We start from the raw sequence: 115,343 nt of genomic DNA, 5'->3' as shown, positions 1-115,343 counted from the left end.
CGGAGCTGGAAAGATGGTCGATCACATAATAAGGGGGTTACTAATTTATCCGGAGATGAAAGATTCCATTATTGTGGTCGGTCGCAATCAGGAAAAACTTGAACTGTTCAATAAAGGGAAAGGAATTGAGATAGATACTGATTACAGTAGACTGCATGCATGCGACGTCATTATAAACGGCGTAAGCTCAAGCCAAGTGCTGGATTCGTTTAAGGAAATCCAGGACTATACCAGAGCAGATGCATTGTACGTATCAATTGCTGCTGGTATTTCTTTAGAGGACCTCGAAGCCATACTACCAGGCTATAAAGTCGTCAGGAACATGCCCAATATTGCTGTATCGTCTCAAGAAGGGGTCATGATTATGACAGCCAATAAGCATGTTACGGAGGAAGAACGCAATATTCTTACTGAATTGTTCTCAATGATAGCTCTGGTGGAATGGGTAGATGAGTCACTAATCAAGTACGCGCCTTCCTTGACAGGTTCCTCCCCGGCTTATGTCTTTCTGATGATAGAAGCGATGGCCGATAAGGCAGTGAGCGTCGGTTTTCCGAGAAACCAAGCCTACAGGCTTGCAGCACAAGCTATCAGAGGTGCAGGGAAGATGGTGATAGATACTGAACTGCACCCGGGTGTGCTGAAAGATCAGATTACAACGTCTGGTGGTTCAACGATACAAGGTGTCATGAAATTGGAAAACCTTGGTTTCAGGGATAGCATCATTCAGTCAATGGAAGAAATAAATAAAGCCAACAATAAATAGAATACAATGGATGAGAAAATTTTGAAGGATGTAAGCATACCAAAAATCCCCTACGGCTGATTTTTGAAAATCAACCATAGGGGTCTTTTTATTGTTAATGATAGTTATATCTATATTGTTTCAAGGGCAGCTTGAAGGTCAGTTATCAGGTCATCCGAATTTTCAATGCCTACAGATAATCTGAACAAGCCATCGGTGATTTCTTTTTCTCTCTGCTCTGATTCCGATAAATCTTTATGGCTGGAAGTTTTAGGATGTGACAATATAGTTTCTACTCCACCAAGACTTACCGAAATCAATGGAATTTTGAGATGATCGGCGAATTTTTGTGCCTGGTCTTCATTCTTCAATTTGAAGCTGATTACTGCTCCTGCGTGATTGGCCTGACTCATATGCACTGAATTGTCTAATGGATAATACACTTTTTCAATTTTTTGATGAGCAGTGAGGAACCGGTGAATCTTTTCAGTGTTACTAGTGGATTGTTTCCATCGTATGCCCAACGTTTTCAAGTGTTGGTTCAATGTCCAACAATCGTATGTGCCAAGTGCAAGCCCCATAACGACCTGAAGTTCTTTAAGAAGCGTACTTATATCATCATCGTTTACAATGATTGCCCCGGCTATCAATTCACTATGTCCACTTAAAAACTTGGTTGCGCTATGAATGACTATATCAGCACCCAAATTCAGAGGGTTTTGTCCCAAAGGTGTCATAAAAGTGTTATCGACGAGTGTTTTAATATTGTTGGCAGAAGCAAATTGGGTAATCGCTTTTATATTTGTCACTTTAAGCGTCGGATTTGACGGGGTTTCAATATAAATTGCTTTAGTGTTTGCGTTGACCGCATCAGTTACATTATTTATATTGGTCTGATCGACTTCGGTGAAATTCAACCCAAAACGTTTTAAGATAGTTTTTACCAATTGGTATGTACCACCATACATATCAGCAGGCATTATAATATGATCGCCTGGTGAAAATGTCATCAAAGCGGCACTTATTGCTGACATCCCAGAATTGAATGCATAGGCGTATCTTCCATTTTCCAGTTTGGCAAGTTTTTCTTCAAGTTTATCCCTATTCGGATTGCCATGCCTTACATAAAGGTAGCCATCCTCTGCGTTGAGGTCAGGTCTGAGAAAGACAGTTGAATAATACAAAGGTTGGTTTGCGGTGCTATAATCCAATCCCCGTTTATTATCTACGATCATTTCAGTTTCTTTTTTGTAGCCCATATAGTACTCCTTTGCAGATAAATTTAAATTCTGATACGTTCTCGTGACATTAAAATCAAAATATATATCCAGTATAATGCCAATCAACACAGTATCAAAATAGAAAACCTTAAATTAATGAAATTTAAAAACAATTAAGAACAATTTTCCAGAAGTATCATCAACGTTATTAAAAATCATCAATAAAATTAATTATAATGCTATTATAACGCCTTTAAAAACCTGCATTTAGGGTTTTCAAATAATAAATAACGTATGTAGCACTATCGTTATTGAAACGGTACGGCAGAATATGGTATTGTTATTGTCATAAGGTGTCAAAATCATTTTGATTTTCAGCCATAATGACATTATATTAGGGAGAAGATATCATGAAAGAATTAAATCAGGCGATATTCTATACGACTGCACAAGTTAAGGACAAAGTGGAGCTCTCGGATCAAAACGTCCGGAAATATGTCAGGCTGCTAGAAGATAGGAACTATGAAGTTGCCAAAGATGAGCATAATAGAAGGCTGTTTTCGCAAAACGATATTGCAGTCCTGCAAGAGTTCATCAAGACAGCTAAAAAACCAGGCTACACTCTCGAAACAGCAGCTGATGAAATAATTTCCCAAGTATCGGATATCGTTATTGAAAAGGAAAACAACACGCCTGCCAATGTCACTAACAATGACATCAACCATATGTTGGGAATCGTCATGGAAAAACTTGAAGCAATGCAACAGGAAAATAGAGAGCTTAAAAACAATGTACATAGATTGGTAGAGAGGCTGGATGAATATGGGAGACAACCCGAGACTCTATCATTGAACTATAATAGTGAAAATAATGCATATGATCCCCAAGAAACTACTGCAGAAATTAAAGAAGATCAAGATTATGAGGATGTCGAGGTGGATGAGGGACGTGAGATGAGGACAGAAGAAACTACTGCTGATCCTATAGCAGTTGGTCATGATGCACAAATCCCAGCTTCGGATGCCTCTCCGAACATAGATATGAACCAGTACAGCAACCGTAAAGTACATGGACAATCAGCGGAAAACCACCCTGAAAATGAACAGAGAGAAGAAAAAGGTGGATATTTGAATAAATTATTTAATATATTCAAAGGTAAATAACGTTTAACAGGGTTAGGAGACAGGCTGTGAAGAAGATAATTTGGATTACAGGCGCTTCGAGTGGTTTTGGAATGGCAACTGCCTTGAAGCTATTAAAGGAGACTGAACATATAGTCTGTGTAAGCGCCCGCCGTATTCGTCTACTGGACATTCTTGTTAAGGAAGGCGCATTTGCCTTTCCTATGGACGTCGCCAATCCAGAGGAAATTAAAGAGACCCATCAGATGATAGAAAAGAAGGTCGGCATCGTGGATGCAGTTCTAGTAAATGCTGGATACGGCGTCTATGGGCCTATAGAGGCTGTGCCTGGGAGTGAAATGAGGAGACAGTTTGAAGTGAATGTGTTCGGTGCTGTAGAAACCATCCGGGCAGTCTTGCCTTCGATGCGTCAGCGCAGAAAAGGCAGAATCGTTATAACCAGTTCTTCTGCAGCGCATATTTCGAGTGCTGGCATGGGCTACTATGCCGCAACGAAGCACAGTATCAAAGCAATAGGCACTGCGCTCAGACAGGAAGTGAAAAATTTGGGTGTTGAGGTTGTGATGGTAGAACCTGGAGTCGTGAAAACATCGTTTGGAGAAACTGCCTTCAGCCAGAATTATATGGAAAGTGGAGGGGCCGACTATAGTGAACAGATGGGGAACATGAAAGCATTTATGATGAGAGCTTTCAACCGTGCGCCGGAGATGACGAAAACGCGGGATATAATGTATGATGCATTATTAAACAGTCGTGTTAAATCTGTATATAGGACAACACGGGGATCGCTCGCACTTAACTTAGCCGGTAAACTGCTCTCTGCAAATATTTACGACAATATGGTGGGATTTGGGGTCAGGAAATTGCAATGAAGCAATATACTTTATTCACCGGTTATTTCATGGGATGATTGAAATCGTCTTGATAAATCATAAAGAATTGGGTTGATGGTATGATCGAATCATTTAATATTGGCACAATATCAATACCGGGGATATATATTGTACTTCTATTGAGCCTGCTGGTCAGCTACCTGATGTTGTGGGAAGCTGAGTATAAGAAGGAACTGTTCAATGAATGGGTAAATGCACTTATAATTGTCTTTCTAGTCCATAAAGGAACCTATATATTGTTCAGCTGGAGTGAGTTCCTCGATAATCCATTGGGCGTCTTCTATTTTGATGGTGGGCCCTTTGGTCTTCTTATAGCTATGGTGGCTGCTTTCATATACATGTTCTATACGATGAAGACATTATTTCATGCAGAAGCATATGCTATATTCATCGTTGCTTTCTATACCTTCTATGGTCTTCTTGAACTTAGGGCTTTTGGCCAATGGCATTACATTTTCCTGACCGTGATGTCACTTGCTGCGCTTATTTTCATATATTTCAAATGGAAGCATATAAGGGTCATATTAATTTCAACCATAACGTTACTCGTACTGCAGTTGATCATGCGTTTCTTTATCTATAACGGTGCTGAAATATTCAGTCTCAGCCTGTTGCAATGGCTCATCGTCCTAAGTATCCTTTATCTTTCTCTTACTGTGAATAGAGGAGGAGAAGATGAAGAGATATAGACATTATATTATCGTTGCGATAATTTTAAGTGCGCTCTTTTTACCGTCTATCAAGCTGTTACAGAAGATGCACGTGTCAGCAAATCTTTGGAGTCGGATCCGGAAACAGGGCTTGATATAGGATCTAAAGCCCCTGATTTTACATTGCAGGGTTATGATGGTGAAGCGATCTCGCTTAGTGCCATAGATAAGCCTGTAATGCTTAATTTTTGGGCTTCCTGGTGCCCACCTTGTAAAGCGGAAATGCCTCATATGAAGAATTTTTATGAGAAGAACAAGGATGAGGTTGAAATCGTAGCTGTGAACATGATGCATCAGGAAAGTAGTAATCAAGATATGGAGAAGTTTTATAAAGAATATGGATTAAACTTTCCTGTACCAATTGATGAAGATGGGATGATGAGCACCACCTATCAGGTTGTGTCGATTCCGACGTCGTATTTCATAGACTCGGAAGGAATTATAGTATCTAAATATACGGGGCCTATGACGGAGACATCAATTTCAGAAACATTTAAACGAATTAAATAATGAAGCATGGTGATTTTTATCTGCACGAATATAAATTACCTCACCAGTATTGAAATTGCATAAATTGATGAAAAGCCTGATCCGGATTCAACTAAAAACGGCCTGGAAATCTTAACTCAAGATTTCCAGGCCGTTTATCTTATCTTTAAAGATCATTATAATTAAATTAAAGCAGTTGCTCTAATTTGATGCCAAAATATTCATCGAGGATAGAGGCTTGGTCACCCTCATCAACATCAGTTTTTTGTACTTTCCCTTCATAGGTGGTAATTAGAGTATTTCCTGAAAGTGTGACACGCCCATTCGAAGTAGCTAATGATACAATTTTCTTTTGCGTAAAATGAGATTCTGGTGAGGTTTGGTTAAAATGGCATGCTTCTTTAAAATCAGTCAATTCTCGCGGTGTGATGTCAGCACGGAATAACGTTCTCCATCCATGCTCATTTTCTTTTCTCTGCAAGTCAAAGATCTGCTCCTTCACTTTGGCTACACGATAAACACCGCTTACATCTTCCCTGACTTCACCCGTTAAAGGCAACGGCATTCTGGCAGAATCACCAAAACCAACATCAACCAGATAGGGTTGATCAAGCTCAACAATCAAAGAAGCATGAAGTCCTGGTTTTGCCCACGTTCCATCGGGACGATTAACAGTAGCCGATATGAAGTAAGTATTAAAACCAAGATCTTTCAACAAAGAGTTAAATAGCCCATTCAACTCATAACAAAAACCGCCACGCTGTTCCAATACAATCTTTTTATAATAATTCTCCACATCCAGGGGGATCGGGATATTATGCATGACATTTAAATTCTCAAAAGGAACATGCAGCATGTGCTGTGATTGCAGTTGCAGGAGGGCATCATAATTTGCAGCCTCTATCTCCTTTAAGCTGATGCGTTGCAAATACCGGGTGATATCCAATCTAAGGTCCTCCTTTATATTCGTCCTGACCGTAATCTAGGGTGATTCATATAACTGACATTTCGTTATTGCATTTATCTGTACACAATATAACGCCAAATATATTATTCAACAAGCAGCTTGCTTGTCAGACCAATTATATTGCATCCTGAATGATCCAAGCACCAATAGAGCATATAACTGCTTAAACACTGATATAACGACAATATAACACTACCAACAATACTACAATAAATCAGAAAAGATAAAAGGCCTGCCTTATTAGGCAGACCTTTTTACATGACCACTTCTGTCCAAATTTTGATTGCTGTACCTAGAATAATCAGGGCCAGAATCCATTGCAGGACTTTAGTATTCATATTCTGTCCGGCTTTTGCTCCTAGCGGTGCTGCAAGAAGACTAGCAACAATCATGATGGCCGCAGGGCCGTAAAGCACCTGGTCGGTAACGACTTTACCTATGGTAGCACCAATCGAAGAAATGAATGTCACTGCTAGACTGGTGGCTATGGTGACCCGTGTTGGTATTTTAAGGACAACCAACATTATAGGTACCAGTATAAACGCTCCAGCTGCACCTACGATGCCAGCTGCCGCACCGGTGATCAAGGCTAGGCCAGCGGCCAGAGGCCCATTAAACTGAAGGTCATCTCCTGGACTGAAGGAGACCTCCTTCTTTGGAAGGAACATCATGACGACGGCTATAGTCGCTAAGATAGCATAGACGATGTCAATCTGGGTTTCTGTAAGGAACTCAGAACCATATCCACCTATCAGACTACCAATCAGGATGGCGCCCCCCATATATGCGATTAATCTCATGTTGAGGTAGCCACTGCTTTTATAAGCCCACACTCCTGCTATTGTTGCAAAAAATACCTGAACGGCACTTATACCTGCAACTTCGTGGGAAGTGAAGGTTGCCACCCCCAACAAAGGGGGATATACAGTAGCATAGGATATTTGATGATGGATCCCCCGATTCCAACCATACCTGATATGAAGGAACCGACGAAACCAATCAGAAATATCGCGATAATGAAAGGTATATCCATCACTTCATCGCTTCTTTGATGCCGCCATAGCCTTTTTCAATATTGACGACGTTCTCAAAACCACGTGCTTTCAACGCGCTCATGGCGATTGCCGAACGTACACCTGATTGGCAATGCACATAGATTGTCTCGTCAGTGTCGAACGGCACTTCTTTTTCATCGAGGTGGCCGAAGTGGACATGGTGTGCGTTCTCCAGATGGCCCCCTTCAAATTCTGAAGTCGAACGGACATCGAGGATGTTTTTATCCTTGTAGCTTTCGACAAGCTCTTCAGGGGATATATTATCATAGGAGTCATCGAAGTATTTATCGGCTTTATCTTCAGGCACAATCAGTTTCAAGTCATCAAAACCGATGGATGCAAGATCTTCTTGCAGTCTTTCGCTGTCTTCAGGATTTGCGATAACGGTCATTGGCTGGTCAAAATCGATATACCATCCGGCGAACTGTAGGAATTTATCATTGTAGGGAATATTTATAGTACCTTTTTTAAAGGCTTTTTTAAATGCTTCCTTACTTCTGAGATCAAATACTTGACCAGGCAGTTCATCAGGGGTGCCAATTTCTACATCTTTCACTTCAAACTCTGGAAGACCTTCTTTATTGACTTTCTTCATCTGTCCAAAGTAGCTAGGTGGTTCAGGCTGGTCGCTCGTCAATTCTTTGATGAAATCGTCTTTATCCTCATAGTCAAACACCCAGTTATTACTACGCTCATACCCGAGGGTGGACAAAGGAACTGCGCCCAATGATTTACCGCACGCACTGCCCGCGCCATGTCCAGGCCATACTTGCATGAAATCTGGGAAGTCATTCAATTTCTTAAGGGAATCGAACATCGCGTTAGCTCCCTCTTCAGTAGTGCCTTCCATGTCTGCTGCTTCTTCCAATAGGTCAGGACGGCCAATATCTCCTACGAATAGGAAATCGCCAGTAAATATGCCCATTGGTTCTTCACTGCCGGCGCCACAGTCCGTCAGTACAAACGAAATACTTTCCGGTGTATGCCCAGGGGTATGCATTACTTTCAGTTCCACATTACCTACATTGATGATATCCCCATCCTTTACATATACAGTATCGGCAGGCATATCCTCGTATTTCCAGTCTTCACCGCCTTCGTCAGATACATATGCGGTGGCGTTGAATCTTTTCGCAGCGTCACGTAGACCAGAAGCAAAGTCAGCATGAATGTGGGTTTCCGCTACATGTGTAATGTTGAATCCCTCTGCGTTTGCAACTTCTTCATATTCATCAACGACACGTTTTGGATCGATGATCATAGCTTCTTTGTTCTCTGGCAAGCTACCATATAGGAAGTCTGTGCGAGTTTCTTGTCGAAGAATTGTTTAAAGAACATTAATATACACTCCTTGAATTGATTGATTTTAAATGCATCGTATACTCCTAATTAGATGAACAGGTTCAAGTTTCCATTCTCGGCATCGCCAAGATAGGTACCAACTCCACCGAAATTAACATTAGGAAGCAGTTCGTCTTCCTCTATTGCCATTATATCCATACTCATTGTACATGCTATCATTTTAACGCCAAGTTTATCTGCTTTGTCTATCATTTCCGTGAGTGCATCCACACGTTTCTTTTTCATGACGTGCTGAATCATCTTGGAACCGAGTCCGAATAGATTCATGTTGGATATCGGAAGCTTAGAGGCTGATTTCGGCATCATCATGCTGAAAGCTTTATCGAGCCCTGTCTTTTTCTTTCTTGGGGCATTCGGGTCCTTAATGACGTTTAGTCCCCAGAACGTGAAGAACATCGTGACATCTTTGCCCATACTTTTAGCGCCTGTGGCGATGATGAAGGAAGCTAATGCTTTATCGAGATCTCCACTGAATACGACCATAGTGGCCCCATCTTTAGTTTCAACCATCTGATGTCCCTCAGATGCAGTTTTTTCTTCGGAGTCATTCTTTTGAAGTACCACTACTACCTTCTCGCCGACCTTTTCATTTTTCAGGATAAAGTGTCCTTTTTTACGGGCCCAGGCTTCGACGTCAGTACAGAAACCAAAATCGGTCACGGTCATTTCCATCTGTTGACCATTCTTTAATCCATCCATGACTTCATTTACCTTAAGAAGCGGACCTGGACATTGTAGACCACTTGCTTCTATTTTGACCCTATCAGGATCGATGGTGAGATTCTTCTCTAAAGGTTGATTTCCAGCAGTCGTTTCATCAGCGCTGTCATACTTTCCGTTGTACTGGCTATAACCTTCTTCAAGGTTGATCGCATCAAAACCGTTGCGTTTCAAGATATCTGTCGCATCAGCACCGCGCTTGCCTCTTTGGCAATATACATGGATCCTCCGGTTTTTAGGAAGTTCGCCTAGGCGCGATTCCAATTCATTTACTGAGATATTATCGGCGTTGGCGATATGTCCATCTCATACTCGAAAGGTTCCCTTACATCGAGTAGATATTCGTTTTTCTCAACTAGTTGATCCGCATCATTAATATGATACTTTGTAGTTGTGTCGTTCATAATTACTAATCATCCTTTCGCTTTTAAATACCTATAGGGGTATAATAACAGCTGAATCATACCTTGTCAAATACCCACCAGGGTATATTTTCAGGAAATAAAAACAGATGAAATCATCTGCTCTTATTCAGGAGCTCTACTGCTTCCTTCACAAGAACATCTGTATTTTCATCTGGATCATTCATTGTCTCTTTTACACATTGGACAAGGTTATCACTTACAATGACGTTCATAGTACGGTTTAAAGCACTTTTTGCAGCACTCAATTGCGTAACTACATCTTTACAGTCCTTGCCTTCTTCCATCATTTTTAAAGCACCATTAATCTGTCCTTGCAAGCGATGAATACGATTCATGACAGCTTTATCATAAACTGTCTTTTCCTGGATTGAAGTCAAAGCATCACCTTCTTAATTAGTTATATATACATTATAAAAGCTATAAATAGATCTGTCAAATACCCCTGTAGGTATATGGGGCTGGCTTCCCCAAGTCAGGTGTGCTCATCAAGTAGGAAAACTGGACAAAATAAAGAAGCGGTGAACAACCGCTTCTTCAGTATACGTCGCCGCATGTCGCTGCAAGTAGTGCTTTAATCGTGTGCATGCGGTTCTCTGCCTGTTGAAATACTTTTGAATAGGGGCTCCTGAAAACTTCATCAGTGACTTCAAAACCATCCATTCCGAATTTGTCGAAAACGATGCGCCCCATTTCCGTTTTTGTATCGTGTATGGCAGGGAGACAATGAAGAAATATGGTGTGCGCTTTACCCGTCATATCGATCAATGACTGATTTACCTGATAAGGACGAAGTAGAGTGTGTCGTTCCTCAAGAGCATCTTCTTCTCCCATGGAACACCAGACATCTGTATAGATGACATCACTGTCATATACACCCTCTTCAATATTTTCAGTGACTAATATGCTGCTTCCGGAGTCTTCCTTGAGTTCACTGGCTAGTTTCTGAACACTGGTGCTCGGCTGCAACGCTTTTGGCGCTACTATATTGATATTCACCCCGAGTATCGCGCCTGTAATAAGAAGGGAATGTGAGATGTTGTTTCGACCGTCCCCAACAAAAGTTACAGTTTTTCCATGAAAGTCTCCTAAATGCTCTTTGATGGTCAGAAAATCGGCAAGCATCTGCGTAGGGTGCCACTCATCGGTGAGGGCATTCCATACAGGTACCCCCGCATGTTCTCCAAGTGATTCGACAGTTGCTTGATCAAACCCTCGAAACACTATGCCGTCAAACATCGAACCTAGTACTTTCGCAGTGTCCTCTACAGACTCTTTGGCCCCAAGCTGAATATCATCTTTATTTAAATACTCCACTTGAGCGCCAAGTTTACCGGCAGCTACTGTGAAGGCCGAGCGTGTACGCGTCGACTGCTTTTCGAAAATCATTGCGAGATGTTTGCCGCTCATGAAGCGTTGTGGAATACCGTGCTTTTCTTTAAGCTTCAAATGTTCAGCAAAGTCGATGAGTAATTCCAGTTGTTCCCTTGAGAAGTCGTGTTCCTTTAAAAAATTTCTATTGTGGAACTGTATGAGTTCTAATTGTTTTGCCGTCCCAAATAATCATCCCCTATTTAAAGTTATTAAGGCAATTATACATAAAAATGCTAATTAATCAAATAAATATTTAATATATTGCATAATAATTAATTTTTGGACTGGGGGGACGACGAAATATATCTGTGTTGTTCGATGTGTCTGCTTGAAGTGACTGATGAAAAAACCATGCATTCAATGCATGGCACTTACTCTTTTATTCAGTGATGTGATTTAATTGTGAAGATCATGATACCTGCCCCGTGCTTCAATCATCATTTCTTTCATTGCATTGAAATCCTCATTTTCAATGGCGTCTGATAAGTGGTTCAACTGATCTTTAAAACGCTCTATATGCTCCATCAGGTAATCTTTATTCATCACAAAAAGTTCAGGCCAAAGCGCTTCATTAATGTTCGTGATGCGTGTCAAGTCCCGGTAGCTGTCCCTGTATATCGTTTAGTTTCTCTTTCCGGGTCGTCGCTGTTGATGAGTGAGAGTGCTATGACATGTGCAAGTTGGCTCGTGAAGCCGATGACTTCGTCATGGAATTCAGGCGTAATCAAGGAAACTTCCTTGAATCCCATCTGTCGAATTAATTCTTTGATGATGTTGATGTTTCTGCTGTGATTCCGTTCTGTAGGGGTTAGAAGGTAGTTTGCACCTTCAAAAACCTCAGCACTTGAAAAATGCAGGCCCCGATTCTCACGCCCAGCCATGGGATGCCCGAAGATGAAGTCGACTGTGGTCGGCAGAAGTGGCTCGATTTCATTGATCAATGTCCGCTTAACGCCTGTTACATCGGTAAGGATGGTATTCTCTTTCATGTAAGGGATGTATTTCTCGATCAGCGATTTTAGAATTCCAGGGTATACTGAAAATATGATGAGATCTGCTTTTGGAATTATCTCTTCCGGGTTCTGATAGCCTTTAGAAATTATATTCTGTTGTTCTGCATAAAGGAGTGCCTCCTTATCGACATCAATGCCGAACACCTCATGCTCCGGTGCATGTTTAGCTAGATTGAGTGCGAAAGACCCTCCGATGTTACCAAGGCCGACGATGACTATTTTCATTGAATACCTCCATTTTAAATGTATTAAAGTAGTATAAGCGTAAAAGGGCTCCAAATCAATCCATATAATTCTGAAAATTCTGTATTGACAAATAAATTATAGGTGGTTATAATTGCTCTCAACACATCTCAAAAGAGGCGATTATAATGGGACACATAAAACACCAACAACATAATCGATTTTATTTTAGCTATTTTTGATGCCGTTTGTACTCATCATTGCGTACAAACGTAAAACATATTCTGTTTGTATCAATGATGGCTAAAGCATTTTGTGATGTCTAGCCATTTATATAAAATAAGTGGCTAGAATTCGGCAATATCATTTCATTCAACCTGAACCGCCACTTATTTATATAAATAGGTGGCGGTTTTTTTATCAAAATTTTATCTAATGGGAGGTTGTCAATATGATCATTCATGTTGGACAAGGTGCAGAAGAAAGTGAGATACAGGAGCTTATACGTAATGTAGAAGGTGCAGGGTTCGGTGTGAATCGCTCTGACGGGAGAAACCGGACTGTTATCGGACTGATAGGAGATACATCTAATGTTACAGAAAATGATTTCGCGAAATATAGGATTGTGGATGGTGTCCATCGTATACAAGCTCCATACAAAAAAGCCAATAGATTGTTTCACGAAGATGACAGTGTCATTGATATAGATGGTGTGAAGGTAGGTGCAGAGAATTTCATGGTCTGTGCCGGCCCATGCTCCGTTGAACATGAAGATGATATGGTGGCACTCGCCCAAAAGCTTAAAGCAGCGGGTGCAAACACATTCCGAGGCGGAGCGTTCAAGCCAAGAACCTCCCCTTATGCATTCCAAGGGCTTGGTCTCGAAGGATTGAGGATCCTCGACGTTGTAAAGAAAGAGACCGGATTGCCGATCGTATCTGAACTCATGTCTACAGAATACATCGATGAATTCGTAGATACGGTGGACGTCATCCAGATAGGGGCGCGGAATATGCAGAATTTTGATCTTCTCAAAGCAGTAGGTGAAACGGATAAACCTATATTGTTGAAGAGAGGAATGTCGGCAACGATGAAGGAGTGGTTGATGTCTGCAGAATATGTCATGGCCGGTGGTAATGACAATGTCATTTTCTGCGAGCGGGGGATCCGGACTTTTGAAACGGCCACGCGCAACACTTTAGATATTCAGGCAGTACCTGTCATGCAGAAAGAATCCCATCTACCAATCATTGTTGACCCTAGCCACGCAGCAGGCGTCAGACATGTCATCCCTTCGATGGCAAAAGCAGCTGTCATGGCAGGTGCCAATGGGCTGCAGATAGAAGTCCATGAAGAACCTGAGAATGCATGGAGTGATGGCCAGCAGTGTTTGACGCCTGATGAATTCGGTGACTTGATGCAATCGATAAATATGCTGCTCGACATCGAAAAGAAAACAGCCAATAATCAGCAAGTTATCCAACAATAGGATAAAGGAGGGGAACGCCATGAACACTCATGGAAAGTTGAGAGGGAAAATTGATGAGATAGATACAGAGATGATCGCTCTGTTTGAAGCACGTATGGAAGTTGCAGAGGAAATAGCAGAATATAAAATCGCACAAGGCATACCAGTGTTTGATGGCACACGTGAAGAAGAAGTGATATGCAGGAATGTAAATAAACTTCAGAATGATGCCTTGAAAGAATACGCCGACTCATTTTTCAAACATCTCATGGCGCTCTCCAGAAAAAAACAACAGGAAAATTTTGAAACAAGTAAAATCTCCCATGAAATATAAAACACATTACGTAGAAAGCCTCTGAAATTGGATCTAGTTTCAGAGGCTTTTCCGTTATTATTCCTCAAGTTGTGTGAGGTCGTAATAGGTATTTTGGTATGTTTCATTGATCCAATTATTGAAAAGGAGATGGGCATGGCTCTTCCAGGAGAACACAGGTCTGGAATCAGAGTCGTCCTCGATGAAATAATTGGAGGGTGGCAGAATTTTTCCGCCCGTGCGCAAATCTCTTTCATATTCCTTTTCTAAAGTGGTGCGGCCATATTCCAGATGACCGAGGACGAAGAGATCACGCTGATCATCAGTACACATTATGTCCGGACCGAAGCGATCATGCCTAGTCAATACCTCAAGTCCCTCTGTATGCTGGACCGCCCTACAATCTATTTGGGCATGCCTGGATTGGGGGACCCGGTAGACATCATCGAACCCTCTCAATAAGGGGTGGTACGGTTTGATGTTATCATAGTCGAATACGCCGAATAGTTTGTCTGAAAGCAAAAACTTACGGATGCCAAAATAATGGTTCAATGCGAATTGGGCTCCCCAACAGATGAAGAATCTTGAGAATACATGAGTTTCGGACCACTTCATTATATTGCGCAATTCGTCTATATAATCCACTTCGTGAAAATCCAGTTTTTCGACTGGCGCACCGGTTACAATCATGCCGTCATACCGTCTGTCAGTTATTTCCCTGAACGTGTGGTAATACTTCTGAAGGTGGCTGGTGGGTGTGTTCTTGCTAATATGGCTGTTCATATGCATGAAATCCACATCGACCTGCAGCGGTGTATTACCCAGGAGACGGAGAAGCTGTAACTCCGTCTCTTCTTTTTTAGGCATCAGATTCAGAATAAGAATGCGTAGCGGACGAATATCTTGAGTATATGCACGATGCTCTTCTATCGTATAGACATTTTCATTGTGCAGGTGTTCCTTGACAGGCAGACCTTCAATTATTTTTATCGGCATTTAAATCGCACCCAAAGCTTTTTCAAGGTCACCAATGATATCATCGATGTGTTCCAAGCCTATAGATACGCGGATGGCTTCAGGTCTCACTCCGCCTTTCAACTGTTCAGATTCGTCGAGCTGTGAGTGTGTCGTAGAGGCGGGATGGATCACCAGGGACTTTGCATCACCGACATTAGCGAGCAAGGAAAAGAGCTCCAAAGATTCAATGAAACGTTTTCCGGCTTCATATCCGCCTACCACCCCGAAAGTAAATATGGCGGAGGCGCCTTTCGGAAGATATTTTTTCTGAAGAGCATTATATTTACTGGACTTAAGGCCCGCATAATCCACCCATTGTACTTTTTCGTGATCTTCGAGATATTCTGCTACGGCTTTTGCATTTTCAACATGTCTTTCCATCCTTAAAGATAATGTTTCGATGCCCTGTACCAGTAGGAATGCATTGAAGGGGGATATCGCAGCGCCTGTATCACGTAATAATGTAGTTCGAAGTTTGAAGACGTAAGCGGCCGGGCCGAATGCCTCGGTAAAAACAAGCCCGTGGTATGAGTCGTCGGGTTCAGTAAGACCTGGGAACTTGCCGTTGTTCCAATTGAAATTCCCACCGTCCACAATCACACCACCTATAGAAGTACCGTGTCCACCAAGGAACTTAGTTGCAGAATGGACAACAACATTAGCTCCGTACTCAAGTGGACGGCAAAGGTAAGGTGTGGCAAATGTGTTATCGACAATGAGAGGGATGCCATGAGTTGAAGCAATCTCAGCCAATGCTTCAATATCCTCTATATTGCCTTCAGGATTGCCGATTGTTTCAATGAATATCGCTTTTGTATTATGTTTAATTTCACGTGAAACGTTATCAAGATCCTTTGTGTCAACAAAACTTGTCTCGATGCCGAACTTCTTGAAGGTATGGCTGAATAGAGTGTATGTGCCTCCATATAGGCTGGTCGTTGAGATGATATGATCACCGTTACCTGCAACACCTTGGATGGCATAGGTAATGGCAGCCATGCCTGACGCGACAGCCAGGCCTGCAACCCCGCCTTCAAGATCGGAGACCCGTGTTTCAAGTGCTGCAGTCGTAGGGTTCATGATGCGCGTATATATGTTGCCGGCATCCTGCAGACCGAATAGTTCAGCCGCGTGCTTAGTATCATCGAATACATAAGAAGTGGTCTGATAGATTGGGAGCGCGCGTGATTTGGTGTCTGTATCTACTTCCTGGCCTGCATGCAACTGTTTTGTTTCAAATCGATAGTGTTTCGACATTTCCATACCTCCAGATAATATATTAAAATTAAAAAGAGTCTGCCCAAAGATAAAGGGAGACTCTTGAGTCGCTCATCTTTCAGGACATGCCTGTTGGATTTAGCACCTTACCTAAAAGGTTGCCGGGCTTCATAGGGCCAATCCCTCCACCGCTCTTGATAAGTGAATATTGAATTAAGAGCTATAATACTATAGGGAATGTTTAATTGTCAAACATTTTAAAAAACTTTAAGGATGTTTGGTAAAGTATCTAATAAGGAAAATGAAATGAAACAATGAAAAGGGGAATGAGCATGAAGATTGTCAAACCTGCTCCTATATATCATGAAGGTGGTTATAGGGCAATCATCCTATTGCATTCTTTTACGGGTACAGTAAGGGATGTGAAGAACTTGGCAGAACATTTGAAGGATGAAGGCTACACGGTATCGGCACCCAGCCTGGCAGGACATGGTACGGGGCCTGATGCAATGGCAAGGGTGGGCCCTCAAGATTGGTGGCAAGATGTAGAAGAAGCTTACGAAAGCCTCAAGAAAGATGGACACGATGAAATTGCGGTTGCTGGAGTCTCTCTTGGAGGGCTCCTTTCCTTGAAAGCGGGCGAAGAGCTTGAAGGTATAAAAGGAATAGTGGCGATGTCGGTACCTATGGATAAGGATAGTGATGGCATCAACAGAAGAATGATAGATTACACACGCAATTTCATGAAGTTCGTTGGGCATTCGAATGAAGAGATAGAAGAAAAGGTTAAGGAAATCGAAGAAGCGCCTATGGAGGGCCTAAAAGATTTCAAAACAATGATTGATGAAGTACATGGGCGTTTATCGGCAATCGATGTGCCTGTAGCGGTAAAATACGGTGAGAGAGATGCTGAGTCGTATAGGGATAGTGCGCTGCAGATTTATGATGAATTGCAGATCGAAGAAAAACATGTCAAAGGATATTCAGATACAAGCCATCTCATGACTCGTAGCCGGGAACAGGAAATACTTTTTGAAGACATTATCAGATTTATGGACGGCCTATCGTGGAAGCGCTAAAGATATATAGGATGTAGCTACAGAGTGAATGACTCCAAAGCTCGTGCGCTTGAAATTCCCTAGGAAAACAGTTAAACTTTACAATAAATTCATATGAAGCCGTCTAGGGTTCCGCCATCTAATGGGACTGGTCCGAGAGATGGCGCATGAGCGGATCATGACACGGAGGGATAAAAGCCTGGGAGAGAAATCTATTTTCTCCCGGGCTTTTTTTACGGATTAGGAGGAAAATGATGAATATACAATGGATAAAAGTATTTATTGCAAGTGTTTTTGAAGTAGGGTGGGTGATTGGTTTGACCCACTCAACTTCATGGTATCATTGGCTGTTTACAGGCATTGCGATTTTTGTCAGCTTCTACTTGATGATTAATGCAGGAGAATATCTTCCAGTAGGTACAGTCTATGCAGTTTTTGTAGGACTGGGTGCATTCGGGACTGTGCTCTCTGAAATCATCTTGTTCGGGCACCCTTTCTACCATTGAAGATCACTTTGATTTCATTGATATTGATTGGGGTAATAGGGTTGAAGATAGTTACAGATGGCAAGGAAAGGCAGGGGGTTAGTATGGCGTGGATATCACTTATAGTAGCTGGAATGTTTGAAGTATGCGGTGTGCTTTCCATCAATAAATTGCATAACGACAAATCGCTCCCTGCCCTATTCCTCCTACTCCTATGCTTTGGCTTATCCTTCTTCTTCCTGGCAGTCGCATTGGAAACATTGCCGATGGGTGTGACGTATGCTGTGTGGACGGGAATAGGGGCCTCCGGAGGCGCACTTCTTGGGATGTTCTTCTTCGGGGAGTCCAGAGATTGGCGACGCATCTTTTTCATACTATTGATTATTTCTGCTGTTGTAGGATTGAAACTCATTTCCTAGGAGCAATCTAAGATTAAAGGGAACTATTGTGGCAGATTGTTAGAGAAAGAGGCCGCTTTCAATAGAAGCGGCTTCTACACATCAGTCCAGGTATTTTTCCAGATTGGTGTTATTTGTCACGATTAAAACTGTCTCTCCTTCATTGGAACTAGTTGCATAACGCTCGGCCTCATCTTCGCTGAAACCGAAATCCTGGAATTGTTTTCTCATGGTTGTATCCCTTTCTTCTAAAGCAGCATTTATACTTTCTTTGACTCCCATTTCAATGACCCCGGCTGTGTTGATACCCATTTTGCTGACAATTTCCTTGGTGTAATCATAATCATATGAAAGGATATAGATATCACTGCGATTTACATTGTTAGTGATAAGCGTGTCTACGGCTTTTTGGAAGACATCCTGATCTTTATAGAGTCTAATGAATGGTTTCATGAAATTTCCCCCAATCCATCTACATAATCCCTATTGAATTCCCGGTAGATAATTCAACTAAACATAAGGACTCCTACCATAATTTTAAGCTACATTTGCAAAAGTGTGGCTATATACAAGCATTGACAAAACTTTGCTCACTCTTTAGTATTACAATATTATAATTCCCAAAGAACGGAAGGTGTCTGATTGTGAACGCAGTTCTGATTGCAGTACTGGTAATGATATTATTGAGCCTATTTAGATTGAATGTGGTATTGGCCCTTTTCATAGGCGCACTTGCTGGTGGTCTTGTGGCCGGCATGGGGTATGGAGAGGTTATCAGCATCTTTACGGAAGGAATCGTTGGTGGTGCAGAGATAGCGTTGAGCTATGCATTGCTTGGCGGATTTGCAGCTTTAATCGCCTATAGCGGCATCACGGAAGTGCTGGTGGGTTTCATCATCAGAACCCTGAAAAAAGAACAATCCAAAAAAGCACGGATTGTCGCCAAAGTGTCGATTGTTTTTGCCTTATTGGCAATCTCCATAATGAGCCAAACTTGATTCCGGTACATATTGCCTTTATCCCCATATTAATCCCGCCTTTGCTGAGTCTGATGAATGAACTTGGATTTGACCGTCGTCTCATCGCAGTCGTTTTGACTTTCGGATTGACCTTCCCCTATGTTGTGCTGCCTATCGGATTTGGACAGATATTCCAAAATACCATCGTGACCGGGTTCCAATCAGCAGGGGTGGAAATTGCTTTTAGCGAAGTCGCTCCTGCGCTTATCATACCCGCGGCTGGCTTCGTAGCAGGACTGGCTGTTGCACTGTTCTTCTATAGGAAACGCCGTTATTATAAAACGATTGAAATTGGTGACGACACGCCTAAACAAATCAACGGCAAGACCATAACCATTGCGATAATCGCAATCATTATAACGTTCAGCGTTCAAATAATGACCGATTCCATGATATTTGGGGCTTTGGCTGGAATAATGGTCTTCTTCTTATCTTTCCAGTTCAAATGGCAACAGCTTGATGATGAATTGGTAGCCGGCATTAAAATGATGGCGTATATCGGCATTGTAATGCTTGCAGCAAACGGATTTGCGTCTGTCATATCAGAAACCGGACATGTCAATTCGTTGGTTGATGGCATCGCAGGTGCACTGGAAGACCAAAAGGTTCTGATAGTCATTTCAATGCTTCTCGTTGGACTGGTCGTCACTATGGGGATAGGATCGTCATTTGCTACAATACCGATCATCTCAAGCATTTTTATTCCGATGGGGTTGGAACTTGGACTATCGATCACTGCCATTATTGCAATCATTGGCACGGCTGGTGCTCTCGGAGATGCAGGCTCACCTGCTTCCGATTCGACACTTGGTCCGACCGCAGGGTTAAGTGCAGACGGCCAGCACAATCATATATGGGATACTTGTGTACCCACCTTCGTTTTCCTTAATATCCCAGTCCTCATTGCCGGATTTGTTGCAGGAATGGTGCTATAGGTTGGAGAGCATCTGCTTTTCTAATAGTGGATTAATGGAGAGTTGAGGAGTGACATTATGTATCATACAGAATCTAAAAGAGAGATGTGGCGGCAATTCATCACGATATTATGGCCGATACTGATGACGCAGGTGCTACTATATTCCATGAACTTGGTCGACACGATGATGTCGGGAAGGGCAGGAGTGGCTGACTTGGCAGGGGTGGCAATTGGTTCCAGCTTCTGGGCCCCTGTTTCCACCGGGATCAATGGCGTTCTTTTAGCCGTTACAGCAATTGTTGCACAACTGTTAGGTGCTGGTTTGAAAGATGAAGTGAATCACACAGTGAACCAAGCGATGTATATAGCCGGTGCTTTGACTGTTTCCGTGGCTGTATTAGGTTTCTTTTTCCTGGATGACTTGTTGGTGCTGATGTCATTGGATGCTTCAGTCCATGATATTGCGTACAAATACCTTGCGGCCCTTTCTACTGGTATACTGCCGTTATTTCTATTCAGTGTACTGCGCAATTTCATTGATGCACAAGGTCTGACCCGCATATCGCTATATGTTATAGCGACATCATTGCCGTTAAACGTATTCTTCAACTATGCATTCATATTCGGTAAATTTGGACTACCGGCACTTGGTGGTGTAGGGGCAGGTGTTGCCACAGCGATTACTTATTGGTTGATACTATTCATAGCAGCCGGCATGGTCTTGAAAGTCGAGAAGCTGAAGGATTTTCAAGTATTAAAGCGGTTCACTCTGCCTGACTTTAGCGTTATAGGTCATCATCTTGCAGTCGGCATACCGATTGGCATACTCATATTTGTAGAAACGAGCATTTTTTCAATGATGACGCTACTGATTGGCATCATGTTCACGACGGAAATCATTGCTGCGAACCAGATTGTCTTGAATTTTACAACGATGCTCTTCATGTTGCCCCTCAGCATCTCGATGAGCATGACTATTGTTGTTGGTTTCAGTGCAGGTGGAGGACGGTTTGAAGAAGCAAAGCTTTATAGGACGATGGGGGTTGCTTCGAGTCTTGGGCTGGTAGGTGTGGCTTCCATCATACTGTACTTGTTCAGGGAGCCCATTTCATACCTGTACACCAGAGATCCGGATGTGGTTATGATAACGATGCCGTTATTCCTCTTTGCCATCGTCTACCAATTCTCTGATGCTCTGCAGGCAGCTTTCCAAGGTATATTGAGGGGTTATAAAGAAGTAGTATGGCCCTCGATCATTGCAATCGTATCCTATTGGTTTATAGGAATGACTACAGGATATGTTCTTGCCGCATATTCAGCGTTTGAGTTCTATGGGCTCTGGATTGGAATCATAGCAGGGTTGACTTGTGCAGCTATTGGATTTTATATACGTCTCAGGCTTATTGAGAAGAAGAAATTACAAGAACATCTACAAGAGGGATTATAGGTATTCAATTGAAATAGAGGATAAGAAAATAAAGGAGGATGCCTAGGCATCCTCCTTTATTTATTTCCATATATACTTAATGATTTTTGAGAACAATTTTGAACTTGGATACCTGAATGGAAAATCGAAACAGGTAGTCTGATCAAGCACACTCTTTTTATGTGTAAAGGTGTCGAATGAGTATTTGCCATGATAATTTCCCATACCGCTATTACCGCGTCCTCCAAACGGGAGGTGTGGATTAGCCAGATGGAAGACGGTATCGTTTATTGCACCGCCGCCGAAAGGAACAGCACGTACTACACGCTTGGCTTCAGATTTTTTATCAGTGAATATATAGAATGCCAATGGATCAGGAAGATCCCTTACATCCAATAACGCTTTATCCAAGGAGTTGAATTCAAGGACGGGGAGTATTGGGCCGAATATCTCCTCCTGCATCGCCGGGTGATCAAAATCGGCATTATCTATGATGGTAGGCTCGATGGCAAGGGTGTTGCTTAAGGAGCGTCCGCCGTATGCGATATCACCTTGCATAAGCTCTTTTATCCTATCGAAATGATTTCTGTTTACAATGCTCATGTAACGCCCTTCATTGAAGTCCTTTTCATAGAACTTCCTTGTGTAATACTTCATGTGGGTGACTAGTCGCTCTTTTACTTTTGAATCGACATAGACAAAATCTGGCGCCACACAAGTTTGGCCAGCATTTAGGAATTTGCCCAGACAATTCGCTTAGCGGCTAGTTTGATGTCTGCATGCCGAGTTACTATAGCAGGAGATTTCCCTCCCAATTCTAAAGTGACCGGCGTCAAATGCTGCGACGCTTTCTCCATTACAATTTTTCCGACATGTGAGCTACCGGTATAGAAGATATAATTGAAAGGAAGATCAAGGAGTTCCTGATTGGTCTCCACTCCGCCTTCGACTGAAGCAACGTGCTTTTCTGGAAAAGCCAATGCCATTATATGACTGATGACCCGGCTGACATGAGGTGTATGTTCTGACGGTTTCAGAATTGCTGTATTACCGGCTCCAAGAGCGCCAATAAGTGGTGATACGGTGAGGTTGAATGGATAATTCCAAGGTGCAATAATCAGCGTTACTCCGAAAGGCTCTTTGTGGATTCTGGAGGTTGAGCCGATATGAGTCGGGGGCGTCTTAACTTTCTCCGTTTCTGCCCATTCTTTAAGATTTTTAATGGTGAAGTTGATATCGTTGTAGACATAGCCGATTTCAGTCAGATATGCTTCAGATTCGCCCTTGTTGAAATCAGCTTTCATAGCTTCAAGGAGCATTTCCTCATGGTATTTGATGCTGCGTTTCAATTGCTTGAGCGCTTCTATTCTGAATGGTATAGGAAGCGTTTTTCCGCTTTGAAAAAATTGTCTTTGTCTTGCGAACAATGATTCAATCATTCAATCACTCCTTCTTTATATTTAAACCCTACCCGTTTGGACCTTCAGTCAGTCATATTCCATTAAGGCATGGACTACGTCTATCTAATCCGAACTCCACTGCATTTATGTGTTTTATTATATTAAAGTACTGTATTCCGGCAAGATGTACGCCATATGGACGCATGTAACCTTATCTTACGGATTCCTAATAGATGTCTCCCCTTTAAATTACCCTATATAGATGGACTTGTGGTATAATTAATTTTAATCATACGAAATTGATTGAGGAAGGTGAATATATGGATATTGGTTTAAACTTCGACCTGATGACCGAAAAATTGACGGCTTATCAAATAGGTAGGGCGGTCGACATTTCTGTTGATCAGGCTCAATCAATAATAGACGGCGATGTAAAAATTGATGAATTGGATGAAGAAACGGTAGCAAAACTAAAAAATTTAAACGATAAATTGATGAACTGAGGTCGGCCGCTGCCAATCTCAGTTTATTTAATACAACCTTCGACGGGTATAATTTAACTGCCTATGATGCTATCATGATGTATAAATGCAAAATAATGGGCAAAGGAGTCTTTCGAGATGAATTTATTGATTCTTTCAGGGAGTGCTTTTCCTGGTTCTCATACACGTTCAGTTGCAGAAACTATTGAAAGTCTCGTAGGACAACCAGAACATGAAGTGACGCATATAGATTTGCGGGAGTTAAACATCCCGATCTTCGGGCAGGGCAAGACGGATGATATAGAGTATTTGAAGCGGCTTGTAGAAGATGCGGATGCGGTCATTATTGGTACGCCAAACTACCACACTTCATTTTCAGGAATATTGAAGAATGCATTGGACCATTTATCGATTGATGAGTTCGAGATGAAATTCGTGGCACTATATTGCAACAGCGGTGGCATGCGCAATTCCGATCCTCTTACACAACTCAGAATGGTCATGAGAGGGGTCCATGCGATGGTGATTCCGACTCAAGTTTGTACATGCAACGAAGATTTTGAAAAGACTGAAACAGGGTATACACTTAAGAATGAAGCACTCAGAGAACGTTTGAGCGTGATGGTTGATGGATTGATCAAACAATCTAATTCAGAGAGAGTGAGCATCTGATTTTCAGATGCTTTTTTAGATGGATAAACTGGATGTATGGAGAAAAATAAATGAACAAAAAACAAAGAGAAAATATACCTATTTTGATACTGATGGGTATCATAGCGATATTTTTCTTGTCTTTTGTAGATTCGGAGACGACCCTTATCAAAAAAAATAAAGATTCAAATTCATTCGAGGACGCGTTGGATAAACAACTTTCAAGCGATGCGCTACATTTAAAATTACAGGAAGGAACCACTCGAAAAGCAACACCGGAAGAAATCGAAGTGGCGATGGAATTGCCTGAAGAAGACCGTCATTACCAATTTTTGGCGCTGACGGAGCCTGTGGAGACATCAGCAGAGGAACTGGATGGGATTTTAGAAGGCAAAGGGATATTGGAAGGCCAAGGCGGAGCTTTCATGGAAGCCCAGTCCAAGTACGGAGTGAACGCATTATATCTCATCAGCCATGCACAATTGGAGACAGGAAATGGACGTTCACAGCTTGCTCAAGGCCAGGAACTGGAAGGGACGCGCTATTATAATTTCTTCGGTATTGGAGCATTTGATTTTGAAGCTGTAGAAGCAGGAACGAGCTATGCAGTACGCGCAAGATGGAATGAACCGGAAAAAGCGATTTTAGGCGGTGCTCAATTCATCAAAAACAACTACTTGGATAAGGGTCAAAAGACCCTCTATGCAATGCGGTGGAACCCTGAATCCCCAGGTAATCATCTCTATGCTTCCGACATCGAGTGGGCGAGTAAAATTGGGAATATCATGAAGGGGCATTATAGACGATTGGGCTTGGAAGGACACAACTTCATCCAAGATTATTATGCTGAATAGGAAAAGAGTCCAGCCTAGTAGCTGGACTCTTTTCTTATACGCCAAGGATGGCTGTAAATATTGAAAGAATCTCCTCTGATAAATCCAACCGCAGTAATATTCAGGTCTTCAGCCATTTTTATGGCTAGATTCGTAGGAGCGGACTTGCTTAAAACGATGCCCACACCGATTTTAGCAGCTTTTGTCAACACTTCCGATGAGATGCGCCCGCTGAATATGAGTACTTTATCTTTTACGGAAATGCGGTTCTTGAGGCAATGACCGTATAGTTTATCCAGTGCGTTATGCCTACCAATGTCCCCCCGATGAACAAAGGCGTCATCTTTGGTGGCGAGGCTCGCATTATGGATGCCACCGGTTTTCTTGAAGACCATGCTGCTAGACTGCATCTCTTGCATTAAACTGATGCAGGCAGAAGGGGTGAGGGTGGTCTGAGACATTGAGATTTTAGTCGTTTCCGCATCATTCTGGAAATAGAATTGCCGGCTTTTACCGCAGCATGAGCCGAGCACTCTCTTTGAATATGTGAAGTGATCGGTCATAACTTCATGAAATAGGCGAATATGACAGAAGCCGCCTCTGTCATCCAGGTTGATTGATTCAATTTCATTGAAATGCCGAATGACACCTTCAGAGGCAAGAAATCCAACCACCAGTTCCTCGAGGTACTCGGGAGAGCACACCAATGTGGCAAATTCAACGTCATTTATATATATTGTAAGAGGGAATTCTTCAACGAGTGTATCCTCGATGCTTGTCATCCCTGCACTGTCATAGCGGGTAATGGCTCGCCTGGCCGTAATTTTCAAGGCAGCACCCTCCTCATCTTCATGTTAAAAAAGAAATCATTGCTGCATCAACAACTTTGCCATTTCATATTTTCCACGTTATTACCTGTTATCGAATACTGCTTTTTTGGTGTGAAAGCTAGTATACCTATAACTAGTTTAAAGCACAAATGGATTTATTAGTAACGGAACTGCGCTTTTATCTCCATGCAAATATTATCGATCTGTCACCACTGCTTCACTTCTTTTAGAATAGTCATAACCTATTATCATCATAAATGAAATTCAATCATACGCATACATAAAATCATTTGCTAGTGGAGAGAGTACCCTACACCTGGTAAATTTATACACCATATTCTAGGGAATAGGTGGATAATGTTCAATATGGTGATCAAAAAAGATGCGGGCAATAGAATATTCATTGGATTATAACAGTCAATTTATGATGCAGAGTATTCAAACATCTGGAATATGTGCTAATATATTAGGAACTGTATGTGTAAAATCATATTGAATATACCTATAAAGTGAGGTTAGTGTATGAATAGTTCCAGATGGGGATCCAAATTAGGCTTTGTGCTTGCTGCAGCAGGTTCAGCAATTGGCTTGGGCGCGCTTTGGCGTTTTCCATACATGACAGCTGAGCATGGGGGCGGCGCTTTCCTTCTTGTCTTTCTTCTAATGACACTTTTTATCGGCATGCCGCTTCTCCTATCAGAATTCGTCATAGGCAGAGCCAGTCAACGTAATCCCATTGAAGGATTCGAATACCTCGGAGGCAAAAAATATTACCGTATATTCGGTTGGCTTGGTAATATTGGTGTCTTCCTGCTTTTATCTTTCTATAGTGTCATCGGAGGTTGGATTCTGATATATCTGGTCATAGCACTCGGAGAGAGCACCAATTTGATTCAGATTGACAATTATGGAGCAGCTTTCGAAGGCATAATATCCAACCCGCTCTATGCTGTAATCGGGCAAGGTGTTTTTATCTTCCTGACAGCCTTTATAGTAGCAAAGGGTGTACAAGAAGGTCTCGAGCGCGCATCTAAAGTGATGATGCCCTTATTGTTCATTCTGTTTTTGATTGTAATCATCCGTTCTGTAACGTTACCGGGAGCTATGGAAGGAATATCATTTTTCCTGACGCCAGATTTGGGTGGAATTGATTCGACCGCAATATTATATGCATTGGGGCAATCATTCTTCGCTTTGAGTATAGGTGCAACGACTATGATTACCTATTCCTCCTACCTAGGGGAAGAACATAACTTGACCAAGTCTGCGCTTTCCATTGTCCTTATGAATATCACAATTTCAATAATGGCGGGACTGGCAATATTTCCAGCCATTGCATCCCTTGGCATGGAAGCAGCAGAAGGGCCAGGGCTTGTATTTATAGTGCTGCCTCAAGTATTTGGCGAGATTCCTCTTGGATTTCTATTCTATATCCTGTTCCTTGGGGCATTCTTGTTTGCGACTTTGACTTCTTCAATTTCCATGATTGAGATAAATGTGGCAAATGCGATAAAGGGCAACGAGAGGAAGCGCCGCAGTATGGCTTATATATTCGGTTTCTTTGTATTTCTAGCCGGTATACCTTCTGCCCTCTCCTACGGAGTTTTGAGTGATGTATTGATATTCGGCAAGTCGATATTCGACAGCGTGGATTTCCTGGTTTCAAACATCATGCTGCCGATCGGAGCGCTTGTCTCCACTCTGTTCGTCGGTTTTGTAATTGACCGCCGTGTCACCATGCACCAGCTCAATGTTGATGAAACTAGTGGCATGTATGGTTTCTACAAATTGTGGATGGTTATGCTCAGATTTGTACTGCCTGTCATAATATTGATAGTCTTTGTAGTCAGCATAGTAGGGTAAATAATCTAAAGACCGTTGATTGGAGAACAATCAATGGTCTTTATCTTTTAATGACATCAGTTTTAAATTAAATTTATGTTAGATTTCTGAAAAATCATGTGCTAGTATATTAATATGATTTGGGAAGCGGACATTTTTGGCGGAACATCAACTGCTGCAATGACGTATATGCTCAAATTTCAATGCAGATAAAGTCTTATAATTTATGGGAGAGTGAATAATGAGTCAAAGAAAAAAGCAGGACATCATCGACATGGCGCAAAAAGAAAACGTCAGGTATATCCGTCTACAGTTTACAGATATTCTCGGAACCGTCAAGAACGTTGAAGTGCCGACAAGCCAACTGGGTAAAGCGCTCGATGGGGAGATGATGTTTGATGGCTCTTCAATAGAAGGCTTCGTTCGAATTGAAGAGTCTGACATGTACCTTGTTCCAGATTTGAATACTTGGAGTGTTTTCCCATGGACGGCTGGAAAAGGTAAGGTCGCAAGACTCATTTGTGATATTTATACGATAGAAGGCAAACCCTTTGAAGGAGACCCGAGATCTAATTTAAAACGTGTGTTGAAAGAAATGGAAGAGATGGGCTATAGTGCGTTCAACTTGGGACCGGAGCCTGAATTCTTCTTGTTCAAACTAGATGATAAGGGTCAACCGACTACTGAACTGAATGACCAAGGAGGCTATTTTGACTTGGCGCCGACGGACTTGGGAGAGAATTGCAGAAGGGATATCGTGCTTGAATTGGAAGACATGGGCTTTGAAATAGAAGCTTCACACCACGAGGGTGCTCCAGGACAACATGAAATCGACTTTAAGTATGCAGATGCCATTACTGCATGCGACAACATACAGACTTTCAAGCTCATAGTCAAAACTGTTGCGAGGAAGCATAACCTTCATGCAACGTTTATGCCGAAACCGATATTTGGCGTAAATGGTAATGGGATGCATTTCAATGTATCGCTCTTTAAAGGCAAGGAGAATGCTTTCTATGATGAGAGCGAGGCTTCAGGCCTTAGTCAGGATATGTCCTACTTCATGGCAGGGATTTTAGAGCATGCACGCGGATTCACAGCCATCTGCAATCCCATCGTAAACTCCTATAAAAGATTGGTGCCAGGCTATGAAGCACCAAGCTACGTAGCTTGGAGCGGTAAAAACAGATCGCCATTATTGAGGATCCCGTCTTCCCGCGGGCTTTCAACACGTGCAGAAATCAGATCTGTAGATCCCGCAGCCAATCCATATTTGGCATTGGCGGTCATCCTAAAAGCTGGGTTGGAAGGAATCAAAAACAAAGTGGAACTTCCCGAGCCGGTCAATTTAAACCTTTATGAGATGTCGCGTGCTGAGCGGGAAGCTGTAGGAGTTGAAGACTTGCCTTCCACCCTTTATACAGCTTTGAAGGCATTGAATGAAGACGAGATCATGAAAGAGGCACTTGGAAACCATATTCATAAGCATTTTGATAAAAATAAAAGTTTGGAATGGGAAATGTACCGTTCACAAGTAACATCATGGGAATTGAAGCATTATTTAAACCAATACTAGAAATACGGGGCTCCTGCCCCGTATTTTTTTATTTAATAACGCTATCCGTTATAATGATAGGCATAATAACAGACATAAATATTTATTGGTTTCCCTGGTGATATGGGGGTTTACACGGTAACGTGATGCGATATAGGGCATTTATAATATTATATCGTTATAGACAAATTCATGGGAGAAAAGTGCTTGAATATGTTCTGACAGGGAATGGTTAAGAAAAAGGGGGATTTATATGAAGCGTCAATACAAGGTGGTGATTTTGGGAGGCGGTACAGGCGGCATAGCCTCAGCTAACCGGCTTCTAAAAAAAGATAAAAGTTTGAAGAATGATATTCTTATCATAGAACGGGAATCCCATCATTATTTTCAACCTGGATGGCCACTTGTAGGAAGCGGGGAAATGAAACTTAAAGAAACGTGGAAAGCAACGGAGGATGTCATTCCAAAAGGCATCGACTGGATTCAGGAGAGTGTAGAGGAAGTAGACCCGATCAAGCGCGAGGTGGGGACAGATGAAAGGACGGTTCAATATGATTTCCTGATAATCGCCTTGGGCCTGGAATTGGATTATAACGCCATCAAAGGCGCACCTGAGTCGCTTGGAAAAAATGGGGTGTGCACCAACTATCTATATAACCACGTAGAATATACTTTCGAATGCCTTCAGAAAGTCGAAGAAGGGAACATCGTCATTTCAAAACCAGTTTCTGAAATAAAGGGAGGGGTATCTGCGGAAAATTCATTATTTACAATGAATGACTATATCCGACGGCGTAATCGAAATGTCGGACTGGTATTTCGTAGCGGGAGAAAGGAACTGTTTCCTGTAGCTAAATATAATGATAATCTGATTGATAAATTCAATGAAAAAAATATAGATTATAAGTTGAATAGTGAACTCATTTCAGTGGATGGGGAAGGGAAACAGGCAATTTTCAGAGATCGATTGACCGGAGAGCATCATGAAGTGCCATTTGAAATGCTGATCATCACCCCGCCCATGCACGGACCTTCAATCCTTCAAGATACAGAACTGTTGAACCCGGAAGGATGGGTCGATGTTGACCCCTACACTTTAATGCATAATAAATATACAACAGTATTCTCTTTGGGAGATGCTTCCAGCCTCCCGACGGTCAAAATGGGGGCTGCCGTCAAAGAACAAGTGCCGATACTCGTGGATAATCTGCTCGAAAGGATGCAGGATGAAGCTCCGTCGCATTATTATGATGGTAAGACAGCATGCCCAATCGCAACAGGATACGGAGAGCTTATTATGGCAGAATTCGGTTATGATCTCCTCCCGAAAGAAACAACATTTTTAGACCAGTCTGATAATAAAAGGGTTTTCTATAAATTCAAAAAGGATATGCTGCCATTCATGTATTGGCATGCGCTGTTAAAAGGGAGAATATAAAATAAAAACGCACACCGGCTCTTGCTGGTGTGCGTTTATTCTATTCAAAGATTGTAAAATCTTCCGCCAAATCTTCGACGTCATCATTGAGGTTTGTTTCAGAAATATTGCGTGCATTATACCCTATACGTTCTAAAGTACTGATCAAGTCTACATATAATAGACCGCCATCAGTTGAACATAGCCCTTTGTTCAGGCGCTTGACGTGCTGCTTTCTAAGTTTGTTCTCAATCTTATAGGATTTCTGGCTGAGTCTGATGACTTCCTCCAGATCTTGTGGGCTGTAAATATCGAGCGATTGGACTGCCTTGCTGTAAGATTTATAGACATGTTTGAATAGATCTTCCAAGCCCTCTTGTGCCGGCTCGGTCAGAACGATCTTTTCACGGAACTTTTTGTTGTAAAGGTCTGTATAGTCATTGATCTGATCTGTCGCCTTGTAGAAGATGCGGGTTACTTCGAGCAGTGTTGATTGCCTCTCTGCATCTTCAGGGAAATGTCGTACTTGGATGCATCTATCAGATATTTTCTGAGTGCATCTTGAAGTGTATCAACTACGTTTACTTTTTCTTTAATCTGCTTATACATCTTTGGATCATTATTTTCACTGAATTTTTTCGCGTCATCCAGTATGCTTATCGTGAGGTTTCCAAGGTTTTGAACTTCCTTTTGGGCACCTTGCAAAGCGAGACCTGGAGACCGCTTCAACAATAGTGGGTCAAGATGGTTCGGTTTGTAATCCTCGGAAAAGTCCCAGCCCGGTACGATGCGGGTTACAATCCAGGCAAGGACGGCAATGAATGGCAGCTGGATAAGCGTGTTGGAGACGTTGAAGAAGCCGTGGGCAAATGCAATCGTCATTTCCGGATTCAGTTGGAGCAATGACTGCAAGTAAGATATCAAACCGATGAAGAGCGGCATGATGATCAGAAATATTGCTGCCCCAATCAAGTTGAATATAACATGCACAGCTGCAGCTCTTTTTGCTGCAATAGAACCGACGAGTGCGGCAAGTACGGCTGTAATAGTTGTCCCTAAGTTATCCCCGAGCAGTACCGGCAATGCTGCACTTAAATCAATCAGATCATTGCTGAATAAACTTTGTAAAATACCGATAGTGGCACTCGAACTCTGTACGATGACCGTCAATACTGTTCCTACTGTTATACCGAGGAGCGAATTGGATGACATGTCGATCATGAGGTTTGTAAACCATGGGTATTCCGCCAATGGTTTCATTCCCTGTCCCATCAGGTCAAGCCCATAGAATAAAGCACCAAATCCGAAAAGTATCCGTCCGATATTATGTGCTTTAGGGTTGTTTTTCAGGAAGAAGATAAGGAAAGCGCCCACTGCAAGAATAGGCAAGGCGTAATCACCGATCTTCAACCCGATGATAAATGCTGTAACTGTCGTCCCTATGTTAGCTCCCATTATGACACCGATGGATTGACGCAATGTCATGAAACCTGCTGATACCAGGCCGATGGTCAAAACTGTGGTCCCTGTACTGGTTTGAATCAAGATTGTAACTATTATACCAGCGAGGATACCTTTTATAGGATTTGAAGTCATGCGGTTGAGTATCTCCCGCAGTCTGTCTCCGGCTGAAGCTTGTAAGCCGTCACCCATCTGTTTGATGCCGTAAAGAAAAATACCAAGTCCGCCTGCGAATAGGAAGATGACTTCCATCGGACTGAGTTCCATAATTATTCCTCCAACCAGGTACATAGTACCTTACAAAGTTTTTTCTTTTAAGAGTGCTGACCCATTTGTGGTTATGCCTTACATTATAAAATGAAAGATATTAAAATGCATTAGGATAAAAAAATTAACCTGAGTTAAAATCTTACATTTGAAGGGAAGCGCGAATTCATCCTATTAAAAGACAATATAGCCAATATTCAAACTAGAAAAAATACTCACGTGTATATGGTATCTTAAATTATACTTTTACTAAAGGTAAAGCTATAATGATGGAGACTATTCAGATCATCTGAAGTATCGTCGACAACTACTTGATGATATGAGAAACTTAATCTTATATCATCTGAATAGAGACGGGGAGGATAAATTGTGACTGTTGTATTGTTTGATGTAGACGGGGTGTTTTTAAGTGAGGAAAGGTGCTTTGATGTATCAGCACTTGCGGTACATGAAATGCTTTATAGCCCAAGGTACCTCAACCTTGACCAACAAGAATTCAGAACGGATCATGATGATCATCAGATTAAACAGATACGTAATGAAATATTCATAGACGATGCAGTTTTGAGCCGCTTTAAACAGATGGGATTGAATTCCAACTGGGATATGCTGTTCATCACTTTCTCTATTGTATATATAGATCTGATTGAAAAAGCCGGCATCAATCTATCAAACATAGACCTTTCAGACCTCCAAGGCATGGGTGAGATGCTAGGGTCCGAGCGTCCTGATTATTCCAGAGTACTGGCCTTCCTACAAAAAGAAGGGTTCAAAAAAGATACTATCTTTGATGTTTTGCAGGAATATGCAAAAGAACATCTAGGTGTTGAAGACGTATCAGCATTCGGTATGTCCGGGTCTATTTGGAGGACAGGCCAATATAAATACCAAGAGTGGTATTTGGGGAGCAGGGACGTCAAAACTTCAACTGGAATTGAAGCAGAGGAAATGGATAAAACCGGATTCATTCATGATGAAGAATGGATTGTACCGCCGGAAGAGATCCGGGGCATGCTGAACAGACTTCTAGACGCAGGTGTTGAGATTGGAGTGGCTACAGGAAGGCCACGTCAGGAGACGTTGATCCCTTTCAATCAGGAGCGTTTGATGGATATTTTCAGAAGCAACAAAATTTCTACAGCATCTGAAGTGTTGGCTGCAGAGGCAGTCGAAGGTGTAGGGATATCTCTGGCAAAACCGCATCCATACAGTTACTTATGGACACTTTATGGCCATGATGAAAATCATTTTTTCGATGCGGTAAACAAGAAGAATAATGTCGATGATACTGTGATTATTGTGGGAGATTCTGTTGCGGATTATTATTGTGCCGAAGCGATTGGCGCCGGATTCGTTGCGACTTTAACAGGTCTGACGGGACGTGAAGTGATTCCCACTTTTAAGGCCCTTGGGGTAGATGAGTCCCAAATGGCCGGGACAGTGCTTGACGTTGAAGAAATCATTTTAAAAAGCCATCACGCTTAAGTGATGGCTTTTCTCTTGCTATGACAAATCCACTTGCTTCAGGTTATGGAACCCTTTGATCTGCCCGAGTTCATCCATAGCCTCTTGATTGACACTCTGGTCAAGTGAGAGGGAGAGGAGTGCAGACCCTCCGGCATCAGTCCGGCCAAGTTGCATTGAGGCGATATTCACGTTGTATCTGCCTAAAGTGATTCCCATTTCACCGATGATCCCCGGACGGTCCAGATGGTTTATGAATAGGAGATGATTAGTGGGTTTTATATCGACTTGGAAATCGTTTATTTTGACGATGCGCTCACCATAACCGTTGAGTACGCTGGCCCCAAGGGTGAGCGACTCTTCTCCATTAAGGAGTTCTACTTCAAGGTAATTACTGTATCCATGTGCCTTGCCCCTCTTCTCGACCTTGTAGGTGACGTCTTGCTCTTGAAGGAGGTAGAGTGCATTGATGATGTTGACGGTCTCCCCAAATGGGGTTTTAACATGTTCGCGACAAATGAGCGCGTCAAGAGGCTGGTATCGTCCAAAGCCAATTCCCCATGGTACTTCAGCTTCACTTCTGATGGAGGGCGGTTCATCAGTTGAATGGCAACACCGCCCATATGGGTGGCAATATTGATGTAAGGTTTAAGCTCATCATTGATGGTGTCTCCCATTCTCGGTGCGTTCACGGCATGGATAACTGTATTGTTCTCCAAAATATCAATTATTTCCCGGGAAACGCTTGTTGCGACTTTTTCCTGGGCTTCTACAGTCGAAGCACCCAAATGTGGGGTGACTATGATGCGTGGATGTCCAAGTAGCTTTTTATTAGAGGGGGTTCCTCCGCGAAGACATCGAGGGCTGCGCCTTCGATTTTACCTTCGTCCAAGGCACTCAGCAATGCAGTTTCATCGATGATGCCTCCACGCGCGACATTTACGATTTTAAGCCCGGGTTTTGCACGGGCAAAAAAGGATTCTCCGACTATACCTGTTGTTTGAGGAGTAAGAGGAGTATGTACAGTCAAAAAATCGGCGTTTGAAGCAATTTCTTCAACTTCCATTTTTTCTATCTCTGCTTCTTGTGCTTTCTCATCAGAAAGGTAAGGGTCGAATGCAATGACCCGCATACCAAAGCTCTGCGCCCTTTTAGCGACGCCAAAGCCAATTTTGCCTACGCCGATTATTCCAAGCACTTTTCCGTACATCTCTGTACCCTTGTACTTCTTACGGTCCCACTTGCCTTCAGAAAGCGCTTTGTGTGCAGCTGGAATCTGGCGTGTCAACGCGAGCATCATGGCCATTGTGTGCTCTGTCGCGGATATTGTATTGCCATCAGGGGCGTTGATGACGATGACCCCATATTTTGTGGCGGCGTCGACATCAATGTTATCAACGCCAGCCCCGGCACGGGCAATCACCTTCAGGTTGCGTGCATATTGAATGATTGTTTCAGTAATCTGCGTCTGGCTACGGACGATCAGGGCTTGGTAATCATGTACGATATTCAAAATTTCTTCTTCAGCAAGACCAATATGGATATCGACTTCATAGTTGGGATGATCGACGAGCTCTTTTATACCTTCTTCATTTACCGGGTCTAGTACAAGCACTTTAAATTGATTCATGGTAGGCCTCCTGTGCGGCAGTCAATGCTGTGCCGTAGTAGTTCTTATTGCGGTATCGGGTCAATATGGATTCAAGGGCTGCAAGGACGGTGAGCATATCTTTAGGGAACATATAACCCATATGGCCGATCCTAAGGATTTTCCCTTTTAATTGCTTCTGGCCACCAGCTATAGTGATGCCATACTCCTTTTGAAGGGTGTCCTTTATATGGGATAATTCTGCTTCTTCTCCTTTAAATGCTGTAACAGTTGGAGAGGCATATGCTTCTTCGACCAGAAGTTCGAGGTCAAGGGCTGTGAGTCCGGCGCGAATCATGTTCTTCATTTTCATATGACGGTCGAAGATCTTATCGATGCCTTCTTCTTTATAGATGGACAGTACCTTATCCAGCCCCTGTATAAGAGATACAGCCGGCGTGAAGGGGGTGGAGTGCTTTTCCAAGGCAGAGAAATATTGGTTGATATCCAGATAAAATCTCGGCAGTCTGTTTTGTGACGCCCGTACCCTCGCTGCTTCATTCATGGTGACAAAGGCGATGCCCGGCGGAAGCATCAAAGCTTTCTGACTGCCGGTCACTAGGCAGTCTATTGATTGCGCCTCGAGATTGAAAGGAGTGCCACCTACAGCGCTCACGCCATCCACTATAAAGAGAGTGGAGGAATCATAATTTTTAACTGCCCTGCCAATTTCCTTGACTGGATGCAGAACTGCAGTCGAAGTTTCACATGCCTGGCTGAAGACGGCTTTGATATCAGACTTACTGTTTAGGAAAGCTTCAAAATCTTGAACGTTGACACCCTCCCCCAAGGCACTTCATATATATATACGTGGAATGGGTGGGCTTTTGCGATACTTTTAAAGCGATCACCGAATGCACCGCTGGCTATAATAATGATCGACTCATCTTTTCCGACAAGGTTGATCATGGCAGTCTCAAGTGCGCTGGTTCCGCTGGAGGTAAGCACTGCGACTGGATATTTGGAACCGAAGACTTCTCCAATATTGGATTGTACATGTTTCATAAGCTCTGTAAAATCCGAAGAGCGATGTCCGATCATCCCTTGTGACATGGCTTGTGACACTTCAGGTGGAATAGGTGTAGGTCCAGGTGTGAGAAGCAGTTTTGGTTCCATGTATTATCAGCCTCCATGGCATATAGTGAATCTATAGTATCAAATTTTTCAGTATATTACATAAACTATGAAGATATTCGTTATTTCAAATGCCTTTCATCACTAAAAAATAATGTCGTTTCAATTATCTTTACCATCCTGTAGCAGCCCGTCGACGAGGGAATGTGCTTTTTGGTATCTATCGCGGTAGGAATCCCCATCCAAAACATGGGTGATTGAAGAGAGGTCATTATCTTCGATTTCATCACACAGCATTGAGTGGATGCGATGCTTAGTCGCATCATGAGAGTCTTCTGGCGGCAGCAGCAAGATCAGCGACCAGTGCTGGAGATGGATATAATAGTCGAACACCGATTTCAGACGGTTGAATTCTTCACCATCGGCATGCATCTTCATGTTCACTTTAGTGTACATTACATCGGTGTCAGCAAAAAACACTTTTCTCGTCCCTGTCGAATGGATACGCTGTTTGTTGTTTTCGAATTGACCGATGCCGATTGAATGAAAATCTTTAACATCGAGTTCATCTTTCTGAAGGCGCTGTTCCATCAGGTAACTTTTAGCATATTCCGTCGAATGGCTCGTGGAGTATCTGCGCGCCAGATCTTGGACGAGTGAGGTTTTGCCCGTACCCGGTGCGCCAAGTATCAATACATTCTGAACAAAGAACTTCCTGAAAGGCCGGGTTACATAATCCCAATTCAAAATAGGTTCTTCGCGTATGCTGGTACCGCTGATGCCTAATATTTTACGGTCTACCATAGTGATATGAATGGCTGAGTTCGGGCGTTCGGCTTTGAAAAATGATTTCAATGGTTCGAGGTATTCCTGTTCACCTGCGTAAAAGGTTAAGCTATCGACTTCAAATGGAAGGGTGGCCTCTTCCCGACTGATGATATCAGACAACCGATCCAGCCAAGAGCGCCATCCATGGGGATATCTTGGTATGTCCGTTTCATCAAGCTTAAGGATGGTTACATTGTCATCTGGGGTAAGGAGTTGCCGCATTGCTTTAACACGATTGTCGAGCGTCATTTCGTGTTCTTGACCCCGATCCCCTTCATATCCACTGACGATTACGAATGCATGCCTGTTTTCACGTTTTGCACGTATGACCTGTTCGAAGTGACCAACGTGGCAGGGGCGAAAGTACCAAAATAGATGCCTAAATCTCTCATTGCACAAGCTCCTAACTGTTTCAGTGTTAAAACAGTTATATCAGTATAAAATTTGTTTATCAAATCATCAGCCGGCCGTAATCCCATTTATGTAGAATATTTATGCTACAATCAGTATGTCAAAAATGAAAAGGTAGAGGGATAGTGAAATGATAAGATGGATAAATATATTTAAAGGTTTTCTGATGGGTACATGTGAGCTCATACCCGGTGTCAGCAGCGGCACCATGGCCTTGCTCCTCGGCATATATGACCAGTTTTTAGGAGCCATCTCAAGGATAGTATCAAAGGACTATAAAAAAGCAATCTTGTTTCTGGTTCCGCTTGTGATCGGCATGGGTATAGCCATTGTAACGCTGTCTTCATTAATTGATTATTTGCTGAAGGCGCATACTGTACCTACCCACTGGTTTTTCATCGGTTTAGTATTGGGTGTGGTGCCGATGCTGTTGAGGATTTCAAACTATAAAGTTGAATTCCGTGCGGTTCATTACCTCATCTTCCTAGCTGCGGTTGCAGTGCTGTTCATAACGGGTATGGCCAGGGGAGAGGGTGCGCCGGTCACGGAAGTCGACATCACAGGCCCCTTGTTGTTGAAAATGTTCGCAAGCGGTCTGCTCGCGTCCACTACCATGTTGTTGCCGGGGATATCAGGATCATTGGTATTATTGATACTCGGATCTTATTCGATCGTCATATTTTCAATCAGTGAACTTCTGGATCTGAACTTCAGCATACTGCCGGTCGTCATCGCTGTGGGCCTCGGCATAGTATTGGGTCTGCTTGCAGCAAGCAGAATCATACAATATATGCTCAGACATTATACCTACTTGACTTATGCAATGATTTTGGGGCTTGTGACGGGCTCTGTATTCGCAATATATCCAGGACTGCCTGACACTATCGGGTCATGGATTGTAACGGTCATAACAGCATTTATCGGATTCATCATCAGCCTATACATGGGATCAAAAAATGAAGATGGCGTTTAGGAGGTGAATAGCATGGAGAAAGAACATCCTTTGCTGCAGTCCTATCATGAATACATCAAAAGCACTTTAGACTATCGTATTGCGATAATTGGCCAGGTTGATGCCGGAAAAAGCGCACTCGTCAATCGCCTGACAGGAATGGATTCGGCCGTCTCGACACAGACTGATGCCACACGTGAGGTAAGTGCCTACCCCTTTGGGAAAAAAGGTGAGATATTGGACTTCCCGGGCGTCGGTACTACAGAGTATTCCCCAAAACAGTACAAAAAGCTAATTTCCAAAACAGGGATAAAACATGTACTGTATGTCTTCTCCTCCAAGATAAGGGAAGCGGATGAAGCGGTAATCCGGTACTTGGCGAAAAAAAGAGTGCGCATCACCTTCGTCTACAATAAAAGCGACACCTTGATTGATGTAAGCGGCGAGCGACTTCAAAAAACACTGATGAACGACAAGGATACTGAACTGCATGTCACTTTCAAGAAGCATCTCGACCAGCCGCTTCATTACCAATTTGTCAGTGTTAAGGACGATATCGGCATCCGTGAACTGGAACTGACGATTTCATCCGTATTCGACGAGAAGGATGCACTTTTTGATAAGAGGGCTAAAAGTGCAGGGTATCTGGAGAAGTTCCTGACCCGTAAGATGAATACACTGGCGAAGAAGCTCCTTTCGCCAAGCTTCAAAGACATCATACTGAACCGGTCATATAAGTCGATTGAAGAGATGACCGAAGACCATTATCAAGTCAGTAAGGCTGATGCCGATGTCATTGGCCACGAAATACCAAGAGCTGTCGATTACATCAACCGCGCAAAAGCGGAAGACACTGATAAGAAGAGCCCAGCAGACCACATCACTCACCTCACGTCATTATTCAGTGCGGTATTCAAAATGCGTAAATTAAACGTGGTGACTTTCATTGTATCTTCACTAGGTGAAATGGGAATCAAAAACATCTATCCGGTTCTAAAAGGGACTTTCGGATACGCGGGGGACATGAATGATTTTGCACGCGAAGTCATAAAATACCACCGCTAGATACACCGGCACCTGCCGGTGTATTTTTTTCGAACAATCGTTTGCATAAGAAATTTCGTCACACCTCCATAAAAACTGTCTGTGAGTGTATGATTTTAATGCAATCGTTTGCAAAAAGTTTTGACTTATCACATGAAAGCGCTTTAATATTGAATTATGAAAAGATTTACATATTTGAAGGAGGATTATAATGAAGAGCAACAAATGGTTTCTATTGATGATGTTTGCATTGGTTCTGATGTTGGCAGCCTGTGGGCCGGACAGAGCAGAGAGTGGGGAAGAAGCTGCTGGTGAAGGAGCCAACGGCTCAGGCGAAGAAGGCTCTGAACAGAAAAGCCTGAAGTGCTGAATGTTTGGCTTGATGGAGAAAATCAGATGGAAGTATACGGTGAAATTTTTGAGAAGTATGAAGAAGAAACAGGTATTGCTGTTGAATTTACAGAAGTAGGCATGACTGACCAATTGGAACAATTATCATTGGATGCTCCGGCAGGACAGGGTCCAGACCTCTATCAACAGCCACACGATATGATTGGGAGTGCTTATCTCCAAGGCCTTGGAATGGAACTCGACCAATCTGAATTCGAGTTGGATGCATTTAACGAAAATGCCCTTGAAGCATTCACTTACGAAGGGTCATTGATGGGCGTGCCATTTGCTGTTGAAGCTGCTGCTCTCTATTATAATAAGGATATTATAGATGAAGCGCCTCAAACAGTTGAAGAACTCGAAGCAATCATGGAAGAGTATACGGATGAAAGTAATAATGAATACGGATTCCTGATGGAAGCAACCAACTTCTACTTCTCATATCCCCTGCTGTTCTCTGGAGATGAGCAGATTTTTGGCCAAGAAGAGGATGGAAGTTACAACTCTGAAGATCTTCAAGTCGCTACAGATGGTGTAGTTGAGCAAGCAACACGTATGCAAGAGTGGTTCCAGGCCGGATACCTTAGTGAGAATGTGACCGGTGATGTGCTTGATGGATTGTTTACAGATGGAAAGGCACCTGTTGCAATGACAGGCCCATGGAAACTCTCAGACTATTCTGAGGCACTTGGAGATTCACTGGGTACAGCAACACTACCTGAACTTGATGGAGAAACAATGACACCATTTATGGGAGTCAAGGGATGGATGATTTCCGAATATACGGAGAACGAATACTGGTCAAAAGACCTCTTGAAGTTTATGACTAATGCTGAGAGCAGCAAACTGGTCACTGAGGGCCTCAGGGAAACAGTGCCACGCTCAGATGTTGAAAACTCCAATGAACTGTTGAGAGTGTTTAATGAGCAGGCCGAGAACGCAAACCCAATGCCTAATATTCCGGAGATGGCACAGGTTTGGGAGCCTATGGGAGATGCGCTGATTTTCATATCGAATGGGGATGATCCTCGCGAAGTATTGGAAGAAGCAAAATCCCAAATACAAACTGACATAGACTCAGCTTCAGGAGGGCAAGATTCTGAAGAGTAGTATCGAAGATTAGGAGGAAAAGACTATGAAGAAAAATCCGAAATTAGCCGCAGCTTTGTCTATCCTTCCTGGGCTGGGCCAACTATACAATAAGAGGTACGCCAAAGCAGGTGGCCTCTTTATTCTTTTTATATCATTCTTTGCGGTTTTCTATAATTTCTTGAATATTGGATTCTGGGGACTCTTTACTCTTGGTGAGATACCTCGTGTGGATGATTCACGAATTTTACTGGCACAAGGAATTATATCTCTTCTTGTAGTAGTAATAGCAATTACTTTCTATATTGCAAATATAATAGATGCCTACAAGGATGCTAAACTAATCAATAACGGGGACTTTAGAACAATGCTACAGAGATTCAGGGATGCATGGGATAAAAGCTTCCCTTATGCAATTGTTGCCCCTGGGCTTTTTCTACTCATTTTTCTAGTCGTATTTCCATTGCTATATATGTTCTTCCTAGCATTCACCAACTATAATCTCTACAATGCACCTCCTAGGAACGTTCTAGACTATGTTGGTTTTGAAAACTTCAAAGCTTTGATTGAAGTGGACATCTGGAGGAATACTTTCTTCAGCGTCTTTACATGGACGATCGTATGGACACTCGTGGCCACAACACTACAGATCGCCCTGGCCCTACTTCTTGCAATCATCGTCAATCATCCTTTGATAAAGTTCAAAAGGCTGATACGCACTATACTTATCTTGCCATGGGCAGTGCCGGCATTTGTGACGATTCTTATTTTCTCTGCACTATTCAATAACCAGTTCGGGGCGATCAACAATGATATTCTGCAACCATTGTTCGGCCTTTCAATTCCGTGGCTATCAGATCCCTTCTGGGCAAAAGTTGCTCTGATAATGATTCAAACATGGTTAGGATTCCCATTTGTCTTTGCCTTGTTCACGGGCGTCCTTCAAAGTATATCCGACGATTGGTATGAAGCAGCTGATATGGATGGTGCGTCAGGATGGCAAAAGTTCACAGGAATAACTTTCCCGCACATCATGTTTGCCACGGCACCGCTTCTCATAATGCAATATGCAGGGAATTTCAACAACTTCAACATCATTTATCTATTCAATGCTGGTGGACCTGCTATAAGAGAGCAAAATGCTGGTGGCACCGACATTCTGATTTCATGGGTCTACAAACTAACTTTTGAGACCCAGAATTATAACATGGCCGCTGCAATTTCCATCATTATTGGTCTTATTGTAGCATCGGTTGCCGCATTTCAGTTCAGTCGTACTAGAGCGGTTCAAGAGGAGGGTGAGATATAATGACTAAAAAAAGAAAAAATCTTTTAAAACAGATTGTCATGTATACGATATTGTTTATTATGACGATAGTAATATTCTACCCTCTTCTTTGGACTTTCGGCATTTCGTTAAATCCGGGGAATAACTTATATGGAGCTAATATGATTCCTGAAAATTGGTCATTCACTCATTATAAATGGCTGTTTACAGACCCTCAAAGTATGTATCTGACATGGTATAAGAACACATTGATTGTAGCGGCATTTTCTTCTTTCTTTTCAGTGGTTTTCGTGACTTTAACTGCTTATGCATTCTCAAGGTATCGGTTTATTGGACGAAAATACGGCTTATATGCTTTTCTTATCCTACAAATGTTTCCAGTATTAATGGCTATGGTCGCCATCTATATCTTGCTTAATACAATAGGATTGTTGGATTCTCTGGGGACTTGTTCTTGTATATGTAGGTGGATCGATTCCGATGAACGCGTTCTTGGTAAAAGGATATTTTGATACTATTCCAAGAGAATTGGATGAGTCTGCGAAAATGGACGGTGCTGGACATTTCCGTATATTCTTTACAATAATGATTCCATTGGCTAAACCGATTATTGCAGTAGTTGCATTATTCAATTTTATGGCGCCATTCATGGATTTTATATTGCCGCGTATTGTTTTGAGAAGTCCAGAAAACTTCACTTTAGCACTAGGACTTTACAATATGGTCAATGATCAATTTGCGAATACTTTCACAAGATTTGCTGCAGGCTCCATTTTAATTGCAGTGCCTATAGCAATCGTGTTTCTTTTCCTACAGAGGTATTTAATTTCCGGCTTGATGTCCGGATCAACTAAAGGTTAGATGAGGTGGTCTAATGGTTACAATTAAAGATGTGGCAAAAGCTGCTGGGGTATCTCCTTCGACAGTCTCAAGGGTTGTAAAAGATCATCCGGGAATTAGTTCAGATACCAAGAGGAAGATACGCAAAATAATGGAGCAGATGGGGTATACGCCTCATGTCGCAGCAAGGAATCTTGTTACCAAAAGATCATATACTATTGGACTTGTGGTAAAAAGTGCAGTACATGAAGCTGTATTAAATCCATTTTTTACAGAAGTTAATTTCGGAGTGTCAGAAGCGTGCAGAACTAAAGGTTTTTCGACTATTATGACTGCAGCGGAGGATGATGACAGCCTTTTTCTTGAAGTTAAAAATCTTATAAGTTCAAAAAGAGTGGATGGTTTTATATTACTTTATTCAAAAGAAAATGACCCAGTGATAGAGTACTTGACCAGTATGGCCTTCCCATTTGTAGTCATCGGAAAAGATGTAATGAACAGCGGTGATGCCATCCATGTCGATAATGACAATGTGCAGGCTGCAAAAGAGATGACGGAGCTGTTGATCGCTGAAGGTTATGAAGATATCGTCATGGTGGTCGACAACGATGTTTTCGCTGTTTCCCAAGATAGGATAGCCGGCTTTGAGCAAGCGATGGCATCTAACGGACTAAGCAGTAAATGCAAAGTCGTGCAATGCGACAAGGACGAGTCTTCCATTGAAAGGATGCTGGTTGATCTCTTTGACCACACATCACCGCAGGCACTTCTTACACTCGATGGGGTATTGAATGCACGGATCATCTCCCGGCTGTATCAAATGCAGATTCGGATACCTGAGGATGTGGCGACAGCCACTTTCAGTGAATCGCCTCTAACCAAGTTTGCAGCGCCTCCCCAAACAGTCGTGGACATATATCCCAAGGAATTGGGAAAAGAGGCAAGTAACGAAGTGATCATGCTGATAAAGGATGACAACAGACTAAAGCGCAATATTACTGTACCGACACGTATCATAGAACGCCAATCGACGAAAAAGGAGGAAGAAAAAGGATGAAGGTAACCGTTTGGAATGAATATCGTCATGAAAGGGAGTCGGAAGTTGTAGAGCGTGTCTACCCGGAAGGAATCCATAACCAGATCGCCAGTTTTCTAGGAGACCACGAAGTGAAGACGGCTACACTGGACGAACCTGAGAACGGATTGACTGATGAAGTGCTGGACAACACTGATGTCCTTATATGGTGGGGTCACAAAGCCCACGACGAAGTGTCCGACGAAGTCGCTGATAAAGTACGCCAGCGCGTCTGGGACGGCATGGGGCTGGTGGTGCTGCACTCTGCCCACTTCTCAAAACCCTTCAAGCTTTTAATGGGTACATCATGCGATTTGAAGTGGCGTGAAGCTGGAGAGAAGGAGCGTCTTTGGGTAGTAGATCCAGCCCACCCGATTGTGGAAGGCCTGGGAGAGTATTTCGAACTGCCTGAAGAAGAGATGTACGGGGAGCACTTCGATATTCCAACTCCTGAAGAGTTGATAATGCTCAGCTGGTTCGAAGGCGGAGAAGTCTTCAGAAGCGCATGCACGTTCAAAAGAGGAAACGGCAAAATATTCTACTTCCGCCCAGGTCATGAAACACATCCGACGTACTATGATGAAAATGTTCAGACAGTCATTAAAAATGGCGTCGTTTGGGCAGGAAGCGGACATGGCAGGAAACATCATTATGGAAACTCCGAACCACTAGAAGAGATAAAGGAGAATGAACATGATTAATGTTGGCATAATCGGTTGCGGCAGTATCGGTGTAAAACGGCATATCGCTGAATATGAAGAGAACGATAACGTAAAGCTGACAGCCTTTTGCGATCGTGTAGTCTCGCGTGCGGAGGCACAGCAAAAAATATATGGAGGAAAAGCCTACGAAAAGTATCAAGATCTTTTAAAAGATGAATCTGTCGATGCTGTAAGTGTCACGGTGCCTAATCATCTGCATGCCGAAATCTCCATTGCTGCCTTAGCAGCAGGTAAGCACGTCCTATGCGAAAAACCTATGGGACTATCTACTGAAGAGATGGACCGTATGATTGCAGCAGAAAAGAGTCAGGGAAACAATTGATGATCGGCCATAACCAAAGGTTGATAAAAGAACATCAGGTTGCACGTGATTATGTGACCTCAGGAAAACTCGGAAAAGTCTATGCCTTCCGTACGACGTTCGGTCATCCGGGACCCGAAGAGTGGAGCGTCGACGGGAAGGAAAGTTGGTTCTTCAAGGAGAACGAAGCGGGTATGGGCGCAATGGGGATCTCGGGGTGCACAAGGCAGATCTGATCCGCTACATTTTAGACGAAGAGATCGTTGAAGTAGGTGGATTGATCTCCAAGGAAGCGAAAAGTTTTTCAGATGTCGATGATAATGCAGTATGTATCCTGCGGACAGCGTCCAATGCCGTCGGCACACTTCAGGCAAGCTGGTCCTTTTATGGATCGGAGGATAATTCCACGACGATATATGGTGAGAAGGGAGTGCTGCATCTCCTTGGCGACGAGAAACATTCTTTTGTATTCACAGGACGAGACGGCACAGTTGTACGAGAAAACTACGGAGGCATTCAGACGAATGATGAGGAAGGGCAAGCAAAGAAATCATTTGTGATGGATGCATTCATCGAAGCACTCGTAATGGATGAGCGGGTGCCAGTGACTGCTGATGATGCAAAGAAATCCGTAGAAATCATTTTGGCGGCATTTGAATCGGACCGGACCAAAAAGATTATGATGGAGGAATAGGTGCTGAACATGACTAAAATCAGATTGGGTTTCATTGGGGTAGGTGGGATAGCTACAGGGCGCCATATACCAACCTTCAGAACATTTGATGAAGTGGAGATTGCCGCTGTTCATGATGTGGATATAAAGCGGGCAGAGAAGGTAGCAGAAGAACTGGGGATCCCCGGTGTCTTCGCCGACATTGAAGATATGTATCCACACGTTGATGCCATAGTCATTTGCACCCCGAATAAATTTCATGCCGAGCTTAGCATAAACGCGATGGATAATGGTAAACATGTGTTGTGCGAAAAACCGATGGCTATGACAACTGAGGAATGCAATGCAATGATTGCAGCCGAAAAACGCAATGGGGTAAAGCTTCATATTGCTTACCATTACCGCTATATGAAAGAAGCCATTGCATCCAAGAAAATAATTGAACGTGGAATGATCGGGGATCCATTGGTGGTGCGGGTGCGTGGTCTAAGACGGCGGAAGGTCCCAGGATGGGGTGTCTTCACCAATTATGATCTGCAAGGTGGGGGTGCTCTGATCGACTATGGATGCCATCTGCTTGATATGGCCATGTATCTTATGGGGGACCTCAAGCCAGTGGAAGTATCGAGCACCACCTATAACCATTTAAGTCGTACAAACACTGTCAATGAATGGGGGCACTTCAATCGGGATACTTTCGAAGTGGAGGACCACGTCAGTGCGTTCATCCGCTTCAACAATGGTGCCACTATGCTCTTTGAAACAAGTTGGGCAGCGAATATTCCTGAAGACGAGAATCACATAAGCATCTCCGGCACAAAAGCGGGGCTTGATGTATTCAACATGCAAGTCAACCAGGCTGATGAAGACCTTATGACGACTATGAGGATCGATTATATCAAAGTCGACGAAACATTCAGCCGGCTTCAAGCTGAAGACTTCATTTCGGCGATCAAATACGGAACCCCTTTGACAGTGACTTCAGAAGAGGCGAAGGAAGTATCGAAAATCATCGAGGCGATCTACTTGAGCTCGAAAGAGCAGCGCAGTATCAGACTTTAGGAGGCTAACGGATGAAACTAGGAGTATTCAATCCTCTGTTCCAGAACATGGGGCTTGAGGAAATGTTGGACTACATTGAAGCATCAGGGCTTGAAGCGGTTGAAATAGGGACAGGCGGCTATCCCGGAAACGCACATTGCGACGTTGACGCATTGCTTGGATCTGAAGATTTACGGGCCGAGTATATGGAGAAGTTCACTTCGCGCAATATAATCATCAGTGCATTCAGTTGCCATGGCAACCCAATATCGCCGGACGAAGCATTTCGTAAGCAATCTGATGAGAATCTTAGGAAAAGCATACAACTCGCAGAACTCATGGGTGTGCCTGTCGTGAACACTTTCAGCGGGACACCTGCAGGCAATGAAACAGATACGACAGTCAATTGGCCGGTGACGCCGTGGCCGGAGGAATACTCTGCAATAAAGGAGTGGCAATGGGAAAATAGGTTGATTCCCTATTGGCAGGATATCGCAGGGTTGGCAAAGTCAAAGGGTGTCAAAATCGGGCTTGAGCTCCATGGTGGTTTCTTGGTGCACTCTCCCCACACCATGCTTGAACTGAGGCGCGCAACGAATGAATATATCGGAGCGAATCTTGATCCGAGTCATATGTGGTGGCAAGGGATCGACCCAGTAGCTGCCATTAAAATTCTGGGTCGTGAGAGTGCCATTCATCATTTCCATGCGAAAGATACCTATATCGATCAGGATAACCTGAATATGTACGGCTACCTGGACATGAACCCATATAGCAGAATCAAAGATAGAAGTTGGACTTTCAGGAGCGTCGGGCTCGGCCACAGTATGGATGAATGGGCTGATATGATGAGTGCCCTCAGAATGTATGACTATGACTACGTCGTCTCCATTGAACACGAAGATGGATTGATGTCTATAGAAGAAGGGTTCCGTACTGCTGTCAGGAACCTGCAGAATGTCATTATAAAAGAGAAGCCGACTGACATGTGGTGGGCTTAAAGGAGTGGGAATATGGCAGAACTAAAGCTCAGCAACATACAAAAGACATATGACAAAGGTCCGACAGTCGTTCATGACTTCAACCTCGATATACACGATGAGGAATTTATCGTTCTAGTCGGCCCTTCAGGATGCGGCAAGTCGACGACGTTGCGCATGATTGCAGGGTTGGAGGAGATCTCCGGAGGAGATCTATACATCAACGATAAACGAATGAATGATGTCGAGCCAAAGAACAGGGATATTGCGATGGTCTTCCAGAACTATGCCCTATATCCCCACATGAGCGTCTACGACAATATGGCGTTCGGCCTCAAATTGCGCAAGACCCCGAAGGCGGAAATTAAAAAGCGTGTGGAAGAGGCGGCAGCAATTCTGGGATTGACAGATTATCTTGACCGTAAGCCAAAAGCACTGTCGGGTGGCCAACGTCAACGTGTGGCGCTTGGCCGCGCTATTGTCAGGGAAGCCAGTGTGTTTCTGATGGATGAGCCTTTATCTAACCTTGATGCAAAGTTGAGGGTGCAGATGCGTGCTGAAATCATCAAGTTACATAAACGACTCAAAACTACGACCGTCTATGTGACACATGATCAGACCGAAGCGCTCACTATGGCTTCGAGAATCGTCATACTCAATGAAGGGGATATCATGCAGGTGGGTTCCCCGAAAGAAGTGTATGATTACCCTGAGAACGTCTTCGTGGCACAATTCATCGGCTCTCCGGCAATGAATGTATTTGACGCAGAGATGAGGGATGGCGTGCTTATGATCGGAGATACCACAATAGAAATTCCTGAAGCGAAACGCCGCATGCTCATTAACGGAGGATACGACAATCAATCGGTTAAATTCGGCATCCGTCCCGAAGATGTAAGGGAAGAGACCGTGTTTGTGGAATCCGGTCTATCGACTGCTTTCGAGGCGGAGGTGAAGGTGAGTGAACTGCTCGGATCTGAAATCATGCTCTACTCAGAACTAGAAGGTCAGGAATTCATTTCTCGTGTAGATGCGCGGAACGATCTGGCACCGGGTGATGTCGTCAAATTTGCTTTTGATATGAACAAAGGTCATTTCTTTGATTGGGAAACTAAGCAGCGCATCGTCACAAAAGACGATCGGGCGAAGGAAAAAAAGGCTTTGGCATCCAAAAACCAGACTTCGAATGTAATAGAAGCATAGAGTTATAAAAACAGTCCACCTATATTCAGTGGACTGTTTTTTTGCTCATTCAATCTGATGCCGTGGTATTATGATATAGTTGAAGTGAGGTGAAGAAGATGATTAAATTTGATCATATCATACACTATGTAAATGATTTGGACGCTGTAAAATCTGAAGGAGTACTGCCCATCCATTCAGGTGGTGAGCACCCTGCCTTCGGCACTGAAAATGCACTGTCTTACTTTGATTTGAGGTATATAGAATATTTGACGATAAGTGATGAAAAACAGTTCAACACCCATCTTGAGGACGGAGCAGAGTCCTTTGCCAGGACCATTGCAGACAAAGGCTATGAAGAAGGGTTTATCAGGTATGCGATAAACACCGATAAAATTGAACAGCTTGCAGAACGATACCGTGCCAAAGGATTCAGCGTATCAGGGCCAGTTGATATGGAACGGGAGACCGCGGGTGAAACCATCCGTTGGAAATTGCTTTATATAAAGGATGATGTTGAAACATTTCCGTTCTTTATAGAATGGGAAGAAAGTGACGATATGCGGCTATCACGTATAGAGGCGATGGGAAAAGAAATCATCTCCCCGGAAATCGTCATCCATAATAATGTAGTGGATTTGAAGAGATGGGAAGCGTTCTATGATGTGGTTGGAGTGTGGGAGGGTCAGTTGGATTCTCGGACTACAGTCTCCCTCAAGGAGACCGAGTATTTTCCATTACTCTACAAGTAGGAATGGAAGGCACCTCAGCCCACTACAGGGGAGCGGACTATAGATTTATATAAAGAATCATGAGCAGATGGCCCAAGGCTAAAAGCGCCGTAACCACACTCAGGATGACGAGGGACTTAGAACCGCGTACAAGGATATAGGCAATGCTCAGCATAACAGTGACAACGCCAAGTATTATCCTCATGCTCATTAGCGCGATGAGGTCACCATGTCCATATTGATTCAATTGGAACATGCTGATTGCATTGAGAACGATAAGTAGGATTAAAATGACTTGTCTCATTTATAAAGGACCACCTTTCTTGCAATTATTATATCAGATTTTAATCGAATGGAGATTATTATGCTTAAACTAATCAATCTGACCGAAGAAGAACACAATCAATTTATAGAACACCACCCGAATGGCGATTTACTTCAATTGACTGACTGGGCACAGTCAAAGCGGCTGACAGGATGGTACTCCAGAAGGTTTGCGGTCAGCGATGGCGATCAGACCGTAGGTGCTGCGGTACTGATGTTCAAAAGACTGCCGAAACTGAAGCAGACGTTGTGCTATGCCTCAAGAGGATTCGTCTGTGATTATAATGATGAGAAACTCGTGGAATTCATGCTTGAAGAAGCATTGAAAATCGCCAAAGAGGAGAAAGCGTATGTACTGAAAATCGATCCCGATATACCACTTGGGGCGCATGAAGAGACCATAGAGTTCCTCAAGCAGATCGGATTCAGGCATCGTGGGCTAAAGGACGGCATGAGTAAGGATAATATCCAGCCGAGGCAGACGATGGTGACACGGATCGATAAGTCGGATGAAGATCTGCTTGGAAGTTTCGAAAGGAATAACCGGACGAAAGTGCGTAACGCGATAAGAAAAGGGACGAAGGTATATAAAGCTACGAGAGAGGATCTGCCGATCTTTGTGGAACTGATGAAAGTCACCGGAAAAGAGATGGCTTTTTGACCCGGGATATCACTTATTTCGAGTCCTTATATGATAACCTGCATGAGAATGGCCACATGGAATTGTTCCTTGTTAAACTTGTGCCAAAAGACGTATCCGCGTCGCTTGACTCTGATATCAGCAAGGTGGCCAAAGAACTGGAGAAAGCCCAAAAGAGGAAAGACAGCAACAAAAAGGAGAATCAACTTAAAGACCTTGCCAACAGAGCGGAGAAACTGGAGAAGCAGAAACAGGAAATCGAAGAAATGGCCCATGATCATCCAGAAGGCATCATTTTATCCGGCGCGCTTTTAGCACAGTCGGGACATAAAGCGTACTATCTCTACGGGGCCTCATCTGACTTGTACAGGGAATATCTGCCAAATCATCATATGCAGTACGAAATGATGAAGTACGCGCGTGATGCAGGAGCCCTGACCTATGATTTTGGTGGCGTCAGTGTCGATCCGCCTCAAGACTCAGGGCATTTTGGCTTATGGCAGTTCAAGAAAGTATGGGGTACGGAGGTAAGTGAGAAAGTCGGTGAATTCGACTATGTGATCAATAGACCGCTCTATACATTGGCTGAAGTGGGCGTTCCACTGTTTCAAAAAGGAAAGGTTAAACTGAACCAGCAGATTAAAGCATTCAAAGAAAGAAAATAAGCTGCCCTTGAAAGGGCAGCTTTTATATTCTATAGGAAATATGGGCGCGTCGCTGCAATAAGTGCTACGAATATCAGCGACATCAAGGACATTATGAGAAGTGTGAGAGACAACGATAGATGTATGCTTCTGTTCTCATACAGGTTTGGTTCGGCAACGACAGCGCGCCAGGATGAAATAAATGAAATTATACTAAGCAGTGCCCAAATATAGATGCTGAAAAAGATGACACCGTTGTTGACGATATAATTTATGAAGAACATCGCCTGCATGAGAATGAGAAGAATGAGGATGACACGTCTCATCAAAACACCTCTTTCCTGTTACGCTGTCAGCAACATGAGTATAAGTACTGCAGAAATCATGAGTGTGAACGCGTGAATGAGAAATAATCGGTTACGATCGCCCTTGTATTCTTTGTAGCTTGTTATTTCCACAGAGATGAAGAGACTGAGTGCAAGCGCAAAAATCAAGTAACCATCTGGGTTGGGTATTGCCAGGGCGAGAGTGGTGATCATTAGAAGGAATGCCACTCCTGCAATGATGCGGAAAACATCGAATAGCCTACTTCTTTGATATAAGATGGTCATGGCACCGACCACAAGGTACATGAGGAGCATGAGGACTGCTAGAATCATACAACTTTCCTCCTCTTTCTAAAGTATTGGAATATAAAGTATGTCGATAATACAGTAGTTATGGCGCCGAACCAGAAGGGCAGTCCAGGAGTCATAAGGAATAGTATATTAAAGGCCAGGGGACCAAAAATCCTCCCAAGACTATCCAACGAATATGTGGTCGCTGTAATGCGTCCCATTTCTGCTTGACGTGCCTCCTTGGTAATCTGCGAAGTCAGGAGCGTCTTTACTAAGGCATTTCCTGTCATGAGGAGCACAATGCAGAATCCAGCAAACAGCAGGCTCGACATGAACGGCAGCAAAACGAAAGCGATGATGGTCATAACTTGGCCAAGCAGCATCATCGGATACTCCTGGCCATCTTTCAATCGGCTGATGACACCACCTTGAATGCCTGCATTGAATATCCCACCGATGACAAAAAGAAGTCCCATCTCAGCAGGGGTGATATTTATCCGGTCTATACCCAATAACTGGAAAGTGCTCTCCATCCCGCTCATGGTGAACATGATGAAGAATGTGGAGATCAGAAGAATGCCGACAGGTTTCAGGAAGTACTCGCTGGCAACAGTAATTTCCTCTCTTGAAGATGCACCCGGCTGATAGGTTTCTTCAATTTTAAACATGCTGAAGAGCAATGCCCCTATGATTACAGCGGCAGTCATATAATAGGCAAGACTCAGACTGATTTCCGCCAAGAGGCCACCTACACCTGGGCCGAAGATGAATCCGAGCCCGATTGACATCCCTATCAAGCCCATGAAGCGGGTGCGCTCCTCTCTGGTCGTCAAGTCTGCAACCATACTGGTCGTTGCAGTATAGAGTGCACCAGAAGCGGCGCCTCCTATTACCCGGCTTATGTATAGAATCCATAATACATCGATGAACATACCGAAAAGAAGGAAGCTGAAACTGAAAGCCAGAAGACCATACAATAAGATGGCGCGGCGGCCGTGCCTATCACTGAGCCTTCCAAAAAACGGGGCGGATATAAAGCTGGCTATTGAATACACGGCGAGCAGTCCACCCATATGGAGAGTAGAGACCTCGAGCGTGTCCACCAATTCGGGTATGACGGGTATGACCATACTAAAACCAAAATAGATAAGGAATTGTATGATCATGATGAACAGAATCATTTTTTTCATAGTCTGCACTTCCTATTTATTACTTTGTTCTCTCATCTCTTTTTCGTCTCCGCAATTTCTGCTTCTATCTGGGCAAGCCTTTCATCCATTTTGGATGTGCTGTTTCCAGTAGATTCGAGTTTTTCCAAATCGCCTTGAATGCGCACATATTCATTTTTCAATTCTCTCATTTTATACTCCAGGTCCATTGTGCTCACCCCCTTGAAATTATAGTTGTATCTTATCATAACATATCGCATATTAGGGGAAACACTGATGACATCTGAAGGTTGATTGAAATAAAATAGGAGGGAATGGAGGGACTTTGATGCATACGTTTGAAATATACGAAGAATATTATGACTGGGAACGGCTGAAAGGCGATTCTGATGCAGAAGTGCACTTGCTGAGTTACGGAGGAGAAGACCCGCCCAATATGTATCAGCCCCAAGAGCCGTTGATAGCGAAATCATATGCAAATGATATCAGGAAAACAAGGCGTGAATACAAAAGACTCCTTTGGATGGACGTCAACAATATGAATGGGGTGCCAAAACCGGTTACCTTATATGAGGAAGCAGGGGCTTATATGTTTTACCTAGCCCTACCAGGCATAGATGCCCAAGTATTTCTGGAACAGCAGGATGAGAAGACGACAGCTGAAACCCTTAAGCAGATTGGGAGGTATTTGAGTTTTTTCCATAAGCAAAAGATTGAAGGGTGCCCATTTGACCATAGGAATGGACAATTGGATGATGACCCGGTTTTCAGCCATGGTGATTTTACATTATCCAATGTGATCGTCAATGAGAACTATATTACAGGAAGCGTTGATATGGTCGGGATTGGTATACGTGACCGTTACTATGACATCGTGTCGATGGCTCTGGATATAGAAGAAAAGCTGGGTGAGGGTTATGTAGAAAGTTTCTACGAAGGGTACCGCATAAAGGATCAGGTTGAAAAGGGAAAGTTCGAGCAGTTTGAAAAACTTATAGCCAAGAAATAAAGATGCCTGGTACAATCCAGGCATCTTTATTTTGATTAATCATCAGTTTTCAGGACTTCTCCATTTTCTGCATTAATCTTAACATCATGACTGTTGCTGTCTTGCTTCAGTTCTATCTCGTATTCCAGCTGACCATCATCCTTATCTAGGCTCCACCCTTCCAGCTTGCCATCTTTCTCGTCCATTGCCGTCTGGATGGCGTCTTCTGCTGGAACAGCATCTTGATAATTGAAGTGTTCATCCGTATCGAAGTCACTGTCATTTTCTTTTTCTTCATTAACCATTGAAAGGTCATCAGCCGAGATGTGCGCTTCGTATTCTTCACTTTCGCTTTCGAGCTCTACTTTGTAGACCCACGCATCATTTTCTTTTTCGAACTCTAGACTTTTCAGCTCCCCATCGAAATTATCAGATGCCGTCTGTACCGCTTCATCTGCACTATGTTTTATTTCCTCAGGAGAGATGGTGTCGCTGGTTGTGCTGGAGGATTCGTCTGTAGTACCGCCCCCCGTACTGCTTTCAGTAGTGGCTTTATTACTGCTAGAACTATCATCCGTTGTTTCTTCTGTCGTAGTCTCTTCTGTTGTTTCGTTTGCCGTGCTTTCCTCAGTAGTGGTTTCTGCATTCTCACTTTCGGAATCATCACTGCATGCACTGACCATAAGTGAGGTCGCGAGAAGTAAACTTGCTAGCTTGTATCGCCTGCTCATAAGATTGCTTCGCCTCCCATAAGATATTTTAGTATCATATTCCCGCGCTCGCTGGTGTCGAAACTATTAAGAGTCGGCTATAAAGCATATTGCAATTTTCTTCGACCGGGCGTACACTAGTTTAGATAATAATAGGTATGGAGGTGCCCCGTGAAAAGCAATATAATGAAACGCTGGATGTTTTATCTGATGGGTCTTGTCATCCTAGCCTTGGGTGTCACGTTGACAATCAAGGGCCATCTTCTGGGTCTGGGATCATGGGACGTCTTCCACTATGGATTATGGCAGACATTCGGTCTCACAATCGGGAGCTGGTCGATTATAGTAGGTGCAGTGATCGTCATATTCACTGCAATGATGACACGAGAATGGCCTCGTCTCGGGTCTATGTCAACATGCTCTCCATCGGTATCTTCATCGATTTCTTCAATTGGCTGCTGCCGAATTTTGAAGGTTGGACGCAACATACAATCGTCTTTTCCATTGGTCTTTTAGTAATGTCATTCGGTGTGGCATTCTACATCACCCCGAATCTCGGGGCCGGGCCGCGCGACTCCCTGATGCTTCTAATGGTCGACAAATTTGGTTTGAAAATTTCTGTAGCCCGAAACATCATGGAATTCAGTGCGGCAGTAGGAGGGTATCTATTGGGTGGCCCGGTATTCATAGGCACCCTTGTGATTGTATTTGGGCTCGGTAAATTAATAGAGGCGTGGCTACCTTTAACGCGTCGTCTACTGGTACGGTTTTTGGGCGCTGAAGATAAGAACATCATTAAAGTGATCTAGTTTTTAGAATATGACAAATGAATGGAGTAGATTATGAAAAAGTTTTTTGACTTTGAAGGGCATGGTACGACTTACCGCAGCGAAATCATCGGGGATTGACGACATTTCTCTCGATGGCATACATACTAGCCGTCAACCCATCTGTATTGTCACTTCAAGGAATAGAAGGCATACCTGATTCCATGGGCATGGATATGAATGCAGTATTTGTGGCCACTGCACTTGCAGCTTTCATAGGCTGTCTCATCATGGGATTATATGCAAGGTACCCGATTGCATTGGCACCGGGCATGGGGCTTAATGCATTCTTCGCATTTACGGTGGTTCTGACGATGGGTATACCATGGCAGACCGCGCTGACAGGTGTCCTCTTCTCAGGTGTGATTTTTGCCTTGCTGACGATTAGTGGACTGAGGGAATACGTCATCAACTCAATCCCTATGGAGATGAAGATGGCAGTCAGTGCAGGTATAGGCTTCTTCATTACCTTTGTGGGACTTCAAGGCGCCGGTATTATAGTGATGAATGAAGCGACGCTTGTGGGATTGGGTGCACTGCATGACCCTAAAGTACTTTTGGCGGTAGGCGGTCTCTTCCTTACGGCAGTGCTCATGGCAAAACGCGTACCGGGTGCTATATTCTTTGGTATGATACTGACGGCCGTGGCAGGACTCGTCCTTGGGCTTGTACCGAGACCTGAAAGTTTCTTTGGACCTGTGCCAAGCATGGCTCCGACTTTTGGGGCAGCATTCGAAGCATTTTCGAATCCGGCGGATATTTTTAATGTACAGTTCCTGATTGTGGTCCTGACATTCCTATTTGTAGACTTTTTTGATACGGCGGGCACATTGGTAGGTGTAGCAAGTCAGGCGAATATGATCAAGGACAACAAACTGCCGCGTGGAGGACGTGCACTGCTTTCCGATTCGATTGCTACAATAGCAGGTGCAATCTTCGGTACTTCTACTACGACTTCATATGTCGAGTCGACAGCTGGGGTGGCAGCAGGTGCAAGAACTGGTTTTGCGAGTGTTGTAACTGGTTTTCTTTTCTTATCTGCAATTTTCCTATCGCCTCTTATAGTTACATTCACTTCAGAAGTGACGGCCCCAGCCCTGATCATCGTAGGAGCGCTCATGGTCTCCAATCTGTCTAAGGTGAGATGGGATCAGTTTGAAGTCGCGGTACCTGCTTTCCTGACTATGTTCATGATGCCATTGACCTATAGTATTGCAACGGGTATTGCGATCGGTTTCGTATTCTACCCGATTACGATGATTATGGCAGGGCGGAGAAAGAGATTCATCCTATAATGTATGGGTTGTTTGTGGTGTTCATTCTATACTTCATATTCATGACGGAATAACCATTGAAAACTTCAGAAAAATGATGTAATATTATACACCTTGATCATGATCAAGTGAAAAAAGTGAAAGAATCTCGAGTTAACCCTTGATTTTTTCACTTTTTTCGTGTAATATATCTAGCGTTGGACTGAAATGGGTGGCAACCACCCATGCTGAAAGACAAACGCCACAACTACAGTAGGCGCGTGTTTTTTGAATCGATGAAGCGAGAGGTTACTGACACGCCAGGCCGCATTGCCATGGCTGCGTGTAAGAGAATTTTCGTGGAGAAGTCTATCACACAATGATGACGACCAAAAGGAGGTTAAATAATGGCAAAGCAAAAAATTCGTATTCGTTTGAAAGCTTACGATCACAGAGTGTTGGATCAGTCGGCAGAGAAGATTGTAGAAACAGCAAAACGTTCTGGTGCGGATGTATCGGGTCCTATCCCACTCCCTACAGAAAAGGCTGTTTACACGGTTATCCGCGCGGTGCACAAGTACAAGGATTCCCGTGAGCAATTTGAGCAGCGCACACACAAGCGTCTTATAGACATCGTCAACCCTACACCAAAAACAGTAGATGCCCTCATGGGACTGAATCTGCCATCAGGTGTAGACATCGAAATTAAATTATAAATTATAGTAGGAGGTGCGACTTTCGATGACCAAAGGAATCTTAGGTAAAAAAGTAGGAATGACTCAAGTTTTCGGAGAAAACGGAGAGTTGATCCCTGTAACAGTAGTTGAAGCAGCAGGAAACATAGTACTGCAGAAGAAAACGGAAGAAACTGATGGGTACAACGCTGTACAAATCGGTTTTGACGACAAGCGTGAATATTTTGAAGGTGCAAGAACCAAAAAATATGCAAACAAAGCAGAAACCGGCCATGCCAAAGCATCCGGCAAAGCTCCTAAGCGCTTCGTACGCGAATTCAAAAATCTCGCAGCAGATGAATTCGAGGTAGGTCAAGAAGTCACTGTAGATACATTTGAAGCAGGAGACGCAGTGGACGTGACAGCAACATCCAAAGGTAAAGGTTTCCAAGGCTCAATCAAACGCCATAACCAAAGCCGCGGACCAATGTCACACGGTTCCCGTTTCCACAGAAGCTCTGGTTCAATGGGACAAGCCTCTGACCCATCCCGCGTATTTAAAGGTAAAGAATTGCCTGGACGCATGGGCGGCGAAACTGTCACCCTACAGAATCTTGAAATCGTAAAAGTGGACGCAGAACGTAATGTTCTATTGATAAAAGGTAATGTACCTGGTCCACGTAAAGGCTATGTAAAAGTCGCAACAGCAATTAAAAAAGGTGTTAAATAAATAGTAATTCAGGAAGGGAGGATTTAACACATGGCAAACATAGATGTATTGACTAAAGAAGGAACGAAAGTTAACTCTATAGAACTCAACCAGGACATCTTCGGCATCGAACCGAACCAGCATGTGCTGTTTGAAGCTGTAAACCTGCAACGTGCATCACTGAGACGTGGCACGCATTCCGTCAAGAATCGTGCAGCAGTACGTGGTGGCGGCAAGAAACCATTCAGGCAAAAAGGTACCGGTAACGCCAGGCAAGGTACGATACGTGCGCCGCACTATCGTGGAGGCGGAGTCGTTTTTGGACCAACGCCAAGAAGCTATTCCTACAAAATGCCGAAGAAGATGCGTCGTCTTGCATTGCGCTCTGCCCTCTCGGCAAAAGCGAATGAAGAGGCAGTCACAGTAGTCGATAATTTGACTATTGATACACCTAAAACAAAAGATTTCCTTGCAATCCTCGACAACCTCAAAGCGGATAGGAAAGCACTTCTCGTTCTTGAAGCAGAAGATGCCAATATCGAACTTTCAACTCGCAATCTGCAAGGTGTCACGCTGTTGACGCCGGAAGAACTCAATGTACTTGACATTCTTTCTGCAGATCGTGTCATCTTCACAGAAGGTGCTATCAAAAAAGCAGAGGAGGTGCTTCTGTAATGGATGCACGCGATATCATTAAACGCCCAGTCATCACTGAGCGTTCTGCTGACTTGATGTCATTTGACAAATACACTTTTGATGTAGATGTGAAAGCTAACAAGACACAAGTTAAACACGCAGTAGAAAACATTTTTGATGTAAAAGTCAGCAAAGTTAACATAATGAACTATAAGCCGAAGAAAAAACGCATGGGGCGTTACAGTGGCTACACTAAGAAAAGAAGAAAAGCGATCGTAACACTAAAAGAAGGCTCTATTGATATATTCTAAGAGCTGTTACCAATAAGGAGGTAAAACGAGATGGCGATTAAAAAATATAAGCCGACCACCAATGCTCGTCGTAATATGACTGGTTCCGACTTCGCAGAAATCACATCAACGACACCGGAACGGTCATTGTTACAGCCGCTTCCGAAAAAAGCGGGACGTAATAACCAAGGTAAGATTACAGTGCGTCACAGAGGTGGCGGACACAAGCGTCAATATAGAGTGATCGACTTCAAACGCATCAAAGATGGCGTACCTGCCCGCATCACTCAAATAGAGTATGACCCGAACCGTTCAGCCAACATAGCGCTTGTCATCTATGCTGATGGCGAGAAGAGCTACATCCTGGCGCCTAAAGGTGCACAAGTTGGCCAAGAAATAATGAGTGGACCAGAAGCCGACATCAAAGTAGGTAACGCTATGGCGCTTACAGACATCCCGGTCGGTACTACAATCCATAACATTGAACTCAAGCCAGGCAGGGGTGGCCAGTTGGTCAGATCTGCAGGCTCAAGAGCTCAGGTACTTGGTAAAGAAGGTAAGTATGTACTGGTTAAACTGCGTTCTGGTGAAGTACGTATGATTCTTTCAACTTGCCGCGCAACAATCGGTGCTGTCGGCAACGAACAGCACGAATTGATCAACATCGGTAAAGCAGGTCGTTCCAGATGGAAGAGAAACGCCCTACAGTTCGTGGTTCTGTTATGAACCCTAACGATCACCCACACGGTGGTGGTGAAGGACGTGCCCCAATCGGTATGCCGTCACCTATGTCTCCTTGGGGTAAACCTACCCTTGGCAAGAAGACGCGTAGAGGCAAAAACCGTTCTGATAAGCTAATCGTAAGAGGACGCAAGAAGAAATAAATGAAACCATAGTGTGCGGATAAAATATCCGCACGCATTATTGGAAGGAGGCGCCAAAATGGCACGCAGTCTTAAAAAAGGACCTTTTGTTGATGATCACCTCATGAAAAAGGTGGAAACACTCAACGAAAGCAACAAAAAAAGTGTAATTAAAACTTGGTCACGCCGTTCCACGGTATTCCCTAACTTCATCGGACATACTATTGCTGTATACGACGGCCGTAAACATGTACCGGTTTATGTCACAGAGGATATGGTCGGTCACAAACTTGGAGAATTCGCTCCAACGAGAACTTTCAAAGGCCATGGAACTGACGATAAGAAAACAAGAAGATAAAAGTGATAAGACGGAATAAAGGAGGAACGAAAGATGCAAGCGAAAGCAGTTGCTAAAACTATAAGAATTGCTCCTCGTAAAGCGAGAATGGTCCTGGACCTGATCCGCGGCAAGGAAGTTGGAGAAGCCATCGCAATTCTTAAACTCACAAACAAAAGAACATCGCCGGTAGTTGAAAAACTGGTTCATTCAGCTGTAGCCAATGCTGAGCACAACTACGACATGGACGTCGAAAACCTATTCATCTCAGAAGCTTATGCCGATGAAGGTCCGACATTGAAACGATTCCGCCCACGTGCACAAGGCCGTGCGACTAAAATCAACAAGCACACGAGCCATATCACTATAGTTGTTTCAGAAGTTGCAGAAGAAGCAGTACAGGAAACGACTGAAGAAGCTGAAACAGAAGAAAACGCATAAAACCACAAGGAGGGAATTAATTTGGGTCAGAAGATAAATCCTATTGGACTTCGTACAGGAGTCATCCGTGATTGGGAAGCGAAGTGGTACGCAGAGAAAGATTTCGCAGACCTTTTGCATGAAGATCTTAAAATTCGTGAATATATCGAAAAAAACCTTAAAGACGCAGCCATTTCCAAAGTGGAAATCGAACGAGCGGCTAACCGTGTGAACATTGCACTTCATACCGGCAAACCAGGTATGGTCATCGGTAAAGGCGGTAGTGAAATAGACAAGCTCCGCACAGCGTTGACTAACCTCACAGGCAAGAAAATCCACATCAACGTTGTAGAAATCAAGAAAATTGATATGGATGCAAAGCTTGTTGCAGAAAACATCGCACGTCAGCTTGAAAACCGTGTCTCTTTCCGTAGAGCACAAAAACAAGTACTGCAAAGAGCGATAAGAGCTGGAGCTAAAGGTATTAAAACGCAAGTTTCAGGGCGTCTCGGTGGCGCTGACATTGCACGTTCAGAAGGCTACAGCGAAGGAACAGTTCCACTTCACACTCTCCGTGCAGATATAGATTATGCACATGAAGAGGCTGATACAACATACGGTAAACTCGGTGTTAAAGTATGGATCTACCGTGGAGAAGTTCTTCCTGTCAAGAATGACAAAAAGTAAGGGAGGAAAATAACAATGCTATTACCTAAAAAAGTGAAATACCGTCGTCAACATCGTCCGGACACAAAAGGACGTGCTAAAGGCGGAACAGAAGTAAGTTTTGGTGAATATGGCCTACAGGCAACAACAACAGCATGGGTAACTTCCAGACAGATTGAAGCTTCCCGTATCGCCATGACACGCTATATGAAACGTGGCGGTAAAGTATGGATCAATATTTTCCCGCATACACCATATACAAAGAAGCCATTGGAAGTACGTATGGGTTCAGGTAAAGGTGCTGTCGAAGGATGGATGGCAGTCGTTAAACCTGGCCGTGTAATGTTTGAAGTTTCAGGTGTGCCAGAAGAAGTAGCGAGAGAAGCGCTTCGCCTTGCAAGCCACAAACTTCCTGTAAAGACTAAAATCGTTAAACGTGAAGAATTAGGTGGTGATACGAATGAAAGCTAATGAAATCCGCGAACTGACAACTTCAGAAATTGAAAATAACGTCAAAGACCTTAAGGAAGAACTCTTCAACCTACGCTTTCAACTAGCTACTGGTCAGCTAGAGAACACTGCTCGTATCAAAGAGGTTAGAAAAGCTATCGCAAGAATGAAAACAACTATCCGCGAGAGAGAGCTCAGCGAAGCTAAAGCGAACCAATAATAATAGAGGGAGGCTCACATAGTGGAAAGTAAAACAGAACGTAAAGTTTACCAGGGCCGCGTCGTATCCGACAAAATGGATAAGACCATCACTGTAGTCGTAGAAACTCAGAAAAGACACCCGATCATTGGTAAACGTGTCAAATATTCCAAAAAACATAAAGCTCATGATGAAAATAACACTGCTAAGACTGGCGATATCGTAAGAATCGAAGAAACTCGCCCATTGTCTGCAACTAAGCGTTTCCGTCTAGTGGAAATCGTAGAAGAAGCAGTTATCGTCTAAACAATCGAAGATAAAGGAGGTCTATTCGCATGATCCAACAGGAATCCCGCTTGAAAGTGGCAGATAACTCAGGCGCACGTGAAGTGCTGACTATCAAAGTCTTAGGTGGAACAGGCCGTAAGACAGCAAACATTGGCGATGTCATCGTTGCAACTGTAAAAAATGCAACACCTGGTGGCGTTGTTAAAAAAGGTGAAGTAGTAAGGGCTGTAATCGTTAGAACCAAATCCGGTGTACGTCGTGAAGATGGTTCCTATATCAAATTTGATGAGAACGCATGCGTAATCATCCGTGATGATAAAGGTCCAAGAGGTACGCGTATCTTCGGTCCCGTTGCTCGTGAACTGCGTGAAGGCAACTTCATGAAGATAATCTCACTGGCACCAGAAGTACTTTAATCTACATTTAAATTAAGGAGGTGCGATTCCCATGCACGTAAGATCTGGAGATAAAGTCGTTGTAATCAGCGGTAAAGATAAAGGTAAAGAAGGCACGGTCCTAAAAGCGATCCCTGCAAAAAACCGTGTAATCGTCGAAGGTGTCAATATGATGAAGAAACATCAGAAGCCTTCCAGATGAACCCTGAAGGCGGCATCCTTGAAACTGAGGCAGCCATCCATGTTTCCAACGTCATGCACGTTGACCCTGAATCAGGAGAACGCACTCGTGTCCGTCAAGAAGTAAAAGAGGACGGTTCTAAAGTCAGAGTAGCAGTAAAATCAGGTAAAGAAATCCCTAAAGTAGCATACGAAAAAAATAACTAAGTAGTGGAAGGAGGTCCATATTAATGATACGCCTTAAAGAAAGATACAATGATCAAATCAAAAACGAACTAGTGAATAAATTCAACTACACATCTGTTATGCAAGCTCCGAGAATTGAAAAGATCGTAGTCAACATGGGAGTTGGTGATGCTGTTCAAAACGCTAAAGTACTCGATACGGCAGTAGAAGAATTGACGGCGATCACAGGACAGAAGCCAGTAATTACAAAAGCTAAAAAATCCATCGCAACGTTCAGGCTTCGTGAAGGTATGCCTATCGGTGCCAAAGTCACTCTCCGTGGCGAAAGGATGTATGATTTCCTGGATAAGCTGATTTCAGTATCTCTACCACGTGTCAGGGACTTCAGAGGTATTTCCAAGAAAGCATTCGATGGCCGCGGCAACTATACACTCGGTATAAAAGAACAGTTGATCTTCCCTGAAATCGACTATGACAAAGTCTCCAAAGTAAGAGGTATGGATATTGTTGTTGTTACGACAGCGAACACAGACGAAGAAGCCCGTGAGCTGCTCACTCAGTTCGGAATGCCATTTCAAAAGTAAGCTATAAGGAGGCAAAATTGTGGCTAAAAAATCAATGATAGCTAAACAGAAAAAAGAACAAAAGTTTAAAGTACGCGAATATACACGCTGCGAGCGTTGCGGACGTCCACACTCAGTCTACCGCAAGTTCAAGCTCTGCCGTATATGTTTCCGTGAACTTGCTTACAAAGGTCAGATCCCTGGCGTTAAAAAAGCAAGCTGGTAAGCGCCATAAATTGAAAGGAGGCAACTAGTAATGACACTCTCAGATCCAATTGCAGATATGCTAACTCGCATCAGAAATGCGAACATGGTGAGACACGATTCACTAGAAATCCCTGCATCCAACATCAAAAAGGAAATTGCAGAGATTCTGAAAACAGAAGGTTTTGTTAAAAATGTTGAATACATTGAAGATGACAAACAAGGCGTCATCCGTGTATTCCTCAAGTACGGCAGCAAAAATGAAAAAGTCATCACTGGTTTGAAACGTATTTCCAAACCAGGACTCAGAGTATATGCAAGAAGAGAAGAGCTTCCTAAAGTTCTTAACGGACTTGGAATTGCGCTCATCTCTACTTCAGAAGGCGTACTTACTGATAAAGAAGCACGCAAAAGAAATATCGGCGGGGAAGTACTCGCATACGTTTGGTAATGAATTAACAGGAGGTGCAAAGAAATGAGCCGTGTAGGTAAACGTATTATTGAAATTCCTAGCGACGTAACAGTCGAAATCAATGACAATACAGTCAGCGTAAAGGGCCCTAAAGGGGAACTTGTCAATACTTTCAATGAAAAAATGACTTATGAGCTTGAAGATAATACACTTCAGGTCGTCAGACCAAATGATTCTAAAGAAAACCGTACGAATCATGGTACAACGCGTGCGCTTATCAACAATATGATCGTTGGCGTATCGCAAGGATTTGCTAAGGAACTCGAACTTGTAGGTGTTGGTTACCGTGCACAGATGCAAGGTAACAAACTCGTACTGAGTGTTGGGCTTTCTCACCCGGTTGAATTCGAACCTTCTGAGGACCTTACCATTACAGTGGAAGGCAACACGAATGTTAAAGTTGAAGGCATCAACAAAGAATCTGTTGGGGCACTTGCTTCTAAAATCCGTGCTGTACGTCCACCAGAGCCATATAAAGGCAAAGGTATCCGTTATAAAGGCGAACTGGTTCGTCAAAAAGAAGGAAAAACTGGTAAATAACTAAGTGGGGAGTGAACATTAATGATCGCAAGGATCGATAAAAACAAAGTCCGTCAAAAAAGACACGAACGCGTGCGCAGCAGACTTTCCGGTACTGCAGAAAGGCCGCGTCTGAACGTCTATCGCTCGAACAAGCATATCTATGCTCAGTTGATTGACGACAATCAGCAGACTACTCTTGCAAGTGCTTCCACACAAGATCCAGATTTCAAAGGTGAAGTTGGATCCAACAAGGAAGCTGCAGCAGAAGTGGGCGCTTTGATTGCGAACCGTGCTAAAGACAAAGATATTAAAAGCGTAGTATTTGACCGTGGAGGCTATCTGTATCACGGACGTGTGCAAGCACTAGCAGAAGCAGCCCGCGAAAATGGTCTACAATTCTAATCGAAGGAGGGAATCACACTTATGGCTCGTAGAGAAGAAAAAGTACAAGAGTTCGAAGAACGTGTTGTTACAATCAACCGTATCGCTAAAGTCGTAAAAGGTGGACGTCGTTTCCGTTTCTCTGCACTTGTTGTTGTAGGGGACAAAAAGGGACGTGTTGGCTTTGGTACAGGCAAAGCACAAGAGGTGCCTGAAGCTATCAAAAAAGCGATCGAAGCAGCGAAGAAAGATCTCATCGAAGTACCGCTCGTAGATGGTACGCTGCCTCATGAAGTGATCGGCAGGTTCAGCTCAGGTAACGTATTGATGAAGCCAGCTGCGCCAGGTACAGGAGTTATCGCCGGTGGTCCGGTTCGTGCCGTATTGGAACTTGCAGGTGTAACTGATATACTAAGCAAGTCGCTTGGTGCGAATACTCCAATTAACGTTGTCCGCGCGACTATGACTGGACTCTCTGAACTTAAAAGTGCAGAAGAAGTTGCTAAATTGCGTGGTAAATCTGTAGAAGAGTTACAAAATTAAGGAGGGATTTACAGACATGGCAAAAATTAAAATCACCCTCAAAAAAAGCTTGATCGGAAAGACTGAAACACAAAGGCAGACAGTTGCTTCACTAGGACTAAAAAAGCTGCATCATTCCGTCGAGTTGGAAGATACACCTCAACTCAGAGGCCAAGTCGCAAAGGTTAATCATCTGGTCTCAGTTGAAGAGAAATAATTATATTATATAGGAGGTGCGGAGATGAAACTACATGAAATGAAGCCGGTTGAAGGCGCACGTAAAAGTCGTCATCGCGTCGGACGCGGTATGTCTTCAGGTAATGGACAAACAGCTGGACGTGGTCATGATGGTCAGAACTCCCGTTCAGGCGGTGGAGTGAATCCGACGTTTGAAGGTGGACAGCTACCACTTTTCCGTCGTATACCTAAACGTGGATTTACGAACATCAACCGTAAAGAATATGCAGTGCTGAACTTGAGCGATTTGAATCGCTTCGATGACGGTACTGAAGTAACACCTGAAATGCTGAAAGAAAATGGTATTGTTAAGGATGCTAAATCTGGTATCAAAGTGCTTGGCAATGGCACTCTTGAGAAAAAGTTAACAATTAAAGCTCATAAGTTTTCTGGTTCAGCTGCTAAAGCAATAGAGGAACAGGGCGGAAGCTACGAGGTGATCTAATGATCAGCACGATCTCCAATTTCTTTAGGATTAAAGAAATCCGAAGTAAGATCCTCTTTACTTTGGCAATGCTCGTGATCTTCAAAATCGGCACTTATATACCGGTTCCAGGTGTGGACCCGAGTGTATTTGATGCCGGAGCAGGACAACAGGGCGTGCTTGATCTAATGAACACCTTCGGTGGTGGCGCACTGATGAACTTCTCGATCTTGGCAATGGGGATTATGCCTTATATTACGGCATCGATCGTCGTCCAACTTCTACAGATGGATGTAGTCCCAAAATTTGCCGAGTGGGCCAGTCAAGGTGAAGTAGGAAGGCGTAAACTGAGTCAGTTTACTCGTTATTTCACAATAATACTTGCGTTCATTCAATCATTGGGAATGTCCTTTGCTTTTAATCAGATGTTTGAAGGTATGCTTCTTGATAACAACAACATTGCATCGTATCTTCTGATTGCGCTCGTCCTTACTACAGGAACTGCGTTCCTCATGTGGTTAGGGGAGCAGATTACGACCCATGGGGTCGGAAATGGCATCTCAATCATCATATTTGCAGGTATTCTCGGAATACTGCCAAGTTCAATCATACAGCTGTACCAACAGAAGTTTGTAGGTGCAGATGACACTACAGTGGCTGTACTACAGATGGTCGGTTTGTTCATATTGCTGGTTCTTATTACAGCATTCGCAGTCTTTATACTGCAGGCTGTGCGTAAAATCCCAGTACAATATGCCAAGCGCCAGAGGACTTCGACCCAACTTGGGCCGCAATCAACGTTCCTGCCGCTTAAAGTTAACCCTGCAGGGGTTATACCAGTTATCTTTGCTATGGCGTTCTTCATGATGCCACAGACTTTGACACTGTTCTTCCCTGATGCAGGTTGGGCACAGACTGTGGCGAGACTCGCCGATCCCACCGATTGGATAGGCATGATATTCTATGTCGCACTGATTATCGCGTTCACTTACTTCTATTCATTCGTTCAGGTCAACCCTGAAAAAATGGCTGATAATCTCAAGAAGCAGGGGAGTTATGTCCCAGGTATACGACCAGGTAAAAACACACAGGAGTACATCACTTCGGTTCTTTACAGGCTCGTATTCGTAGGTTCTCTCTTCCTTGCAGGAATTTCGATCCTTCCACTGCTCATCACCAAATTCATGGACTTGCCTCAGGCAATCCAGATTGGCGGAACAAGCTTGCTGATCGTGATTGGTGTGGCACTTGAGACTATGAAGCAACTGGAAGCACAGGCGAACCAAAGAGAATATCGTGGCTTCAGAAAGCGCAGGTAGGAGGAAATCGTATGAATATCATTTTGATGGGATTACCTGGTGCGGAAAAGGCACCCAGGCTTCCAAAATTATTAAAAAATACCCGATCCCTCACATCTCGACTGGGGATATGTTCCGTCTTGCTATCAAAAATGGAACAGAACTCGGTAAAAAAGCAAAATCATTTATGGATGCGGGTGAATTGGTGCCTGATGAAGTTACAATAGGCATTGTGAAAGAACGTCTAGCCCAAAGCGATGCGAAGGAAGGTTTCCTACTGGATGGCTTCCCCGTACCGTAGAGCAGGCTGAAGCGTTGAACGGCATCATGGAGGAGCTGGGACAAAAATCGATAGGACGATTTTTGTGGAAGTGACCGAAGAAGAACTGATGAATCGTTTGACTGGACGCCGCATCTGCGAAATTTGCGGCACGACTTATCACCTGGTGTTCAACCCACCTAAGCAAGAAGGCGTATGCGATCTTGATGGCGGTAAGTTGTATCAGAGAGAAGACGATAATCCTGAAACAGTTGCGAATCGTCTAGAAGTGAACATCAACCAGACAACACCAATGCTCGATTTCTATGAAAATCAAGGTGTTCTTGTTAAAGTGGATGGATCACAAGATATCGATGAAGTCTTTGATGATGTCGATGAGATTCTGCAGAGTATATAGGGATATTCACCTCTACAGACGCTTTGGGTGAATATTACTTGTATGATAACGGAAAATATCCTAGTTCATATTTTGGCGTTAAGTGTAGATCAATCTTCACCTGAAGTGAATTTCTAAAAGAGTTTAGGAAGCTGTAAAGGGGGAATTTGCAATGAGTAAACAAGATGTTATCGAACTGGAAGGCACAGTGCTGGATACACTGCCGAACGCCATGTTCAAAGTGGAACTGGAAAATGGACATGAGATTCTCGCACATGTTTCCGGCAAAATCCGCATGAACTATATACGTATCCTTCCTGGCGATAAAGTAACAGTAGAAATGTCACCGTACGACTTGACACGTGGCAGGATCACTTATCGTTTTAAATAATGGACTCCACATTCTAAGGAGGTAAAACACATGAAAGTAAGACCATCAGTCAAACCTATCTGTGAGAAATGCAAAGTCATTCGCAGAAATGGCAAAGTTATGGTAATCTGTGAGAACCCTAAGCATAAACAGAAGCAAGGCTAATATATAATAACGGAGGTGTAACATATGGCTCGTATTGCAGGAGTAGACGTACCGCGTGAAAAACGCATCGTAATCTCACTCACTTATATTTACGGTATCGGCAAATCAACAGCACAGGAAATCCTTGGTAAAGCAGGTGTGTCCGAAGACACACGTGTAAGAGATTTGACTGATGACGAACTGAATAAAGTCCGTGAAGTCATCGACACGTACAAAATTGAAGGTGACCTTCGCCGTGAGCAAAGCCTCAACATAAAACGTTTGATGGAAATTGCCTCATACAGGGGAATCAGACACCGTCGTGGACTGCCAGTGCGCGGACAGCATACAAAAAACAATGCCCGCACACGTAAAGGTCCAGTTAAAACAGTTGCTAACAAGAAGAAATAATTAGGGAAAAGGAGGAGAAAAAATGGCTCGTAGACAACAAACACGTAAACGTAGAGTGAAAAAGAATATTGAATCAGGCGTAGCGCATATCCGTTCAACATTCAACAATACGATTGTGACGATTACTGATGATTTCGGTAACGCACTGTCATGGTCTTCAGCTGGTGCACTTGGCTTCAAAGGATCCAAGAAATCTACACCATTTGCTGCACAAATGGCTTCTGAAACAGCTTCAAAAGCTGCTATGGAGCATGGCCTCAAAACTGTTGAAGTTACAGTAAAAGGTCCTGGTGCAGGCCGTGAATCTGCAATCCGTGCACTGCAATCAGCAGGGCTTGAAATCACAGCAATCAGAGATGTCACTCCTGTACCACACAATGGCTGCCGTCCACCTAAACGTCGCCGTGTATAATTACTGGTCACAGGAAAAATCCGAGTGTAATGTAATATACGTGGCTGCATAATATTTTCGACGTTTAAAGGGAGGATAAGTAGACAAATGATAGAAATCGAAAAACCTAGAATTGAAACAGTTGAAATGTCGGATGATTCTAAGTTTGGTAAGTTTGTTGTCGAACCTCTAGAAAGAGGCTATGGGACAACACTTGGGAACTCCTTACGTCGCATTCTGTTATCTTCATTACCTGGTGCGGCAGTCAAAACGATAGAAATCGAAAATGTGCTGCATGAATTCTCGACTGTAGATAACGTCGTAGAAGATGTTACAACCATCGTCACAAACATCAAGAAGCTTGCACTTAAAATCTATTCTGATGAAGAAAAAACACTTGAGATTGATTTTAGTGGTGAAGGCATTGTTACAGCAGGTGACATCACACATGATAGTGACGTTGAGATTTTGAACCGCGACATGAAAATCGCGACAGTCTCAAACGGAGGCCAGTTGAAGATCCGCATGATAGCGAACCGTGGAAGAGGCTATACTCTTGCTGAAGTCAATAACAAGAGCGAAATGTCCATCGGTGTCATTCCTATCGATTCGATCTATACACCTGTCGAACGTGTCAACTACACTGTTGAAAATACACGTGTAGGTCAAATGACGAACTTCGATAAACTGACTCTCAACATCTGGACTGATGGATCAATAACACCTCAGGAGGCTGTGTCCCTTGCAGCTAAAATCATGACGGAACATCTGAATATCTTCGTCGGACTTACTGATGAAGCTCAGAATGCAGAAATCATGATTGAAAAAGAAGAAGATCAGAAAGAAAAAGTTCTGGAGATGTCAATTGAAGAACTGGATCTGTCAGTACGTTCCTACAACTGTCTGAAACGTGCAGGCATCAACTCTGTCCAAGAACTGACCGACAAGAGTGAAGCTGATATGATGAAAGTAAGAAACTTGGGACGAAAGTCTCTTGAAGAAGTCAAATTCAAACTCGAGGACCTCGGTTTGGGGCTCCGCAACGAAGACTGATAGAAGACTGATAAAGGAGGTAAATTTCAATGGGCTACAGAAAACTAGGACGTACGTCCGACCAGAGAAAAGCAATGCTTCGTGACTTGGCGACATCCCTTATCGTCAATGAGCGCATCACTACTACTGAGCAGAGAGCCAAAGAACTCCGCAGAATCGTGGACAAACTTGTTACTCTCGGCAAACGTGGAGACTTGGCGGCAAAACGCCGTGCAGGCCAAACGGTACGTAATGTAGAGATCGCAAAAGAAGATGGGACAAGCCAGCATGCGCTTCAAAAACTCTTTGAAGACATCGCACCACGTTTTGAAGACCGTCAAGGCGGATACACAAGCATCAAGAAACTTGGTGAACGTCGTGGCGACGGTGCAGAACTGGTAGTTATCGAGTTCGTACAAGGCGCGGTTGAAGCTGAAGAAGCATAAACTATAAAAGCAGAATGAGTGTTACGATAATGTGATTTGCATCATATTGTCTAGCTCAACGTACCCTGCAGGCAATACACAAGATATGCGCGACTCCTATGCAGGGTACGCGCTTTTTTATTACATAAATATGGCGGTGGAGATATGATCAGGCTGGAAAATGTAGCTTACGGCTACAAGACAAGTGAACATAAGGCATTGGATTATGTCTCCCTATCCTTTCGTCAAGGAGATTGGATATCCGTCATAGGGCACAACGGTTCAGGGAAGAGCACGCTCGTTAAAATCCTCATGGGTATTATCAATGAGTATGAGGGGACCATTACAGTTGACGGCACAGTGCTTGACGATATGAATGCGTCGGCACTTCGTAAGCGTTTTGCCATAGTCTTTCAAAACCCAGATAACCAATTTGTAGGGGCGACCGTCGAGGACGATGTGGCCTTTGGTCTTGAGAATGATGGGGTGCCGCGTGAGGAAATGATCATCCGGACTGAGGCAGCTTTGAAAGCAGTCAATATGCTCGATTTCAGGAACCATGAACCCAGTCGTCTATCAGGGGACAAAAACAGCGGGTCGCCATAGCCAGCGCGCTTGCCATGGCGCCGGATGTCCTCATCTTGGATGAAGCAACCTCGATGATAGACCCTGAAGGGCGCCGGGAAGTGATGAAAATCTTGAGGACTATTCATAAGGAGCGCCAGACGACCCTTATATTCATCACTCATGATCTGGCAGAAATCGAACACAGTGATCATGCCATAGTTATGGGTGACGGCAAAGTAGTCAGTGAGGGGACCGTAGAGGAAATATATCGAGACATTGATACATTAGTGGCGAGTCGTCTTGAACTCCCTTTTAATATGAAGTTATCCCACGGTCTGTTGGATGGCTCATTCATGTCATATGAAGAGCTGGTGGCGCGCCTATGAAGCTCCATATAGAGAATCTGACAGTTGTCTACCGCCAAAGTACTCCGTTTGAACACTTGGCGTTGAACAATATTACGACGACATTTGAAGAGGGCGTATATTATGGGGTCGTCGGACACACAGGGAGCGGCAAATCGACGCTTATCCAAACGTTAAACGGTCTGTTGCTGCCAAGTAGCGGCACGGTATATGCAGGTGACCTTGTGTTAAGGAAAAAGACGAAATACAAATATGTGCATGAAGTCAAAAAGCACGTAGGGATGGTCTTCCAGTTTCCCGAGCATCAGTTGTTTGAGGAGACTGTCCTGAAGGATGTAATGTTCGGTCCGAAGAACATGGGTCTGGACGAAGAGGAGGCGAGATCAAAGGCGGAATATTATTTGGAATTGATGAATGTAGACAATTCCCTCTTTAAGGAGTCGCCGTTTGAACTCTCCGGTGGTCAGATGAGGAAGGTGGCGATAGCCGGTATACTGGCAATGGAGCCTGAAGTCCTTATCTTGGATGAGCCGACAGCAGGGCTCGACCCAAAGAGCCATAGTGAGACCATGCGTCTTTTTCAACAGATTCATAAGGATATGGGGATTACCATCATTCTCGTCACACATGATATGAATGACGTCTTCGAATATACCGACCAAGTTAAATTGTTAAGCGGCGGGAACCTTGTGCGTGAGGGACGCACAGAAGATTTGCTGATGGACTCTGGGATGCTTGAGAATAATGCACTTGAACCACCTGATATTGTCAGGCTCATGAAAGATCTGAAAAAGAAAGGCCGGAGTTTCGAAAGCGTGCCCCGCAATATAGAAGATTTTATTGCACTCTATGAAGAACGGAGGAGTGCGGATGCTGAGTAAAATGTTATTGGGCAGGTACATCCCCGGCTCGAGTGTCATACACAAGATGGACCCCCGAGCAAAAATTTTGGCGGTAGTATTGTTCATGATTATTGTATTCTTCGCCAACCATTGGACAGGTTATGCGCTGCTAGTCACTTTTGTAGCGTTCACAACCAAGCTCGCTGCGCTCTCCTTCCGTTTTCTCTTCAATGGATTGAAACTTATATTCCTGATACTTCTGTTCACCTTCTCGATGCACCTTTTTCTGACTAAAGGAGGAGTAGTCCTGATAGACGGAGGCTTCTTTACAGTAGAGTCAGAAGGCGTCATCAGAGGGGTATATATCACCATCCGTCTGGCACTTCTTGTACTTATCACGACGATACTGACCCTTACCACACGTCCTCTGGAGCTTACAGATGCTATAGAGCGGTTGTGCAAGCCCTTAAAAAAGATTAAGGTGCCTGTACATGAAATTGCATTGATGATGTCAATCAGCCTCCGCTTCATTCCGACACTGATGGATGAAACCGAGAAGATAATCAAAGCCCAGAAGTGCCCGAGGGTCTACATTTATGACAGGCGGGCTGAAGTCAAGGCTTGAAGCTCTGCTTCCGATCTTCATACCTCTGTTCATCTCTGCCTTCAAACGTGCAGAAGAGATGGCCATAGCGATGGAAGTAAGGGGGTATCAAGGAGAAGAAGGACGCACCCACTACCGTATCCTCGATTGGCAGTTGAAAGACACAGTAGCACTCATATGCATCATTCTGTTCGGCATCGTACTATGGCTGGTCAGACAGTAAGGAGTAAAAAATGCGATACTTGGTAAAAATCAGTTATAATGGCTCCCGGTTCAATGGATTCCAATACCAGTTGGAAGGACGTACAGTACAGGGAGAAGTGGAGAAGGTCCTTGGACGAATGCACAAAAAGCCTGCCAGGATTCATGCAGCCGGCCGCACAGACAGCGGCGTACATGCACGAGAACAGTTCTTTCACTTCGACTCAGATCTGAAAATCCCTGAAACAAAGTGGCAGCATGCACTGAACAGCGCCATGCCTGATGATATTGCAATCCACGACGTGCAAGCGATCAGTTCCGATTATCATGTAAGATACCACTCACACGGTAAAATCTATCGTTACCGCATCTATCAGGGAACAGTACGTGATCCTTTTGAGAAGGGATTGAAGACATATTATCCTTATGCACTCTCGGAAAGTAAGATGAGACAGGCGATGTCGCATTTCATCGGCACCCATGATTTCACAAGCTTCTCAAGCGCCAAATCACCTATAGAGAATAAAGTCAGGCACATCTATGCCTTTGAATTGATAAAGACCGACAACGGCTATGATTTCCTTATAATCGGCTCCGGATTCCTCTATAATATGGTTCGTATCCTTGTCGCCTATGTGCTTGAAGTCGGGCAGGGGAGATGGGAAGCTGAGAAACTCCAGGCATAATTACGGCAAAAGACCGCACACTGGTGCCGAAGACTGCTCCAGCGGAAGGATTGTATTTGGAAAGGGTATTTTTAGATGAAAAAGCACGCAATGAAGCATTGGAAAATTTAAAAATACCACGGTGATACATTGACAAAATGAGCTATTAGGGTTATCATAGACAACGGTATAATTTTATATCACCCACGATAAGCCCCGGAAACTTATTGTGCATACAGATATAAAGCAAACGAAGCTTTTGGAAAATTTTAAGAGCAAATAACGCGCACTACTGATATATTTAGGAGGACTGGAAATGCGTCAAACATTCATGGCTAATGAAGCTAACATTGAACGTAAATGGTATGTTGTCGATGCAGAAGGACAGACGCTCGGCCGTCTCTCTTCTGAAGTGGCAGCGATACTACGCGGCAAGAACAAAGCCACATACACACCACACGTTGATACAGGTGACAACGTCATCATCATCAATGCAGAAAAAATCGAAATGACGGGTAATAAAGCCCAAGATAAAATGTACTACAGACACACAGGTCACCCAGGTGGAATCAGATCCATCTCTGCAGGAGAGCTTAGGGAAAAGAACCCGGTACGCCTCCTGGAAAATTCCATCAAAGGCATGTTGCCTAAGAACAGACTTGGACGTGCACAAGGCAAGAAACTTCATGTATACGCTGGAAGCGAGCACAAGCATGAAGCACAAAAACCAGAAACTACGAACTTCGCGGTTAAGGATAGGAGGTTAATTCATTGGCTAAAGTAGAATATACAGGAACAGGTCGTCGTAAAAATGCAGTAGCGCGTGTACGTCTCGTACCAGGTGAAGGCAATGTTACAGTTAACGGTCGTGACATGAGGGATTATCTTCCATTCGAAAGTCTTATACTGGACTTGAACCAGCCATTCGCGGTTACTGAAACACAAGGTAACTACGATGTATTGGTAAACGTTAAAGGTGGCGGCTTCACAGGACAAGCACAGGCAATTCGTCACGGTATCGCCAGAGCACTTCTGGAAGCAGATCCGGAAAACCGTGGTCCACTTAAGAGAGCAGGCCTCCTTACACGTGACCCACGTATGAAAGAGCGTTACAAATACGGCTTCAAGAAAGCCCGTCGCTCACCACAGTTCTCAAAACGTTAATATTGTTTTGCGATCCCTTCAACCATTTAAGGTTGGAGGGTTTTTTTAATATGTCGGTCTCATGAAGGGGAATAAAAATAATCCGTAATTTCCTTGTTTATATGTTTGAGGCTGAATAGGGAAGGCTATTGCCTTATATGACAACAGCATAAATTATATAAACAAAGATAAGGAAGGGATAACATGAAGGCGGTAACATTCCAAGGTAAGAAATCAATGGTTACAAAAGACGTTGCGACACCGGATATACAAGACAACAAAGATATGATCGTCCGTATCACTGCAAGTGGAATATGCGGATCAGATCTTCATCTATACCATGGGGGATAGTTCCAGAAGAAGATTATGTCATTGGACATGAACCGATGGGTATCGTGGAAGAAGTGGGTTCTGAAGTCAAGAACTTGAAAAAAGGCGACCGTGTGGTGATTCCGTTCAATATCGGTTGTGGAGAGTGCTTCTTCTGCAAGAACCAGATGGAAAGTCAATGTGATGAATCGAATCCTCATGGAGAAGTGGGAGGACTATTTGGTTTTGCCGAGCCTAATGGAAATTTCCCGGGCGGCCAGGCAGAGTACTTACGCGTACCATATGCCGACTTCACGTCATTCAAGGTCCCCGAATCCAGTGAATTGAAAGATGAGCAAGTGATGCTGCTATCTGACGTACTGCCGACAGCTTACTGGAGTGTGGAGCACAGCGGCATGAAGAAAGGCGACACTGTCATCGTATTGGGGTCAGGTCCAATTGGACTTATGGCGCAGAAGTTCGCATGGATGAAAGGCGCTGAACGTGTCATAGCTGTAGACCAGGTGGACTACAGGCTCAAGCATGCGAAGAAAACAAACAATGTTGAAACATTCAATTTCAAGGATAACGAACAAATCGGCAAACTTCTCCATGAAGAGACAAAAGGTGGCGCGGATGTTGTCATCGACTGCGTCGGCATGGACGGCACAGTACCGCCGAATACAGAATTCGGGTCAGAGATGGACAACCAGTTTGGTACCATTAGCCCTATAGTAACTGCTTCGCAGTCTGTAAGAAAGTTCGGCACAGTGCAGCTTACTGGTGTCTATGCATCAGAAGCTAATGGTTTCCCGCTTGGTGATTTCTTTACACGGAACGTATCACTCACAATGGGTCAGGCTCCTGTCATCCATCTTATGCCTGAACTTTATGAGAAGATTGAAAACAACGAATTTGATCCGACCGACATCATCACCCATAAGATGGATCTTGATGATGCAGGAAAAGCGTACGATATCTTCGACAGGAAAGACGACGATAGCATCAAGATCATATTCAAACCGTAATTCGATGAACGTAAAGAATGATGATTTGATCTAACAGCTTGGCTTTGAACAATTTTATATTATGTCAGGTATACCAGAGACATCCGAGGCAACCGGAGAGTGAAACATCACCTTCAGTTGCCAGGATGTCTTTTGATTTATAGTCGGGAGATGTCTGAAACACGATCATTATGGGAAAGGTGATAGTGGAGAATAGGAAGGAGGGAGCCGTATGGCGTTTGATTACGATATGGATTTTGACTCGATTGACTTCAGGGAACAGCCTGAATTATATCGGGTCGGCAGGGGAGAACAAGGCGTGCTGATGGTTGAACCTTATAAGAGCGAGATATTGCCTCATTGGCGCTTTAAAACCCCTGATATCGCAAAAGATTCTTCTGAGAAGATCTACGCGATGTATCTGGATTACAAAAAGGCTGGGGATTTCGTCGGAATGGATATGTCGCGGAAATTTCTGCAGATGGGGTATACTCGTGCGCGTCGCTATGCAAATTATAAAGGTGGACGTAAATATGATGGAGATGGCAACATAAAGGATAGAGAAATAGATTCTGAAAAGGCGGAGGCGGCTGCAATCTTCGAGAAAAAGTGGATAAAGGTCAGGGAAGACGAAGAATATCTTGCACTTAAGAAGGACCATCAGAAAAAGTATGGATGATGGACGCAAGATAGACATGTTGGGTATACGAGCTCTGATATAATGAAGCCAAGGAGAGTGATGCCATGAAAGTATTCGTTGATGCGGATGCATGTCCCGTAAAAGACATCGTGATTGATGTGACCGCCCGCAAATCTTTACCGGTCGTACTGGTATCCAGCTTATCCCACTATTCCCCAAAAGACCTTCCGTCTCACGTTGAGAGTATCTATGTCGAAGCGGGACCGGATGCTGCGGATTTCCGCATTGTAAAGTTGGCCGACAGTGAAGATATAATCATTACACAAGATTACGGCTTAGCTTCATTACTGTTGCCAAAAGGTTGTACAGTCCTTCACCATAAGGGGTTTACGTATACCGATGAGAATATCGATCATCTTCTTGAGACCCGTTATATGGGTGCTATGATACGAAAAGGCGGTGGCCGGACAAAAGGTCCCAAACCTTTGTCTAAAGAAGACCGCAAGGCATTCTCAGAGTTGTTTCATCAGAAGATTGAACAGCTATCCCTATGGTAGCGAACTATTTTAAACTCTACAGACTTATGCGTAAGGTTGAAATTGATAAGACAAGGAAGGATGAATATAAATGGATGTCAAATTTCCAATCGGTGAATTGAGTGTGCCTGATAAGGTAGGCAAAGCAGATGTTGAAGAGTGGGTTGCACAAATTGAAACGTACACCAAACGTCTGAGGGAACAAGTGGATGGACTGACCGAGGAGCAGCTTGGAAAGACGTATAGAGAAGGTGCATGGAACGTGCGCCAATTGGTCCACCATATAGCGGATTCCCAGTTGAATATGTACCAGCGTCTTAAACTGGCCTTAACGGACGATGCGCCTAAAGTACCTGAATTTCTTCAAGAGGAGTGGGCAGCTTTGCCTGATATGGATCTTCCGGTGGAAAGTTCAATCAAAATGCTGGAAGGTATGAACGCGCGCATTGCTTCGATTGGACATAATCTCACCGAAACTCAACTGGATCGGTATTTTGTACATGATACCAATGGAAAAATGACCGTAGCAACAAAGATGGCAAAGCTTGCGTGGCATGAAGAACATCATCTTGCCCACATCAAGATAGCATTGTCCAAGTGATTACCCGGCTTAGCAGATTGTAAAGTAAGGGGGTTCAGTATGGATATCGATTTCGAATATATACTCACAAATGGTGTTGATCTCCATATGGCGGTGGCAGGCCCCGAAGAAGGTGAACTGGTGATCCTACTCCACGGTTTCCCTGAGTTCTGGTACAGCTGGAGACGACAGATACGTGTATTGGCCCAGGCAGGTTACCGGGTGGTCGCCCCGACCAGCGCGGATATAACAAAAGTGATAAACCTGCAGGAGTGGAGTCATACGGCATAGAAGTTCTTAAAGATGATATAATCGGGCTCATCGATCACTTCAACAGAGATGAGGCGGCGATTGTCGGACATGACTGGGGCGGTGCTGTGGGATGGCATCTCGCAAGCGCCAACCCCAGAGAGTAAAGTGTTTCGTTGTAATCAATATGCCCCATCCGGGTGTGTTTCCAGAAGTCATGATGACTAAGCCCACCCAAATCCTGAAAAGTGCCTATATGCTCTTTTTCCAGATTCCACGTCTTCCGGAATCCATCATGAGTTTTAGAGACTACAGCACCATGGAACAGGCCTTGAAGGTCACGAGCAGAAAAGAGACGTTTTCCGGGAAAGAACTTGGTGCCTATAATATTGCCTGGTCTAGGCATAACGCATTGAAGAGTATGTTGAATTGGTATCGGGCGATACCTCATAGTATAAGAAGCATCGCTAAGAAATCCAAAGTAGATGTGTCTGTAAAAATCATCTGGGCAGCTCAGATCAATTCCTTTCGCAGCGTCTGGCAGAGGAGAGCCTCAAGTATACCGATGCTGAGGCAGTTGTATGGGTGGATGGTGCTACGCATTGGACCCACCAGGAGTACCCTGATTTCGTCAATGAGCAGATATTGGAATTTCTGGATGAACATAAGTAAGGAAAGCAACCGCTTGTCATAACTGTCTGATTGACGCACTTCTGTACAGGAATATTAAAAAAAACCAGGCCCTTCATGCTCAAATATAAGCATGAAGGGCCTGGCTTTACTGATTTTTACTATTCAACCATTCCTCAAAATACCTGTTGTGACTGAAACTGTTTGTTCAAATCCAGTTATCGAACTCTTTTTGGGAACAGAATACATAATGTTCGTTGCCGAAATCCCTGAGTGTCACTTCTTCATCTTCGCTGTAGTTGTGCTGACTGGTATCATAGTCCACCCTTTTCCTCTTTTTCTCAGTACGGGGATCGGGCTGGGAACTGCCGAGAGCAATGATTTCGTATAAGGGTGGATCGGATTGTTATAAAGATCCGATGCCTTCCCGACTTCAAGAAGCTGGCCCATATACATTACAGCAATGCGGTCTGAGATATATTTGACCATCGATAAGTCATGGGCGATGAATAGGTAGGCGAGTCCGCGTTCTTCTTGGATCTCCCTCATCATATTGACGACCTGTGCCTGAATGGACACATCGAGTGCGGAAATCGGTTCGTCAGCTATTATCAGTTTAGGGTCGAAGCTGAGTGCACGTGCGATACCGATCCTCTGCCGTTGGCCACCTGAGAATTCGTGAGGGTACCTATTGGCATGCTCACGGTTCAACCCTACAGATTCCAGCAGTTCATATATCTTTATGCGACGTTCTTTCTTGTCTTTGTATATACCGTGGATATCATATCCTTCGGCAAGGATTTCAAAGACAGTCATCCTCGGGTTGAGGGAAGCATATGGATCTTGGAATATCATCTGGAGTTCCTGGTTGAATTTCTTCTGTTCTTTAGTGGATAACTCATCTGTATGCTTGCCATTGAATATGACTTCGCCACCGGTCTTCTCATAAAGTTTGATGATGGTTCTGCCTGTAGTCGATTTACCACAGCCAGATTCTCCGACAAGCCCCAATGTCTCTCCCGGCATCACATGGAATGTGATGTCATTTACGGCTTTGAGCGGATTGTTTTTTGCCCCAAAGTATTTTTTTAGGTTCTTCACTTCAAGTATGGGCGCTGTCATCAGTTGTCACCCCCTGTATATTGAAGATATCTGTTTTTGATGATGTCTGGTATTTCTGTTTCGGGGGCGTCGGGATGCAGTCTCCATGTTTTAGCGAAATGCTGATCATTTACTTTGAACATAGGTGGATTTTGTTCATAGTCGATTTTCATGGCGTATGGGTTCCTCGGTGCGAATGCGTCCCCTTTCGGAGGATCCGTCAGGTCTGGCGGAGAACCTTCTATTGTGCGTAATCTTTGATCCCTATCTTCGTTCAAGTCAGGCATGGATCCCAACAGGCCCCATGTATAGGGATGCTGGGGATTATAGAAGATATCCTCCACCGTTCCCACTTCAACGATTTCACCAGCATACATTACAGCCACCCGGTCAGCAACATTGGCCACGACGCCGAGGTCATGGGTGATGAAAATGATTGATGTTTGGGAAGATTTTTGTATTTCTTTCATCACATCGAGTATTTGAGCCTGGATGGTTACGTCAAGGGCAGTTGTAGGCTCATCTGCAATAAGTAGTTTCGGGTCCGCTGCAAGTGCAATCGCAATGACGACACGCTGTCTCATACCACCCGAGAATTCATGTGGATATTGATTCAGACGCCTCTCGGGCATTGGAATGCCGACCATCTTCATCAATTCAAGTGCGCGTTTTTTGGCATCATTCTTAGAGATTTTCTGTGTTTAAGCATTACTTCTGTAATCTGTTTACCTATTTTCATCGTTGGATTCAAAGATGTCATGGGATCTTGGAAAATCATGCTTATATCTTTCCCTCTTACTTTTTCCATCTGCTTTTCAGAGAGGTCGAGCAGGTTTTTGCCATCGAAAAGTATTTCACCACTGGAATAGATGGCCGGAGGCTGGGGGAGAAGCTTCATTATCGCCTGGTTTGTGACACTTTTACCTGACCCGGACTCACCGACAATCGCCAGCGTTTCTCCTTTATATACATCGAAGCTTACTCCTCTGACTGCATTTACAGTGCCTGCGTATGTTGAAAAGTCAACGTGCAAGTCTTTCATTTGGAGAACTGGTTCATTCATCAATATCACTTCCTTAACTTAGGATCCAAAGCGTCTCTCAGTCCGTCGCCAATCGAATTAAATGCAAAGATTGTCAAACTGATGAATAGCGCTGGGAAAAATAGTCTCCAAGGTGCGTTCGCCAATGCCGGATAGCCGTCGTTGGCCATAGTACCCCAACTGGCAAGCGGCGCAGGTACACCAAGCCCCAAATAACTTAGGAATGCTTCAGTGAAGATCGCATTCGGTATTGTAAGTGTCATCGTGACGAGTATGGCGCCGAGTGCGTTAGGAAGTAGGTGCTTTCTGATCAGATGAAGGTTTTTGGCACCAAGTGTCCTGGCGGCGAGTACATACTCCTGATTCTTCAGCTTAAGTATTTCCGAACGTGTGATACGGGCCATGTTCACCCAACCTGTCAGAGACAATGCAATGATCATGGGGAACAGCCCCGGCTGCATGACGACAAGCAGTATGATGACCACAAGGAGATACGGGATTGCTGTCAATATATCAGCGATACGCATCATTATTTCATCAGTCCGGCCGCCTTTCAAGCCAGCGATGGCTCCCCAGGCCACACCGATTATAAGGTCGATGATAGCGGCTGCGAAACCGATGAATATCGAGATCCGTGCCCCTATCCACACACGGGTGAATATATCCCGGCCAAGGTCGTCGGTTCCAAACCAATATGTTCCATTTGGAGAGACGTTATAGTCGCCATTCTGCTGCCTATAGGAGAACTCTGAAATCATGGGTGCGAATATGGCACCGAGAATGATGAGGAAAAGTGTGACAAATCCCACCAGCGCCAATTTATTTCTGAGGAATCTTCTGAAACTTCTCCCAGAAGGAAATCGATTTCTTGGCAAGTATTTCTGTTTCGTCGGAGCGTGTCCCGACGACTTCAAAATCTGAATCGTTGAGTTTCGGAATATCTTTATTTGCCACCTGATTTTCCTCCTCTCAGTTTGATGCGCGGGTCGATAAAGCTGTAAAGGATGTCGACCAATAATACAGCAAGAAGCAGGATGATGGAGTAGAAGACCGTCGTACCCATTATTACTGTATAGTCGCGGTTTGTGATACTTGTAACAAAATATTTACCCATACCAGGGATTGCAAAAATTTCTTCGATTACGAAACTGCCGGTAATGATTCCTGCTGTGAGCGGAGCCAAATATGTAACGACAGGCAATAATGCATTCCTCAGGGCATGTTTGAAGACGACCACCCATTTTGATATGCCTTTTGCTTTAGCCATTTTGACATATTCACTGTTTGTCTCTTCAAGCATGCTGGAACGTGTCAATTTGGCGATGAATGCCATAGGTGTCGAGGCCAGGGCTACGGCCGGTAATATGCTGTAGATGAAACCTTCCCAGCCTGCGATAGGGAACCAGCCTGCTTTTAGTGCAAGATAGTACTGCAGTATCGAAGCCATTACAAAGGATGGCACTGATATGCCGATGACAGCAACAAGGCTCATCAAATAGTCCGGCCACTTATTGTGGAATAATGCAGCAATCGTGCCGATCAGTACTCCCATACCGACTGCAATGAACATGGCTTCAAGACCAAGTGTCATTGAAATCGGAAATCCTTCTGCTATCATGTCGTTCGTTTCACGATACCGATACTTCATAGAAGTACCAAAATCGCCTTGAACTGTATTCACTAAATATTCTCCGTACTGAACATACCATGGATCATCGAGACCGTACTTTTCATTTAGACTTTCCTGGATGGCCGGAGGCACAGTCCTTTCTGAAGCAAAGGGGTTTCCTGGAGCCAAGCGCATCAAAAAGAATGTTGCCGTAATGATTATAAATAAAGCAATGATGATGTATATAAGGCGCTGACCAATATATTTGACCATCTTTAGCGCTCCTTCCTCAAAAATGACAGGTGAGTATGTTTATACTCACCTGACAGTGTATTTCATATCTTTTGAAGTCTATTCTTCGATGTCTACGTATTTCAATTGTACGTTACCAAGTGGATCTGGTGTCATATTCTTAACTTTGTCTTCATGTACTGAAAGGTTCGTGTAGAAGTATATCGGAGCAATCGGGAAGTCTTCCATGAAGACACCTTCAGCTTCTTGGAGCATTTCCGTACGGGCTGCTTCGTCAGTTTCCTGTGATGCCTGGTCTAGAAGGCTGATGTATTCTTCATCCGTCCAGCCTGTGTTGTTGTTGCCTTCTTCCGTTTTGAAGATTTCGAGGAAGTTGACAGGGTCGTTGAAGTCCGCGAGCCAGCCGTAACGGCCAACTTGGTGTTCGCCGGCGTCAAGTGCTTCAAGGTAGACCTGCCATTCTGAGTTGTCGAGTGTGACATCGATGCCGAGGTTCTCTTTCCAACCTTGCTGTACGAATTGTGCAATCGCAGCGTGTGCTTCACTTGTGTTGTAGGAAAGCGCAATGCTGAGTTCGGAAGGATCTTCCATGCCGAGTTCTTCCAGTCCGGCATCAAGGGCAGCTTTTGCATCGTCCATGTTGCCTGGTTCGAAGTACTCTTCAGGTTCTTCAAAGCCTTCCATTGTCAGTGGTACGAGTCCAGTTGCAGGTTCTTGCTCACCTTTAGTGACGTTGTTGATGAGTCCTTCACGATCGATGGCGATTGTGAGGGCCTCACGGATATTTTTGTTCTGCATGATTTCGTCTTGTGTATTGAATACATACATATAAGTGCCGGCCTGGTCGCTGACGTTCAACGTACCATTGTCCTTGAACTTATCCAGGGCATTCAAATCGATTGAGTTGAATGGTGAACCGAGATAGTCAAGATCTCCGCCTTCATACATCTTGAGTGCAGTGGATTCACTTTCCACCATATCGATATTGACAGTCTGCAATGCTACATTTTCAGAGTCCCAGTAATCATCATTCTTTTGAAGGACAATTTCATCTGAACTTGTGAAGCTCTCCAGGTTGAATGGTCCGTTTCCAATATAGTTCTCACCATTTGGATCTGTGTGCCAATCTGGATTTTCTTCAGCCATCTTGGAGTTGACAGGGTAATATGTGTAGAATGCTGTCAATTCATCAAAATAAGGTGTCGGGTTGACAAGTTGTACTTCAAGTGTTTTTTCATCAACTGCTGTAACCGCTACATCGTCTGCAGAGCCTTCGCCTGAGTTATAGGCTTCAGCACCTTCTATGTAGTACAGTTGATATGCGTAGTCTGAAGCATTTTCAGGATCAAGTGCCCATTTCCAGGCATATTCGAAGTCATCGGCTGTAACAGGGTCGCCATTGGACCATTGGGCATCCCTTAAAGTATACGTATACGTTTTCTTGTCTTCACTGACGTCGATGTTTTCAGCCATGGCTGGCTCAGGATTACCTTCAGGATCGAGACGCGTCAGGCCTTCAAAGACACTGGCCATGATGGCACCTGATGTCGTATCTGTCGCGAGGGCCGGGTGGAAGGAAGGTGGGTCTGAAGCGATCGAAAGGTTGATGGTTTTACCATCTGATCCTTCACTGCTGGAACTGCCTTCTTCGCCGCCGCCGTTTCCGCTGTCGTCTCCGCCAAAGTTACATGCGGCAAGGACGAGTGTCAAAGTCAGGAAAAGCAATAAAGCCTTAAAACTTTTCATACAATTCACTCCTTTTTTATTATTCTCATTATACTGCTAATTACCAGGCTATTACAACACTTCAATGGTGTAATATCACAAAATTATCAAATGCACCCCCTCATTTGAAAACGTTTGCTTTTAATATTATCTATAAATTCAATAAAGTTGTCAAATTTGAAATAATTAAAATCTAAAGCACCTTGAATATGAGTACTTGGCTGTGGAAGACTATGTCCCATAAAAAAAGGGTATGGATAAAAATACAGAAAATAATTATGGAAGAGGTGTTTTGATGAAGATTTTATTGACCGGTGCTTCAGGGTATATAGGGGGCAACCTTTTAGGAAGCCTTAAAGAGGATAATGAAATCGTCGCAGTGTCGAGAAACACATCGAATAAAAAAAATGAAGAAAACGTGATTTGGAAGGAAGCAGATCTCTACTCACAGATTGATATTGAAGAAGTGATGGAAGATATAGATGTTGCGATATATCTCGTCCATTCGATGCAGCCTTCGTCCAAATTGTCTCAAGGAAAGTTTAAGGATATGGATGCGATCCTAGCCGATAATTTTGCATGGGCAGCTAAACAAAAAGGCGTCAAGAGAATCATTTATCTGAGCGGGATCATCCCAGATGATGCCCATTTATCCGAGCACCTTCGAGCCGTCTTGAGTGTGAGGAGATTCTCGGGGCTTACGGAATTCCTGTAACAACATTGAGGGCAGGACTTATCGTGGGGCCGAAAGGGTCATCATTCCCGATCTTGCATAATCTTGTGAAACGGTTGCCCGGACTGCTGTTGCCTTCATGGGCCTATAACCGTACGCATCCTGTTGCATTGAAGGATGTCATCGAGGGATTAGGCAAAATCGTCAAACGGGAACCAAAAAATAACGAAGCCATCGATATAGGCGGACCTGACGAAATGACCTATAGGCAGCTTTTTGAAGAGACAGCTGAAGTGATGGAAAAAAAATTGCCGATGATCGATGTGCCGCTCATTCCTATAACCTTGTCGAAACTGTGGGTAAGGCTCATTGCCCAGAAACCGAAAGAAATGGTCTATCCTCTACTGGAGAGCCTCACGCATAGCATGGTGATGCATGATGACAACCGCGTTGAAGGTATTTCAGATGCACCGACTACATTCAAGGAGAGTGTCCGTATTGCGCTTGACGGAGAAATGGATACTGCTGGAATGCCAAAACCTGAGGTGATACAAAAACAGGACCTGGAGAAAAATGATGTGAAATCCGTACAGCGCATCCGGATTCCCGATAAATGGTCGGTTGACGATACCGCCGACTATTACATCAATTGGTTATCAAGAATCGGCGGCAAATTCATCACGACCCGGGTGAAGGATGCGGAAACATCCATCACATTACCTCTATTCAAATCACCCATCCTTATCCTTGAACGTTCCAAGGAACGTTCCTATGAAGATCGCATCCTCTACTACATTAAAGGAGGCAAGTTTTCCCAGGAGCGTCAGGGCGGGCGTGCCCGTCTTGAATTCAGACGAATACTGGACTCGAATGAAGTGCTCATCGCCATCCATGAATATGAGCCTACTCTGCCATGGTATGTCTATACACTGACGCAGGCTAAAATCCATCTGCTTGTCATGAAAGCATTCGGGCTGGAAACAAGAGTGCTTGCGAATATGCTGGACTCAAGATATGCCAAATATGCTTCAAGTCCAACAGCGAATTAATATCAAATAGGCAGCGCGTAGTCAGAAACATTGATTACGTGCTTTCTAATGCAGGCAATCTGCCGATTGGATAGTGAGCAACCAATTCTGGCAACGGACATCAATATGCTATTCTAGAGGAGAAAGGATGATAGCATGTCAGAACAAGTTATCTTGAACGACACACAGATAGAAATAAAAGAGCATAAGCTGGAATATGAAGGTGACCAGCGCCGGTTGACCATCATCTTTAATGTCAACAGTAGGGAATATCATGATATTGCAGTGCTGTTATATGAGCGGACTTTCGATATCAAATTGCCATCCGAATCTTTGGGTTTCAAGGGAACGATCGTAAATTATTCAACTTCGCTGGATAACCTATATGAGCCAGGACAAACGGCAGAATATCGTGTCACGCTGCAAGAGGTCGCATAGGGGGAGACAAGTATGAAATTGAGTATTCTGGACCAGGCGCCAATTTCCGAAGGCCAATCTGCAAAAGAGGCATTAGAAGCATCGTGCCAACTGGCCCAGGTCGGAGATGAATATGGCTTCAACCGATTTTGGGTGGCTGAACACCACGCGCTACCCAGCCTAGCCTCCAGTACGCCGGAGGTGTTTTTGGGATATATAGGGGCGCAGACGAAACAGATAAGAATCGGATCGGGAGCTACGCTGCTCCCATACTATAAACCATATAAAGTGGCAGAAAATTTCAATATGCTGGCCACGCTCTTTGAAGGACGGCTGGACCTTGGTATCGGTCGGGCACCAGGCGGACCTTCCAAAGCATCTGAAGCTCTGACGGACGCCTTTTACCTCAAGTGTTCAAAATGCCGGAGTTGGTGGATGAATTGATCCGGTACAATCAAAAGGCCACTGCTAATCCGCCTGCTAACCCGCTTCCCAATGTTCCACCATCTTTATGGATGCTTGGCACCAGCCCCAAGAGTGCGGCTTTTGCAGCAGAAAAAGGGCTTTCCTATTGTTTTGGTCAATTCATGAGTGATGAAGACGGGACAGAAGTGATGAAGCAGTATAAGCAGGGGTTCCAACCACGTGATGGCCAGGACTGGCCTCAAGCAATGTTGGGGATATCCGTCGTTTGTGCGGATACCGCGGAAGAAGCACATGAAATCGCCGACAGTTGGGTTGTATGGCAATTGATGCAGTCGGAGGGTGCAGCAGAAAAAGTGCCATCTTCTGAAACGGCACGTGCGTATATGGCTTCAATGGAAGACCCCGCAAAGGTTGAAGCGGCTAAGCAGAAGATGATTATCGGCGACCCGGCTGATGTTGTGGATGAACTTGAAAGGCTTCAGGAATCCACCGGAGTTGATGAATTCATAATCATCACGATTACACATTCGCCTGAAGAAAAATGGAAATCCTATAAGCTCATTTCGGAAGAAGTTAAAAATAGATAGTTGTTTTGACTGTATATTTATTTTTAGGTTCAGAGGATTTCCAGTTGCTTGAGCAAAGCATCACCGGCATTTCCGCCAGAAATGACGAAGCATACATCATCAGTAGCATTCACTTTGAGCTGCTTCGAGAGTATGGCGGCAATCCCGATGCAGCCCGAAGGTTCTGCAAAGATCTTACCTTCCATCAGCATTAATCTTGTAGCCGGCAGCAGCATTTCCTCCTGGACATTGAGTATACCATCGGCATGTTTCTGGATAACCGGGAAATTTTCAATGCCTGGCTGATTGGTGACGAGTGCATCTGCAAGGGTATGCTGATCATCAACCTCTCTTCTCTGACCTGCTTTTAGGCTTATGGTGTAGCGCGGTACGGAGGCAGGCTCGGCTCCATACACCTTGATGTCTTCCATAATCGGTTTGACAGCTGAAAGGATGCCTCCAAGCAGACCACCCCCGCTGGTCGGCACTATTATTTTGTCGATGTTCGGCAATGCATTTATAATTTCAGAACCAATGGTTCCCTGACCTGCCATAATATCGGCATCATCATAAGGGTGAAGCAGTGTGTAACCATGTTTTTCAGCTAGTGCCTCACTGATGGTGAAGCGTTCTGAGACATTGCATCTGATAATATCTGCACCATACTGTTCAATGGAGCGAATCTTGAATGGCGATGCGGTATCCGGAACAACCACAGTGGCTTTTATGCCTAGAGATTTTGCAGCATATGCCACTGCCTTCCCATGATTGCCGGATGATGCGGTAATGATACCTTTTTCCTTATCCCTGGAAGACATCTTCAATATTTTGTTCATGGCTCCGCGGAATTTGAAGGACCCTGTAATCTGCATATTTTCCAGCTTCAAATAGACTCGGCATCCTAAAGCTTCATCAAGTGCCCACGCTCTGATGAGGGGCGTTTCAGTTATATGCCCTTGTATTCTTTTTGTTGCATCATCAATCATTTGAAGTGTGACCATAGTTTCAACCTCTCTTTTTTGCTCCATTATACGGGGACGGATTGAATCAAGGAATTAAAATGTAAATTATTTAGGTTTCTGCAATTGCACGACATATTCAGCGAGGCGGGTTTTGTAAATCTTTTCATGTAAGTCGTGCGCCATATATCAAGCGCTTATGGCTTTTGATGGAAATGGCAATGAAACTGGTGAATGATTGCATCGTCTAATCAGTGCCCAAATATTTCTAACCCAGAAAGGATGACTGGATGTATAAAGAAGTGTTGTTGGCGGTAGATGGCTCCGAGAATAGTCGCAGAGCGGCAGAAGAAGCGCTTCATCTTTCAGATGATAAAACTCGGATCACCCTCCTCCATGTGATGGATCCTGATGATAACCAGGGGGACATAGTAAGGTCGACGAATGAACGCGCATGGAATAAAAAAAGAAAGATGAAGTGTCTTCCATCATTGCATTCTTCGACAGGGAGAATGTGGGGCATAAATATTTGACACGCCGTGGTCTGCCCGCTAAAGAAATCATTAAAGAAGCCGAATTGGAGAATTATGAGCTTGTAGTCATCGGCAGCAGGGGGCTGAGCAGATTTCAGGAAATGGTGCTCGGGAGCGTCAGTCATAAAGTAGCTAAACGGGCAGAGATCCCAGTGATGATCGTCAAGTGAGCATCGCCGGTTCGATGATTCATGTATGAAGCTCTAGTGTAACCTCCTCAATAAGTCACTTCCTTTGACATGAAAGGCTTTTCATAAGGTATGATGGTTGTGCTTGTAATGTAAATAATGGATGAGGTGCAAGGGAATGAAGGATAAAAGCATTATTTTCTTTGATATTGACGGAACCTTGTTGGATCATGATAAAAATCTGCCGCCTTCAGCCAGGCAGGCAATCGCAGAATTGAAGGAAGCGGGTCATATCGTCGCAATCGCTACAGGGCGTGCACCATTCATGTTCAAGGAATTGAGGGAGACACTCGGCATCGATACATATGTCAGCTTCAATGGTCAATATGTTGTCCTCGAGGGGCAGACCATATATAGAAACCCCCTCGACTCAAAAGCGTTGGAAGCTCTGACGGAAGACGCACTCAGCAATGACCATCCGGTCGTCTATTTGGATGAAGAAGACATGATGTCGAACGTGCCTGAACATGAATATATCACAGAAGGCATTTCGACCCTGAAGCTCGGGATGATGCCTGGTCATGATCCCACATATCATGAGACACGAGCACTTTATCAGACGCTGCTCTTCTGCCCGGAGGGGGAGGATGCACAGTATGAAGAAAAGCATGTTGCATTCGACTTCATCAGATGGCATCCAGTCAGCATTGATGTCTTGCCGAAGGGCGGGTCAAAAGCGCTCGGCATCGAAAAAATAACCACTCAATTGGGGATTCCCGAAGAGAATCAGTATGCATTCGGAGATGGTCCGAATGATCTGGAAATGTTGAGCGCCGTCCATCATAGTGTGGCGATGGGCAATGCGGCCGACGAAGTTAAATCGTATGCCAAGTATGTCACTAAGGATGTGGATGAGGACGGACTCCTCCACGGGCTGAAACTGGTTGGCCTTATAGAGTAGAAGAACTGCAGGTGAAAACCTGCAGTTCTTTTTGTCTCGAATATTGATGGCCATCAATTTTTAATCAGCCGGCAGAGCCTATAATAAGAATTAAGCAAAGCGCCGGCATTTAAAAATAAAACAGAAGAGGTGGCAATTATGACGAGGTGGCTAAATAAGCATTTGAACCAGATGATGTATATTTCTGCGGCACTGATCATAGTGGGAGTAATATTCAGGGTGGCGGGGTATGGCGAAATAATGAACATGACATTCATTGCTGCAACGATTGCAGCAATCGGTCCAATCGTCAACAAAGCATGGATGGCACTGAGGATGAAAAGTTTCAGCATAGAACTCCTCATCACCATTGCAGTCATTGGGGCCATGCTGATACAGGAATATACTGAAGCGGCAATTGTAACTTTCTTGTTCCTGTTTGGCGCATACTTGGAAAAAAGGACTCTGAATAAAACAAGGGATTCAATTCAGACACTTGTAGATATGGCACCTGCAACGGCAACTGTGTCAAGGGACGGAGAGGAACAGGAAGTTGATGTCGATGAGGTGGAGGAAGGGGAGAAAGTAATCGTCAGACCGGGAGGTAAAATTCCAGTCGACGGCATCATATCAACTGGCCAGGCACACATCAATGAGTCTGCCATCACCGGGGAATCAAATCTAAGGTTCAAGAATGAAGATGCTGAAGTATTCAGTGGCAGTGTTCTGGATGAAGGTTATATTGAGTTGACGGCAACTAAGGTCGGTGAAGATACAACATTCTCTAAAATCATCGAGCTGGTGGAGGAAGCCCAGGAAAGTAAGAGTGGCACGGAGAAGTTCCTGAATAAGTTTGCCCAGTACTACACGCCAGCAATCGTAGTACTCGCAGTGTTGGTTTTCATGCTCACACGAAACCTGCATCTCGCCATCACCTTTTTGGTCATCGCCTGTCCGGGCGCATTGATCATCGGAGCCCCGGTGGCCTACGTTGCAGGGATAGGCAATGGTGCTAAAAATGGTGCACTCATCAAGGGTGGCGAAATTATAGATAATTTTGCAAGAATCGACACAGTAATCTTTGATAAGACAGGCACTTTGACGGAAGGACGGCCTTCGGTATCAGATATCATGGTATTTGATGGTACGGATCGGAACAAGCTCCTCGAACAGGTTGCGAATATTGAAATGGTCAGTGAGCATCATCTTGGACAGACAATCGTCAAAGAGGCGAAAAGACGTTCACTGAGCGTGGACATGGAAAATGTAACTGATGCAGAAGCATGGAAGGGCAGAGGGGTCACCGGGAAATATCGCGGAGATAATTTTGTCATCGGCAACCTCCAACTGATGGAGGATTATGGGGTAAATGTGGGACTGAGAGCTAAAGAAGACTACATCAAGCAACAAAAGATGGGTAATACAGCGATATTTGCAGCAAAGAATGGTGAAGTCGTCGGGATCATATCCATTATGGACCAAATCAGGGAAGATGCTTTTGAAACAATCACAGCTTTGCGCAATAAAGGGGTCGGGAAGTTGGTCATGTTGACGGGTGACAACGTATATTCAGCTGAAAAGGTAAGCGGTATACTCGGCTTGGATGAATATCATGCAGAATTGATGCCCGATGATAAAATGAGGTATATAGAGAGGGAAAAGAAGCGGGAAGACGAGTGATGATGGTCGGTGATGGCATCAATGATGCACCAGCTTTGGCGTTTGCAGATGTTGGAATCGCCATGGGACATGGCGGTACGGATATCGCAATGGAGACAGCGGATGTGGTATTGATGGGGTCAAGGATGGAACAGTTGGCTCACGGATTTACAATATCAAAAGCAACTTATAGGGTCATGCTCCAAAACACAGCGATTGCGTTGCTGACGGTAGCATTGCTGCTTGGCGGAGTGCTTTATGGATATATCCATCTCGCTTCTGGTATGCTCATACATGAAGTCAGCATACTGCTTGTCATACTGAACGCGATGCGTCTGAGAAAGTTGAGGGAACCAAGCCTGAAGGTCGTACAAATGAAAGAGAGCATGGGTTAGGAGGCATTATGTAATGGAACAACACGCCAATCATAAGATGTGTGTCAGGAAAGTCCCGATTTTCAACCATCTTACCGACAAGGAAATGGATGAAGTATTCAAACAGGTCAATTCAAAAACTTACAGAAGGCAGGAGCATCTTTACATGGCAGGAGACCCTGAAAACGCTCTGTTTGTCCTTCATCGCGGAAAAATTCGTATATATCGTCTGAACGAAGAGGGCAAAGAACAGTTGATCCGCGTCCTCCTGCCGGGAGACTTTACAGGTGAACTGGCTCTTTTTGGCGGGGAGACAATGCATGACTCCTATGCTGAAGCAGCAGAAGAGTCGAAAGTATGCGAGATTCAAAAGGAAGAATTGTATTCGCTCCTTAAGGAGTATCCAGAGATTGGAATCAAAATAATAGAACGGTTTTCTGAACGCTTGAGTGAAGTCGAACAACAGGCCACCAATATTTCATTGCTTAGCAGCGAAGAACGGTTGATTGAATTCATACGGACGGATGTAGACGAGAACGATCGTTTGAAGCTGTCGATGACGAAAAAGGATCTGGCGTCCTACTTGAGTATGCAGCCTGAAACACTGACCCGGCTATTCAAGAAATTGGAACAGGACGAGATATTAGAAAGGGTCGACCATAAGACCTACAATCTGTTGGACTACAGCATCTTGTAAGAAGTTTATGGAGGGTGGACCAGGGTATATTTAATAATGATATCAATCAGGAAAGGTGATTATTAATGGCTAATTCAGATCGTAAACAAGAAGTAAGACAAGCACTTAACCTACAGGTCGCCAACTTTACAGTGTTATGGACAAAACTTCATAACTACCACTGGTATGTTAAAGGAAACAATTTCTTCTCATTACATGACAAATTTGAAGAACTGTATGACACTGCAGCAGAATATGTGGATGAGCTTGCAGAACGCCTGCTTGCCATTGGAGGAGAGCCTATCGGTAAACAGTCTGAAGCAATTGAGAGGGCGACTGTAAAAGAAGCGGAATATGATATAGAGGCCAATGCGATGGTCAGACAGCTTGTTCAGGATTATGACAATATCATCCAGGAGCTTGATGAAGGCAGAAAGGTAGCTGAGGAAGCGGGGGATGACCGTACAGCGGATACATTCATCAGTATGACTACGGATATTGAAAAAAATAATTGGATGCTTAAATCATTCTTGGGCAAAGAGGTTAAGCAGTAGCCACAAATTGGATAATCAACATGAAGAAGCACCCTATGGGTATTGTGCAAACAATCCATAGGGTGCTTCTGTCTTACTAAATGACCAAACTAGAGGGGGCGGAATCATTAAATTAAAGTATGCCCAACGTTACTAGTATGAATCACTTGAGGCATTCTTCTGCTTTTTCGCGGCTGCTTTTGTATTGTATTTCCAGGCCTCGTCCTTATCAATCATCTTTATTACAGCATAGACTGTCAGGAACTGTAGGAAAATGATTGGTAATCCCATCAAACCGGACACAATTTCAAGTGGGCCGAGACCTCCGATCTGCATGAGCACAAGAGCCAATCCTGTGATGACGAGAGCAACAAATATCCTCAAGAATTTCGACGGATCCTGTTTACTCATGTCATTCTTGCTTGTATAGGCAGCAATTGTAAACGTTGTAGAGTCGAGTGTCGTAGTAAGGAAAATCATTGCTATGATGATATAGACGACCATCACTATGCTTGAGAGCGGCAATGTCTGAAGGATGTCTGGTATTATCTGAACCGCTTCCTGTTCGCTTGCCAATGCCAACACATCGAGTTCTCCATTCAGTTGGCTGTAGACTCCGATGCCTCCCAGCACGCCTGTAGCAATCCAAGACAGCAATGTCGGTGCAAGAAGATAAGTCAGTATCATTTCCTTTATCGTTCTTCCCTTGGATATTTTGGCGGCAAAGACACTGTGGAGCATCGCCCAAGTAGAACTGTATGCAATCCAGAATATCATGTGGTCACGCATATGTGCAGATTGTTCCACGGCCAACGAATCCGTAAATAGAGAATAGGTGAAATAGTTGTTTAGCAGATGGCCGACCGTGTCCGTAAAATAATCAAAGATGAAGACACCTGGTCCGACGATCAATATGAAAATTGCAAGCAAGCCTGCAAGGTACATGTTCGCCAAGCTCAACCGCTTGATGCCTTTCTCGATGCCGAGGTATGCACTGAGCGAGAACAATGATACCCAGATGAGGGTGACGATCATGGTCATAGTGAATGTCACTTCCATATCAAGAAGGGCAGCCAGGTTGGAGGTGATGATCGGTGTGCCTAACCCCAACGTGACGGCAGCACCTGAAAGGATGCTGACAAGGAAGAGTATATCAATAAGTATACCGCCGATGCCATCAGTGAATTTATCTCCGAAAATGACGCGTGTCGCTTCTGAGATGCGCATCATCGGCCGTTTCTTTACGTGGATGACATAAGCGACTGCAGGAGCAGTCATGACGAATATGGAGAAGATCTGGAAGCTCCACATGTACATCGCATAGGCGTTACCCCATAATAGGGCTTCATTGGAGCCAGCTTCTATACCGAAAGGGGGGTTGTTTGCAACTTCGGCCCACTGTATCATACCAGTTCTCATTATGGTGGAACCAAGTCCCATTGCAATCAATATCGAAGCGTAGGATAATAATGAAAACCGTGGTTTCTCACTAGGGTCCCCCAACACGACCTGGCCGTATTTTGAAAAAGAGAGGTAAAGGCCAAGTCCGAGTAGAATGGTGGCATACCAGATGTACCCCCATCCGAACGAAGCTATAATCTGATCGAAAATCCCGTTAAGTATTTTTAGAGACTGCGACTCATAGAATGAAAAGGGTATGCTTATTGCAATGATTAGTAAAACAGAAGGTAGAAATATTTTCCAATCAATCGCCCTCCATCCAGTGAGTTTTGGTTTGTTCGACATTTTGTTTTCCTCCTTGTCATTAAATTGTTACACTATATACATGCGTAATGCATATGCAAGCAGTGTAACACATTTTCAATCCCTAAAATGTTTTGTAGTACAATAAACGTTATGAAGATAATATAAACTCGAATGGAGAAATGAACCATGGACGAATCCAATGATCAAGCACTATCTTTGAAATTATATGTTATACTTCACCACGCTTTCCATGCCTTGCAGACCGAAGCTTTCAGGGATATGCGGAAGCATGGTTTGAAACCGACGGCTTTTGCGGTTCTTGAACTGTTGTATAGTAAAGGTCCCCAGCAAATTCAGCATATTGGGGAAAAAGTATTGATTTCTTCAAGTTCAATTACGTACGTCGTGAACAATCTTGTACGAGAAGGATACGTTATGAAAGAGCAATACAGTGGCGATCGGCGCATCACCTATGCTAGCCTGACGGAAAATGGTCAGGAATTGATGAAACACACTTTTCCGGAGCATGCGAAGCGTCTTGAGCAAGTGTCCGGGGACTGGATGCAGAAGAGAAGGCTCAGTTGATTGATTTACTGAAGAAGTTGGGTAAGAATGCCAGCGGCTGACATGAGATCCATAGTGAGGGGGCGACATGAATGTGTCGTTCCTTTTTTTGTGCTCAATCCGCCGAGTTTTAGGATGCATCATATTGTTTCACAGGAAACGTCCCCTTCAGTAATTCAGTATTTCTGTAAGTTCATCCAACCGTCTAACTGTATAATCAGGAGCATAAGAATGAGGATTCGTATGGTTGTCAGGGTTGAACCAGCATGTGTCTATTCCACTATTGATGCCTCCTTTGATATCTGATGTCAACGAATCGCCGACGATGAGTGCTTCATCATGCCTAAATCCTGGAATATTCATAGCTACATGATCAAAAAAAGCCTTCATAGGTTTCTGATACCCCGTATCCTCACTGATGAAAACATCAAAAAAATAAGGTTGCAAACCTGATTTCAAAAGTCGGGCCTCCTGAGTCTCCTTGACGCCGTTGGTGATGATGTACAGATCGTGATGATGTGACAAACTATGAAGGAGATCCAGGGCTCCATCGAACAGCCGAGTGCCGTACTCAGCGATATTGCTGCGGTACAGATTATCGACTTCATGACCATCGACTTCAAAGCCAAGGGTGGAGAAGAAACGCTCGTGACGCAACTTCAAGACATCTTCTTTTGTGATCAGATCTTGTTCAAGCATCTCCCAATGTTTTCTGTTTATTTCCTTGTACATGCTGAAGTGCTGTGGGGTGCTCGTGACCCCATGATATTCAAGGACCTTCTTCAGAGCGGTTTGTTCAGCGTGACCAAAGTCCAATAGTGTGTCGTCCAAATCGAATAGCAGCGTTTTATAATCCTTCAAGTTTTAGCCTCCTTACGATGTGTGGTAACATCAACAATTATAAAGTTATTTTAGTGTAAATGCATATGGTATACTTAAGTGGAATTGCAAACGTTTGCACAAAGGGAGGATGCACATGGAAGAGCGCTCCAGTGGAATATTGCTTCACATATCTTCATTACCCGGGAAATACGGAATTGGTGATTTTGGAGAAAATGCATACCAATTTGTAGATTTTCTCAGCGCTTCGAGAACCAAGTACTGGCAGATACTGCCGCTTGGCATTACGAGTTACGGGGACTCGCCCTATCAAAGTTTTTCCGCTTTTGCCGGCAATCCTTATTTTATCGATCTGGATAGGGTCATTGAATCCGGTTGGCTGAGGAAATCTGAAATCACGAAGACGGATCTGGGTGAAGATGACGAGACAGTCGATTACGCAAAATTATATGAAGGCAAAATGGCGTTGCTGGATACAGCATTTCAACGTGCGTATCCTGATGTGAAAGATGAATTGGAAGCCATGATGGAGCGCCATTCAGATTGGCTGCCTGATTTCGCCCTGTTTATGGCGGTCAAACGGGCCCATGATAATGCAGCCTGGACGGAATGGCCTGAACGCTACCGCTTACGGGATGATAAGACGCTGCAGTGCTTCTACGGGAAGTATGAAGCGGAGATAATGTTTTGGGTATTCACCCAATATCTCTTCTTTGAACATTGGCATGATCTTAAGGAGTATGCCAATGGGAAAGGCATAAAGATTATTGGGGACATACCTATTTATGTGGCTGCAGACAGTGTCGATGTATGGTCGCGACCAGACCTCTATAAACTTGATGAAAACCTGCATCCGAGTGTGGTGGCAGGAGTTCCACCCGATATGATGAGCGATACCGGACAGCTATGGGGGAACCCCATCTATGATTGGGAGAAGATGAAGGAAGAGGGTTACCATTGGTGGATCAGACGTGTCGAAGAAAGCTTCGAATTATATGATACTGTGCGGATTGACCATTTCAGAGGATTTGAAGCATATTGGGAAGTGCCAGCCCAAGACGAAACGGCTGAAGATGGCAGATGGGTGAAAGGTCCTGGACTGTCTCTCTTTGAAGCCATACGCGAAAAATTAGGAGAGAAGGATATACTGGCTGAAGACCTTGGATTCCTTACCGAGGAAGTTTATGAACTTATTGCATCGACCGGCTATCCAGGAATGAAAGTGCTTCAATTTGGTTTCGGAGGCAAAGAATCGGAATATCTGCCTCATAACTACACAAGGCATACGATTGCCTATACAGGCAACCATGATACACAGACCACAAAGGGATGGCTGGATAGTGCGGATAATGATACTTTCAACAAAGTCCAAGCATATTTGAACTTGACTGAGGCAGAGGGGCACGTCAACGGCTGCATCAGAGGTGTTTTTGCATCCAGTTCGAATCTTGCAATTATACCTGTGCAGGATCTTCTGGGCCTGGATGATGCTGCGCGGTTTAACGTCCCATCCACAATTGGCGGCAATTGGGAATGGCGTTTGACACCTGGTATGCTCACCAAGGCGCATAAAGACTATCTGAAAAATATGAACGAACGATACGGGAGGTCGCTATGACATCATTAAAACTCAAAGAAAGAATCGAAGGCCAGGCGTATGAGAGCCATGGACAATCCTTCTATGAATTGAATGAAAAAGAACAGTTCATCGTGGTTGGCAATGCAGTCATGGAACAGCTTGTGCCAAAATGGATAGAATCAAAAAATAAATTCAAAAAGAAGAAACAGGCCTATTACCTGTCTGCAGAGTTCCTGATGGGACGCGCACTCAGCAATAACCTTGTCAATGTGGGTATGGAAGATGAAGTCAAACGTACACTTGAAGAGATGGGAGTCGACTATAATGCCCTCGAGGAAGCTGAGGATGATGCTGGCCTCGGAAATGGAGGATTGGGCCGTCTGGCTGCTTGTTTCCTCGACTCAGGGGCAACCCTTGATTATCCTTTGTCGGGCTATGGAATCCTTTACCAATATGGCATATTCAAGCAAAATTTTGTTAATGGTTTTCAGGTGGAGGAAGCGGATCCGTGGCTTGAGCATGACAATCCGTGGCTTATAAAGAACAGCAATGATACGAGGGTTGTTGAATTCAGCGAAGAGGACAAAGTAGAAGCGGTCCCTTATGATATGCCGATTGTAGGGTATGGAGGGGAGACAATCAATACGCTGCGTCTATGGAAAGCGGAAGCCATCAATAAATTCGATTTTAATGCATTCGATGAAGGCAAGTACATCGAGTCTGTCCGTGCCCAGAACGAAGCAGAAACGATTTCGCGCATACTCTACCCCAATGACTCGACGTATGAAGGCAAACGCCTCAGATTGAAGCAGCAATATTTCTTCACATCGGCCTCTTTGCAGGATCTTATGGAGAATTATAAGGCGGAAGGCCATAAGAACTATGATGATTTCTCCAAGATGCATTCCATACAGTTGAACGACACCCATCCAGCCATGGCGATACCTGAATTAATCCGACTGCTTGAAAATGAGGGTGTGGAGTTCGAAAAAGCTTTCGATATCACCCAAAAATCGATGGCGTATACGAACCATACGCTATTGGCAGAAGCACTGGAAGTTTGGGAAAAGGATTTGTTCATCTCGGCAGTGCCGAACCTCTATCCTTATATTGAACAGATTAATGCACGTCTGATCGGCGAACTAAAAGAGTGGAATGTAGATGAGTCAGATTGGCATAAATACCTGATCATCCAAAACAACTCGATTCATATGGCTTTTATGTCCATCTATGCAACTAGTGCTGTCAACGGTGTAGCTGCCATCCACACCGAACTGCTGAAAACGGATGTCATCAAAGCGTGGCATAATATTTTTCCTGACCGCATACTCAACAAGACTAACGGCATTACTCAAAGGAGATGGCTATTGCAATCGAATCCTCAATTAAGTGAAATGATCACCGATTTGATTGGTTCAAAAGATTGGATCACTGATCTGATGAAGTTGAAGGGTATTGAAGGAAGATTTGAAGAAGAGGAAGTGCTGGAGCGTTTCATACACGTCAAAAAAGAAAAGAAAGTGGAACTTGCCGATTATATACGCTTCCACGAGGAAGTCGATATCGACCCCGATTCCATCTTCGACATCAGATAAAGCGCCTGCACGAATATAAGCGTCAGCTTATGATGGCGTTCTATATAGCAGACTTGTATAACCGCATCAAAGCAGAACCTGATGCCGATTGGACCAAGCGGAGCTTCATCTTTGGAGCGAAAGCGGCTCCCGGCTATTATGCTGCAAAATCAATCATCAAATTCATCAATGAGCTTGCAAATAGAGTGAATAAAGATCCGGAGGTCAACACTATCATCAAGGTCGTGTTCGTGGAAAACTACGGTGTCTCCTATGCAGAGAAGCTGTTCCCAGCAGCCGATGTTTCAGAACAAATTTCCCTGGCCGGGAAGGAAGCTTCTGAACAGGCAATATGAAATTCATGCTGAATGGTGCCGTCACAGTCGGTACGATGGATGGCGCGAATGTGGAAATCGTAGAGGAAGCGGGTCGGGAGAACAATTACATCTTTGGAATGGAAGTTGCTGAAGTTGTAGAAAAACGCGGTGAATATGATCCCAAAAGGCTCTTAAGAAGACAGAAGGGTTGAAAGACGTGGTCGAGTCGCTTGTTGACGGGACTTTCAACGACAATAACACCGGTATGTTCCAAGACTTATATGACAGCCTCATCCATGACGACCAGTACTTCGTGCTGGAAGATTTTTCAAGTTATCGTGAGGCGCAGGATCAGATAGCAAGTGATTTTAAAGATCCGAAGATGTTTTACAGGAAAGGATTCATCAATATGGCGAACGCCGGTAAATTTTCATCCGACCGGACGCTTGAAGAGTATGCAAAAGAAATATGGCTTGTCAATAAAGGATGATTGCATGAAAAGTGCCCAACCGGCTACGGCTGGGCACTTTTTCTTATTATTCGGACAGCAGCAATGCTTCTTCATCCCGTGAATGGATCTCATCTACAATGACGATTGAAACAGAGTAATCTACAAGCTTTTGGAAATCGACTTCATCTTTGGAAAGTTCATCCTTCATCTTATCGATCATGATTCGCATCAGATCGTGGTCTCGGGTCAGATGTTGAATCTTGTCATGCATATCGGGATTGTTGCGTACAGTTTCTTCATATAGCCCTGAATCTTCCTCTTCGCTGTCGGCATGTGTCAATATACGCTGTTCAACAAATTCGATGAACGATTGCATTTCTTCAGCAAGTTCCTTATGTTCCATTTTATTCAGCATGATTTTCATATCGGCTACGTGATCCTCTGCACCTCCTAGGCTTGCATCGTGGATGGCTCTATGTGCATGCAATTGTTTCAGGGCAGGTCCTGCCATGTCACCACTCCTTAACGTTTATTATTTGTGGATGGGATTGGTTGCCCACATTTGACTTGTTTTGATGAAAGTGCGCGGATTCAGCTTGAGTTGACTGACAATGATGTCCGCAATATCTTCCGGATGGGTCATTGATTCTTCTTTCAGGCTGGATTCTCCAATGAGGTCAGTCAGCACGGCTGACGGTGTCAAGTAGGAAACGCGAATATTATGTTTGCGCATTTCCTGCATCACGCCTTCTGTCATGCCTATGACAGCATATTTAGTGGCAGAATAGAGTGCGCTATGTGAGGAAGCCTTCAAGCCGGACATGGAAGAGATGTTGATGACATCACCAAGACCTTGCTCCTGCATCATCGGGAGGACGCCATGCATCATATTGTAGATGCCGAACAGGTTGACATTCATCATCTCACTTAAGTCATCTTCGGAACTTTCAAGGAAAGGCATATGTTTCATGATGCCGGCATTATTGATGAGTATATCGATGCGAGGGAAAGCATCCTTCACTTCGTTCAACATGCGTGTTACATCCTCATTACGTGAAACATCTCCGTTCAAAGCGACAATCTGTACATCATGTTTTCTGAGTGAATCGGCAGCATCAGCCAAAGTGTCGGCATTTCTTCCGATTATTGCTACGTTTACACCTTCTTCGGCCAAAGCATGGGCTGTTGCCAGTCCAATGCCGCGTGTGCCGCCCGTGATGACTGCATATTTACCAGTAATCTCCTGCATATACGATTCTCCTTCTTGTTCATTGCTATATTATCATTATAACAAAGAGGGGGAAGAACAGACATGGATGAGACTTTAATTGTGGGGATTTCGCTGTATAATGGAGAAAAGGCTTACATTTACAATAAGGAGGCATATTATGGAAGAATGGTTGAAAGTAGCACACAGTAAAGATTCAAATGATTCATTGGCGAAATTCAGATCACAGTTCTATATCGGTTCAGGCAGTTATTATATGGACGGCAACTCCCTAGGGCTGATGAGCAAGGCAGCTGAGGAAAGTCTGCTCTCGGTCATGGAAGATTGGAAACGCCATGCCATCGATGGATGGACCGAAGGGGAACGGCCGTGGTTCTATATGAGCGAACGCATAGGGGAAATGATGGCTGATCTCATTGGAGCCGGGCACCACGAAGTGCTCGCGACGAATTCAACTACAATGAATATCCATCAGACGGTAAGGACGCTCTATAAACCGACAGAGGAGCGGTATAAGATCTTGGTGGATGAATTGAACTTCCCTTCTGATATTTATGCTGTGCAAGCAATCCTCGATGATTCCGGCTACTCGGATGGTATGGTCAAAGTGCCTTCCCCGAACGGGCATACATTGTCAACAGAGACCATCATAAATATGATGGATGATAGTATCGCATTGGTTCTTTTGCCTTCTGTCCTATACAGGAGTGGACAGATTTTGGACATGGAACAGATAACAGAGCATGCAAAAAAGCATGACATCATTATCGGTTTTGACCTGTGCCACTCAATCGGTGCAATCCCTCATGATTTAAAGGAGTGGGGAGTTGATTTTGCAATCTGGTGTACTTACAAACATCTAAACGGTGGCCCAGGTTCTGTTGCCGGATTGTATGTGAGTGAAAAACACCATTCTCGGGAAGTCTCTCTGAGGGGATGGTTCGGCAATAATAAAGAAACCCAGTTCGATATGTCCCATACGTTTGATCCTGCCTCCGACATCAGCCAGTACCAAGTCGGGACCCCCCACATCTTTTCTATGGCGCCGCTTCTTGGCTCACTCGAAATATTTGAGGAGGCAGGCATTGCAGCCATCCGCAAAAAATCCCTCGAATTGACGGATTTCATGATTGCGATGATTGAGGATATGTTCGAGGGAGATGAAATTGAAATCGTCACCCCAAAGATTACGATGCAAGAGGGGGCCATATCCTAATTGGCCACCCCAATGCAGCAGGCATCAATGCAGCGTTGAAATCCAAGGGCGTCATTCCCGATTTCAGGGCGCCGAGCTACGTCCGAATTGCACCCGTTGCCCTCTACAACTCATTTGAAGATGTGTATCATACGATAATGATATTAAAAGAAATTATGGATGGACGGCTATATGAAAAGTTTGAGAATAAGCGGGGAGTGATTGCCTAATGTGGATGGATATTACCCAGATGCTTGAAGAGGATATCGCACATTGGCCTGAGGATACGCCTTTTGCCTATGAACGTACTGTTACCAAGGCAGAGAGTGGTTCCGTGAATATTGGAAAGATCACAACGAGCACTCATATCGGTACCCATATTGATGCGCCATTTCATTTCGAGGAAGATGGCGATACCGTCGATCAGCTGGATATCAACCGATATATCGGAGAGGCGACAGTGATAGCAATAGAAAACCCGAAAGAACTGGGTCTTGAGGCAATCAAGCAGTTTGATATCAGAGGGAATATACTGCTTATAAAAACTAAAAGAAAAACCGACACTACAGTTTTTCCGAAAAGTATACCCGTGCTTGAAAAAAGGGCAGTGGAATATATGGCTGCTCAAGGAATCAAACTGTTCGGGACAGATGTCACTTCAGTAGATCCGATTGACTCCAAAACCCTTGATATTCATCATCTACTCCATGCGAGAGACATCATGATTCTTGAAAATGCAGTGCTGGACGATGTCACTCCAGGCTACTATGAATTTGTTGCATTGCCATTGAAGATTAAAGGGGCGGATGGTTCGCCAGTGCGTGCAGCGCTGCAGTATAAGGGGGATTTAAATGACTGATTATCAGGATCATACACTAGACGGAGAAGAAGTGAAGACTGATTTTACAAAAGATATGACATACAGCGAATACCTCAACCTGGAGCAAATACTGTTTGCCCAGGACACTATGAGTGAAGAACACGATGAGACATTGTTCATCATCATCCACCAGGTGACGGAATTGTGGATGAAACTCATCATCCATGAAATAAATTCAGCCATTAAAGATATAAGGGCGGATAATTTCAGGGAATCGTTCAAAAAACTTGCGCGGGTGACGAATATACAAAGGCAGATCATTGCTGCATGGGATGTACTTTCAACAATGACTCCAAGCGACTATCTAAAATTCAGGGAAGCACTAGGTAATGCATCCGGTTTTCAATCCTATCAAAACCGCATGATGGAATTCAGTCTCGGCTACAAGACGACACATGCATTAAAGATTTATGAAAAAGATCCTATCATCCATGCGAAGTTGAAAAAGCAGATCATGTCACCGAGTATCTATGATGAAGTTATCCGCGCTGTGGATAGGGCGGGCTTCAATATAGACAAAGAAGTCCTCGAGCGCGATGTAATGGAGAAATATGTGCCTAATCCATCCGTCAAAGAGGCCTTCAAACAGATATACCTCAATACTGAAGATTATTTTGAACTGTATGAGATGCTCGAAAAACTGGTTGATGTGGAAGACCTGTACAGTCAATGGCGATTTAGGCATATGAAGACTGTCGAGAGGATCATCGGTTTCAAGAAAGGCACAGGGGGAGCTCTGGTGTGAACTATCTGAAACGCGTCATAGATGATTATTTCTTCGAAGAACTTTGGGAATTACGTACTGAACTTTAGGAAGGGTGGCTTGCAATGCGTGATTTTGGACAGACCAATATATTTGATGATGTGATAAAAGAAGATGAGACGTTTGTGATTGTTGTGCAGGAAGTGGCCGGATCGGGTGCACGATTGCAGAAGCGTGTCCTACGGGAATACCCGGGCCTTAAGATGGAAGGCATGAAGCATTTATACGAACATTTAAAAGACGTCTATCTGGAAGAGCCTTTCTCGGAAGATGGAAAATACTTTGATATTACCGTATATACCAATGAAGATTATGCAGGTGAAAATGTCTATGCACATACCAAACGGCATAAAAACAGTAAAGTATGGACGACGACCCGAAATAAAAGGCCCCTGAGGGGTCTTTTTTTGTTCCAATAAAATAGAATATTCTAAAATATTAAGCCAATGTAAACGCTATTATGTTACAATATATAGTAAGCAAGATAAAAAATACAAAGGGGACTGGGATTATGAAGAAATTTTCATGGTTGCTTGTATTGATGATGTCTCTATCTTTTGCCTTAGCTGCCTGTGGCAGTGGTGGCGAAGGAGAGGGGGAGTCCAGTTCAGGTGAAGGAGACTCTTCTGGAGAAGGATGGGTTGAAAATGTCACTGTGTTGACCGGCGGCGAAGCAGGGGTGTACTTCCCGATTGGTGTTGCGATGGCGGATATCATTGATTCCCAATTGGAAGATGTGTCGGCTACTGGTGTTTCATCAGGTGCTTCCGTTTCCAATACGGAGCAGTTGAATAATGGTGAAGCGCAACTCGCTCTTGTCAGAATGATATTGCATACTACGGAGTAGAGGGTACGAACATGTTTGAAGAGCCACTTGAAAATTACAGCGGGGTGCTCACGCTTTATCCTGAAACGATTCAGTTGGTTACAATTGCAGACTCAGGCATTGAATCTGTATCGGATTTGGAAGGTAAACGTGTAGCGATTGGGGACGTTGGGTCAGGAACAGAAGCAAACGCAAAACAGATTCTTGAAGCTCATGGTTTGAGCGAATCTGATTTGGATGCACAGTATCTTGATTTCGCCGATGCATCGACGAATCTCCAAGACGGTAACGTCGACGCAGCATTCGTTACAGCCGGAACACCAACTGGTGCGATTCAGGAATTGAGTGCCAGTGCAGATGTGAAGTTGATCAGCTTCGATCAGGATGCAATTGATTCATTGACAGAAGAATATTCCTATTATACACAACAGGATATTCCTGAAGATGCTTATGAAAACTTTGACAGCACAGCGACTACGGTAGCTGTACAAGCTATGGTGATTGCCTCCAATGATATTCCTGAAGATCAGATGTATGAAATGACGAAGGCGCTGTTTGAAAATCTTGATGATTTGAGCAATGCTCATGTCCGTGGTGAAGAAGTGACGCTCGACACTGCACAGGATGGTATGCCGATTGACCTTCATCCGGGCGCCAAAAAATATTATGATGAGCAGTAATTGAATGGATACTAGTAATAAGAAAAAGACATTGCGTCGCCGCAATGTCTTTTTCTCCCTTATTGGAATTTCAGTGGTAGCGTTACTCGTCATTCTTTATATAACAGCGCCTTTCCGTATTTCGATTTCTGACATGGAAACAGGTGAGGTTTTATACAGCACCCGGATTGATGACGGGGAACGTTTCTCTGTTGAATACATACATTCAGTCGAGCGCTCGCCTGTGAAGGAAATTTTTGAAGTGCGCGGTACAGATATATATACGATGGAGAGCCATACGGAATCATTTGGGGCCGGAATGCCTTATGAAGGGGAAGTGATGGAACTCGAGGATGGCAAGTTCATCATCAGTGAAATCAACAGACCTGTCCATGGAGGGACCTTGAGAATACGCCCATCCTCTGTATTTCCTCATCACATCATGATAGGAGACGATGACATACTCATTTCTGAACCGCCGTTCAAAGGCAGGAATCTGGAGGTCAATGTCACCCGGACCTTATTCGAGAGAGGTGAAATCAATGGAAGATAAAGAACAGAAAAAATTGCTCCAGGAACTGGAAGGAAGTGACAGGGAACTCGGGAAGAAGATGGGCCGATTGGTCAGTTTTGTGGCTCTATCTCTGGCATTCTTCCACCTCTATGTGGCTGGGTTTGGCCTGCCTGGCATCGGGTCCAGGACTTTCCTGGTCATCCACCTTATATTGGGGGTCGTCCTTGCATTCCTGATTTTCCCGATAAAAAAAGGTTTGAACCAGAAGACCATACCTTGGTATGATTTGTGCCTTGCAGTTTTGACTTTGGGTATAGGAATATATCTCATCAATCGGCAGACGGCTGAAGCTATAATGTCGGCTCGCCCTACCGAAGTGGATTTGTTGGTAGGCGCGCTTTTTGTACTCATAGTCATTGAAGCCACGCGTCGCGTGGTCGGCCTGCCTCTAGTCATAATAGCAGCCATTTTTATGGGTTATTTCTTTTTGGGCCAATTCATGCCGGGAGATTTCTACCATAATCGAGGGGACTTTTCCCGATTCGTCTATGAAATTGTCTATCGTAGCAATGGTATATTCGGCACGCCGATCTACGCCTCAGCGCAATTTGTTTTCATCTTTATACTGTTCGGTGCCATACTTGAATCGACTGGGGCAGGTAAAATGTTCATCAATCTCGCCATCAGAGGGTTCGGTAAATACAAGGGAGGCCCCGCCAAAGCCAGTGTGGTCGCAAGCGGAATGATGGGGAGCATCTCCGGGAGTTCTACAGCAAACGCAGTTACTACAGGTACATTCACGATACCTTTGATGAAGAAGGTCGGATTTCCCTCTCATGTGGCAGGTGGCGTCGAAGTAGCAGCTTCTTCAAGCGGGCAATTCCTCCCGCCTGTTATGGGGGCTGCGGCCTTCATCATGGTGGAATTCACAGGGATCCCTTATTATGAAATCATTAAAAGTGCATTCATTCCAGCGATATTGGCTTACGTCGGCATTTTGTTCATGGTTCATTTTGAAGCGGGTAAACATAATATCTCGGGGATGGAACGTTCTGAAATGTCCTCAGCCCGGAAATTACTTATGAAGCAAGGTTATATGCTGGTGCCGATATTGATTCTGCTGTATTATCTCGTCATTGAACGCGCATCGGTCAACGCTTCGGCATTCTATACGATCATAGCAATGATTGTCATAGCACTCTTTACCTATCGCTTCAAGGAACGTCTGGGACGAACGATACTTTATGCGGCGATATTGCTTGCACTCACGTTTGCGATGCAGTATCTGGTTGGATACCTTAACCAGGGACTGGTCGCGTTGAATGACGTTTTTGGAATAAGGGTCTTCAACAACCAGACGATCCGATGGAGGGACTCGATATTCACCATGGTGTTGGGTGGAATCCTTGTGGCGTTTCTATTTGGCCTCTTCCAACGGAAGATGAGACATGACAAGGTGAAGTCGGAATACGGAAGCAAGGAATTATTGGAAGGTTTCGACACCGCTTCCAGGAATGCGCTGAGCATTATAGTGGCGTGTGCGACTGCAGGGATTTTGATCGGCGTCATCACGACAAGCGGTTTGTCTACGAAATTCACACGTATCGTCATAGAGTTTTCAGATACCATTGAATCTTCACTGCCGACCTTCATGATCACCGATAACACCCAAATTTATATTGCGTTGATACTAACGGTGTTTGCATGTCTGCTGCTGGGACTTGGTTTGCCGACTACAGCGACTTATGTGGTACTTGCTGCAGTGATTGCGCCAGTGCTCACCAATTTGGGCTTGCCAATCATTGTAGCCCACCTCTTTGTCCTGTATTATGGTGTGCTTGCAGATGACACACCACCAATAAACCTGCCCGCCTATGCGACGGCCGGTATTGCGAACGCCGGTCCAATCCGTACAGGGGTGCAGGGCTTCAAATACGATTCTGCGGCACTTCTTCTGCCGTTTATGTTTGCGATAAATCCTACTATATTGCTGATTACAGATGCCACGGTACTTGAAATGGCATGGGCCGTCCTCACTGCTGCAATAGGAATGGCGACATTTGCGTCATTCATCCAAAACTATATGCTCACCCGCTACAATATTGTAGAGAGGATAGTTGCGGTCGCTACTGCACTATTGTTCATACAGAGCAGTCTGATGACGGATGGAGTGGCAATCGGGCTGTTCATCCTACTCGTGGCTTTCCAGTATTATAAGAAGAAAAAGCAACAACGTGCACCTGAAGCGGTTTGATCAGGAACTGGGTCCATCAGGATCCGGTTTCTTTTTAGCATTTCATCAAATAGTCATTAAAAGTTTGTCCGAAGCCATAAACATCTTTATAATGGTGTTGTATACTAGTGGTATACTGTGAGTATTGTAAATAACACTTGAAGCGAGGGATTTTTAAATGAGAATTATTGTAGCAGGAGGAGACGGTTTCTGCGGATGGCCTACAGCATTGTACCTTTCCGAGAAGGGTCATGATGTGACGATTGTAGACAATCTGGTGAGACGCAAAATTGATAATGAACTGCATTCCAACTCTGTAACACCAATTGCTTCGCTCCAGGAGCGCGTGGATAAATGGAAAGAACTCACCGGTAAAGAGATCAAAGTGTATGAAGGGGACCTTAACCATTATGATTTCCTGACTCTGGTCTTTAAAAATGAACGCCCAGAAGCATTTGTGCATTTTGCCGAACAACGGTCAGCACCATATTCCATGATAGATCGTGAGCATGCGGTCTATACTCAGCAAAATAACGTTTTGGGAAATCTCAACGTACTTTATGCAATAAAAGAATTTGAACCTGATTGCCATCTTATAAAGCTCGGAACGATGGGCGAATATGGACAGCCGAACATAGACATCGAGGAAGGGTACATAGAAATCGAACACAAGGGTAGAAAAGATACTCTACCGTTCCCTAAACAGCCAGGTTCTTTCTATCACCTGACAAAAGTGCATGATACTCATAACATCATGTTCGCCTGTAAGATCTGGGGTATCCGTGCAACTGACCTCAACCAGGGTATTGTCTATGGTTTGAACACTGAAGAGACAAAGAAAGATCCAGTGTTGGCTAACCGTCTTGACTACGATGCTGTTTTCGGTACCGCTCTAAACCGGTTCTTGGTACAGGCTGCCATCGGGCACGATATCACTGTTTACGGCTCAGGTGGCCAAACTCGGGCCTTCCTGAATATACAGGACACCGTCCGCTGTGTTGAAATCGCTGCGGAAAATCCGGCTGAACAAGGTGAATTCCGTGTCTTCAACCAATTCACTGAGTCATTCTCTGTTCAAGAACTTGCTGAGAAGACTAAAAAAGCAGCAGAAGAGCTGAATGTTGAAGCGACAGTAAAATCAATAGAAAATCCGCGTGTTGAAAATGAAGACCACTACTACAATGCAGTGAATACAAACCTGATTGACCTTGGTCTTGAACCACACCTGTTGACGCAGGATGTCCTTAAGGAAATCCTCCAGGAAGCAATGGAACATAAGGACCGTATCATTGTAGATAATGTACTTCCTCAAGTGACTTGGAAATAGAAAGAGGTAAGACCGTATGAAGATAGCAATTGTCACAGAGACATTTCTACCATCGACTGATGGGATAGTGACGAGATTGACGAAAGCCATAGATTACTTTATACGGGAAGGACACGAAGTTCTGGTCATAGCTCCGGACCTTGGTGTATACGATTATAAAGGTGCAAAAGTGATCGGTATCAAACCGATCACTTTCCCTTTTTATAGATACCGTAAATGGGGGTTCCTTCTCGTAAAGTGTATCATGAACTGAAGAAATTCCAGCCTGACGTAGTACACGCGGTCAATCCAATCCTTCTCGCAACGAGTGCAGTGAAGGCTGCACAGAAACTTGATATTCCGCTTGTCTCCTCCTACCACACCCATCTGCCGAAGTATCTAGATTTCTATAAAATATATAAGCCGGCGAAACCGCTGTTATGGTGGTATATCAAACGCAATCATAAAAACGCGGATTTGAACCTTGTCACCTCACAGGCCATCCGTGAGGAACTTGATGCCCAAGGCATCGAACGTCTGGACGTCATTCCGCGCGGGGTGGACGTAGACCATCGGCATCCACGGTTTCGCGATGATAAGATGAGGGAATGGCTGACCGGAGGAAAGCCGTCCAATAAGTTGCTAGTATTCATCGGCAGGATAGCGATAGAAAAGGAACTGCATAAATTGGTGCCACTACTTGAAAAGCGCCCCGATATAAGCTTAGCCATGGTCGGCGATGGTCCAGCACGGGCGGAGATCGAAAAGCGTTTTAAGGGTACAAATACGGTATTTACCGGCTTCATCCATGGAGAAGAATTGTCGAAGGCATTTGCTTCTGGAGATGCATTCATCTTCCCGTCAGTTTCTGAAACCCTTGGGCTTGTCATTTTGGAATCGATGGCTTCAGGCCTACCTGTCATTGCCGCGAAAAGTGGACCGACTAATGAACAAGTTGAACATGGCGTCAATGGAATGCTGTTTGAAAATGAAAATATTGAAAGTATGCTCGAGGCGGTATCTGTCCTTGAAGACCCAGAACATCTTGACTTGCTGCGCAGAAATGCCAGAAAAGAAGCGCTGGACTTTGCATGGGATAAGACTTCCCAAAGATTGATAGATTTTTATATGGAGGCGCGTAACCGACACTCTGTTGGAAGTAAAACTATATAGTGTGGAAGGAAGATATGTATGAGAATGGTCGATATAATCGCTAAAAAGCGTGATAATGGAGAACTTACTAAAGAGGAGATCCAGTATTTTATAGACGGCTATACAAAAGGGGATATCCCGGACTATCAGGCTTCAGCCCTATTGATGGCTGTATTCTTCAATGACATGACTCAAGCAGAACGGGCAGATCTTACAATGGCAATGGTCAAATCCGGAGATGAAATCGATCTTTCGGCAATCAGTGGCGTTAAAGTGGATAAGCACTCGACAGGTGGAGTAGGCGATACCACGACACTCGTCTTGGCACCGTTAGTGGCGGCCCTAGATGTGCCTGTAGCCAAAATGAGTGGGCGGGGGCTTGGCCATACAGGTGGAACAATCGACAAACTTGAAGCGGTAGAAGGATTCCATGTCGAGATTACAGATAAGGAATTCACAGACATCGTCAATCGTGACAAAGTGGCGGTCATAGGCCAATCCGGCAACTTGACCCCAGCAGATAAAAAGATCTATGCGTTACGTGATGTCACCGCGACAGTCAATTCGATTCCCCTGATTGCAAGTTCAATCATGAGTAAGAAAATTGCTTCAGGCGCTGACGCAATTGTCCTTGACGTTAAAACAGGGGATGGTGCCTTCATGAAGCATGAGGAAGACGCCGTTGCACTTGCAGAAGCAATGGTATCAATCGGCAATAATGTAGGCCGCAATACAATGGCGATCATATCAAGCATGTCAGAACCACTCGGCTATGCCATCGGCAACGCCCTGGAAGTCAAGGAGGCCATTGAAACGCTTAAAGGCGAAGGCCCTGAAGACTTGACTAGGCTGTGTCTGGAGCTCGGTGCACAGATGGCAGTCCTTGGAGGAGCTGCGGAAAGCTTGGATGAGGCCAAAGAAAAGCTCCAGGCGGTCATCGATGATGGAAAGGCTCTTGAGAAATTTAAGATGTTCTTGAAGAATCAAGGCGGCGACCCGACTGTAGTCGACGATGTATCGCGCCTGCCTCAAGCAGATTATCAATATGAGGTTAAGTCGAAAGAGAGTGGATTCGTGGAAGAAATCAAAGCTGAAGAAATTGGTATCGCATCGGCGATGCTTGGAGCCGGGCGTCAGACCAAGGAAGACGTTATCGATCTGGCTGTAGGCCTTGTGTTGAAGAAAAAGGTCGGCGACCCTGTAGAAGTTGGCGACACACTTGCCGTCATCCACAGCAATACAGAAGATGTGGCAGAGGTTGAAGCCAAGATTCTCAAGGATTATAAAATTGGCAGCAACAAGGTGAATATTGAACTTGTAAGACAAGTCATCACCGGATAAAACTCCCCGGGAGGAGTTTTCTTACGATTAGTCAATAGATTTCAAGCATATATTCCATGTTTTTCATCCCTATCCAGCGGGGCGCCCCGCTGGATAGGGGTGTTGGCATGCCAAATAGGCCCTGCTTTTTCAGTTTTTTCGGAGCAGGGGCTGTGATATACTTGAGTTACGAATTGACGCAGTGGTGGGTGGCCACAGCGTAATCATATCGCTGTCCAACGGTGACAAGATGGAAGAGGCACTTCAAAAACTTGTTCACACAGGCGATGCAGGCAACCTTATGGTGTTTACCATGGGGTTGCTTTTTTAGTTTCCGATAGTAGTCCACCAGATGGTTATCCGCGTGCCTCTGGTTCCGGATCATATTCTCGATCATGTAGTACAGGATTTTCCTTAGATGCTTATTGCCGCGCCGATTGATCTTATCCTTGTACAGAAGGGTGCCGGACTGATGGCGGCGGATGTCGATGCCGGTATAGGCATTCAGCTGATTGGCCGTGTCGAACCGGCGGATGTCTCCGGCTTCAGCGATGATACGGACCGCTGTAATGTCTGCGATCCCTGGAAAGCTCTTCAGGATATGGTATTCCGCCTGTTCCTGAGACATGGCGACCATTTGCTGGATGAGCCGGTGCTTCAGCTCCAGCAGGGTCTGACAGCGTGCAGCATAGTTTCTGAGCTGTTCAATCCGGACGTCATCCGCAGACAGTGCCGGATAGGCATCTGCGGCCGCCGACATCAGCTGATCGGTTTTCTCTTCTGCGCGTTTTCGGGACTGGCGCTTTCCGGTGCTGCCGAGGATCATATTCTTCACTTTCGTTCTGGACAGCACAGTCACCCGATCGGGATGCGGAAACAGTTGGAGTATGGAAAGATACAGGTCGGAAGTTCGGGTAAAGAGCTGCTCCAGTTCCGGGAAGGTCATCTGGACCAGGGCATGCATCCGGGTTCTCAGCCGGACAACCTCCTGCTCCAGTTCAGCATAGTGGCGGGAGAGGCTGCGCATTTCTTCGTAATACCCTTCTTGAACCTGTTTGTTGCGAGGCGGATGGGTAAAACAGGCCTGGGCGAGTTTATGTGCATCACTCCGGTCCGTCTTGTGCATCCGCATGGACAGGCTCTGCATCTTGGCCGCCAGTGGATTGAGCAGCGCATACTCGAACCCGCATGCCTGCATGAAGCGTTCCAATGCCTTTGAGTAGACCCCTGTGGCTTCAAATACAATAGCGGGCAGGACGCCATCCTGTTTCCGTTGCGCCTCAATCCGGATCCGTACATCTTCAAAAGCCGACCTGGCATGCGTGATGTCCCCTTCGAATATACAGTGCTGCCAAGCATCATAGACGACCATGTAGCTGTGTCCCATACTGACATCAAATGCGATGACACTTTTCATTTGGTTCTCCTCCTTTTTTTACGCAGAAGTGACCACGTATCCCCATCGATTCCCTTTTCTCATACTCGATCTCGAAGATCCCACATACTGAATCTGATTCAGATAAGGATAGTGGAGCTGGCCCGTTTTTATTCCGGATTCTAAATCCTAAAACCCCGTCGACCTGATCTCCACTCCTACTATATGAAAATAGTACCACAGGACCTGGCCGGGTCCTGTGGTACTAATCTTAGTATGT

The 115,343-nt window shown here is 44.1% G+C and carries 111 protein-coding genes, 28 pseudogenes and 2 riboswitches (1 of these 141 running past the window's edge); of the genes and pseudogenes, 104 read left to right on the top strand and 35 right to left on the bottom strand.

Annotation, left to right across the window (positions count from 1 at the left end):
- On the top strand, window positions 1–766 hold the 3' portion of the coding sequence (gene proC, locus ACYF68_RS00770) for a pyrroline-5-carboxylate reductase (protein ID WP_461045073.1). It extends 26 nt beyond the left edge of the window; 766 of the gene's 792 nt are visible here — the last part of the coding sequence; its start codon lies off the left edge, out of view; the stop codon is at window positions 764–766.
- Window positions 767–876: 110 nt separating this feature from the next.
- On the opposite strand, the gene ACYF68_RS00765 is transcribed toward proC, so the two are convergent.
- Complete coding sequence (locus ACYF68_RS00765; protein WP_461045072.1) at window positions 877–2,004, bottom strand: trans-sulfuration enzyme family protein; 1,128 nt, start codon at window positions 2,002–2,004, stop codon at window positions 877–879.
- A 371-nt stretch (window positions 2,005–2,375) separates the two neighbouring features.
- Between ACYF68_RS00765 and ACYF68_RS00760 the strand changes: the two genes are divergently transcribed.
- The 4 genes from ACYF68_RS00760 to ACYF68_RS00745 all read left to right on the top strand — a co-directional run bounded on the left by ACYF68_RS00760 (window position 2,376) and on the right by ACYF68_RS00745 (window position 5,220).
- Entirely contained in the window at window positions 2,376–3,128 is a 753-nt protein-coding gene (locus ACYF68_RS00760) for a hypothetical protein (protein ID WP_461045071.1), read from the top strand.
- 26 nt (window positions 3,129–3,154) lie between these two features.
- Complete coding sequence (locus tag ACYF68_RS00755) at window positions 3,155–3,979, top strand: SDR family NAD(P)-dependent oxidoreductase (protein WP_461045070.1); 825 nt, start codon at window positions 3,155–3,157, stop codon at window positions 3,977–3,979.
- An 80-nt stretch (window positions 3,980–4,059) separates the two neighbouring features.
- Window positions 4,060–4,689 carry a hypothetical protein gene (locus ACYF68_RS00750; protein ID WP_461045069.1) on the top strand — a complete coding sequence of 210 codons (630 nt, stop codon included), beginning with the start codon at window positions 4,060–4,062 and terminating at the stop codon, window positions 4,687–4,689.
- Window positions 4,690–4,776: 87 nt separating this feature from the next.
- Window positions 4,777–5,220, top strand: a complete 444-nt coding sequence (locus ACYF68_RS00745; protein ID WP_461045068.1) for a TlpA family protein disulfide reductase — start codon at window positions 4,777–4,779, stop codon at window positions 5,218–5,220.
- A gap of 166 nt (window positions 5,221–5,386) precedes the next feature.
- Here the strand turns inward: ACYF68_RS00745 and ACYF68_RS00740 are convergent, their stop codons facing one another.
- The 8 genes and pseudogenes from ACYF68_RS00740 to ACYF68_RS00705 all read right to left on the bottom strand — a co-directional run bounded on the left by ACYF68_RS00740 (window position 5,387) and on the right by ACYF68_RS00705 (window position 12,337).
- On the bottom strand, window positions 5,387–6,145 hold the full coding sequence (locus ACYF68_RS00740; protein ID WP_461045067.1) for an arylamine N-acetyltransferase family protein: 759 nt from the start codon (window positions 6,143–6,145) through the stop codon (window positions 5,387–5,389).
- A gap of 275 nt (window positions 6,146–6,420) precedes the next feature.
- Window positions 6,421–7,199 (bottom strand): annotated as a pseudogene (locus ACYF68_RS00735) (sulfite exporter TauE/SafE family protein).
- Window positions 7,199–8,559, bottom strand: a pseudogene (locus tag ACYF68_RS00730) (MBL fold metallo-hydrolase). The pseudogenes ACYF68_RS00735 and ACYF68_RS00730 overlap by 1 nt, the downstream one beginning before the upstream one ends.
- 51 nt (window positions 8,560–8,610) lie before the next feature.
- The gene (locus tag ACYF68_RS00725; RefSeq protein WP_461045065.1) at window positions 8,611–9,567 is read right to left on the bottom strand and encodes a DsrE/DsrF/DrsH-like family protein; all 957 of its coding nucleotides are present in this window, start codon (window positions 9,565–9,567) and stop codon (window positions 8,611–8,613) included.
- Between the two features lie 253 nt (window positions 9,568–9,820).
- A complete protein-coding gene (locus ACYF68_RS00720) occupies window positions 9,821–10,063 on the bottom strand; it encodes a metal-sensitive transcriptional regulator (protein WP_461047429.1) in 243 nt (80 codons plus the stop codon).
- Between the two features lie 199 nt (window positions 10,064–10,262).
- Window positions 10,263–11,258 carry an ornithine carbamoyltransferase gene (gene argF, locus ACYF68_RS00715; RefSeq protein WP_461047427.1) on the bottom strand — a complete coding sequence of 332 codons (996 nt, stop codon included), beginning with the start codon at window positions 11,256–11,258 and terminating at the stop codon, window positions 10,263–10,265.
- 237 nt (window positions 11,259–11,495) lie between these two features.
- Window positions 11,496–11,693 (bottom strand): prephenate dehydrogenase dimerization domain-containing protein, encoded by a 198-nt coding sequence (locus tag ACYF68_RS00710; RefSeq protein ID WP_461045064.1) that lies wholly within the window; start codon window positions 11,691–11,693, stop codon window positions 11,496–11,498.
- Window positions 11,690–12,337 (bottom strand): prephenate dehydrogenase, encoded by a 648-nt coding sequence (locus ACYF68_RS00705; RefSeq protein WP_461045063.1) that lies wholly within the window; start codon window positions 12,335–12,337, stop codon window positions 11,690–11,692. Before ACYF68_RS00705 ends, ACYF68_RS00710 begins: the two co-directional genes overlap by 4 nt.
- A gap of 409 nt (window positions 12,338–12,746) precedes the next feature.
- Between ACYF68_RS00705 and aroF the strand changes: the two genes are divergently transcribed.
- Both aroF and ACYF68_RS00695 read left to right on the top strand, forming a co-directional pair.
- Complete coding sequence (aroF, locus tag ACYF68_RS00700) at window positions 12,747–13,784, top strand: 3-deoxy-7-phosphoheptulonate synthase (RefSeq protein WP_461045061.1); 1,038 nt, start codon at window positions 12,747–12,749, stop codon at window positions 13,782–13,784.
- A 19-nt stretch (window positions 13,785–13,803) separates the two neighbouring features.
- Window positions 13,804–14,097 carry a chorismate mutase gene (locus ACYF68_RS00695; RefSeq protein WP_461045059.1) on the top strand — a complete coding sequence of 98 codons (294 nt, stop codon included), beginning with the start codon at window positions 13,804–13,806 and terminating at the stop codon, window positions 14,095–14,097.
- A gap of 57 nt (window positions 14,098–14,154) precedes the next feature.
- Here the strand turns inward: ACYF68_RS00695 and ACYF68_RS00690 are convergent, their stop codons facing one another.
- Complete coding sequence (locus tag ACYF68_RS00690) at window positions 14,155–15,072, bottom strand: homoserine O-succinyltransferase (protein WP_461045058.1); 918 nt, start codon at window positions 15,070–15,072, stop codon at window positions 14,155–14,157.
- Window positions 15,073–16,350 (bottom strand): O-acetylhomoserine aminocarboxypropyltransferase/cysteine synthase family protein, encoded by a 1,278-nt coding sequence (locus ACYF68_RS00685; RefSeq protein WP_461045056.1) that lies wholly within the window; start codon window positions 16,348–16,350, stop codon window positions 15,073–15,075.
- Window positions 16,351–16,419: 69 nt separating this feature from the next.
- A riboswitch (SAM riboswitch) is annotated at window positions 16,420–16,515 on the bottom strand.
- A gap of 128 nt (window positions 16,516–16,643) precedes the next feature.
- Between ACYF68_RS00685 and ACYF68_RS00680 the strand changes: the two genes are divergently transcribed.
- The 3 genes and pseudogenes from ACYF68_RS00680 to ACYF68_RS00670 all read left to right on the top strand — a co-directional run bounded on the left by ACYF68_RS00680 (window position 16,644) and on the right by ACYF68_RS00670 (window position 18,273).
- Window positions 16,644–17,390, top strand: a complete 747-nt coding sequence (locus ACYF68_RS00680; RefSeq protein ID WP_461045054.1) for an alpha/beta hydrolase — start codon at window positions 16,644–16,646, stop codon at window positions 17,388–17,390.
- Window positions 17,391–17,482: 92 nt separating this feature from the next.
- Window positions 17,483–17,577, top strand: a riboswitch (guanidine-I (ykkC/yxkD leader).
- Window positions 17,578–17,623: 46 nt separating this feature from the next.
- Window positions 17,624–17,952, top strand: a pseudogene (locus ACYF68_RS00675) (DMT family transporter); the annotation flags it as partial.
- 6 nt (window positions 17,953–17,958) lie between these two features.
- Window positions 17,959–18,273, top strand: coding sequence for a DMT family transporter (locus ACYF68_RS00670; protein WP_461047425.1), 315 nt, complete (start codon window positions 17,959–17,961; stop codon window positions 18,271–18,273).
- An 81-nt stretch (window positions 18,274–18,354) separates the two neighbouring features.
- On the opposite strand, the gene ACYF68_RS00665 is transcribed toward ACYF68_RS00670, so the two are convergent.
- Window positions 18,355–18,705 carry a general stress protein gene (locus ACYF68_RS00665; protein WP_461045052.1) on the bottom strand — a complete coding sequence of 117 codons (351 nt, stop codon included), beginning with the start codon at window positions 18,703–18,705 and terminating at the stop codon, window positions 18,355–18,357.
- Between the two features lie 188 nt (window positions 18,706–18,893).
- Between ACYF68_RS00665 and ACYF68_RS00660 the strand changes: the two are divergent.
- Both ACYF68_RS00660 and ACYF68_RS00655 read left to right on the top strand, forming a co-directional pair.
- Window positions 18,894–20,206: pseudogene (locus ACYF68_RS00660) on the top strand (Na+/H+ antiporter family protein).
- A 57-nt stretch (window positions 20,207–20,263) separates the two neighbouring features.
- Window positions 20,264–21,634 (top strand): MATE family efflux transporter, encoded by a 1,371-nt coding sequence (locus tag ACYF68_RS00655; RefSeq protein WP_461045050.1) that lies wholly within the window; start codon window positions 20,264–20,266, stop codon window positions 21,632–21,634.
- 60 nt (window positions 21,635–21,694) lie between these two features.
- On the opposite strand, the pseudogene ACYF68_RS00650 reads toward ACYF68_RS00655, so the two are convergent.
- Window positions 21,695–23,052: pseudogene (locus ACYF68_RS00650) on the bottom strand (aldehyde dehydrogenase).
- A 281-nt stretch (window positions 23,053–23,333) separates the two neighbouring features.
- Here ACYF68_RS00650 and ACYF68_RS00645 point away from each other — a divergent pair.
- The 3 genes from ACYF68_RS00645 (at window position 23,334) to ACYF68_RS00635 (ending at window position 25,000) form a co-directional block, all read left to right on the top strand.
- A complete protein-coding gene (locus tag ACYF68_RS00645; RefSeq protein ID WP_461045049.1) occupies window positions 23,334–23,516 on the top strand; it encodes a hypothetical protein in 183 nt (60 codons plus the stop codon).
- A 117-nt stretch (window positions 23,517–23,633) separates the two neighbouring features.
- Window positions 23,634–24,167: an NADPH-dependent FMN reductase gene (locus tag ACYF68_RS00640; RefSeq protein WP_461045048.1), complete on the top strand. Its 534-nt coding sequence runs from the start codon at window positions 23,634–23,636 to the stop codon at window positions 24,165–24,167.
- 50 nt (window positions 24,168–24,217) lie between these two features.
- A complete protein-coding gene (locus ACYF68_RS00635) occupies window positions 24,218–25,000 on the top strand; it encodes an N-acetylglucosaminidase (protein ID WP_461045047.1) in 783 nt (260 codons plus the stop codon).
- Between the two features lie 14 nt (window positions 25,001–25,014).
- Here the strand turns inward: ACYF68_RS00635 and fdhD are convergent, their stop codons facing one another.
- Window positions 25,015–25,809 (bottom strand): formate dehydrogenase accessory sulfurtransferase FdhD, encoded by a 795-nt coding sequence (gene fdhD, locus ACYF68_RS00630; protein ID WP_461045046.1) that lies wholly within the window; start codon window positions 25,807–25,809, stop codon window positions 25,015–25,017.
- A 522-nt stretch (window positions 25,810–26,331) separates the two neighbouring features.
- Here fdhD and ACYF68_RS00625 point away from each other — a divergent pair.
- From ACYF68_RS00625 to ACYF68_RS00615, 3 genes are all read left to right on the top strand, one after another.
- Window positions 26,332–27,672: a sodium-dependent transporter gene (locus ACYF68_RS00625; protein ID WP_461045045.1), complete on the top strand. Its 1,341-nt coding sequence runs from the start codon at window positions 26,332–26,334 to the stop codon at window positions 27,670–27,672.
- A 220-nt stretch (window positions 27,673–27,892) separates the two neighbouring features.
- Window positions 27,893–29,227 carry a type I glutamate--ammonia ligase gene (gene glnA / locus ACYF68_RS00620; protein WP_461045044.1) on the top strand — a complete coding sequence of 445 codons (1,335 nt, stop codon included), beginning with the start codon at window positions 27,893–27,895 and terminating at the stop codon, window positions 29,225–29,227.
- Between the two features lie 232 nt (window positions 29,228–29,459).
- On the top strand, window positions 29,460–30,644 hold the full coding sequence (locus tag ACYF68_RS00615; RefSeq protein ID WP_461045043.1) for an NAD(P)/FAD-dependent oxidoreductase: 1,185 nt from the start codon (window positions 29,460–29,462) through the stop codon (window positions 30,642–30,644).
- A 40-nt stretch (window positions 30,645–30,684) separates the two neighbouring features.
- On the opposite strand, the pseudogene ACYF68_RS00610 reads toward ACYF68_RS00615, so the two are convergent.
- Window positions 30,685–32,351, bottom strand: a pseudogene (locus ACYF68_RS00610) (Na/Pi cotransporter family protein).
- A 369-nt stretch (window positions 32,352–32,720) separates the two neighbouring features.
- Here ACYF68_RS00610 and ACYF68_RS00605 point away from each other — a divergent pair.
- Window positions 32,721–33,836 (top strand): HAD family hydrolase, encoded by a 1,116-nt coding sequence (locus ACYF68_RS00605; RefSeq protein WP_461045042.1) that lies wholly within the window; start codon window positions 32,721–32,723, stop codon window positions 33,834–33,836.
- 18 nt (window positions 33,837–33,854) lie between these two features.
- Here ACYF68_RS00605 and serA read toward each other — a convergent pair.
- The 3 genes and pseudogenes from serA to ACYF68_RS00590 form a co-directional block, all read right to left on the bottom strand.
- Window positions 33,855–35,445, bottom strand: a pseudogene (serA, locus tag ACYF68_RS00600) (phosphoglycerate dehydrogenase).
- A pseudogene (locus ACYF68_RS00595) lies at window positions 35,432–36,579 on the bottom strand (pyridoxal-phosphate-dependent aminotransferase family protein). Before ACYF68_RS00595 ends, serA begins: the two co-directional pseudogenes overlap by 14 nt.
- A 120-nt stretch (window positions 36,580–36,699) precedes the next feature.
- Window positions 36,700–37,614 (bottom strand): AAA family ATPase, encoded by a 915-nt coding sequence (locus ACYF68_RS00590; protein ID WP_461045041.1) that lies wholly within the window; start codon window positions 37,612–37,614, stop codon window positions 36,700–36,702.
- Between the two features lie 292 nt (window positions 37,615–37,906).
- Here ACYF68_RS00590 and ACYF68_RS00585 point away from each other — a divergent pair, with 292 nt between their 5' ends.
- The 13 genes and pseudogenes from ACYF68_RS00585 to ACYF68_RS00525 all read left to right on the top strand — a co-directional run bounded on the left by ACYF68_RS00585 (window position 37,907) and on the right by ACYF68_RS00525 (window position 50,105).
- Window positions 37,907–38,749 carry a DUF368 domain-containing protein gene (locus ACYF68_RS00585; protein ID WP_461045040.1) on the top strand — a complete coding sequence of 281 codons (843 nt, stop codon included), beginning with the start codon at window positions 37,907–37,909 and terminating at the stop codon, window positions 38,747–38,749.
- A 12-nt stretch (window positions 38,750–38,761) separates the two neighbouring features.
- A complete protein-coding gene (locus ACYF68_RS00580) occupies window positions 38,762–39,793 on the top strand; it encodes a GTPase domain-containing protein (RefSeq protein WP_461045038.1) in 1,032 nt (343 codons plus the stop codon).
- Window positions 39,794–39,983: 190 nt separating this feature from the next.
- Complete coding sequence (locus ACYF68_RS00575) at window positions 39,984–40,142, top strand: hypothetical protein (protein WP_461045037.1); 159 nt, start codon at window positions 39,984–39,986, stop codon at window positions 40,140–40,142.
- A gap of 26 nt (window positions 40,143–40,168) precedes the next feature.
- Window positions 40,169–41,272 (top strand): extracellular solute-binding protein, encoded by a 1,104-nt coding sequence (locus ACYF68_RS00570; RefSeq protein ID WP_461045036.1) that lies wholly within the window; start codon window positions 40,169–40,171, stop codon window positions 41,270–41,272.
- A 25-nt stretch (window positions 41,273–41,297) separates the two neighbouring features.
- Window positions 41,298–42,560, top strand: coding sequence for a sugar ABC transporter permease (locus tag ACYF68_RS00565; protein WP_461045035.1), 1,263 nt, complete (start codon window positions 41,298–41,300; stop codon window positions 42,558–42,560).
- Window positions 42,560–43,400 (top strand): annotated as a pseudogene (locus tag ACYF68_RS00560) (sugar ABC transporter permease). The gene ACYF68_RS00565 and the pseudogene ACYF68_RS00560 overlap by 1 nt, the downstream one beginning before the upstream one ends.
- A gap of 13 nt (window positions 43,401–43,413) precedes the next feature.
- Window positions 43,414–44,436: a LacI family DNA-binding transcriptional regulator gene (locus ACYF68_RS00555; protein WP_461045034.1), complete on the top strand. Its 1,023-nt coding sequence runs from the start codon at window positions 43,414–43,416 to the stop codon at window positions 44,434–44,436.
- Window positions 44,433–45,155 carry a ThuA domain-containing protein gene (locus tag ACYF68_RS00550; RefSeq protein ID WP_461045033.1) on the top strand — a complete coding sequence of 241 codons (723 nt, stop codon included), beginning with the start codon at window positions 44,433–44,435 and terminating at the stop codon, window positions 45,153–45,155. The genes ACYF68_RS00555 and ACYF68_RS00550 overlap by 4 nt, the downstream gene beginning before the upstream one ends.
- Window positions 45,142–46,171 (top strand): annotated as a pseudogene (locus ACYF68_RS00545) (Gfo/Idh/MocA family protein). Before ACYF68_RS00550 ends, ACYF68_RS00545 begins: the two are co-directional and overlap by 14 nt.
- Window positions 46,172–46,180: 9 nt before the next feature.
- Window positions 46,181–47,212 carry a Gfo/Idh/MocA family protein gene (locus ACYF68_RS00540; protein WP_461045032.1) on the top strand — a complete coding sequence of 344 codons (1,032 nt, stop codon included), beginning with the start codon at window positions 46,181–46,183 and terminating at the stop codon, window positions 47,210–47,212.
- 11 nt (window positions 47,213–47,223) lie between these two features.
- Entirely contained in the window at window positions 47,224–48,192 is a 969-nt protein-coding gene (locus ACYF68_RS00535) for a sugar phosphate isomerase/epimerase family protein (RefSeq protein ID WP_461045031.1), read from the top strand.
- Between the two features lie 12 nt (window positions 48,193–48,204).
- Window positions 48,205–49,374: an ABC transporter ATP-binding protein gene (locus tag ACYF68_RS00530; protein ID WP_461045030.1), complete on the top strand. Its 1,170-nt coding sequence runs from the start codon at window positions 48,205–48,207 to the stop codon at window positions 49,372–49,374.
- 98 nt (window positions 49,375–49,472) lie between these two features.
- The gene (locus ACYF68_RS00525) at window positions 49,473–50,105 is read left to right on the top strand and encodes a VOC family protein (RefSeq protein ID WP_461045028.1); all 633 of its coding nucleotides are present in this window, start codon (window positions 49,473–49,475) and stop codon (window positions 50,103–50,105) included.
- Window positions 50,106–50,142: 37 nt separating this feature from the next.
- Here ACYF68_RS00525 and ACYF68_RS00520 read toward each other — a convergent pair whose 3' ends face one another.
- Window positions 50,143–50,388 carry a hypothetical protein gene (locus tag ACYF68_RS00520; protein ID WP_344701616.1) on the bottom strand — a complete coding sequence of 82 codons (246 nt, stop codon included), beginning with the start codon at window positions 50,386–50,388 and terminating at the stop codon, window positions 50,143–50,145.
- A 60-nt stretch (window positions 50,389–50,448) separates the two neighbouring features.
- Between ACYF68_RS00520 and ACYF68_RS00515 the strand changes: the two are divergent.
- A pseudogene (locus ACYF68_RS00515) lies at window positions 50,449–51,713 on the top strand (peptidoglycan bridge formation glycyltransferase FemA/FemB family protein).
- 29 nt (window positions 51,714–51,742) lie between these two features.
- On the opposite strand, the gene ACYF68_RS00510 reads toward ACYF68_RS00515, so the two are convergent.
- Genes ACYF68_RS00510 through ACYF68_RS00495 form a run of 4 tightly spaced genes read right to left on the bottom strand, consistent with a single transcriptional unit; the run spans window position 51,743 to window position 53,687 of the window.
- Window positions 51,743–52,018: a hypothetical protein gene (locus tag ACYF68_RS00510; RefSeq protein ID WP_344701612.1), complete on the bottom strand. Its 276-nt coding sequence runs from the start codon at window positions 52,016–52,018 to the stop codon at window positions 51,743–51,745.
- 18 nt (window positions 52,019–52,036) lie between these two features.
- Window positions 52,037–52,351 carry a membrane stabilizing protein MspA gene (gene mspA / locus ACYF68_RS00505; RefSeq protein WP_461045027.1) on the bottom strand — a complete coding sequence of 105 codons (315 nt, stop codon included), beginning with the start codon at window positions 52,349–52,351 and terminating at the stop codon, window positions 52,037–52,039.
- Window positions 52,348–53,499 (bottom strand): MFS transporter, encoded by a 1,152-nt coding sequence (locus tag ACYF68_RS00500; protein WP_461045026.1) that lies wholly within the window; start codon window positions 53,497–53,499, stop codon window positions 52,348–52,350. Before ACYF68_RS00500 ends, mspA begins: the two co-directional genes overlap by 4 nt.
- Window positions 53,500–53,531: 32 nt before the next feature.
- A complete protein-coding gene (locus ACYF68_RS00495) occupies window positions 53,532–53,687 on the bottom strand; it encodes an SE1832 family protein (protein WP_461045025.1) in 156 nt (51 codons plus the stop codon).
- A 119-nt stretch (window positions 53,688–53,806) separates the two neighbouring features.
- Here ACYF68_RS00495 and ACYF68_RS00490 point away from each other — a divergent pair, with 119 nt between their 5' ends.
- The gene (locus ACYF68_RS00490) at window positions 53,807–54,487 is read left to right on the top strand and encodes a phosphotransferase (RefSeq protein WP_461045024.1); all 681 of its coding nucleotides are present in this window, start codon (window positions 53,807–53,809) and stop codon (window positions 54,485–54,487) included.
- Between the two features lie 35 nt (window positions 54,488–54,522).
- On the opposite strand, the gene ACYF68_RS00485 is transcribed toward ACYF68_RS00490, so the two are convergent.
- On the bottom strand, window positions 54,523–55,197 hold the full coding sequence (locus ACYF68_RS00485; protein ID WP_461045023.1) for a PepSY domain-containing protein: 675 nt from the start codon (window positions 55,195–55,197) through the stop codon (window positions 54,523–54,525).
- A gap of 368 nt (window positions 55,198–55,565) precedes the next feature.
- On the opposite strand from ACYF68_RS00485, the gene ACYF68_RS00480 reads away from it, so the two are divergent.
- The 45 genes and pseudogenes from ACYF68_RS00480 to ACYF68_RS00260 all read left to right on the top strand — a co-directional run bounded on the left by ACYF68_RS00480 (window position 55,566) and on the right by ACYF68_RS00260 (window position 80,003).
- Window positions 55,566–55,985: a YczE/YyaS/YitT family protein gene (locus ACYF68_RS00480; RefSeq protein ID WP_461045022.1), complete on the top strand. Its 420-nt coding sequence runs from the start codon at window positions 55,566–55,568 to the stop codon at window positions 55,983–55,985.
- 33 nt (window positions 55,986–56,018) lie between these two features.
- Window positions 56,019–57,351: pseudogene (locus ACYF68_RS00475) on the top strand (NCS2 family permease).
- 312 nt (window positions 57,352–57,663) lie between these two features.
- A complete protein-coding gene (gene rpsJ, locus ACYF68_RS00470) occupies window positions 57,664–57,972 on the top strand; it encodes a 30S ribosomal protein S10 (protein WP_344701597.1) in 309 nt (102 codons plus the stop codon).
- A 25-nt stretch (window positions 57,973–57,997) separates the two neighbouring features.
- Window positions 57,998–58,660 (top strand): 50S ribosomal protein L3, encoded by a 663-nt coding sequence (rplC, locus tag ACYF68_RS00465; RefSeq protein WP_461045021.1) that lies wholly within the window; start codon window positions 57,998–58,000, stop codon window positions 58,658–58,660.
- Between the two features lie 30 nt (window positions 58,661–58,690).
- Entirely contained in the window at window positions 58,691–59,314 is a 624-nt protein-coding gene (gene rplD / locus ACYF68_RS00460) for a 50S ribosomal protein L4 (RefSeq protein WP_461045020.1), read from the top strand.
- Complete coding sequence (gene rplW / locus ACYF68_RS00455) at window positions 59,314–59,586, top strand: 50S ribosomal protein L23 (protein WP_344701591.1); 273 nt, start codon at window positions 59,314–59,316, stop codon at window positions 59,584–59,586. Before rplD ends, rplW begins: the two co-directional genes overlap by 1 nt.
- 30 nt (window positions 59,587–59,616) lie before the next feature.
- Window positions 59,617–60,449 (top strand): annotated as a pseudogene (rplB, locus tag ACYF68_RS00450) (50S ribosomal protein L2).
- A gap of 58 nt (window positions 60,450–60,507) precedes the next feature.
- The gene (gene rpsS / locus ACYF68_RS00445; protein ID WP_344701587.1) at window positions 60,508–60,786 is read left to right on the top strand and encodes a 30S ribosomal protein S19; all 279 of its coding nucleotides are present in this window, start codon (window positions 60,508–60,510) and stop codon (window positions 60,784–60,786) included.
- Between the two features lie 33 nt (window positions 60,787–60,819).
- Window positions 60,820–61,206, top strand: coding sequence for a 50S ribosomal protein L22 (rplV, locus tag ACYF68_RS00440; RefSeq protein WP_344701585.1), 387 nt, complete (start codon window positions 60,820–60,822; stop codon window positions 61,204–61,206).
- A 21-nt stretch (window positions 61,207–61,227) separates the two neighbouring features.
- Window positions 61,228–61,872: a 30S ribosomal protein S3 gene (gene rpsC / locus ACYF68_RS00435; protein WP_344701583.1), complete on the top strand. Its 645-nt coding sequence runs from the start codon at window positions 61,228–61,230 to the stop codon at window positions 61,870–61,872.
- A gap of 15 nt (window positions 61,873–61,887) precedes the next feature.
- Window positions 61,888–62,322, top strand: coding sequence for a 50S ribosomal protein L16 (gene rplP, locus ACYF68_RS00430; protein ID WP_344701581.1), 435 nt, complete (start codon window positions 61,888–61,890; stop codon window positions 62,320–62,322).
- Window positions 62,312–62,521, top strand: a complete 210-nt coding sequence (gene rpmC, locus ACYF68_RS00425) for a 50S ribosomal protein L29 (RefSeq protein ID WP_344701579.1) — start codon at window positions 62,312–62,314, stop codon at window positions 62,519–62,521. The genes rplP and rpmC overlap by 11 nt, the downstream gene beginning before the upstream one ends.
- 21 nt (window positions 62,522–62,542) lie before the next feature.
- Window positions 62,543–62,806: a 30S ribosomal protein S17 gene (gene rpsQ, locus ACYF68_RS00420; protein ID WP_344701577.1), complete on the top strand. Its 264-nt coding sequence runs from the start codon at window positions 62,543–62,545 to the stop codon at window positions 62,804–62,806.
- Between the two features lie 29 nt (window positions 62,807–62,835).
- Window positions 62,836–63,204, top strand: a complete 369-nt coding sequence (rplN, locus tag ACYF68_RS00415; protein WP_344701575.1) for a 50S ribosomal protein L14 — start codon at window positions 62,836–62,838, stop codon at window positions 63,202–63,204.
- A 31-nt stretch (window positions 63,205–63,235) separates the two neighbouring features.
- Window positions 63,236–63,570: pseudogene (gene rplX / locus ACYF68_RS00410) on the top strand (50S ribosomal protein L24).
- Window positions 63,571–63,593: 23 nt separating this feature from the next.
- Window positions 63,594–64,133, top strand: a complete 540-nt coding sequence (gene rplE, locus ACYF68_RS00405) for a 50S ribosomal protein L5 (protein ID WP_344701571.1) — start codon at window positions 63,594–63,596, stop codon at window positions 64,131–64,133.
- A 19-nt stretch (window positions 64,134–64,152) separates the two neighbouring features.
- Entirely contained in the window at window positions 64,153–64,338 is a 186-nt protein-coding gene (locus ACYF68_RS00400; RefSeq protein ID WP_344701569.1) for a type Z 30S ribosomal protein S14, read from the top strand.
- A gap of 30 nt (window positions 64,339–64,368) precedes the next feature.
- A complete protein-coding gene (rpsH, locus tag ACYF68_RS00395) occupies window positions 64,369–64,767 on the top strand; it encodes a 30S ribosomal protein S8 (RefSeq protein ID WP_344701567.1) in 399 nt (132 codons plus the stop codon).
- 24 nt (window positions 64,768–64,791) lie between these two features.
- Window positions 64,792–65,328 carry a 50S ribosomal protein L6 gene (gene rplF, locus ACYF68_RS00390; RefSeq protein WP_461045018.1) on the top strand — a complete coding sequence of 179 codons (537 nt, stop codon included), beginning with the start codon at window positions 64,792–64,794 and terminating at the stop codon, window positions 65,326–65,328.
- Window positions 65,329–65,349: 21 nt separating this feature from the next.
- On the top strand, window positions 65,350–65,712 hold the full coding sequence (gene rplR / locus ACYF68_RS00385; RefSeq protein ID WP_380570160.1) for a 50S ribosomal protein L18: 363 nt from the start codon (window positions 65,350–65,352) through the stop codon (window positions 65,710–65,712).
- Window positions 65,713–65,733: 21 nt separating this feature from the next.
- A complete protein-coding gene (gene rpsE / locus ACYF68_RS00380) occupies window positions 65,734–66,234 on the top strand; it encodes a 30S ribosomal protein S5 (RefSeq protein ID WP_344701562.1) in 501 nt (166 codons plus the stop codon).
- A gap of 16 nt (window positions 66,235–66,250) precedes the next feature.
- Window positions 66,251–66,430 (top strand): 50S ribosomal protein L30, encoded by a 180-nt coding sequence (rpmD, locus tag ACYF68_RS00375; RefSeq protein ID WP_344701560.1) that lies wholly within the window; start codon window positions 66,251–66,253, stop codon window positions 66,428–66,430.
- A 24-nt stretch (window positions 66,431–66,454) separates the two neighbouring features.
- On the top strand, window positions 66,455–66,895 hold the full coding sequence (gene rplO / locus ACYF68_RS00370) for a 50S ribosomal protein L15 (RefSeq protein WP_344701558.1): 441 nt from the start codon (window positions 66,455–66,457) through the stop codon (window positions 66,893–66,895).
- Complete coding sequence (secY, locus tag ACYF68_RS00365; RefSeq protein ID WP_461045017.1) at window positions 66,895–68,193, top strand: preprotein translocase subunit SecY; 1,299 nt, start codon at window positions 66,895–66,897, stop codon at window positions 68,191–68,193. The genes rplO and secY overlap by 1 nt, the downstream gene beginning before the upstream one ends.
- An 11-nt stretch (window positions 68,194–68,204) precedes the next feature.
- Window positions 68,205–68,849 (top strand): annotated as a pseudogene (locus ACYF68_RS00360) (adenylate kinase).
- 151 nt (window positions 68,850–69,000) lie between these two features.
- Window positions 69,001–69,219: a translation initiation factor IF-1 gene (gene infA / locus ACYF68_RS00355; RefSeq protein ID WP_017547668.1), complete on the top strand. Its 219-nt coding sequence runs from the start codon at window positions 69,001–69,003 to the stop codon at window positions 69,217–69,219.
- A 30-nt stretch (window positions 69,220–69,249) separates the two neighbouring features.
- Window positions 69,250–69,363, top strand: a complete 114-nt coding sequence (rpmJ, locus tag ACYF68_RS00350) for a 50S ribosomal protein L36 (protein WP_017473641.1) — start codon at window positions 69,250–69,252, stop codon at window positions 69,361–69,363.
- A gap of 24 nt (window positions 69,364–69,387) precedes the next feature.
- A complete protein-coding gene (rpsM, locus tag ACYF68_RS00345) occupies window positions 69,388–69,753 on the top strand; it encodes a 30S ribosomal protein S13 (protein ID WP_344701551.1) in 366 nt (121 codons plus the stop codon).
- A gap of 22 nt (window positions 69,754–69,775) precedes the next feature.
- A complete protein-coding gene (rpsK, locus tag ACYF68_RS00340; RefSeq protein WP_344701549.1) occupies window positions 69,776–70,165 on the top strand; it encodes a 30S ribosomal protein S11 in 390 nt (129 codons plus the stop codon).
- Between the two features lie 87 nt (window positions 70,166–70,252).
- Window positions 70,253–71,197 carry a DNA-directed RNA polymerase subunit alpha gene (locus ACYF68_RS00335; RefSeq protein ID WP_461045016.1) on the top strand — a complete coding sequence of 315 codons (945 nt, stop codon included), beginning with the start codon at window positions 70,253–70,255 and terminating at the stop codon, window positions 71,195–71,197.
- A gap of 29 nt (window positions 71,198–71,226) precedes the next feature.
- A complete protein-coding gene (rplQ, locus tag ACYF68_RS00330; protein WP_344701545.1) occupies window positions 71,227–71,622 on the top strand; it encodes a 50S ribosomal protein L17 in 396 nt (131 codons plus the stop codon).
- A 144-nt stretch (window positions 71,623–71,766) separates the two neighbouring features.
- Window positions 71,767–72,200 (top strand): annotated as a pseudogene (locus ACYF68_RS00325) (ATP-binding cassette domain-containing protein); the annotation flags it as partial.
- A 21-nt stretch (window positions 72,201–72,221) separates the two neighbouring features.
- A complete protein-coding gene (locus ACYF68_RS00320) occupies window positions 72,222–72,554 on the top strand; it encodes a hypothetical protein (RefSeq protein ID WP_461047647.1) in 333 nt (110 codons plus the stop codon).
- Complete coding sequence (locus tag ACYF68_RS00315) at window positions 72,551–73,414, top strand: energy-coupling factor transporter ATPase (RefSeq protein ID WP_461045015.1); 864 nt, start codon at window positions 72,551–72,553, stop codon at window positions 73,412–73,414. The genes ACYF68_RS00320 and ACYF68_RS00315 overlap by 4 nt, the downstream gene beginning before the upstream one ends.
- A pseudogene (locus tag ACYF68_RS00310) lies at window positions 73,404–74,202 on the top strand (energy-coupling factor transporter transmembrane component T family protein). The gene ACYF68_RS00315 and the pseudogene ACYF68_RS00310 overlap by 11 nt, the downstream one beginning before the upstream one ends.
- A gap of 10 nt (window positions 74,203–74,212) precedes the next feature.
- Window positions 74,213–74,991 (top strand): annotated as a pseudogene (gene truA / locus ACYF68_RS00305) (tRNA pseudouridine(38-40) synthase TruA).
- 170 nt (window positions 74,992–75,161) lie between these two features.
- A pseudogene (rplM, locus tag ACYF68_RS00300) lies at window positions 75,162–75,598 on the top strand (50S ribosomal protein L13).
- 18 nt (window positions 75,599–75,616) lie between these two features.
- Window positions 75,617–76,009, top strand: coding sequence for a 30S ribosomal protein S9 (rpsI, locus tag ACYF68_RS00295; RefSeq protein WP_344701532.1), 393 nt, complete (start codon window positions 75,617–75,619; stop codon window positions 76,007–76,009).
- 183 nt (window positions 76,010–76,192) lie between these two features.
- Window positions 76,193–77,325, top strand: a pseudogene (locus tag ACYF68_RS00290) (alcohol dehydrogenase catalytic domain-containing protein).
- 211 nt (window positions 77,326–77,536) lie between these two features.
- On the top strand, window positions 77,537–77,983 hold the full coding sequence (locus tag ACYF68_RS00285) for a DUF4385 domain-containing protein (protein WP_461045014.1): 447 nt from the start codon (window positions 77,537–77,539) through the stop codon (window positions 77,981–77,983).
- 65 nt (window positions 77,984–78,048) lie between these two features.
- Window positions 78,049–78,501 (top strand): YaiI/YqxD family protein, encoded by a 453-nt coding sequence (locus tag ACYF68_RS00280; protein ID WP_461045013.1) that lies wholly within the window; start codon window positions 78,049–78,051, stop codon window positions 78,499–78,501.
- Between the two features lie 70 nt (window positions 78,502–78,571).
- Window positions 78,572–79,081, top strand: coding sequence for a YfiT family bacillithiol transferase (locus ACYF68_RS00275; protein WP_461045012.1), 510 nt, complete (start codon window positions 78,572–78,574; stop codon window positions 79,079–79,081).
- Window positions 79,082–79,120: 39 nt separating this feature from the next.
- On the top strand, window positions 79,121–79,351 hold the full coding sequence (locus ACYF68_RS00270; RefSeq protein ID WP_461045011.1) for an alpha/beta fold hydrolase: 231 nt from the start codon (window positions 79,121–79,123) through the stop codon (window positions 79,349–79,351).
- Window positions 79,333–79,476 (top strand): alpha/beta fold hydrolase, encoded by a 144-nt coding sequence (locus tag ACYF68_RS00265; protein ID WP_461045010.1) that lies wholly within the window; start codon window positions 79,333–79,335, stop codon window positions 79,474–79,476. The genes ACYF68_RS00270 and ACYF68_RS00265 overlap by 19 nt, the downstream gene beginning before the upstream one ends.
- Window positions 79,443–80,003 carry a hypothetical protein gene (locus ACYF68_RS00260; RefSeq protein ID WP_461045009.1) on the top strand — a complete coding sequence of 187 codons (561 nt, stop codon included), beginning with the start codon at window positions 79,443–79,445 and terminating at the stop codon, window positions 80,001–80,003. The genes ACYF68_RS00265 and ACYF68_RS00260 overlap by 34 nt, the downstream gene beginning before the upstream one ends.
- A 144-nt stretch (window positions 80,004–80,147) precedes the next feature.
- Here ACYF68_RS00260 and ACYF68_RS00255 read toward each other — a convergent pair.
- The 5 genes and pseudogenes from ACYF68_RS00255 to ACYF68_RS00235 all read right to left on the bottom strand — a co-directional run bounded on the left by ACYF68_RS00255 (window position 80,148) and on the right by ACYF68_RS00235 (window position 85,689).
- Window positions 80,148–81,061 (bottom strand): annotated as a pseudogene (locus ACYF68_RS00255) (ABC transporter ATP-binding protein).
- Window positions 81,061–82,103, bottom strand: a pseudogene (locus ACYF68_RS00250) (ABC transporter ATP-binding protein). Before ACYF68_RS00250 ends, ACYF68_RS00255 begins: the two co-directional pseudogenes overlap by 1 nt.
- 5 nt (window positions 82,104–82,108) lie before the next feature.
- Window positions 82,109–83,021, bottom strand: a pseudogene (locus ACYF68_RS00245) (ABC transporter permease).
- Between the two features lie 4 nt (window positions 83,022–83,025).
- Window positions 83,026–83,964 carry an ABC transporter permease gene (locus ACYF68_RS00240; RefSeq protein ID WP_461045008.1) on the bottom strand — a complete coding sequence of 313 codons (939 nt, stop codon included), beginning with the start codon at window positions 83,962–83,964 and terminating at the stop codon, window positions 83,026–83,028.
- Between the two features lie 78 nt (window positions 83,965–84,042).
- The gene (locus ACYF68_RS00235) at window positions 84,043–85,689 is read right to left on the bottom strand and encodes a peptide ABC transporter substrate-binding protein (protein WP_461045007.1); all 1,647 of its coding nucleotides are present in this window, start codon (window positions 85,687–85,689) and stop codon (window positions 84,043–84,045) included.
- A 271-nt stretch (window positions 85,690–85,960) separates the two neighbouring features.
- Here ACYF68_RS00235 and ACYF68_RS00230 point away from each other — a divergent pair.
- The 4 genes and pseudogenes from ACYF68_RS00230 (at window position 85,961) to ACYF68_RS00215 (ending at window position 88,799) form a co-directional block, all read left to right on the top strand.
- Window positions 85,961–87,390, top strand: a pseudogene (locus tag ACYF68_RS00230) (NAD-dependent epimerase/dehydratase family protein).
- Window positions 87,391–87,525: 135 nt separating this feature from the next.
- Window positions 87,526–87,807 carry a DUF3219 family protein gene (locus ACYF68_RS00225; RefSeq protein ID WP_461045006.1) on the top strand — a complete coding sequence of 94 codons (282 nt, stop codon included), beginning with the start codon at window positions 87,526–87,528 and terminating at the stop codon, window positions 87,805–87,807.
- Window positions 87,808–87,819: 12 nt separating this feature from the next.
- Window positions 87,820–88,230, top strand: coding sequence for an MsnO8 family LLM class oxidoreductase (locus ACYF68_RS00220; RefSeq protein ID WP_461045005.1), 411 nt, complete (start codon window positions 87,820–87,822; stop codon window positions 88,228–88,230).
- Window positions 88,206–88,799 (top strand): LLM class flavin-dependent oxidoreductase, encoded by a 594-nt coding sequence (locus ACYF68_RS00215; protein ID WP_461045004.1) that lies wholly within the window; start codon window positions 88,206–88,208, stop codon window positions 88,797–88,799. Before ACYF68_RS00220 ends, ACYF68_RS00215 begins: the two co-directional genes overlap by 25 nt.
- Window positions 88,800–88,828: 29 nt before the next feature.
- Here ACYF68_RS00215 and ACYF68_RS00210 read toward each other — a convergent pair whose 3' ends face one another.
- Window positions 88,829–89,779, bottom strand: coding sequence for a threonine ammonia-lyase (locus ACYF68_RS00210; RefSeq protein WP_461045003.1), 951 nt, complete (start codon window positions 89,777–89,779; stop codon window positions 88,829–88,831).
- Between the two features lie 248 nt (window positions 89,780–90,027).
- Here ACYF68_RS00210 and ACYF68_RS00205 point away from each other — a divergent pair, with 248 nt between their 5' ends.
- The 7 genes from ACYF68_RS00205 to ACYF68_RS00175 all read left to right on the top strand — a co-directional run bounded on the left by ACYF68_RS00205 (window position 90,028) and on the right by ACYF68_RS00175 (window position 94,601).
- The gene (locus tag ACYF68_RS00205) at window positions 90,028–90,270 is read left to right on the top strand and encodes a universal stress protein (protein WP_461045002.1); all 243 of its coding nucleotides are present in this window, start codon (window positions 90,028–90,030) and stop codon (window positions 90,268–90,270) included.
- Between the two features lie 11 nt (window positions 90,271–90,281).
- Window positions 90,282–90,440: a universal stress protein gene (locus tag ACYF68_RS00200; protein WP_461047423.1), complete on the top strand. Its 159-nt coding sequence runs from the start codon at window positions 90,282–90,284 to the stop codon at window positions 90,438–90,440.
- Between the two features lie 136 nt (window positions 90,441–90,576).
- Window positions 90,577–91,359, top strand: a complete 783-nt coding sequence (locus tag ACYF68_RS00195) for a Cof-type HAD-IIB family hydrolase (protein WP_461045000.1) — start codon at window positions 90,577–90,579, stop codon at window positions 91,357–91,359.
- Window positions 91,360–91,497: 138 nt separating this feature from the next.
- Window positions 91,498–93,018: a heavy metal translocating P-type ATPase gene (locus tag ACYF68_RS00190; RefSeq protein WP_461044999.1), complete on the top strand. Its 1,521-nt coding sequence runs from the start codon at window positions 91,498–91,500 to the stop codon at window positions 93,016–93,018.
- Window positions 93,018–93,392: a hypothetical protein gene (locus ACYF68_RS00185; protein WP_461044998.1), complete on the top strand. Its 375-nt coding sequence runs from the start codon at window positions 93,018–93,020 to the stop codon at window positions 93,390–93,392. The genes ACYF68_RS00190 and ACYF68_RS00185 overlap by 1 nt, the downstream gene beginning before the upstream one ends.
- A gap of 13 nt (window positions 93,393–93,405) precedes the next feature.
- Window positions 93,406–94,068 carry a Crp/Fnr family transcriptional regulator gene (locus ACYF68_RS00180; protein WP_461044997.1) on the top strand — a complete coding sequence of 221 codons (663 nt, stop codon included), beginning with the start codon at window positions 93,406–93,408 and terminating at the stop codon, window positions 94,066–94,068.
- Window positions 94,069–94,133: 65 nt separating this feature from the next.
- Window positions 94,134–94,601, top strand: a complete 468-nt coding sequence (locus ACYF68_RS00175) for a Dps family protein (protein ID WP_461044996.1) — start codon at window positions 94,134–94,136, stop codon at window positions 94,599–94,601.
- Window positions 94,602–94,733: 132 nt separating this feature from the next.
- Here ACYF68_RS00175 and ACYF68_RS00170 read toward each other — a convergent pair whose 3' ends face one another.
- Window positions 94,734–96,326 (bottom strand): BCCT family transporter, encoded by a 1,593-nt coding sequence (locus tag ACYF68_RS00170; protein ID WP_461044994.1) that lies wholly within the window; start codon window positions 96,324–96,326, stop codon window positions 94,734–94,736.
- Window positions 96,327–96,473: 147 nt separating this feature from the next.
- Between ACYF68_RS00170 and ACYF68_RS00165 the strand changes: the two genes are divergently transcribed.
- Window positions 96,474–96,872, top strand: a complete 399-nt coding sequence (locus ACYF68_RS00165; protein WP_461044993.1) for a MarR family winged helix-turn-helix transcriptional regulator — start codon at window positions 96,474–96,476, stop codon at window positions 96,870–96,872.
- Between the two features lie 147 nt (window positions 96,873–97,019).
- Here the strand turns inward: ACYF68_RS00165 and ACYF68_RS00160 are convergent, their stop codons facing one another.
- Window positions 97,020–97,712, bottom strand: a complete 693-nt coding sequence (locus ACYF68_RS00160) for a YjjG family noncanonical pyrimidine nucleotidase (protein WP_461044992.1) — start codon at window positions 97,710–97,712, stop codon at window positions 97,020–97,022.
- A 94-nt stretch (window positions 97,713–97,806) separates the two neighbouring features.
- Between ACYF68_RS00160 and malQ the strand changes: the two genes are divergently transcribed.
- Together malQ and ACYF68_RS00150 are read left to right on the top strand one after the other, a co-directional pair.
- Window positions 97,807–99,309 (top strand): 4-alpha-glucanotransferase, encoded by a 1,503-nt coding sequence (malQ, locus tag ACYF68_RS00155; RefSeq protein WP_461044991.1) that lies wholly within the window; start codon window positions 97,807–97,809, stop codon window positions 99,307–99,309.
- Window positions 99,306–101,651, top strand: a pseudogene (locus ACYF68_RS00150) (glycogen/starch/alpha-glucan phosphorylase). Before malQ ends, ACYF68_RS00150 begins: the two are co-directional and overlap by 4 nt.
- Before the next feature lie 46 nt (window positions 101,652–101,697).
- On the opposite strand, the gene ACYF68_RS00145 reads toward ACYF68_RS00150, so the two are convergent.
- Window positions 101,698–102,123, bottom strand: coding sequence for a hypothetical protein (locus ACYF68_RS00145; RefSeq protein ID WP_461044990.1), 426 nt, complete (start codon window positions 102,121–102,123; stop codon window positions 101,698–101,700).
- A gap of 21 nt (window positions 102,124–102,144) precedes the next feature.
- Entirely contained in the window at window positions 102,145–102,861 is a 717-nt protein-coding gene (locus ACYF68_RS00140) for an SDR family NAD(P)-dependent oxidoreductase (protein ID WP_461044988.1), read from the bottom strand.
- 139 nt (window positions 102,862–103,000) lie between these two features.
- Here ACYF68_RS00140 and kynU point away from each other — a divergent pair.
- From kynU to ACYF68_RS00085, 11 genes and pseudogenes are all read left to right on the top strand, one after another.
- Window positions 103,001–104,265, top strand: a pseudogene (gene kynU, locus ACYF68_RS00135) (kynureninase).
- Window positions 104,265–104,894 carry an arylformamidase gene (gene kynB, locus ACYF68_RS00130; RefSeq protein ID WP_461044987.1) on the top strand — a complete coding sequence of 210 codons (630 nt, stop codon included), beginning with the start codon at window positions 104,265–104,267 and terminating at the stop codon, window positions 104,892–104,894. Before kynU ends, kynB begins: the two are co-directional and overlap by 1 nt.
- Window positions 104,887–105,728, top strand: a pseudogene (locus tag ACYF68_RS00125) (tryptophan 2,3-dioxygenase). Before kynB ends, ACYF68_RS00125 begins: the two are co-directional and overlap by 8 nt.
- 15 nt (window positions 105,729–105,743) lie before the next feature.
- Window positions 105,744–106,097 carry a hypothetical protein gene (locus ACYF68_RS00120; RefSeq protein ID WP_461044986.1) on the top strand — a complete coding sequence of 118 codons (354 nt, stop codon included), beginning with the start codon at window positions 105,744–105,746 and terminating at the stop codon, window positions 106,095–106,097.
- A gap of 41 nt (window positions 106,098–106,138) precedes the next feature.
- Window positions 106,139–107,184: pseudogene (locus ACYF68_RS00115) on the top strand (TAXI family TRAP transporter solute-binding subunit).
- A 4-nt stretch (window positions 107,185–107,188) separates the two neighbouring features.
- Window positions 107,189–107,716, top strand: a complete 528-nt coding sequence (locus ACYF68_RS00110; protein WP_461044985.1) for a DUF1850 domain-containing protein — start codon at window positions 107,189–107,191, stop codon at window positions 107,714–107,716.
- The gene (locus ACYF68_RS00105; protein WP_461044984.1) at window positions 107,706–109,931 is read left to right on the top strand and encodes a TRAP transporter permease; all 2,226 of its coding nucleotides are present in this window, start codon (window positions 107,706–107,708) and stop codon (window positions 109,929–109,931) included. Before ACYF68_RS00110 ends, ACYF68_RS00105 begins: the two co-directional genes overlap by 11 nt.
- Window positions 109,932–110,088: 157 nt before the next feature.
- Window positions 110,089–111,237 carry an NAD-dependent epimerase/dehydratase family protein gene (locus ACYF68_RS00100; protein WP_380570205.1) on the top strand — a complete coding sequence of 383 codons (1,149 nt, stop codon included), beginning with the start codon at window positions 110,089–110,091 and terminating at the stop codon, window positions 111,235–111,237.
- A 16-nt stretch (window positions 111,238–111,253) separates the two neighbouring features.
- On the top strand, window positions 111,254–111,490 hold the full coding sequence (locus ACYF68_RS00095; protein ID WP_461044983.1) for a hypothetical protein: 237 nt from the start codon (window positions 111,254–111,256) through the stop codon (window positions 111,488–111,490).
- Window positions 111,475–112,389, top strand: coding sequence for a glycosyltransferase family 4 protein (locus tag ACYF68_RS00090; RefSeq protein WP_461044982.1), 915 nt, complete (start codon window positions 111,475–111,477; stop codon window positions 112,387–112,389). The genes ACYF68_RS00095 and ACYF68_RS00090 overlap by 16 nt, the downstream gene beginning before the upstream one ends.
- Before the next feature lie 18 nt (window positions 112,390–112,407).
- Window positions 112,408–113,709, top strand: coding sequence for a pyrimidine-nucleoside phosphorylase (locus ACYF68_RS00085; RefSeq protein WP_461044981.1), 1,302 nt, complete (start codon window positions 112,408–112,410; stop codon window positions 113,707–113,709).
- A gap of 166 nt (window positions 113,710–113,875) precedes the next feature.
- Here the strand turns inward: ACYF68_RS00085 and ACYF68_RS00080 are convergent, their stop codons facing one another.
- Window positions 113,876–115,105 carry an IS110 family RNA-guided transposase gene (locus ACYF68_RS00080; protein ID WP_461044980.1) on the bottom strand — a complete coding sequence of 410 codons (1,230 nt, stop codon included), beginning with the start codon at window positions 115,103–115,105 and terminating at the stop codon, window positions 113,876–113,878.
- Window positions 115,106–115,343: the final 238 nt, after the last annotated feature.

It is taken from the genome of Salinicoccus sp. CNSTN-B1 (assembly GCF_054792835.1).
This window is presented reverse-complemented; position numbering and strand designations above follow the sequence as displayed.

Coding starts and splice junctions, on each gene's coding strand:
- ACYF68_RS00765 (WP_461045072.1), bottom strand. CDS start 2,004: ATGGGCTACAAAAAAGAAACTGAAATGATCGTAGATAATAAACGGGGA.
- ACYF68_RS00760 (WP_461045071.1), top strand. CDS start 2,376: ATGAAAGAATTAAATCAGGCGATATTCTATACGACTGCACAAGTTAAG.
- ACYF68_RS00750 (WP_461045069.1), top strand. CDS start 4,060: ATGATCGAATCATTTAATATTGGCACAATATCAATACCGGGGATATAT.
- ACYF68_RS00720 (WP_461047429.1), bottom strand. CDS start 10,063: ATGAATCGTATTCATCGCTTGCAAGGACAGATTAATGGTGCTTTAAAA.
- ACYF68_RS00705 (WP_461045063.1), bottom strand. CDS start 12,337: ATGAAAATAGTCATCGTCGGCCTTGGTAACATCGGAGGGTCTTTCGCA.
- aroF (WP_461045061.1), top strand. CDS start 12,747: ATGATCATTCATGTTGGACAAGGTGCAGAAGAAAGTGAGATACAGGAG.
- ACYF68_RS00695 (WP_461045059.1), top strand. CDS start 13,804: ATGAACACTCATGGAAAGTTGAGAGGGAAAATTGATGAGATAGATACA.
- ACYF68_RS00690 (WP_461045058.1), bottom strand. CDS start 15,072: ATGCCGATAAAAATAATTGAAGGTCTGCCTGTCAAGGAACACCTGCAC.
- ACYF68_RS00685 (WP_461045056.1), bottom strand. CDS start 16,350: ATGTCGAAACACTATCGATTTGAAACAAAACAGTTGCATGCAGGCCAG.
- ACYF68_RS00680 (WP_461045054.1), top strand. CDS start 16,644: ATGAAGATTGTCAAACCTGCTCCTATATATCATGAAGGTGGTTATAGG.
- ACYF68_RS00670 (WP_461047425.1), top strand. CDS start 17,959: ATGGCGTGGATATCACTTATAGTAGCTGGAATGTTTGAAGTATGCGGT.
- ACYF68_RS00665 (WP_461045052.1), bottom strand. CDS start 18,705: ATGAAACCATTCATTAGACTCTATAAAGATCAGGATGTCTTCCAAAAA.
- ACYF68_RS00655 (WP_461045050.1), top strand. CDS start 20,264: ATGTATCATACAGAATCTAAAAGAGAGATGTGGCGGCAATTCATCACG.
- ACYF68_RS00645 (WP_461045049.1), top strand. CDS start 23,334: ATGGATATTGGTTTAAACTTCGACCTGATGACCGAAAAATTGACGGCT.
- ACYF68_RS00640 (WP_461045048.1), top strand. CDS start 23,634: ATGAATTTATTGATTCTTTCAGGGAGTGCTTTTCCTGGTTCTCATACA.
- ACYF68_RS00635 (WP_461045047.1), top strand. CDS start 24,218: ATGAACAAAAAACAAAGAGAAAATATACCTATTTTGATACTGATGGGT.
- ACYF68_RS00625 (WP_461045045.1), top strand. CDS start 26,332: ATGAATAGTTCCAGATGGGGATCCAAATTAGGCTTTGTGCTTGCTGCA.
- glnA (WP_461045044.1), top strand. CDS start 27,893: ATGAGTCAAAGAAAAAAGCAGGACATCATCGACATGGCGCAAAAAGAA.
- ACYF68_RS00615 (WP_461045043.1), top strand. CDS start 29,460: ATGAAGCGTCAATACAAGGTGGTGATTTTGGGAGGCGGTACAGGCGGC.
- ACYF68_RS00590 (WP_461045041.1), bottom strand. CDS start 37,614: ATGACGCTCGACAATCGTGTTAAAGCAATGCGGCAACTCCTTACCCCA.
- ACYF68_RS00585 (WP_461045040.1), top strand. CDS start 37,907: ATGATAAGATGGATAAATATATTTAAAGGTTTTCTGATGGGTACATGT.
- ACYF68_RS00580 (WP_461045038.1), top strand. CDS start 38,762: ATGGAGAAAGAACATCCTTTGCTGCAGTCCTATCATGAATACATCAAA.
- ACYF68_RS00575 (WP_461045037.1), top strand. CDS start 39,984: ATGAAGAGCAACAAATGGTTTCTATTGATGATGTTTGCATTGGTTCTG.
- ACYF68_RS00570 (WP_461045036.1), top strand. CDS start 40,169: ATGGAAGTATACGGTGAAATTTTTGAGAAGTATGAAGAAGAAACAGGT.
- ACYF68_RS00565 (WP_461045035.1), top strand. CDS start 41,298: ATGAAGAAAAATCCGAAATTAGCCGCAGCTTTGTCTATCCTTCCTGGG.
- ACYF68_RS00555 (WP_461045034.1), top strand. CDS start 43,414: ATGGTTACAATTAAAGATGTGGCAAAAGCTGCTGGGGTATCTCCTTCG.
- ACYF68_RS00550 (WP_461045033.1), top strand. CDS start 44,433: ATGAAGGTAACCGTTTGGAATGAATATCGTCATGAAAGGGAGTCGGAA.
- ACYF68_RS00540 (WP_461045032.1), top strand. CDS start 46,181: ATGACTAAAATCAGATTGGGTTTCATTGGGGTAGGTGGGATAGCTACA.
- ACYF68_RS00535 (WP_461045031.1), top strand. CDS start 47,224: ATGAAACTAGGAGTATTCAATCCTCTGTTCCAGAACATGGGGCTTGAG.
- ACYF68_RS00530 (WP_461045030.1), top strand. CDS start 48,205: ATGGCAGAACTAAAGCTCAGCAACATACAAAAGACATATGACAAAGGT.
- ACYF68_RS00525 (WP_461045028.1), top strand. CDS start 49,473: ATGATTAAATTTGATCATATCATACACTATGTAAATGATTTGGACGCT.
- ACYF68_RS00520 (WP_344701616.1), bottom strand. CDS start 50,388: ATGAGACAAGTCATTTTAATCCTACTTATCGTTCTCAATGCAATCAGC.
- ACYF68_RS00510 (WP_344701612.1), bottom strand. CDS start 52,018: ATGAGACGTGTCATCCTCATTCTTCTCATTCTCATGCAGGCGATGTTC.
- mspA (WP_461045027.1), bottom strand. CDS start 52,351: ATGATTCTAGCAGTCCTCATGCTCCTCATGTACCTTGTGGTCGGTGCC.
- ACYF68_RS00500 (WP_461045026.1), bottom strand. CDS start 53,499: ATGAAAAAAATGATTCTGTTCATCATGATCATACAATTCCTTATCTAT.
- ACYF68_RS00495 (WP_461045025.1), bottom strand. CDS start 53,687: ATGGACCTGGAGTATAAAATGAGAGAATTGAAAAATGAATATGTGCGC.
- ACYF68_RS00490 (WP_461045024.1), top strand. CDS start 53,807: ATGCATACGTTTGAAATATACGAAGAATATTATGACTGGGAACGGCTG.
- ACYF68_RS00485 (WP_461045023.1), bottom strand. CDS start 55,197: ATGAGCAGGCGATACAAGCTAGCAAGTTTACTTCTCGCGACCTCACTT.
- ACYF68_RS00480 (WP_461045022.1), top strand. CDS start 55,566: ATGGCCTCGTCTCGGGTCTATGTCAACATGCTCTCCATCGGTATCTTC.
- rpsJ (WP_344701597.1), top strand. CDS start 57,664: ATGGCAAAGCAAAAAATTCGTATTCGTTTGAAAGCTTACGATCACAGA.
- rplC (WP_461045021.1), top strand. CDS start 57,998: ATGACCAAAGGAATCTTAGGTAAAAAAGTAGGAATGACTCAAGTTTTC.
- rplD (WP_461045020.1), top strand. CDS start 58,691: ATGGCAAACATAGATGTATTGACTAAAGAAGGAACGAAAGTTAACTCT.
- rplW (WP_344701591.1), top strand. CDS start 59,314: ATGGATGCACGCGATATCATTAAACGCCCAGTCATCACTGAGCGTTCT.
- rpsS (WP_344701587.1), top strand. CDS start 60,508: ATGGCACGCAGTCTTAAAAAAGGACCTTTTGTTGATGATCACCTCATG.
- rplV (WP_344701585.1), top strand. CDS start 60,820: ATGCAAGCGAAAGCAGTTGCTAAAACTATAAGAATTGCTCCTCGTAAA.
- rplP (WP_344701581.1), top strand. CDS start 61,888: ATGCTATTACCTAAAAAAGTGAAATACCGTCGTCAACATCGTCCGGAC.
- rpmC (WP_344701579.1), top strand. CDS start 62,312: ATGAAAGCTAATGAAATCCGCGAACTGACAACTTCAGAAATTGAAAAT.
- rplN (WP_344701575.1), top strand. CDS start 62,836: ATGATCCAACAGGAATCCCGCTTGAAAGTGGCAGATAACTCAGGCGCA.
- rplE (WP_344701571.1), top strand. CDS start 63,594: ATGATACGCCTTAAAGAAAGATACAATGATCAAATCAAAAACGAACTA.
- rpsH (WP_344701567.1), top strand. CDS start 64,369: ATGACACTCTCAGATCCAATTGCAGATATGCTAACTCGCATCAGAAAT.
- rplF (WP_461045018.1), top strand. CDS start 64,792: ATGAGCCGTGTAGGTAAACGTATTATTGAAATTCCTAGCGACGTAACA.
- rplR (WP_380570160.1), top strand. CDS start 65,350: ATGATCGCAAGGATCGATAAAAACAAAGTCCGTCAAAAAAGACACGAA.
- rpsE (WP_344701562.1), top strand. CDS start 65,734: ATGGCTCGTAGAGAAGAAAAAGTACAAGAGTTCGAAGAACGTGTTGTT.
- rpmD (WP_344701560.1), top strand. CDS start 66,251: ATGGCAAAAATTAAAATCACCCTCAAAAAAAGCTTGATCGGAAAGACT.
- rplO (WP_344701558.1), top strand. CDS start 66,455: ATGAAACTACATGAAATGAAGCCGGTTGAAGGCGCACGTAAAAGTCGT.
- secY (WP_461045017.1), top strand. CDS start 66,895: ATGATCAGCACGATCTCCAATTTCTTTAGGATTAAAGAAATCCGAAGT.
- infA (WP_017547668.1), top strand. CDS start 69,001: ATGAGTAAACAAGATGTTATCGAACTGGAAGGCACAGTGCTGGATACA.
- rpmJ (WP_017473641.1), top strand. CDS start 69,250: ATGAAAGTAAGACCATCAGTCAAACCTATCTGTGAGAAATGCAAAGTC.
- rpsM (WP_344701551.1), top strand. CDS start 69,388: ATGGCTCGTATTGCAGGAGTAGACGTACCGCGTGAAAAACGCATCGTA.
- rpsK (WP_344701549.1), top strand. CDS start 69,776: ATGGCTCGTAGACAACAAACACGTAAACGTAGAGTGAAAAAGAATATT.
- ACYF68_RS00335 (WP_461045016.1), top strand. CDS start 70,253: ATGATAGAAATCGAAAAACCTAGAATTGAAACAGTTGAAATGTCGGAT.
- rplQ (WP_344701545.1), top strand. CDS start 71,227: ATGGGCTACAGAAAACTAGGACGTACGTCCGACCAGAGAAAAGCAATG.
- ACYF68_RS00320 (WP_461047647.1), top strand. CDS start 72,222: ATGGCGCCGGATGTCCTCATCTTGGATGAAGCAACCTCGATGATAGAC.
- ACYF68_RS00315 (WP_461045015.1), top strand. CDS start 72,551: ATGAAGCTCCATATAGAGAATCTGACAGTTGTCTACCGCCAAAGTACT.
- ACYF68_RS00285 (WP_461045014.1), top strand. CDS start 77,537: ATGGCGTTTGATTACGATATGGATTTTGACTCGATTGACTTCAGGGAA.
- ACYF68_RS00280 (WP_461045013.1), top strand. CDS start 78,049: ATGAAAGTATTCGTTGATGCGGATGCATGTCCCGTAAAAGACATCGTG.
- ACYF68_RS00275 (WP_461045012.1), top strand. CDS start 78,572: ATGGATGTCAAATTTCCAATCGGTGAATTGAGTGTGCCTGATAAGGTA.
- ACYF68_RS00270 (WP_461045011.1), top strand. CDS start 79,121: ATGGATATCGATTTCGAATATATACTCACAAATGGTGTTGATCTCCAT.
- ACYF68_RS00260 (WP_461045009.1), top strand. CDS start 79,443: ATGGCATCTCGCAAGCGCCAACCCCAGAGAGTAAAGTGTTTCGTTGTA.
- ACYF68_RS00240 (WP_461045008.1), bottom strand. CDS start 83,964: ATGGTCAAATATATTGGTCAGCGCCTTATATACATCATCATTGCTTTA.
- ACYF68_RS00235 (WP_461045007.1), bottom strand. CDS start 85,689: ATGAAAAGTTTTAAGGCTTTATTGCTTTTCCTGACTTTGACACTCGTC.
- ACYF68_RS00225 (WP_461045006.1), top strand. CDS start 87,526: ATGTCAGAACAAGTTATCTTGAACGACACACAGATAGAAATAAAAGAG.
- ACYF68_RS00220 (WP_461045005.1), top strand. CDS start 87,820: ATGAAATTGAGTATTCTGGACCAGGCGCCAATTTCCGAAGGCCAATCT.
- ACYF68_RS00215 (WP_461045004.1), top strand. CDS start 88,206: ATGCCGGAGTTGGTGGATGAATTGATCCGGTACAATCAAAAGGCCACT.
- ACYF68_RS00210 (WP_461045003.1), bottom strand. CDS start 89,779: ATGGTCACACTTCAAATGATTGATGATGCAACAAAAAGAATACAAGGG.
- ACYF68_RS00205 (WP_461045002.1), top strand. CDS start 90,028: ATGTATAAAGAAGTGTTGTTGGCGGTAGATGGCTCCGAGAATAGTCGC.
- ACYF68_RS00195 (WP_461045000.1), top strand. CDS start 90,577: ATGAAGGATAAAAGCATTATTTTCTTTGATATTGACGGAACCTTGTTG.
- ACYF68_RS00190 (WP_461044999.1), top strand. CDS start 91,498: ATGACGAGGTGGCTAAATAAGCATTTGAACCAGATGATGTATATTTCT.
- ACYF68_RS00185 (WP_461044998.1), top strand. CDS start 93,018: ATGATGGTCGGTGATGGCATCAATGATGCACCAGCTTTGGCGTTTGCA.
- ACYF68_RS00180 (WP_461044997.1), top strand. CDS start 93,406: ATGGAACAACACGCCAATCATAAGATGTGTGTCAGGAAAGTCCCGATT.
- ACYF68_RS00175 (WP_461044996.1), top strand. CDS start 94,134: ATGGCTAATTCAGATCGTAAACAAGAAGTAAGACAAGCACTTAACCTA.
- ACYF68_RS00170 (WP_461044994.1), bottom strand. CDS start 96,326: ATGTCGAACAAACCAAAACTCACTGGATGGAGGGCGATTGATTGGAAA.
- ACYF68_RS00165 (WP_461044993.1), top strand. CDS start 96,474: ATGGACGAATCCAATGATCAAGCACTATCTTTGAAATTATATGTTATA.
- ACYF68_RS00145 (WP_461044990.1), bottom strand. CDS start 102,123: ATGGCAGGACCTGCCCTGAAACAATTGCATGCACATAGAGCCATCCAC.
- ACYF68_RS00140 (WP_461044988.1), bottom strand. CDS start 102,861: ATGCAGGAGATTACTGGTAAATATGCAGTCATCACGGGCGGCACACGC.
- kynB (WP_461044987.1), top strand. CDS start 104,265: ATGTGGATGGATATTACCCAGATGCTTGAAGAGGATATCGCACATTGG.
- ACYF68_RS00120 (WP_461044986.1), top strand. CDS start 105,744: ATGCGTGATTTTGGACAGACCAATATATTTGATGATGTGATAAAAGAA.
- ACYF68_RS00110 (WP_461044985.1), top strand. CDS start 107,189: ATGGATACTAGTAATAAGAAAAAGACATTGCGTCGCCGCAATGTCTTT.
- ACYF68_RS00105 (WP_461044984.1), top strand. CDS start 107,706: ATGGAAGATAAAGAACAGAAAAAATTGCTCCAGGAACTGGAAGGAAGT.
- ACYF68_RS00100 (WP_380570205.1), top strand. CDS start 110,089: ATGAGAATTATTGTAGCAGGAGGAGACGGTTTCTGCGGATGGCCTACA.
- ACYF68_RS00095 (WP_461044983.1), top strand. CDS start 111,254: ATGAAGATAGCAATTGTCACAGAGACATTTCTACCATCGACTGATGGG.
- ACYF68_RS00085 (WP_461044981.1), top strand. CDS start 112,408: ATGAGAATGGTCGATATAATCGCTAAAAAGCGTGATAATGGAGAACTT.
- ACYF68_RS00080 (WP_461044980.1), bottom strand. CDS start 115,105: ATGAAAAGTGTCATCGCATTTGATGTCAGTATGGGACACAGCTACATG.